This is a genomic window from Curtobacterium sp. 22159, from assembly GCF_052045775.1.
Classification (GTDB): Bacteria; Actinomycetota; Actinomycetes; order Actinomycetales; family Microbacteriaceae; genus Curtobacterium.
Genome location: NZ_JBQEPN010000002.1, coordinates 112,972 through 207,825, shown reverse-complemented (window position 1 = coordinate 207,825; position 94,854 = coordinate 112,972). Strand labels below are relative to the sequence as shown.

At 71.3% G+C, this 94,854-nt stretch carries 85 protein-coding genes and 1 tRNA gene; 11 read left to right on the top strand and 75 right to left on the bottom strand.

Annotated elements, in window-relative coordinates:
- Positions 1-250: 250 nt before the first annotated feature.
- From ACTJKO_RS03095 to uvrB, 11 genes are all read right to left on the bottom strand, one after another.
- Positions 251-616 carry an RNA polymerase-binding protein RbpA gene (locus ACTJKO_RS03095; RefSeq protein WP_440685552.1) on the bottom strand — a complete coding sequence of 122 codons (366 nt, stop codon included), beginning with the start codon at positions 614-616 and terminating at the stop codon, positions 251-253.
- Between the two features lie 3 nt (positions 617-619).
- The gene (gene secG / locus ACTJKO_RS03090; RefSeq protein ID WP_440685550.1) at positions 620-871 is read right to left on the bottom strand and encodes a preprotein translocase subunit SecG; all 252 of its coding nucleotides are present in this window, start codon (positions 869-871) and stop codon (positions 620-622) included.
- 119 nt (positions 872-990) lie between these two features.
- Entirely contained in the window at positions 991-1,770 is a 780-nt protein-coding gene (gene tpiA / locus ACTJKO_RS03085; protein WP_440685548.1) for a triose-phosphate isomerase, read from the bottom strand.
- Positions 1,767-2,984: a phosphoglycerate kinase gene (locus tag ACTJKO_RS03080; protein WP_440685546.1), complete on the bottom strand. Its 1,218-nt coding sequence runs from the start codon at positions 2,982-2,984 to the stop codon at positions 1,767-1,769. Before ACTJKO_RS03080 ends, tpiA begins: the two co-directional genes overlap by 4 nt.
- 4 nt (positions 2,985-2,988) lie before the next feature.
- Entirely contained in the window at positions 2,989-3,993 is a 1,005-nt protein-coding gene (gene gap, locus ACTJKO_RS03075) for a type I glyceraldehyde-3-phosphate dehydrogenase (RefSeq protein ID WP_440685544.1), read from the bottom strand.
- 152 nt (positions 3,994-4,145) lie between these two features.
- On the bottom strand, positions 4,146-5,126 hold the full coding sequence (gene whiA, locus ACTJKO_RS03070; RefSeq protein ID WP_440685542.1) for a DNA-binding protein WhiA: 981 nt from the start codon (positions 5,124-5,126) through the stop codon (positions 4,146-4,148).
- Between the two features lie 75 nt (positions 5,127-5,201).
- Positions 5,202-6,089: an RNase adapter RapZ gene (rapZ, locus tag ACTJKO_RS03065; protein WP_440685540.1), complete on the bottom strand. Its 888-nt coding sequence runs from the start codon at positions 6,087-6,089 to the stop codon at positions 5,202-5,204.
- Positions 6,090-6,192: 103 nt separating this feature from the next.
- Positions 6,193-8,220 carry an excinuclease ABC subunit UvrC gene (uvrC, locus tag ACTJKO_RS03060; protein WP_440685538.1) on the bottom strand — a complete coding sequence of 676 codons (2,028 nt, stop codon included), beginning with the start codon at positions 8,218-8,220 and terminating at the stop codon, positions 6,193-6,195.
- A complete protein-coding gene (gene uvrA / locus ACTJKO_RS03055; RefSeq protein WP_440685536.1) occupies positions 8,221-11,235 on the bottom strand; it encodes an excinuclease ABC subunit UvrA in 3,015 nt (1,004 codons plus the stop codon).
- A 48-nt stretch (positions 11,236-11,283) separates the two neighbouring features.
- Positions 11,284-12,231, bottom strand: coding sequence for an SDR family NAD(P)-dependent oxidoreductase (locus ACTJKO_RS03050; protein WP_440685534.1), 948 nt, complete (start codon positions 12,229-12,231; stop codon positions 11,284-11,286).
- Positions 12,221-14,293, bottom strand: a complete 2,073-nt coding sequence (gene uvrB / locus ACTJKO_RS03045; protein WP_440685918.1) for an excinuclease ABC subunit UvrB — start codon at positions 14,291-14,293, stop codon at positions 12,221-12,223. The genes ACTJKO_RS03050 and uvrB overlap by 11 nt, the downstream gene beginning before the upstream one ends.
- A 169-nt stretch (positions 14,294-14,462) precedes the next feature.
- Here uvrB and ACTJKO_RS03040 point away from each other — a divergent pair, with 169 nt between their 5' ends.
- Positions 14,463-15,791: an MFS transporter gene (locus tag ACTJKO_RS03040; protein WP_440685532.1), complete on the top strand. Its 1,329-nt coding sequence runs from the start codon at positions 14,463-14,465 to the stop codon at positions 15,789-15,791.
- Between the two features lie 68 nt (positions 15,792-15,859).
- Here the strand turns inward: ACTJKO_RS03040 and ACTJKO_RS03035 are convergent, their stop codons facing one another.
- The 6 genes from ACTJKO_RS03035 to ACTJKO_RS03010 all read right to left on the bottom strand — a co-directional run bounded on the left by ACTJKO_RS03035 (position 15,860) and on the right by ACTJKO_RS03010 (position 23,728).
- Entirely contained in the window at positions 15,860-17,143 is a 1,284-nt protein-coding gene (locus ACTJKO_RS03035; RefSeq protein WP_440685530.1) for an acyltransferase, read from the bottom strand.
- Positions 17,140-18,636 (bottom strand): class I adenylate-forming enzyme family protein, encoded by a 1,497-nt coding sequence (locus ACTJKO_RS03030; protein ID WP_440685528.1) that lies wholly within the window; start codon positions 18,634-18,636, stop codon positions 17,140-17,142. Before ACTJKO_RS03030 ends, ACTJKO_RS03035 begins: the two co-directional genes overlap by 4 nt.
- Before the next feature lie 22 nt (positions 18,637-18,658).
- The gene (locus ACTJKO_RS03025; RefSeq protein WP_440685526.1) at positions 18,659-19,690 is read right to left on the bottom strand and encodes a BPSS1187 family protein; all 1,032 of its coding nucleotides are present in this window, start codon (positions 19,688-19,690) and stop codon (positions 18,659-18,661) included.
- A complete protein-coding gene (coaE, locus tag ACTJKO_RS03020) occupies positions 19,687-20,289 on the bottom strand; it encodes a dephospho-CoA kinase (RefSeq protein ID WP_440685524.1) in 603 nt (200 codons plus the stop codon). The genes ACTJKO_RS03025 and coaE overlap by 4 nt, the downstream gene beginning before the upstream one ends.
- A gap of 92 nt (positions 20,290-20,381) precedes the next feature.
- Positions 20,382-21,845 (bottom strand): 30S ribosomal protein S1, encoded by a 1,464-nt coding sequence (gene rpsA, locus ACTJKO_RS03015; protein WP_440685521.1) that lies wholly within the window; start codon positions 21,843-21,845, stop codon positions 20,382-20,384.
- 203 nt (positions 21,846-22,048) lie between these two features.
- Entirely contained in the window at positions 22,049-23,728 is a 1,680-nt protein-coding gene (locus ACTJKO_RS03010) for a DUF885 domain-containing protein (RefSeq protein WP_440685519.1), read from the bottom strand.
- A gap of 33 nt (positions 23,729-23,761) precedes the next feature.
- Between ACTJKO_RS03010 and ACTJKO_RS03005 the strand changes: the two genes are divergently transcribed.
- Positions 23,762-24,550, top strand: coding sequence for a VOC family protein (locus ACTJKO_RS03005; protein ID WP_440685517.1), 789 nt, complete (start codon positions 23,762-23,764; stop codon positions 24,548-24,550).
- Positions 24,551-24,638: 88 nt separating this feature from the next.
- Here the strand turns inward: ACTJKO_RS03005 and polA are convergent, their stop codons facing one another.
- The gene (gene polA / locus ACTJKO_RS03000; protein WP_440685515.1) at positions 24,639-27,311 is read right to left on the bottom strand and encodes a DNA polymerase I; all 2,673 of its coding nucleotides are present in this window, start codon (positions 27,309-27,311) and stop codon (positions 24,639-24,641) included.
- Between the two features lie 116 nt (positions 27,312-27,427).
- On the opposite strand from polA, the gene ACTJKO_RS02995 reads away from it, so the two are divergent.
- Entirely contained in the window at positions 27,428-27,796 is a 369-nt protein-coding gene (locus ACTJKO_RS02995) for a PaaI family thioesterase (RefSeq protein ID WP_440685916.1), read from the top strand.
- Between the two features lie 4 nt (positions 27,797-27,800).
- Here ACTJKO_RS02995 and ACTJKO_RS02990 read toward each other — a convergent pair whose 3' ends face one another.
- From ACTJKO_RS02990 to ACTJKO_RS02980, 3 genes are all read right to left on the bottom strand, one after another.
- Positions 27,801-28,271 carry an N-acetyltransferase family protein gene (locus ACTJKO_RS02990; protein ID WP_440685513.1) on the bottom strand — a complete coding sequence of 157 codons (471 nt, stop codon included), beginning with the start codon at positions 28,269-28,271 and terminating at the stop codon, positions 27,801-27,803.
- A 118-nt stretch (positions 28,272-28,389) separates the two neighbouring features.
- Complete coding sequence (locus tag ACTJKO_RS02985) at positions 28,390-28,995, bottom strand: ANTAR domain-containing response regulator (protein ID WP_022905562.1); 606 nt, start codon at positions 28,993-28,995, stop codon at positions 28,390-28,392.
- Positions 28,996-29,086: 91 nt separating this feature from the next.
- Positions 29,087-29,167 (bottom strand) — tRNA-Leu (locus tag ACTJKO_RS02980).
- 108 nt (positions 29,168-29,275) lie between these two features.
- Here ACTJKO_RS02980 and ACTJKO_RS02975 point away from each other — a divergent pair.
- Entirely contained in the window at positions 29,276-29,815 is a 540-nt protein-coding gene (locus ACTJKO_RS02975) for an HdeD family acid-resistance protein (RefSeq protein WP_440685511.1), read from the top strand.
- Positions 29,816-29,824: 9 nt separating this feature from the next.
- On the opposite strand, the gene ACTJKO_RS02970 is transcribed toward ACTJKO_RS02975, so the two are convergent.
- The 17 genes from ACTJKO_RS02970 to ACTJKO_RS02890 form a co-directional block, all read right to left on the bottom strand.
- Positions 29,825-30,910 (bottom strand): VIT1/CCC1 transporter family protein, encoded by a 1,086-nt coding sequence (locus ACTJKO_RS02970; protein ID WP_440685914.1) that lies wholly within the window; start codon positions 30,908-30,910, stop codon positions 29,825-29,827.
- 199 nt (positions 30,911-31,109) lie between these two features.
- Positions 31,110-32,555 carry a pyruvate kinase gene (pyk, locus tag ACTJKO_RS02965; protein WP_440685509.1) on the bottom strand — a complete coding sequence of 482 codons (1,446 nt, stop codon included), beginning with the start codon at positions 32,553-32,555 and terminating at the stop codon, positions 31,110-31,112.
- A 122-nt stretch (positions 32,556-32,677) separates the two neighbouring features.
- Positions 32,678-34,135 (bottom strand): glutamate synthase subunit beta, encoded by a 1,458-nt coding sequence (locus tag ACTJKO_RS02960; RefSeq protein ID WP_440685507.1) that lies wholly within the window; start codon positions 34,133-34,135, stop codon positions 32,678-32,680.
- Complete coding sequence (gltB, locus tag ACTJKO_RS02955; RefSeq protein ID WP_440685912.1) at positions 34,128-38,645, bottom strand: glutamate synthase large subunit; 4,518 nt, start codon at positions 38,643-38,645, stop codon at positions 34,128-34,130. The genes ACTJKO_RS02960 and gltB overlap by 8 nt, the downstream gene beginning before the upstream one ends.
- Before the next feature lie 287 nt (positions 38,646-38,932).
- Positions 38,933-39,928, bottom strand: a complete 996-nt coding sequence (gene lgt, locus ACTJKO_RS02950; protein WP_440685505.1) for a prolipoprotein diacylglyceryl transferase — start codon at positions 39,926-39,928, stop codon at positions 38,933-38,935.
- 139 nt (positions 39,929-40,067) lie between these two features.
- Entirely contained in the window at positions 40,068-40,862 is a 795-nt protein-coding gene (gene trpA, locus ACTJKO_RS02945; RefSeq protein ID WP_440685503.1) for a tryptophan synthase subunit alpha, read from the bottom strand.
- Positions 40,859-42,073: a tryptophan synthase subunit beta gene (gene trpB / locus ACTJKO_RS02940; protein WP_440685501.1), complete on the bottom strand. Its 1,215-nt coding sequence runs from the start codon at positions 42,071-42,073 to the stop codon at positions 40,859-40,861. The genes trpA and trpB overlap by 4 nt, the downstream gene beginning before the upstream one ends.
- An 83-nt stretch (positions 42,074-42,156) precedes the next feature.
- Complete coding sequence (gene trpC / locus ACTJKO_RS02935) at positions 42,157-42,951, bottom strand: indole-3-glycerol phosphate synthase TrpC (RefSeq protein ID WP_440685499.1); 795 nt, start codon at positions 42,949-42,951, stop codon at positions 42,157-42,159.
- A 7-nt stretch (positions 42,952-42,958) separates the two neighbouring features.
- Positions 42,959-43,198, bottom strand: coding sequence for an HGxxPAAW family protein (locus ACTJKO_RS02930; RefSeq protein ID WP_440685497.1), 240 nt, complete (start codon positions 43,196-43,198; stop codon positions 42,959-42,961).
- Positions 43,195-43,929, bottom strand: coding sequence for a Trp biosynthesis-associated membrane protein (locus tag ACTJKO_RS02925; RefSeq protein ID WP_440685495.1), 735 nt, complete (start codon positions 43,927-43,929; stop codon positions 43,195-43,197). Before ACTJKO_RS02925 ends, ACTJKO_RS02930 begins: the two co-directional genes overlap by 4 nt.
- Positions 43,926-45,470 carry an anthranilate synthase component I gene (locus ACTJKO_RS02920; protein ID WP_440685493.1) on the bottom strand — a complete coding sequence of 515 codons (1,545 nt, stop codon included), beginning with the start codon at positions 45,468-45,470 and terminating at the stop codon, positions 43,926-43,928. Before ACTJKO_RS02920 ends, ACTJKO_RS02925 begins: the two co-directional genes overlap by 4 nt.
- Entirely contained in the window at positions 45,467-45,877 is a 411-nt protein-coding gene (hisI, locus tag ACTJKO_RS02915) for a phosphoribosyl-AMP cyclohydrolase (protein ID WP_440685491.1), read from the bottom strand. The genes ACTJKO_RS02920 and hisI overlap by 4 nt, the downstream gene beginning before the upstream one ends.
- A 25-nt stretch (positions 45,878-45,902) precedes the next feature.
- A complete protein-coding gene (gene hisF, locus ACTJKO_RS02910; protein WP_440685489.1) occupies positions 45,903-46,667 on the bottom strand; it encodes an imidazole glycerol phosphate synthase subunit HisF in 765 nt (254 codons plus the stop codon).
- Positions 46,664-47,503 (bottom strand): ATP phosphoribosyltransferase, encoded by an 840-nt coding sequence (hisG, locus tag ACTJKO_RS02905; protein WP_440685487.1) that lies wholly within the window; start codon positions 47,501-47,503, stop codon positions 46,664-46,666. Before hisG ends, hisF begins: the two co-directional genes overlap by 4 nt.
- A gap of 58 nt (positions 47,504-47,561) precedes the next feature.
- The gene (locus tag ACTJKO_RS02900) at positions 47,562-47,825 is read right to left on the bottom strand and encodes a phosphoribosyl-ATP diphosphatase (RefSeq protein ID WP_440685485.1); all 264 of its coding nucleotides are present in this window, start codon (positions 47,823-47,825) and stop codon (positions 47,562-47,564) included.
- Between the two features lie 92 nt (positions 47,826-47,917).
- Positions 47,918-48,580: a ribulose-phosphate 3-epimerase gene (gene rpe, locus ACTJKO_RS02895; protein WP_440685483.1), complete on the bottom strand. Its 663-nt coding sequence runs from the start codon at positions 48,578-48,580 to the stop codon at positions 47,918-47,920.
- A 39-nt stretch (positions 48,581-48,619) separates the two neighbouring features.
- The gene (locus ACTJKO_RS02890) at positions 48,620-49,213 is read right to left on the bottom strand and encodes a TetR/AcrR family transcriptional regulator (RefSeq protein ID WP_440685481.1); all 594 of its coding nucleotides are present in this window, start codon (positions 49,211-49,213) and stop codon (positions 48,620-48,622) included.
- Positions 49,214-49,276: 63 nt separating this feature from the next.
- Here ACTJKO_RS02890 and ACTJKO_RS02885 point away from each other — a divergent pair, with 63 nt between their 5' ends.
- A complete protein-coding gene (locus ACTJKO_RS02885) occupies positions 49,277-49,924 on the top strand; it encodes an NAD(P)-dependent oxidoreductase (protein WP_440685479.1) in 648 nt (215 codons plus the stop codon).
- A gap of 3 nt (positions 49,925-49,927) precedes the next feature.
- Here the strand turns inward: ACTJKO_RS02885 and ACTJKO_RS02880 are convergent, their stop codons facing one another.
- From ACTJKO_RS02880 to ACTJKO_RS02870, 3 genes are read right to left on the bottom strand one after another with little or no spacing between them, the layout of a single operon-like run.
- Positions 49,928-51,439, bottom strand: a complete 1,512-nt coding sequence (locus ACTJKO_RS02880; RefSeq protein WP_440685477.1) for an RsmB/NOP family class I SAM-dependent RNA methyltransferase — start codon at positions 51,437-51,439, stop codon at positions 49,928-49,930.
- Positions 51,436-52,368, bottom strand: coding sequence for a methionyl-tRNA formyltransferase (gene fmt / locus ACTJKO_RS02875; protein WP_440685475.1), 933 nt, complete (start codon positions 52,366-52,368; stop codon positions 51,436-51,438). The genes ACTJKO_RS02880 and fmt overlap by 4 nt, the downstream gene beginning before the upstream one ends.
- Before the next feature lie 38 nt (positions 52,369-52,406).
- Positions 52,407-53,096 carry a GntR family transcriptional regulator gene (locus ACTJKO_RS02870; RefSeq protein WP_440685473.1) on the bottom strand — a complete coding sequence of 230 codons (690 nt, stop codon included), beginning with the start codon at positions 53,094-53,096 and terminating at the stop codon, positions 52,407-52,409.
- Positions 53,097-53,265: 169 nt separating this feature from the next.
- On the opposite strand from ACTJKO_RS02870, the gene ACTJKO_RS02865 reads away from it, so the two are divergent.
- Positions 53,266-53,721 carry a DUF4383 domain-containing protein gene (locus ACTJKO_RS02865; RefSeq protein WP_440685471.1) on the top strand — a complete coding sequence of 152 codons (456 nt, stop codon included), beginning with the start codon at positions 53,266-53,268 and terminating at the stop codon, positions 53,719-53,721.
- Between the two features lie 6 nt (positions 53,722-53,727).
- Here the strand turns inward: ACTJKO_RS02865 and ACTJKO_RS02860 are convergent, their stop codons facing one another.
- From ACTJKO_RS02860 to ACTJKO_RS02785, 16 genes are all read right to left on the bottom strand, one after another.
- Positions 53,728-54,912, bottom strand: a complete 1,185-nt coding sequence (locus ACTJKO_RS02860; protein WP_440685469.1) for a glycine C-acetyltransferase — start codon at positions 54,910-54,912, stop codon at positions 53,728-53,730.
- A complete protein-coding gene (tdh, locus tag ACTJKO_RS02855) occupies positions 54,912-55,964 on the bottom strand; it encodes an L-threonine 3-dehydrogenase (RefSeq protein WP_440685910.1) in 1,053 nt (350 codons plus the stop codon). The genes ACTJKO_RS02860 and tdh overlap by 1 nt, the downstream gene beginning before the upstream one ends.
- 141 nt (positions 55,965-56,105) lie before the next feature.
- Entirely contained in the window at positions 56,106-58,127 is a 2,022-nt protein-coding gene (locus ACTJKO_RS02850) for a primosomal protein N' (protein ID WP_440685467.1), read from the bottom strand.
- 9 nt (positions 58,128-58,136) lie between these two features.
- The gene (gene metK / locus ACTJKO_RS02845; protein ID WP_440685465.1) at positions 58,137-59,351 is read right to left on the bottom strand and encodes a methionine adenosyltransferase; all 1,215 of its coding nucleotides are present in this window, start codon (positions 59,349-59,351) and stop codon (positions 58,137-58,139) included.
- Positions 59,352-59,356: 5 nt separating this feature from the next.
- Complete coding sequence (rpoZ, locus tag ACTJKO_RS02840; RefSeq protein ID WP_022906709.1) at positions 59,357-59,620, bottom strand: DNA-directed RNA polymerase subunit omega; 264 nt, start codon at positions 59,618-59,620, stop codon at positions 59,357-59,359.
- A gap of 61 nt (positions 59,621-59,681) precedes the next feature.
- Positions 59,682-60,596 carry a guanylate kinase gene (gene gmk / locus ACTJKO_RS02835; RefSeq protein WP_440685462.1) on the bottom strand — a complete coding sequence of 305 codons (915 nt, stop codon included), beginning with the start codon at positions 60,594-60,596 and terminating at the stop codon, positions 59,682-59,684.
- Positions 60,593-61,480 carry an orotidine-5'-phosphate decarboxylase gene (gene pyrF, locus ACTJKO_RS02830; RefSeq protein WP_440685460.1) on the bottom strand — a complete coding sequence of 296 codons (888 nt, stop codon included), beginning with the start codon at positions 61,478-61,480 and terminating at the stop codon, positions 60,593-60,595. Before pyrF ends, gmk begins: the two co-directional genes overlap by 4 nt.
- Before the next feature lie 11 nt (positions 61,481-61,491).
- The gene (carB, locus tag ACTJKO_RS02825; RefSeq protein ID WP_440685458.1) at positions 61,492-64,770 is read right to left on the bottom strand and encodes a carbamoyl-phosphate synthase large subunit; all 3,279 of its coding nucleotides are present in this window, start codon (positions 64,768-64,770) and stop codon (positions 61,492-61,494) included.
- Positions 64,770-65,969 (bottom strand): glutamine-hydrolyzing carbamoyl-phosphate synthase small subunit, encoded by a 1,200-nt coding sequence (gene carA / locus ACTJKO_RS02820; protein ID WP_440685456.1) that lies wholly within the window; start codon positions 65,967-65,969, stop codon positions 64,770-64,772. The genes carB and carA overlap by 1 nt, the downstream gene beginning before the upstream one ends.
- Positions 65,969-66,511: a PH-like domain-containing protein gene (locus tag ACTJKO_RS02815; RefSeq protein WP_440685454.1), complete on the bottom strand. Its 543-nt coding sequence runs from the start codon at positions 66,509-66,511 to the stop codon at positions 65,969-65,971. The genes carA and ACTJKO_RS02815 overlap by 1 nt, the downstream gene beginning before the upstream one ends.
- Positions 66,508-67,866 carry a dihydroorotase gene (locus ACTJKO_RS02810; RefSeq protein ID WP_440685452.1) on the bottom strand — a complete coding sequence of 453 codons (1,359 nt, stop codon included), beginning with the start codon at positions 67,864-67,866 and terminating at the stop codon, positions 66,508-66,510. Before ACTJKO_RS02810 ends, ACTJKO_RS02815 begins: the two co-directional genes overlap by 4 nt.
- The gene (locus ACTJKO_RS02805) at positions 67,863-68,828 is read right to left on the bottom strand and encodes an aspartate carbamoyltransferase catalytic subunit (protein WP_440685450.1); all 966 of its coding nucleotides are present in this window, start codon (positions 68,826-68,828) and stop codon (positions 67,863-67,865) included. Before ACTJKO_RS02805 ends, ACTJKO_RS02810 begins: the two co-directional genes overlap by 4 nt.
- Entirely contained in the window at positions 68,825-69,391 is a 567-nt protein-coding gene (pyrR, locus tag ACTJKO_RS02800) for a bifunctional pyr operon transcriptional regulator/uracil phosphoribosyltransferase PyrR (RefSeq protein WP_440685448.1), read from the bottom strand. The genes ACTJKO_RS02805 and pyrR overlap by 4 nt, the downstream gene beginning before the upstream one ends.
- 57 nt (positions 69,392-69,448) lie before the next feature.
- The gene (nusB, locus tag ACTJKO_RS02795; RefSeq protein ID WP_440685446.1) at positions 69,449-69,925 is read right to left on the bottom strand and encodes a transcription antitermination factor NusB; all 477 of its coding nucleotides are present in this window, start codon (positions 69,923-69,925) and stop codon (positions 69,449-69,451) included.
- An 11-nt stretch (positions 69,926-69,936) separates the two neighbouring features.
- Entirely contained in the window at positions 69,937-70,500 is a 564-nt protein-coding gene (gene efp / locus ACTJKO_RS02790; RefSeq protein WP_440685444.1) for an elongation factor P, read from the bottom strand.
- 135 nt (positions 70,501-70,635) lie between these two features.
- Entirely contained in the window at positions 70,636-72,327 is a 1,692-nt protein-coding gene (locus tag ACTJKO_RS02785) for an ABC1 kinase family protein (RefSeq protein WP_440685441.1), read from the bottom strand.
- Between the two features lie 122 nt (positions 72,328-72,449).
- On the opposite strand from ACTJKO_RS02785, the gene ACTJKO_RS02780 reads away from it, so the two are divergent.
- Complete coding sequence (locus ACTJKO_RS02780) at positions 72,450-72,740, top strand: hypothetical protein (RefSeq protein WP_440685439.1); 291 nt, start codon at positions 72,450-72,452, stop codon at positions 72,738-72,740.
- Positions 72,740-72,934, top strand: a complete 195-nt coding sequence (locus ACTJKO_RS02775; protein ID WP_440685437.1) for a hypothetical protein — start codon at positions 72,740-72,742, stop codon at positions 72,932-72,934. The genes ACTJKO_RS02780 and ACTJKO_RS02775 overlap by 1 nt, the downstream gene beginning before the upstream one ends.
- Here the strand turns inward: ACTJKO_RS02775 and aroB are convergent.
- From aroB to ACTJKO_RS02730, 9 genes are all read right to left on the bottom strand, one after another.
- On the bottom strand, positions 72,931-74,013 hold the full coding sequence (gene aroB / locus ACTJKO_RS02770; protein ID WP_440685908.1) for a 3-dehydroquinate synthase: 1,083 nt from the start codon (positions 74,011-74,013) through the stop codon (positions 72,931-72,933). The genes ACTJKO_RS02775 and aroB overlap by 4 nt on opposite strands.
- A gap of 20 nt (positions 74,014-74,033) precedes the next feature.
- Positions 74,034-74,591, bottom strand: coding sequence for a shikimate kinase (locus ACTJKO_RS02765; protein ID WP_440685435.1), 558 nt, complete (start codon positions 74,589-74,591; stop codon positions 74,034-74,036).
- Entirely contained in the window at positions 74,588-75,808 is a 1,221-nt protein-coding gene (aroC, locus tag ACTJKO_RS02760; RefSeq protein WP_440685433.1) for a chorismate synthase, read from the bottom strand. The genes ACTJKO_RS02765 and aroC overlap by 4 nt, the downstream gene beginning before the upstream one ends.
- A 45-nt stretch (positions 75,809-75,853) precedes the next feature.
- Positions 75,854-77,401 (bottom strand): endolytic transglycosylase MltG, encoded by a 1,548-nt coding sequence (gene mltG, locus ACTJKO_RS02755; protein ID WP_440685431.1) that lies wholly within the window; start codon positions 77,399-77,401, stop codon positions 75,854-75,856.
- A 69-nt stretch (positions 77,402-77,470) separates the two neighbouring features.
- Positions 77,471-77,914: a Holliday junction resolvase RuvX gene (gene ruvX / locus ACTJKO_RS02750; RefSeq protein ID WP_440685906.1), complete on the bottom strand. Its 444-nt coding sequence runs from the start codon at positions 77,912-77,914 to the stop codon at positions 77,471-77,473.
- 8 nt (positions 77,915-77,922) lie between these two features.
- Positions 77,923-80,580: an alanine--tRNA ligase gene (gene alaS / locus ACTJKO_RS02745; RefSeq protein WP_440685429.1), complete on the bottom strand. Its 2,658-nt coding sequence runs from the start codon at positions 80,578-80,580 to the stop codon at positions 77,923-77,925.
- A 47-nt stretch (positions 80,581-80,627) separates the two neighbouring features.
- Complete coding sequence (locus ACTJKO_RS02740) at positions 80,628-80,810, bottom strand: hypothetical protein (RefSeq protein ID WP_440685427.1); 183 nt, start codon at positions 80,808-80,810, stop codon at positions 80,628-80,630.
- 129 nt (positions 80,811-80,939) lie between these two features.
- Positions 80,940-81,569: a 30S ribosomal protein S4 gene (gene rpsD / locus ACTJKO_RS02735; RefSeq protein ID WP_058726527.1), complete on the bottom strand. Its 630-nt coding sequence runs from the start codon at positions 81,567-81,569 to the stop codon at positions 80,940-80,942.
- A 217-nt stretch (positions 81,570-81,786) separates the two neighbouring features.
- Positions 81,787-83,184 (bottom strand): replication-associated recombination protein A, encoded by a 1,398-nt coding sequence (locus ACTJKO_RS02730; RefSeq protein WP_440685424.1) that lies wholly within the window; start codon positions 83,182-83,184, stop codon positions 81,787-81,789.
- A gap of 107 nt (positions 83,185-83,291) precedes the next feature.
- Here ACTJKO_RS02730 and ACTJKO_RS02725 point away from each other — a divergent pair, with 107 nt between their 5' ends.
- The gene (locus ACTJKO_RS02725) at positions 83,292-84,107 is read left to right on the top strand and encodes a peptidylprolyl isomerase (protein WP_440685422.1); all 816 of its coding nucleotides are present in this window, start codon (positions 83,292-83,294) and stop codon (positions 84,105-84,107) included.
- Between the two features lie 112 nt (positions 84,108-84,219).
- Entirely contained in the window at positions 84,220-85,452 is a 1,233-nt protein-coding gene (locus ACTJKO_RS02720) for a DUF349 domain-containing protein (RefSeq protein ID WP_440685420.1), read from the top strand.
- 159 nt (positions 85,453-85,611) lie between these two features.
- Here ACTJKO_RS02720 and ACTJKO_RS02715 read toward each other — a convergent pair whose 3' ends face one another.
- The 5 genes from ACTJKO_RS02715 to ACTJKO_RS02695 are packed head-to-tail and all read right to left on the bottom strand — an operon-like array spanning position 85,612 to position 88,888.
- Positions 85,612-86,574, bottom strand: coding sequence for a bifunctional riboflavin kinase/FAD synthetase (locus tag ACTJKO_RS02715; protein ID WP_440685418.1), 963 nt, complete (start codon positions 86,572-86,574; stop codon positions 85,612-85,614).
- 8 nt (positions 86,575-86,582) lie between these two features.
- The gene (locus ACTJKO_RS02710) at positions 86,583-87,029 is read right to left on the bottom strand and encodes a hypothetical protein (RefSeq protein ID WP_440685416.1); all 447 of its coding nucleotides are present in this window, start codon (positions 87,027-87,029) and stop codon (positions 86,583-86,585) included.
- A gap of 59 nt (positions 87,030-87,088) precedes the next feature.
- On the bottom strand, positions 87,089-87,454 hold the full coding sequence (locus tag ACTJKO_RS02705; RefSeq protein WP_440685414.1) for a hypothetical protein: 366 nt from the start codon (positions 87,452-87,454) through the stop codon (positions 87,089-87,091).
- Positions 87,451-88,413 (bottom strand): tRNA pseudouridine(55) synthase TruB, encoded by a 963-nt coding sequence (gene truB, locus ACTJKO_RS02700; RefSeq protein ID WP_440685412.1) that lies wholly within the window; start codon positions 88,411-88,413, stop codon positions 87,451-87,453. The genes ACTJKO_RS02705 and truB overlap by 4 nt, the downstream gene beginning before the upstream one ends.
- 28 nt (positions 88,414-88,441) lie before the next feature.
- Complete coding sequence (locus tag ACTJKO_RS02695) at positions 88,442-88,888, bottom strand: hypothetical protein (RefSeq protein WP_440685410.1); 447 nt, start codon at positions 88,886-88,888, stop codon at positions 88,442-88,444.
- A 52-nt stretch (positions 88,889-88,940) separates the two neighbouring features.
- Here ACTJKO_RS02695 and ACTJKO_RS02690 point away from each other — a divergent pair, with 52 nt between their 5' ends.
- A complete protein-coding gene (locus tag ACTJKO_RS02690) occupies positions 88,941-89,843 on the top strand; it encodes an A/G-specific adenine glycosylase (protein WP_440685408.1) in 903 nt (300 codons plus the stop codon).
- Here the strand turns inward: ACTJKO_RS02690 and rbfA are convergent.
- The 4 genes from rbfA to nusA form a co-directional block, all read right to left on the bottom strand.
- Positions 89,840-90,292: a 30S ribosome-binding factor RbfA gene (gene rbfA / locus ACTJKO_RS02685; protein WP_440685406.1), complete on the bottom strand. Its 453-nt coding sequence runs from the start codon at positions 90,290-90,292 to the stop codon at positions 89,840-89,842. The two genes, ACTJKO_RS02690 and rbfA, sit on opposite strands and share 4 nt — an antisense overlap.
- Positions 90,293-90,402: 110 nt before the next feature.
- The gene (gene infB, locus ACTJKO_RS02680; RefSeq protein WP_440685404.1) at positions 90,403-93,255 is read right to left on the bottom strand and encodes a translation initiation factor IF-2; all 2,853 of its coding nucleotides are present in this window, start codon (positions 93,253-93,255) and stop codon (positions 90,403-90,405) included.
- A 74-nt stretch (positions 93,256-93,329) separates the two neighbouring features.
- Positions 93,330-93,656: a YlxR family protein gene (locus ACTJKO_RS02675; protein ID WP_440685402.1), complete on the bottom strand. Its 327-nt coding sequence runs from the start codon at positions 93,654-93,656 to the stop codon at positions 93,330-93,332.
- A gap of 99 nt (positions 93,657-93,755) precedes the next feature.
- On the bottom strand, positions 93,756-94,751 hold the full coding sequence (gene nusA, locus ACTJKO_RS02670; RefSeq protein ID WP_440685400.1) for a transcription termination factor NusA: 996 nt from the start codon (positions 94,749-94,751) through the stop codon (positions 93,756-93,758).
- Positions 94,752-94,854 lie beyond the last annotated feature (103 nt).

Sequence of the window (94,854 nt, the reverse complement as noted above, 5' to 3'; positions counted from 1 at the left end):
ACCGCGCCTCCCGTCCGTGTGCGGGGCGCGCGCGGCGGTCGCGGCCCCGCCGATCGCCGAGTGTGCAAAATACGTCACACTCGGCCCGCACTGGCGGCGCATCGTGCCCACTCGGCGAGCGGCATGCGGCGTGTTCTGCGCACTCGCGCAGCCGCGGTCCGCAGCAACCGCCGCGGCGGCCGCCGCCGCGACACTCCCGCGCCCGAAGGCCCCCGCACCRWYGGTGCGGGGGCCTTCGGGCGCGGGAGTGTCAGTCCTGCTTTGCAGTACCGCGACGCTCGCGGAGCTGCTGCAGCGCGTCTTCGAGGAGCTGCGCCGCCTCTTCTTCGGTGCGGCGCTCCTTCACGTACGCGAGGTGCGTCTTGTACGGCTCGGTCTTGGCGACGACGGGAGGGTGGTCCTTGTCGCGGCCAGCCGGGAGCCCGGTCGACGGCGAGTCCACCGTCTCGGGGATCTCCTCTTCCGGGAGGCCGGCGGCGAAGTACCGCACGACCTCGTTGCCGAGGGCGTCCCAGTAGGAGATCGCCACACGCTCGGCCTGGACCCCGCGGTCCTGCTCCCCCATCGGGCCCGCGCCGACGCGCGAACCCCGGATTGCACTGCCTCCGGTTGCCATGGATCAGCTCCCCGCCGTGAACTTGTTGATGAGACCGAGCACGATGATCGACGCGATCCAGACCAGACCGAGGATCACCGTGATGCGGTTGAGGTTGCGCTCGGCGACGCCGGACGCCCCGAGGTTGCTCGTCACGCCGCCGCCGAACATGTCGGAGAGGCCGCCACCGCGACCCTTGTGCAGCAGGATGAGGAGCGTGAGCAGGAGGCTCGTGATCGCGAGCAGGACCTGCAGCACGACGGAGAGAATCGCCACGACGTACCTTTCGTGTCAGTCAGCCTTGCAAGTGTAGCGGGCCGCGCCAGCGACCGGCGAACCCGGGCGGGCGTGGCACGGGCCGGTCGCCGTGTGACGACCGGCCCGTGTCTGGTGGATCAGAGTCCGACGTGCTGACGGAAGCGCGCGATGGCCGCGAACTCCTGCACGTCGAGCGAGGCGCCACCGACGAGCGCGCCGTCGATGTCGGGTTCGCGGAGGAACCCGGCGATGTTGCCCGACTTCACGGAGCCGCCGTAGAGCACGCGGGTCTCGGCAGCGGCTTCGTCACCCCAGGCAGCGGCGATCCCGCGGCGGAGCGCGGCACAGTCCTCCTGCGCCTGCTCGGCCGTGGCGGCCTGACCGGAACCGATCGCCCAGACGGGCTCGTACGCGACGACGATCTCGGAGGGCTTCACCGCGTCGAGGACGACCCGCAGCTGCTCGACCGGGACGACACCCGCGCCGCGCTGCTCGCGTTCCTCGCCGGTCTCGCCGACGCAGACCACCGGCACGAGACCGTGCTTGACGGCCGCAGCGGTCTTCGCGGCGACGATCTCGTCGGTCTCGCCGTGCAGCGTCCGCCGCTCGGAGTGGCCGACGATCACGTACTGCGCGTCGAGCGCCGCCAGGAACGCCCCGGACACGTCGCCCGTGTAAGCACCCGAGTCGTACTGCGAGAGGTCCTGCGCACCGAAGTGGATCGGGAGCTTGTCCGCGGAGATGAGCGTCTGCACGCTGCGGAGGTCGGTGAAGGGCGGGAACACCGCGACCTCGACGTCGTCGAAGTCGTGGCGCGCGTCCTTCAACGTCCACGCGAGCTTCTGCACGGTGGCGATGGCCTGGAGGTGGTCCAGGTTCATCTTCCAGTTCCCGGCGATGAACGGCGTGCGGGTCATCGCGACCACCTCAGCGCCTCGAGACCGGGGAGCGACTTGCCCTCGAGGAACTCGAGGCTCGCACCGCCACCGGTCGAGATGTGCCCGAACTGGTCGTCCGAGAACCCGAGGGACCGGACGGCCGCCGCCGAGTCACCGCCGCCGACGACACCGAGGCCGTCGACCTCGGTGAGCGCCTGCGCGACGGTCTTCGTGCCGGCGGCGAACGCCGGGAACTCGAACACGCCCATCGGACCGTTCCAGAACACCGTCTTCGAGCCGGACACCGCGTCGGCGAACCGCGCAGCCGTCTCCGGTCCGATGTCGAGACCGATGCCGTCGGTCCCAAAGGACGAGGACTCGATCGCGTCCGCGGCGACCGTCTCGTGCGACGCATCGGCCGAGAAGCCGGACGCCACCACGACGTCGGTCGGCAGGTCGATGGTCACGCCGAGCTCCTGCGCACGCGAGAGGTACTCGCGCACGGTGTCGAGCTGGTCCTGCTCGAGCAGCGACTTCGCGACCCCGTGGCCCTGGGCCGCGAGGAACGTGAAGAGCATGCCGCCGCCGATGCAGAGCGTGTCCACCTGCGGCAGGAGGTGGTCGATGACGCCGAGCTTGTCGCTGACCTTCGATCCGCCGAGCACCACCGTGTAGGGACGCTCCGGCGAGGACGTCAGCCGCTCGAGGACGCCGAGCTCGGTCTCGATGAGCGAGCCCGCGGCCGACGGCAGCGCCGACGCGAGCTCGTAGACCGAGGCCTGCTTGCGATGCACGACACCGAAGCCGTCGGAGACGAAGGCGTCGCCGAGCGCAGCGATCCGGTCGGCGAAGCCGCCGCGGACCGCGGCGTCCTTCGAGGTCTCCTCCGGGTTGAAGCGGAGGTTCTCGAGCAGCAGGACGTCGCCGTCGCCGAGGGCCTCGGCGGCCGCGGTCGCCTCGTCGCCGACGGTCTCACCGACGAACGTGACCTCTTTGCCGAGCAGCTCGGAGAGCCGCTGGGCGACCGGTGCGAGCGAGAACTCCGTCTTGGGCTCGCCGTCGGGGCGGCCCAGGTGGGAGATCACGATGACACGGGCACCGGCGTTGATGAGGGTGTTCAGGGTGGTAAGCGACGCCCGGACGCGGCCGTCGTCCGTGATCGTGCCATCCTTGAGCGGGACGTTCAGGTCACAGCGGACGACGACGCGCTTGCCGGCGAGGTCGCCGAGGTCCCCGAGGGTGCGGAGCGCCATCTGCTTAGAGCCGCTCGCCCACGTACTCGGTGAGGTCGACGAGGCGGTTCGAGTAGCCCCACTCGTTGTCGTACCACGAGGTGATCTTCACGAGGCCGCCGATGACCTTGGTCAGGCCGGAGTCGTAGATCGAGGAGTGCGGGTCCGTCGTGATGTCGGTCGACACCAGCGGGTCCTCGCTGTAGAGGAGGATGCCCTTGAGCGGACCCTCGGCTGCCTCCTTGTAGGCGGCGTTGATCTCGTCGACGGTGACCTCGGCCTTGGTCTCGAGGGTGAGGTCGGTGATCGAGCCGGTGGGGACCGGGACGCGCAGCGCGAAACCGTCGAGCTTGCCCGCGAGCTCCGGCAGGACGAGGCCGATGGCCTTCGCCGCACCGGTCGAGGTCGGGACGATGTTGAGCGCGGCGGCACGGGCGCGACGCGGGTCCTTGTGCGGGCCGTCCTGGAGGTTCTGGTCGGCCGTGTACGCGTGCACCGTCGTCATGAGGCCACGCTCGATGCCGAACTTGTCGTTGAACACCTTGGCGAGCGGCGCGAGGCTGTTCGTGGTGCAGGACGCGTTCGAGATGATGTGGTGGTTCGCCGGGTCGTACTGGTCCTCGTTCACGCCGAGCACGATGGTGACGTCGTCGCCGGTGGCCGGGGCGGAGATGATGACCTTCTTGGCACCCGCGTCGATGTGCTTCTGCGCGTCGGCGGCCTTGGTGAAGAAACCGGTGGACTCGATGACGATGTCGACACCCAGCTCGCCCCAGGGGAGGTTGGCGGGGTCGCGCTCCGCGAGGACCTTGATCGCCTTGCCGTCGACCACGATGTTGTCGCCGTCGAGCTCGACCGTCGCCGGGAGCTTGCCGGTGATGGAGTCGAACTTCAGCAGGTTCGCGAGGGACGCGTTGTCGGTGAGGTCGTTCACCGCCACGATCTCGAGGTCGCTGCCCTTGGCCAGTGCGGCCCGGAAGAAGTTACGGCCGATGCGGCCGAAGCCGTTGATACCGATCTTGACGGTCAATGGATCTCCTGGTGGGTGTGGAGCGCCCAGGGGGCGCTGCTTTTCGGAGTCGAAGGCCCTTCGGGCCCACGTGTGGTGGACGATACGCCCCGTAACGTCGCCGTAACGACCCTAGCAGTCGGAGGTTGCGCGGCCGCGCGAGATGACGCCGCTCAGGCGCCCTCGAGCTCCTCCGGCACGCTCGCCTCGGTCCCCGGGATCCCGAGGTCGGAGGCGCGCTTGTCCGCCATCGCGAGCAGGCGGCGGATGCGCCCCGCGATCGCGTCCTTCGTCATCGGCGGCTCGGCGTGCTGCCCGAGCTCGTCGAGCGACGCGTCGCGGTGCTGCAGTCGCAGCGCGCCGGCGTACTTGAGGTGGTCGGGGACCTCGTCGCCGAGGATCTCGAGCGCACGTTCGACCCGGGCGCACGCGGCGACGGCGGCCTGTGCGGAACGGCGGAGGTTGGCGTCGTCGAAGTTGACGAGGCGGTTCGCGGTCGCGCGGACCTCGCGACGCTGCCGCATCTCCTCCCACTCGGCCGTGGTGCGGGCGGCGCCCATCACGGTGAGCATCTGACCGATGGCCTCGCCGTCGCGGATGACCACGCGGTGCACGCCACGGACCTCTCGTCCCTTGGCGGCGATGCCGAGCCGGGACGCCGCACCGACGAGCGCCATCGCGGCCTCGTTCCCCGGGCAGGTCACTTCGAGCGCGGCCGCGCGGCCCGGGTCGGTCAGCGTGCCGGAGGCGAGGAACGCGCCGCGCCAGATGGCGGCGAGGTCCTCGCGGTTGCCGGTGGTGAGCCGGTTCGGGAGCCCGCGCACCGGACGGCGACGAGCGTCCATGAGCCCGGTCTGCCGCGCGAGGGTCTCCCCCGCCTCGAGCACGCGCACGAGGTACCGGGTGCCACGACGGGCGGACGCCGACGACCCCACCGACGCCTCGCTCCGCACGCCGTACAGCTCGGCGAGGTCCTTCCGCACGCGGTGCACGATGATCCGGGTGTCGAGTTCGACCTCGACGGCGATCCTGCCGGAGATGACGTGCAGGCCACCCGCGAACCGCAGGATGGTCGCGAGTTCGGCGGCGCGGACCGTGTTCCGGTTCACGACGACCCGGGCCAGTTCGTCCTTGACCTCGGCAGTCAACGGCACAGCATCATTCCTAACGTTTCTTCTGGTGGGGTCCGCGTGCCCGGCGCACGTCGTGTGGAGCGGCCGGAGGGACGGTCACTCCCGGCCGAGATCTCGGTTCTTCACACGCACGGCGACGTCGGGCACCCCGCGGAGGAGGTTCGCCAACTCGGCGACGATGGCGACCGAGCGGTGCTTGCCGCCGGTACAGCCGATGGCGATCGTAGCGTGTCTTTTGTTCTCGCGCTGGTACCCCTCGAACACCGGCTCGAGGACGGCGGCGTACCGCTCGACGAACGAGCGCGCTCCGGGCTGCGCGAGCACGTAGTCGGACACCGGCCGTTCCAGGCCCGTGTGGGACCGGAGTTCCGGCACCCAGTACGGGTTCGGCAGGAACCGCACGTCGGCGACCATGTCGGCATCGGCGGGCAGACCGTACTTGAACCCGAAGCTCATCAGCGTCACCTGGACGCCGACGAAGTGGTCGTCCGCGAACTGCTCCGTCACCCGGTTGGCCAGCTGGTGGATGTTCAGGTCCGAGGTGTCGATGACGACGTCGGACGCCTCGCGCAGTGCCGCGAGCCGCTCGCGTTCGCGGGCGATGCCGTCGAGGAGCGTGTCCTCGCCCTGCAGCGGGTGCGGACGTCGCACCTGCTCGAACCGGCGCACCAGCACCGCGTCGGTGGCCTCGAGGAAGAGCACGCGGACCCGGGCGGACGTGCTGTTGCGCACGCGCTCGACCGCCTGCTCCGGGTCGGTGAAGAAGCGGCCGCCGCGGACGTCCACCACCGTGGCGATCTTGGGGATCTTCTCGCCCGCCCGGTCGGCCAGCTCGGTGAGGGGCGCGAGCATCTGCGTCGGCAGGTTGTCGACCACGTACCAGCCGAGGTCTTCGAGCGCCTTCCCGACCGTCGAGCGGCCGGCACCGGACATGCCGGTGACGATGAGGATGTCGTGCTGTTGCGACGTGGCGCTGTCGGTCATCTGGGAGTGGGCTCCGTCGTGGCGGCCCGGGCGCGTCGCCCGGGGAGGTCTCGGCTGCGGGTCCAGGCTACCGTCCAGGGGGTCCCGGGAGGCACGGGTTCCGTCACGAGGGCAGGTGCGGACCGTCGTGGGTCACCTCGGGGAGACGAGCCGCGCCTCCTGGCCCGCTCGCCAGGTCGTCGGCGACCTCGTCCGTCTCCGGTGCGCTCACCGGGCTGGGCGCGCTCGACGCGCTCGTCGGCGTCTGCGCCAGCTTCGCGACGACCGCGGCCGCGGTGGCCGGACCGACGCCGTTCACCTCGCCGATCTCCTCCGCCGTGGCCTCGCGCAGTCGCGCGACCGAGCCGAAGTGCTTGAGCAGCGCGTTGACGCGGGTCGGACCGAGGCCGGGGATCTCCGACAGCCGCGACCGGACGTCGCGCTTGCGCCGGGTGCGCTGGTGGGTGATCGCGAACCGGTGGGCTTCGTCACGGATGCGCTGGATGAGGAACAGCGCCTCGGAGTTGCGCGGCAGGATCACCGGGAAGTCGTCGTCGGGCAGCCAGAGCTCCTCGAGTCGCTTCGCGATGCCGACGAGCGCGATGTCGTGCACACCGGCCTCGTCCATCGCACGCTTCGCTGCCTGCACCTGCGGCTGGCCACCGTCGACGATGAGCAGCTGCGGCCGGTAGGCGAACCGCTTGGTGGGCTTCGACCCCTCGACGACCTCGTCGCTGGTGACGTCCGGGACGTCGGGCACGGCGGCGTCCTCGTCGAGGCGGGCCAGGCGTCGCGTCAGCACCTGGTACATGCTGTCGGTGTCGTCCGTGGTCTCGGCGATCGTGTACCGCCGGTACTGGTCCTTGCGCGGCAGCCCGTCCTCGAACACGACCATCGACGCGACGACGTTGGTGCCCTGCAGGTGCGAGATGTCGTAGCACTCCATGCGGAGGGGCGCCTCGGTCATGCCGAGCGCGTCCTGGATGTCGGCCAGCGCCGCCGAACGCGTGGTGTAGTCGGCGGAACGCTTCGTCTTGTAGAGCATGAGCGCCTGTGCCGCGTTCTGCGCCGCCGTGCGGGCGAGCCCGGCCCGGTCGCCCCGCTGGGCGGTGCTGAGCTTCGTGCCCCGACCGCCGCGGCGTTCGCTGAGCCACTGCTGCAGCGCGTCGGCGTCCTCGGGGAGCTCGGGCACCACCACCTCGCGCGGGGGTTCCTCACCCGTTGCGTACTGTCCCTGCACGATCTGCTCGACGAGGTCCCCCGTCGAGATGTCGAGTTCCTTGTCCACGACCCACCCGCGCACACCGCGGATGCGGCCGCCCCGGACGGAGAACAGCTGCACCGCGGCGGCGAGTTCGTCCTCCGCGACGCCGAACAGGTCGAGGTCGACCGAGTCACGGAGCACCACGGCGGACTTCTCGAGGACCGCTTCGAGCGCCTCGACCTGGTCACGGTACTTCGCGGCCTGCTCGTACTGCATGGCGTCGGCCGACGCGGCCATCCGCTGCCGGAGCTGCGTGATCACGCGACGGTCGTAGCTGCTCATGAAGCGGACGAACTCCTCGACCATCGCCCGGTGCTCGGCGATCGTCACCTTCTGGGAGCAGGGTCCGCCGCACTTGCCGATCTGCCCGGGGAAGCACGGCTTCCCCGTCTGCATGGCCTTCTTGTAGGAGGAGTCCGAGCAGGTGCGGATCGGGAACACCTTGATCATGAGGTCGATGGTGTCGTGCACCGCCCAGATCTTCGGGTAGGGCCCGAAGTACTTCGCGCCCTTGATCTTCCGGTTCCGGGTCACCATCACCCGCGGGGATTCCTCCCCCAGGGTGATCGCCATGTACGGGTACGACTTGTCGTCACGGAACTTGACGTTGAACGGCGGATCGAACTCCTTGATCCAGGTGTACTCGAGCTGCAGCGCCTCGATCTCGGACCCGACCGTGGTCCACTCCACGCTCCGCGCGGTGAGGACCATCCGTCGGGTGCGCTCGTGGAGGGTCGGCAGCGGAGCGAAGTAGTTGCTGAGCCGCGCGCGGAGGTTCTTGGCCTTCCCGACGTACAGCACCCGACCGGCCTCGTCACGCCAGCGGTAGACGCCGGGGTCGGTCGGGATCTCCCCGGCCTTCGGGCGCCAGGGAACGGTGTCCGCCACCTACCGAGCACCCGCCTTCTGCTTCGACTTCGAGGCCTGCCGAGCGCCCACGGCCTGCTCCTTGCCGACCCGGGCGTCCTGCGCGTCGAAGATCTCGCGCAGGAAGACACCCGTGTGGCTCTCCGGGACGTCGGCAACGTGTTCGGGCGTCCCGGTCGCGAGCACCGTGCCGCCGCCCGAGCCGCCTTCCGGGCCCATGTCGATGAGCCAGTCGGCCGACTTGATGACGTCGAGGTTGTGCTCGATCGTGATGACGGTGTTGCCCTTGTCGACCAGACCCTGCAGCACGAGCAGGAGCTTGCGGACGTCCTCGAAGTGCAGGCCCGTCGTGGGTTCGTCGAGCACGTACACCGTGCGCCCGTTGGACCGGCGCTGCAACTCGGTCGCGAGCTTGACGCGCTGTGCTTCGCCGCCGGACAGGGTGGTCGCGCTCTGCCCGAGGCGGACGTAGCCGAGTCCGACGTCGACGAGCGTCTGCATGTACCGGTGGATCGCGGAGATGGGCTCGAAGAACACCGCAGCCTCGCTGATCGGCATGTCGAGGACCTCGGAGATGTCCTTGCCCTTGTAGTGCACCTGCAGGGTCTCGCGGTTGTACCGAGCGCCCCCGCAGACCTCGCAGGCGACGTAGACGTCGGGCAGGAAGTTCATCTCGATCTTGATCGTGCCGTCGCCGGAGCAGTTCTCACAGCGGCCACCCTTGACGTTGAAGCTGAAGCGACCGGGCTGGTAGCCGCGCGCCTTCGCCTCGGGCGTCTCGGCGAAGAGCTGTCGGATCCGGTCGAAGACGCCCGTGTACGTGGCCGGGTTCGACCGCGGCGTGCGGCCGATCGGAGCCTGGTCGACGTGAACGACCTTGTCGAGTTGGTCGAGGCCCTTCACCCGGGTGTGCTTGCCCGCGATGTGCCGCGCCCCGTTGAGCTGGTTCGCGAGCACCTTGTACAGGATGTCGTTCACCAGGGTCGACTTGCCCGACCCGCTCACCCCGGTGACCGCCGTGAAGACCCCGAGCGGGAAGTCCACGTCGATCGACTTGAGGTTGTTCGCCCGGGCGCCCTGCACGCTGATCGTGCGCTTCGGGTTGATCGGGCGGCGCTCCGCCGGCACCTCGATCGCCCGACGACCCGCGAGGTAGTCACCGGTGATCGAGTCGTGGTTCGCGATGATGCCCTCGTACGAGCCGGAGTGCACGACGTTGCCGCCGTTCACGCCGGCGCCCGGACCGATGTCGACCACCCAGTCGGCCGTGCGGATCGTGTCTTCGTCGTGCTCGACGACGATGAGGGTGTTGCCGAGGTCCTTCAGCTTGACGAGGGTGTCGATGAGCCGGCGGTTGTCGCGCTGGTGCAGCCCGATGCTCGGCTCGTCGAGGACGTACAGCACGCCGGTCAGGCCCGAACCGATCTGGGTCGCGAGGCGGATGCGCTGCGCTTCCCCGCCGGACAGCCCACCCGCGCCGCGCGCGAGGGTCAGGTAGTTGAGCCCGACCTCGAGCAGGAACTCGAGACGCGCCCGGATCTCGCGGAGGACCGCGGCGGCGATGTGCGCTTCACGGTCGGTCAGGGTGAGCTCGTCCATGAACGCGTACGCGTTGTCGAGGGACATCTCCGTGACGTCCGCGATGCTGCGACCGTCGACGGTGACCGCGAGCACCTCGGGCTTGAGGCGCGTGCCCTCGCACACCGGGCAGGGCACTTCACGCAGGTAGCCCTGGAAGCGCTGCCGCTGCGAGTCGGACTCCGCCTCGGCGAACTTCCGTTCGATGTAGGGCATGACGCCCTCGAACCCGCTGGTGTACCGCATCTCGCGGCCGAACCGGTTCCGCCAGGAGACCGACACCTGGAAGTCCTTGCCGGTGAGGATCGCCGCCTGGACGGACGGGTCGAGTCGGTTCCACGGGGTGTCCAGGTCGAACCCGAGGTCCTTGCCGAGGCCGGCGAGGAGCTTCTCGAAGTAGGAGTACAGACCGCTCGTGCCCGTCCAGGGCAGCAGGACGCCGTCGCGCAGGGACGCTTCGGGGTCCCCCAGGACGAGATCCGGGTCGACGGACATGCGGGTGCCGAGGCCCGAGCACTCGGGGCAGGCACCGAACGGCGCGTTGAACGAGAACGTGCGGGGCTCGATCTCGGTGAGTGCCAGCGGGTGGTTGTTCGGGCAGGAGAGGTTCTCGGAGTACGTCCGGACCGCGCCGGGCCCCTCGGCGTCGACGAGGTCGATCGCGACGGTGCCGTCGGTCAGGCGAAGAGCCGTCTCGAGCGAGTCGGTCAGACGCCCGAGGATGTCGTCGTTCGCGACGAGTCGGTCGACCACGACCGAGATGTCGTGCTTGACCTGCTTCTTGAGCTTCGGCGGGTCGCTGAGCTGGATGCGCTCCCCGTCGACGATCGCGCGGGCGTAGCCGGACGCCGCGAGCTCTTGGAAGAGGTCGACGAACTCGCCCTTCTTCTTCGAGATCACCGGCGCGAGCACCTGGAACCGGGTGCCGGACTCGAACTCCATGAGCTGGTCGGCGATCTGCTGCACGCTCTGCTTGCTGATGACCTCACCGCAGACGGGGCAGTGCGGGACGCCGATGCGCGCCCAGAGCAGGCGCATGTAGTCGTAGACCTCGGTGATGGTGCCGACGGTCGACCGCGGGTTCCGGTTCGTCGACTTCTGGTCGATCGACACCGCGGGCGAGAGCCCTTCGATGAAGTCGACGTCCGGGCGGTCGACCTGCCCGAGGAACTGACGGGCGTAGGCGGACAGCGACTCGACGTAGCGGCGCTGGCCCTCGGCGAAGATCGTGTCGAACGCGAGCGAGGACTTGCCGGAGCCGGACAGACCGGTGAACACGACGAGCGAGTCACGCGGGATCTCGAGGTCGACGTCGCGCAGGTTGTGCACGCGGGCACCGCGCACGCTGAGCGTGGAGGTGCTGTGCGGCGCCGTACCGCCCGGGAGGTGGAGGTCTGCGGGCTCGCCGAAGGCGTTCCGGCCCGACGTCGAGGTACCGCGGTCAGAGGTGATGGTCATCGCCGTCGATTCTACGAAGCGGCACCGACATTCCGCCGCGAACGGCGGTCAGACGAGTGCGTCGAGAGCGAACGCGACGCCCGCGGCGCGCTCGCTCGCGGCCCAGAGCCGAGCGGCGGCGATCCGGTCGTGCGCGCGCGGCTCGGCCGGCACCACCGCGGCCGGACCCCGCAGCTGCATGCGGCCGGACGGTCCCCAGTACTGCCCCGACCGGACGTCGGTGCCGACGGCGGCGTGCACCAGCGGATCCGCTCCGGCGTCCTTGCCCTGGGCGTACCAGCGCTGCGCCGGGCGCGTCCACGCCGGTTCCGGCCGGGAGGACGTGACGTCGGGACGCTCGGGCGAGAGCACGTCGATTGAGAACCCGGGGTGCGCGACCACGCTCGCCACCGTGGACCCGGCGTCCGCGAGGCGCTGCGCGAGCTCGAACCCGAAGAGCATCACGGCGAGCTTGCTGCGGCCGTACTGTCGGTAGCTCGCGTAGTGGCCGGCACCGAGCGGGTCGGTCGGGTCGAGCCGGACCCAGCGGTGGGCGATGGAGCCGAGGTGCACGACGCGACCGTTCCGGCGTTCGACCAGCGGGAGGGTCAGGGCCGTCCACGCGAAGTGACCGAGGTGGTTCGTCCCCATCTGGAGTTCGGTTCCCTGGGGTGTGTGCTGCACGGCGGCCGAACCGACGACGCCCGCGTTGTTGAGGAACGCGTCCACGCCGTCCGGGTGGCGTCCGGCGAGGGTGTCCGCGGCGGACCGGACGCTGTCGAGGTCGGCGAGGTCGAGGTGGAGGTGCTCCAGCTCGGCTCCGTCCACGTGCCGACGGATGCTCCGTTCAGCGGCGGCGGCACGACCGGCATCTCGCGTGGCGAGCACGACGCGGTGTCCGGCGGCCGCCAGCTGCTCCGCGGCGAAGTACCCGAGCCCCGCGCTCGCCCCGGTCACGACGACCGTGCGCCGTCCGGCGTCGTGCTCGGTTCCGGCGTCGGCCCGGTCAGCGGACATGACCGGCGGACTCCATCTGCCGGAGCGCCTTCTTCAGGTCCTGCACCTCGTCGCGGAGCCGCGCGGCGAGCTCGAACTTCAGCTCCGCCGCGGCCTGCAGCATCTGGTCGTTCAGGTCCGCGATGGTCGCCTCGAGCTGGGTCGCACCTTCGCCGGCGATGCCCTCGCGCCGCAGGTTCGGCGTCGGGGAACGACGGCCGTCGGCACCCGGGCGTCCCTCCAGCAGGGCCTTCGTGTCGTCGTTCTCGCGGGCGAGGACCTCGGTGATGTCGGCGATCTTCTTGCGGAGCGGCTGCGGGTCGATGCCGTGCTCGGTGTTGTACGCGACCTGCTTCTCGCGGCGGCGGTCCGTCTCGTCGATCGCGGTGCGCATGGAGTCCGTGATCTTGTCGGCGTACATGAGCACCTGGCCGGACACGTTGCGTGCGGCGCGACCGATGGTCTGGATGAGCGACGTCGACGAGCGGAGGAAGCCTTCCTTGTCGGCGTCGAGGATCGCCACGAGGGAGACCTCGGGCAGGTCGAGCCCTTCCCGGAGCAGGTTGATGCCGACGAGCACGTCGTAGACGCCTTGGCGCAGCTCGGTCAGGAGCTCGACGCGCTTCAGGGTGTCGACGTCGGAGTGCAGGTACCGCACCCGGACGCCCGCGTTGCCGAGGAAGTCGGTCAGCTCTTCCGCCATGCGCTTCGTCAGCGTCGTCACGAGCACGCGCTCGTCCTTCTCGACGCGCTGCTGGATCTCCTCGAGCAAGTCGTCGATCTGGCCGTCGCTCGGCTTCACGACGATCTCGGGGTCGACCAGGCCGGTCGGACGGATGATCTGTTCCACCACGCTGTCGGTCACACCGAGCTCGTACCGCCCCGGCGTCGCGGAGAGGTAGACCTTCTGCCCGGAGCGCTCGAGGAACTCTTCCCACGTGAGCGGGCGGTTGTCGAGGGCGCTCGGCAGACGGAACCCGTGCTCGACCAGCGTGCGCTTGCGGGAAGCGTCGCCCTCGTACATCGCGCCGATCTGCGGGACCGTCACGTGGGACTCGTCGATGACGATGAGGAGGTCGTCGGGGAAGAAGTCGAGGAGGCAGTGCGGGGGCTCACCGGCGGCCCGGCCGTCCATGTGTCGCGAGTAGTTCTCGATGCCGGAGCAGAACCCGATCTGCTCCATCATCTCGATGTCGAACGTGGTGCGCATCCGGAGCCGCTGCGCCTCGAGCAGCTTGCCCTGCCCCTCGAGCTCGGCGAGCCGTTCGGCCAGTTCTTCCTTGATGGTGCCGATCGCCCGGTGCATCACGTCCGTGTCCGCGACGTAGTGCGACGCCGGGAAGATCGAGACAGCGGGCATGTCCTCGATCACGTTGCCCGTCAGGGGGTGCAGGTACGAGAGCGCTTCGACCTCGTCGCCGAACATCTCGATGCGGATCGCGTGCTCTTCGTACATCGGGATGATCTCGAGCGTGTCGCCGCGGACCCGGAAGGTGCCGCGCGCGAAGTCGACGTCGTTGCGCTGGTACTGCATGGCCACGAACTTGCGGACGAGCTGGTCCCGCGAGATCGTCTGGCCGACGTGCAGTGCGACCGACGCGTTCATGTACTGCTCCGGGGTGCCGAGACCGTAGATGCAGGACACGGTGGAGACCACGACGACGTCCCGCCGGCTGAGCAGGGAGTTCGTCGTCGAGTGCCGGAGTCGTTCGACCTCGGCGTTGACCGAGGAGTCCTTCTCGATGAAGGTGTCCGTCTGCGGGACGTACGCCTCGGGCTGGTAGTAGTCGTAGTACGAGACGAAGTACTCGACGGCGTTGTTCGGCAGCAGCCCGCGGAACTCGTTCGCGAGCTGCGCGGCGAGCGTCTTGTTGTGCGCGAGCACGAGCGTCGGCCGCTGCACCTGCTCGATGAGCCACGCGGTCGTCGCGGACTTGCCCGTCCCCGTGGCGCCGAGCAGCACGACGTCCGTCTCACCGGCGTTGATCCGGCCCGCGAGCTCGGCGATCGCCGCGGGCTGGTCACCGCTCGGCGAGTACTCGCTGACGACCTCGAACGGGCGGACCGCGCGCGTGGGCTCGATTGACACTGCCATGCCATCAACGGTAGCCGGGACCCCTGACACCGGAGCCCCGTGCTCGCCCTCGGCGTATCGTCCACTGTAAGCAGGCTCCAAGGTGGCTGATCGGATCCGGGCATAGCCTCCGATCCGTTCAGCAACCGGCAGTCCCTCACTCCCCCGAAGAGGCCCCATGACGACGGCGACCCCAGCCGCACCGACGAAGGGCACTCCGCTCCGCGGTCGCATCCGCGGGCGGGTGCTCATCCTGCTCTGCGTCATGTACGCGATCTCGTACATCGACCGCACGAACATCTCGACCGCGCTCCCCCACATCACCGAGGACTTCGGCTTCAACGAGACGACCGCGGGCTTCATCGTCTCCGCGTTCGCCCTGCCGTACGCGCTCCTGCAGGTCTTCGGCGGCACCATCGCCGAGCGCTTCGGGCCGCGACGAGCACTGTTCGTCATCACCGTCGTGTGGGGCGTCGCCACCCTGTGGACCGGGCTCTCCGTCGGCTTCTGGACGCTGTTCGCCGCCCGCGCGCTCCTCGGGTTCAGCGAGGCGGCCGCGTTCCCGGCTGCCACGCAGGCGATGAGCCGCTGGATCCCCCGCGACCGGAACGGCTTCGCGCAGGGGGTCGTGCACTCGGCCGCCCGACTCGGCAACGCGTTGGCGCCGTTGCTCGTCGCCTGGGTCATCGGTGCGACCGGCAGCTGGCGATGGGCCTTCTTCGCCACCGCCGTGCTCTCCGTCGCGTGGGCGATCGTCTGGTTCGTCTGGTTCCGCGACCGCCCCGAGGACACGGCCGGCATCGAACGGGTCGAGCTCGACGAGCTCCCGCCCGTCGAGACCCGCGCGACCCGGCCACCGGTACCGTGGCGGACGCTCGCCCGACAGATCCTGCCGGTGACCTTCGTCGACTTCGGCTACGGGTGGGTGCTGTGGGTCTTCCTCACGTGGATCCCGACGTTCCTCAGCGACACGTACGGGCTGCGGATCAGCACGTTCGCGCTCTTCACCACCCTGGTCCTCCTCGCCGGCGTCGTCGGCGACACGGTCGGTGGGATGCTCAGCGACCGCATCATCCACCGCGGGGGCGACACCCGGAACGCCCGGCGGATCGTGCTCGTGATCGGCCTCGGCGGCTCGCTCGTCTGCCTGCTCCCGCTCGTGATCGGCCAGGGACTCGTCGTCGCCACGGTGTCGCTCGCCCTCTCGTTCTTCTTCCTCGAGCTCTGCAACGCGAACTTGTGGGCGATCCCGATGGACGTCGCTCCGCAGTGGTCGGGCACGGCCTCCGGCTTCATGAACACCGGTTTCGGGTTCGCGGGGGTCATCTCGCCGATCGTCTTCGGCGCGCTCATCGACGCGTCCGGCTGGCAGCTCCCGTTCGCCCTCTCGTGCGTGCTGCTCGCGGCCGCGGCGGTGGTCGCGTGGGTGATGAAGCCGAAGCGTCTCACCGTCACGGACGGCGTCCTCGAGATCGGGACCCCGCGCGCGGAGCAACGCTCGGCCTGACCGCTGGGACGTCGGACGGGAGGCGCGGTGCGGGGCCGACCCGCGCCTCCCGTCCGACGCCGCGTCCGTCAGCGCGGGGCGCGCCGCCCGACGTCGTCGGTCTCGCCCACCAGGGCGTCGTCCGGCTCCACCGGTTCGGGCGACCGCTGCGGCGGCGGCGTGGCGGCCGCGCGTCGGCGTGCACGCGCCTGGCGCTGCCCCCTCGAGGCGAGCGACGGCCGTCCGGTGAGCGGCACGCTGAGGGGCGTCCAGCGGAACAGCTCGGTCACCGCGACCGACAGCACGAGCACGAGCACGTACGTCACGAGCGTGAGCCAGGGCCCCGGGACGGACCGCTCGAGCCAGCTGTCGCCGTACAGCAGGACCCAGATCACGAACGGGTGGGCGAGGAAGATGCCGAACGAGCGGTCGGACCCGTAGTCGACCACCCTGGCGAGCGGACTCCCCGGTCGTCGACGGTCCGCCCACCGTGCGCCGACCGCGAGGAACCCGACGAACACGGCGCTGCTCCAGAGCACCTGGATCGGCTGCAGCGGCGTGCCGGCGGCGTTCAGCGACTGCCCGAGGGCGACCTGGAGCCACCACACGGCGAGGGTCACGACCCCGGCCCCGACGAAGCCGCACAGGACGGCACGGCGGTGCACGCGGATGAACCGGAGGAACGACTCCGCGTGGTCGGCGGCGATCGCACCGGACACGATGAAGAACACGTACGAGAAGAAGAACTGCTTCTGGTACCCCTGCAACCAGGCGTCGCTCGCGGGGAAGTACGCGTACCCGGCGAAGACGACGAGCTGCACCACCAACGCCACGACGAGCACCGCGACGTGGTGTCCGCGGGTCCTCCGGACCAGCCACACGGTGACGGGCAGCAGCAGGTACACCTGCATGGTGACGAGCAGGAAGTACAGGTGGTACCAGGCGACACCGGTCACGACGCCCTCGGCGTAGCTGCGGACCAGGTCGGGCACGTCACCGCGTGTCGTGGAACCCACCAGCCAGGACGCGCCGACGTACACGAACGACCACGCCAGGTAGGGCACGCCGACGAGCAGGAACCGCTTCGGCCAGAACTGCGACATCGGTCGGGGTCGGAGGGAGTAGCTGTAGACGAGCACGAACGCGGTGAGCGTGAAGAAGACCAACCGCGTGAAGTGCAGCAGCCCGAGCAGTGCGTTGAGCGGGACGTCGTCGGACGCCGCCGTGTGGCTCGTCGTGTGCACGCCGATGACACACGCGAAGGTGAGGATCCGGAGGACGTCGACCTCGTACAGGTGGCGGGGCTTCCCCTCGGCGGTCCTCGTGGGGGTCTGCACGCCCGGCCCGGTCACGGGCAGCGCTCCGGCGGTCACGGCTGCTCGGCCATCGTGCGCACCTTCGCCCGCTGGACCTTCCCGGTGGGAGCGCGCGGCAGGTCCGGGACCACGATGATCTCGACCGGACGCCGGAAGCGCGTGAGCACGGCCTCGGCGCGGGCGGTCAGGTCGGCGACGAGGGCGTCGGCGTCCACGGGCACGTCGGGCTGCGGGATGACGTATGCGATCGGGACCGCCCCGAGGACGTCGTGCGGGCGCCCCACGACGACGGCCTCGAGGACGCGGTCGTCACCGAGGAGGACGTCCTCGACCTCGGACGGGTACACCTTCTCGCCGCCGCGGTTGATGACGTCGTCCGACCGCCCGGCGAGCGAGACCCACCCGTCGGCCGACACCGAACCGAGGTCCCCGGTGCTGAGCCACCCGTCGGCGTCGAACCGCTCGGAGGCACGGCCGAACAGGTAGTGACGGACGATGCCCGCACCGCGGACCCACAGGGCCCCGACCTCGTCCGGCGGCAGCACGGTTCCGTCCTCGGCGCGGACCTCGACCTCGGCGCCGACGGGCACGCCGACCGTGCCCGGACGGGCCGGTGCACCGAGCGGCGTCGCCGTGATCTGCGACGCCCCCTCGGTCATGCCCCAGCTGACGACGAGCGGGACGTCCCCCAGCGCCTCCCGGACCGGGTCGGGCAGTGGTGCCGAGGCGCTGCGGACGAACCGCAGCCCCGGCGGGGGGTCGAGCGGACCGGTCTTCGCGAGCACCGCGAGGATCGCGGGGACGGCGTTGAGCCAGGTGATGCGGCGTTCGGCGAGCAGTTCCCAGAACCCCGTCCGACGGAACCGCCGGTCGAGCACGAGCGTGGCGCCGGACACGAGCGTGGCGAGCACCCCCACGACCTCGGCGTTCACGTGGAAGAGCGGGAGCGAGTTGAAGCCGCGGTCCTCCGGGGTCAGGGCGTTGTGCTGCGCGACCGCCCGGGCCACGAAGAGCAGCTGCGACTCGGGGAGCTCGACGCCCTTCGGCGTTCCGGTCGATCCCGACGTGAAGAGCACGACCGAGCCCTCGCCAGGGGCGTCCGGAGCCTCCGACGGGAGGTCGCCGTCGCGGACGCCGGTCGGGAGGAACGTGGCCGGGTCGATCCTGCCCGCGGGCGCCCCGGCGACGGTCGCGTCCTCGTCGCGGTCCGAGACGACCATCGAGGCACCCCCGATGAGTGCGGCGAGACGGTCGGGTTCCGATGCCGGCTGACCGGTGTCGACGGGCACGGCACGCCGCCCGGTGGCGACGGCGGCGAGGTGCACGACGGCGAACGAGAGCGGGTCGCCGACGTCGACGAGGACGGCCCCGGACGGCGGGACGCCGATCGCGTCGAGGGTGGAGGACCAGGCGTCGACGGCCTCGTCGAGCGCTCGGTAGGTGAGGACGCGGTCGCTCCGCGCGTCCTCGAGGAACCCGCGTCCGCCGTGCTGCGCCGCTCGGGCGCGGATCGACGATCGCAGGTCGGGTCGTTCGCCTGCTTGCTGCACGGACCCAGGGTATTGCGGCCGCCTATGTCCGCTCCGAGGGGAAGCGGTGCAACAACCACTGCCACAGCGGCAGCATCCGCGGCGTCCCGTCCGGACCGACCGGGGTCGAGTCGTCGATCGTCCGGGAGTGGGACTCTCCCGGCGAGCCGACCCGGATGTCGGTGAGGATCGCGTGCGGATCCGCGTCCGTGCCGGGCGGCGCCGTGTCCGTCCGGAAGGGCCCGTTCGCTCCGTCGAGGCCGAGCACCTTCCACGAGCCGCGGATCCGGGCGCCGAAGACGTCCCGCACGTCGTCGATGGCGTACATCCGGTCCACCGGCGTCCGACCCGGGTGGTCCATCCACGCGGCGTGCTCGGCACCGAGGGACTCGACCGGCGACGAGAACATCAGCGCCCCCTGCACGGCCCGGATGTGCGCGATGTACGCCGCTTCACCGCCGCCCTGCGAGTGCCCGGCGACCACGATGTCGTTCCACGCGATGTCGGCGTCGCCCTGGACGAACCGGCCCCACCCGCCGCCCGGGTCGTGGTCGTCGAGGTACGCGATGGCGTCGCGGAACCGCGAGACGATCGACCCCGACGGCTGCACGGAACTGAACTGCGACGGCCGGCTCCCGTCGAACCGGTTCCGCTGCACCTTGCCGTAGCACTGCGGGTCGGCCTGGCAGGTGCCGGAGAGGGTCTTGCCGAGGTTCCAGTAGTCGAGGCCGAGCACGTGGTACCCGTCCTGCAGCGCCGCACTGAGGAACAGCTGGTAGTCGGCGGGCTTGGCACGGGTCGCGGGCAGGAAGAGCAGGAGCGGGCCGTCGGCGTTCGTCCGGGCGGCGAAGTCGTCCCGGTTGGGCTCGAGCCGCTGTCCGTCGATCGTGCCGAGTCGGAACCGGTGGAACTCCCCGGCCGGCCCGTGCTGGTCGCCACGCGGGCGGTCCGCCGCCGCCACCCGACCGTGCTGCGCCACACGCTCGCCGCCGAGCACGTTCGCGCCGACGAGGGCCGCGACGCCGATCGCCACGAGCACGACCGCGGCGACGGCCAGGAGCAGCCGGTGCTTCATCGGGCGATGCGTTCCCACACCTCGTCGGCGGAACGGAGGGTGTCCGCGAGGGAGCCGGTGGCGTCGACCACGTGGTCGGCCAGCGCGAGCCGGTCGGCGTCGCTCGCCTGGGCCCCGACCCGGCGTTCTGCTTCGTCGCGCGACATCCCCCGGTGCTCGACCAGCCGGTCGATCCGCCGCGCCGCGGGTGCGTCGACGACGACCACCGCGTCGAACGACAGCGGACGACTCCCCCGGGCCTCGGCGAGGAGCGGCACGTCGTAGACCACCACCGCGTCCGGGTCGGCAGCGGCGGCGGCGTCGAACGCGGCCTGCGCCAGCCGCCAGACCTCGGGGTGGGTGATCGCCTCGAGGTCCTTCCGTGCGACCGGGTCGGAGAACACGATCGCCCCCAGCGCCGGACGGTCGAGCGACCCGTCGGCGGCGATCACCCCGGGACCGAACCGCTCGGCGACCCGCGCGAGCCCGGGACTCCCCGGCGCCACGGCGTCTCGCGCGAGGCGGTCCGCATCGACCACGACCGCCCCGTGCTCCGCCCAGCGCTTCGAGACCGTCGACTTGCCCGCGGCGATGCCGCCCGTGAGACCGATGATGCGCACCGCGCCAGCGTACCGAGCGGACCTCCCGGAACGGCCGGAAGCCCGGCACCCCATCAGGGGTGCCGGGCTTCCGGTACGGGCGAGCCGCTCGATCAGTTGGTGGAGCTGAGCTTCTCGCGGAGCGCCGCGAGCGAGGCGTCGTCGGCCAGGGTGCCCTGACCGTTCGACTCGCTCGAGAACGACGACGACGAGGAAGCGCTGGCCGGGAGGTCGAAGCCACCCTGCGCCTCGTCGGCGATGGTCTTCGCGACCTGCGCCTTGTGGGCTTCCCAACGCGCCTGGGCGGCGGCGTACTGACGCTCCCACTCCTCGCGCTGGGTGTCGAAGCCCTCGAGCCACTCGTTGGTCTCCGGGTCGAAGCCGTCCGGGTACTTGTAGTCGCCCTTCTCGTCGTACTCCGTCGGCATGCCGTAGAGCGCCGGGTCGAACTCGGTGCCCTCGGGGTCCACGCCCTCGTTGGCCTGCTTGAGGCTGAGCGAGATGCGACGACGGTCGAGGTCGATGTCGATGATCTTGACGAAGACCTCGTCGCCGACCGACACGACCTGCTCGGCGAGCTCGACGTGCTTGTTGGAGAGCTCCGAGATGTGCACCAGACCCTCGATGCCGTCCGCGACGCGGACGAACGCACCGAACGGGACGAGCTTCGTGACCTTGCCCGGCGCGATCTGACCGATCGCGTGGGTGCGGGCGAAGACCTGCCACGGGTCTTCCTGGGTGGCCTTGAGCGAGAGCGACACGCGCTCGCGGTCCAGGTCCACCTCGAGGATCTCGACGGTGACTTCCTGACCGACCTCGACGACCTCGCTGGCGTGCTCGATGTGCTTCCAGCTGAGCTCGGAGACGTGGACGAGACCGTCGACGCCGCCGAGGTCGACGAACGCACCGAAGTTGACGATCGACGACACGATGCCCTTGCGGACCTGGCCCTTGTGGAGGTTGTTGAGGAACGTGGTCCGCGACTCGGACTGCGTCTGCTCGAGCAGCGCGCGACGCGAGAGGACGACGTTGTTGCGGTTCTTGTCGAGCTCGAGGATCTTCGCCTCGAGCTCCTGGCCGAGGTACGGCGTGAGGTCGCGGACGCGACGGAGCTCGATGAGCGAGGCCGGGAGGAAGCCGCGGAGGCCGATGTCGACGATGAGGCCGCCCTTGACGACCTCGATGACCGTGCCGGTCACGACGCCGTCGGACTCCTTGATCTTCTCGACGTCGCCCCAGGCGCGCTCGTACTGCGCGCGCTTCTTCGACAGGATGAGGCGACCTTCCTTGTCCTCCTTCTGGAGGACCAGGGCCTCGACCTCGTCGCCGACCTCGACGACCTCGTTGGGGTCGACGTCGTGCTTGATCGAGAGTTCGCGGGAGGGGATGACACCCTCGGTCTTGTAACCGACGTCGAGGAGGACCTCGTCGCGGTCGATCTTCACGACGGTGCCGGAGATGAGGTCTCCGTCGTTGAAGAACTTCAGGGTCTTCTCGACCTCGGCCAGGAAGTCATCAGCCGAGCCGATGTCGTTGATGGCGACCTGCTTGGGAGCCTTGGTCGTGGTGGTTGTCATGTAGAGATTGCTCCGAACGGACATGAGTCGGGCCGTGACGGCGAGGGAGCGACCCTCTGGTCCGTACCGGATGCCGGTGCGAGCCGTCGTGGCGATGTGGTTTGGTCGGCGCGGATTGCGCCGCACAAGTCTAACCGGTGTGGGCGAGGCCCCACAACCGGGCGTGTCGGGGCGTGTCCGACCGGACCGCGCGTGTCCCGCGGTCAGTCGAGCAGCGCGCTCCGGAGGGTGTCGAGGCCGATGCTGCCGAGCGCGAGGGCCCGGTGGTGGAACGCCTTGAGGTCGAACGACGACCCCTCGCGCGCGGCCACCTCGTCGCGGATCGACTCCCAGACGCGCTGGCCGACCTTGTACGACGGCGCCTGCCCCGGCCAGCCGAAGTAGCGTGCGACCTCGAACTGGACGAACGCGTCGGACATGTTCACGTTCTCGCGCATGAAGTCCAGCGCGTACTCCCACGTCCACGCGCCCCCGTCGGGGTTCGTCTTCTGCAGGTGCACGCCGATGTCGAGCACCACGCGGGCGGCGCGCATCCGCTGGCCGTCGAGCATGCCGAGACGGTCCCCGTCGTCGTCGAGGAACCCGAGCTGCTCCATGAGCCGCTCGGCGTACAGTGCCCAGCCCTCGACGTGCCCGGACGAGCCGGAGAGCTGACGGCGCCAGGTGTTCAGCTCGCCGCGGTTGTACACGCCCTGGCTGATCTGCAGGTGGTGTCCGGGGACGCCCTCGTGGTAGACCGTCGTCTTCTCGCGCCAGGTGCCGAACTCGGTCACGCCCTGCGGCACGGACCACCACATCCGCCCGGCGCGCGAGAAGTCGTCGGACGGACCGGTGTAGTAGATCCCGCCCTCCTGCGTCGGGGCGATCCGGCACTCCAGGCGCTTGATCGGGTCCGCGATGTCGAAGTACCTGCCGTCGAGCTCCCGGATCGACTCGTCGCTCGTCTCCTGCATCCAGCGCTGCAGGGCGTCGGTGCCGTGCAGCACGCGCGACGGGTCGGCGTCGAGCACCTCGATGGCACGGGCGACGCTCGCACCCGACTCGATCCGGTCGGCGATGCGCTCCTGCTCGGCGCGCATCCGTGCGAGTTCCTCGATCCCCCACTCGTACGTCTCGTCGAGGTCCACGACGGCGCCGAGGAACCGACGGGAGTGCAACTCGTACGCCTCACGCCCGACGGCGTCCACCGGGGTGGCGAGGGGCATCAGCTCGTGTTCGAGGAACTGCCCGAACGACCGGTACGCGGCGGCCGCGACCTCGGCCCCGCGGAGCAGCTCGGCACGCAGCGACTCGGGCAGGGCCCGGCCGTCGTCGAGCGCGGCTCCGTCGGCGAGCTGTCGGAACAGCCCGTCCGCCGCACCGTTGCGCGCGGCCTGCTCGGCGACGAGCGCGACCTGCCGCTTGGCGGGCGTCACGTCCTCGCGCGTGCCCTCGAGCAGGGTCTCGCGGATCCCCTCGATCGCGTCCGGCAGGGCGTGCAGCCGGCTCGCGATGTCCTCCCAGTCCGAAGCGGTCGCCGTGGGCATGAGGTCCAGGACCTCCCGCACGGACTGGGCCGGGCTCGCGATCACGTTGAGGTCGCGCAGGTGGAGCTTCCGGTCGTACGACTCGCGCACGAGCTCGAGCTCGGCGGCGAGGTCGGTCTTCGTCACACGGTCGACGTCGTCGACCGGTTCGGCGGCGTCGAGCGCACGCTTCGTGGCCGCCGCGGCCTCGGCCAGCGCCGCCGCGCCCGCCGGGGAGGTGTCGCCGTACTCCCCCGTGCGGCCCGGCACACCGATGTAGGTGGCGACGGTGGGGTCGAGGTCGACGAGGGTGGAGACCCAGTCCTCGGCGACCCGGTCGACGGCGGAGGGCTGGCGGACGGGACGGTCATCGGTCATGCTCTCGACACTATCGATCGGAAGGCTGGACAGATGTCCGAACACAGCGGTGTCTTCGCACCCGGGTCCCCCTGCTGGTCCGACCTCGGCGTCGACGACGTCGGGGCCGCCCGCACGTTCTACGCCGACGTCTTCGGGTGGGAGCTGCAGGACGGCCCTCCGGAGGCCGGCGGGTACCTCATCGCGATGCTCGACGGACGTCCCGTCGCCGGGATCGGTCCGCGCATGGGCTCCGGAACGCCGAACGCGTGGACGACCTACCTCGCCACCGCGGACGCGGACGCCACCGCGGACGCCGTCAGGGACGCCGGCGGCACCGTGCTGGTGCCGCCGTTCGACGTGCTGGACGCGGGCCGGATGGCGATCGCCGCCGACACGACCGGGGTCGTGTTCGGGCTCTGGCAGGGCCGCGGCCACCTCGGGTACGGCCGGGTGGCCCAGCCCGGCGCCGCGTGCTGGAACGAGACGCACACGACCGACGCCGACGCGGCGAGGGCGTTCTACTCGGCGGTGTTCGGGTACCGCTTCGAGGTGTTCGGCGACCCCGCCGAGCCGTACGCGATCGCGAAGCTCGCGGACGCCGCGGTCGACGCCGATCCGGTGGCGGGGGTCTTCGCACCGCCCTCCGGCTTCCCCGACGGCGTGCGCGGGTACTGGGTGACGTGGTTCGGCACCCGGGACACCGACGCGACTGTGGCCGCGATCGTCGAACGGGGCGGCAGGACCCTGACGGGGCCGGCCGACAGTCCGTTCGGGCGCTCCGCGCTCGTCCTGGGCGCGCAGGGCGAGCTGTTCGGGGTCATCGCGGTCCCGTCCGACTGACACGGCGCCGCGCTCCGAACCGGCGCGCGCCCGGTGTCCGGCGGGGCACCGGACTGGAGGCGGCACCGCGTCCACCACGGACGGCGCGTCAGTGGGCGGCGGCCTCCCAGTTCGGCCCGACCCCGACGGACACGTCCAGCGGGACGCTGAGGTCGGCAGCCGCGCCCATCCGGGTCCGGAGGATCTCCTCGACGCGGTCCTGTTCACCGGGCGCGACCTCGAGGATGAGTTCGTCGTGGACCTGCAGGAGCAGGTGCGAGGCCAGGTCGCCGTCGCGGAGGTCCGCCGCGACGCCGAGCATCGCGATCTTCATGATGTCGGCCGCGGAACCCTGGATCGGCGCGTTGAGCGCTGCACGCTCGGCGTTCTCGCGCAGGACCCGGTTCGGGCTCTTCAGGTCGGGGAAGGGCCGCCGACGACCGAAGATCGTCTCGGTGTAGCCGTCTTCTCGCGCCTGCTCGACGACACCACGGAGGTAGTCGCGCACCGCGCCGAACCGGGCGAAGTACTCGTTCATGAGCGTCCGGGCCTCGGACTGCTCGATGCGCAGCTGCTTCGACAGGCCGAACGGGCTGAGGCCGTACGCCAGACCGTAGGACATCGCCTTGACCTTCGTGCGCATCTCGGGGGTCACGTCGGCCGGCTCGACCGAGAACACCCGGGCGCCCACGAAGCGGTGCAGGTCCTCGCCCTCGTTGAAGGCCTGGATGAGCCCGGGGTCACCCGAGAGGTGCGCCATGATCCGCATCTCGATCTGGGAGTAGTCCGCCGTGATGAGCGTCGTGTAGGGCTCGGCGACCGAGAACGCGGAGCGGACCCGGCGCCCGACGGCGGTCTTCACCGGGATGTTCTGCAGGTTCGGATCGGTGGAGGAGATCCGGCCCGTGCTGCTGCCGGTCTGCTCGTAGCGGGTGTGGATGCGGCCGTCGACGATCGCCGCGTCGAGCGTGTCCACGATCTGCCGGAGCTTCGTCGCGTCACGGTGCTGCAGCAGCAGACCGAGGAACGGGTGCGGGTGCTGCTCCTGCAGGTCGGCCAGGCTCGCGGCGTCGGTCGAGAAGCCCGTCTTCGTCTTGCGGGTCTTCGGCATCGCGAGTTCGGTGAAGAGCACTTCCTGCAGCTGCTTCGGCGACCCGAGGTTGACCTCGTGCCCGATCTCGGCGAAGGCCTGCTGCGCGAGCTCGGCCGCGCGTTCCCCCAGGTCGTGCGACAACTCGGTCAGCACGGGCCGGTCGATGGCCACGCCGGTGGTCTCCATGCCGGCGAGGACCGGGACCAGCGGCAGCTCGATGTCGTCGAGCACCCGCAGGGATGACTCGTCGATGCGGGAGCGCAGGGCGGTCGTGACCCGGAGCACGTACCACGCGTGCACGCCGACGTTGACCGGGTCCGTCTCGGGGACGAGCTGGTTCGGGTCCCCCGTGGGGAGTTCCTCGCTGAGTTCCTGGTAGACGAGGTCGGCGAGCGGCTGCCCCTGCTTGCCGGGCTGCGCCAGCCACCCCATGATGCGGGCGTCCCCGGCGAGGCCGTTCACCCGGAACCCGACCGTGGCCAGCGCCTTGATCGCGGTCTTGGCGTCGTGGAAGTGCTTCGGGGCGTCGGACGCGAACCACGCGGCGAGCTGCTCGTAGTCCTTCGCGCCGCTGCCGCCGGGCACCAGCACGGCGTCGTCGTGGGTGGCGATGCCGATCGCGCTGAGGCGACCGTCGATGACCTCGACCGCCACCCCGAACCCGTTCGCGGCGTCGCCGGCGCCCTTCCGCTCGAGCCAGTACCCGAGTTCCTCGTCGATGATCGTCGTCACCGGCGGCGGCGTCGGGGCACCGTCGTCGACGGAGCCCTCGACCGGCGCGGCGTCGGACGGCTCGCCGGAGCCGGCGACCTTGAACACGCGGTCGAGGAGGGTGCGGAACTGCAGCTTCGCGAAGAGGTCGCGCACGGCCTGTTCGTCGAGCGGACGGAGCGCGACGTCCGCCGGGCCGACCGGCAGCTCGACGTCGTCCACCAGGCGGTTGAGCTTGCGGTTCCGGATGGCCCGGTCCTTCTGCTCGCGCAGGTTGTTCCCGACGACGCCCTTGATCTCGTCGGCGTGTTCGAGGACGCCGTCGAGCGACCCGTACGCCGTGATCCACTTCACCGCGGTCTTCTCACCGACCTTGTCGATGCCGATGAGGTTGTCGCTCGTCTCGCCGACGAGCGCGGCGATGTCCGGGTACTGGTGCGGCTCGATCCCGTAGCGCTCGTAGACCTTGTCGCGGTCGTAGCGGGTGAGTTCGGACACCCCGCGGACCGACGGGTACAGCAGCGTGACGTCGTCGTTGACGAGCTGGATGGAGTCGCGGTCGCCCGAGACGACGTACACCTGGTAGCCCTGCTCGGCACCCTGGCGGGCGAGCGTGGCGAGGATGTCGTCGGCCTCGTAGTCCTCCTTCGTGACGGTCGTGATGCCCATCGCCTCGAGCGCCTGCTGGAGGAGCGGGATCTGGCCCTTGAACTCGGCCGGGGTCTCGGAGCGGGTGCCCTTGTAGTCCTCGTACTCGCGGGTGCGGAACGAGAACCGGGAGATGTCGAACGCGACCGCCAGGTGCGTCGGCTTCTCGCGCTGGAGGAGCATGAGCAGCATCGAGATGAAGCCGTGGATGGCGTTCGTGTGCTGGCCTTCGCGGTTGACGAAGCTGTCCACCGGGAGCGCGTAGAAGGCCCGGAAGGCGAGCGAGTGGCCGTCGATGACCATGAGGGTAGGCTTTGCGGAGTCCGACACCCGGACAGCCTACCGACGGCCTCCGACAGGCCGGAACCGCCCCGGAAGGACCCCGCGTGACCGACAGCACGACCTCCACCGGCACCGGTCTCGACCCCCGCCTCGCCGAGCGCGGGATGGGCGAGCTCGCCGAGAAGATGGGCATGGTGATCACGGAGCTCACGGCCGAGCGCGCCGTGGGCACCATCCCCGTCGAGGGCAACCGCCAGCCCGTCGGTCTGCTGCACGGCGGCGCGTACGTCGTCCTCGCCGAGAGCCTCGGTTCGATGGCCGCGAACGTCCACGCCGGCCCCGGCCGCTACGCCGTCGGCATCGAACTGAACGCCTCGCACTCGCGGAGTGCCACGAGCGGACTCGTCACCGGCACCTGCACGGCGATCCACCTCGGCGGCACGCTCACCACCCACGAGATCGTCCTCACCGACGACCAGGGGCGGCGGTGCTCCACCGTACGGATCACGAACATGATCCGCGACGCCCGCTGACGGGTCAGTCCTCCGGCGGTCGCTGCAGCAGGAGCCGCGCGTCCCCGAAGCCGAGTCGACGGTAGAGCGTCTCGCCGTCGACGCTCGAGTGCACGGAGGTCCGCTCGACACCGAGGTCGTCCGCCACGTCGAGCAGTGCCGTCACGAGCCGTTTCGCCACGCCCTGGCCGCGCAGGTCCGGGTGCACGTAGACGGTCTGCACGTCGGCCGTCACCCGTCCGGTCGGGCGGGCGGGCGTCGGCGGCCGGGCGACGAGGCCGAGCCAGGCCATCCCGAGCACCCGGCCGTCCCGCTCGGCGACGACGCACCGGTGCGTGTCGGCGTGGGCGACGGCGAAGGCCGTCATCGCGGCGCGGTACTCGTCCGGGGTCGTGGCGGGCGTGGCCCCGTCCTCCGTCACGCTCCACCGCCAGCGCAGGTCGGCCACCGCGGGCATGTCGTCGGGCCGGGAGGCACGGATCACCACGTCGTCCATGGCTCCACCCTGCCAGGTGGTCGGCGGCGGCGGGGCCGACCCGCGCCTCCCGTCCGTCACGGACACGAAGAGCGCCGCCGGACCGGGGTCCGACGGCGCTCCGGTGAGCGACGGCGCGTTACTTCTTGGCGCTGAGCTGCTCGATGATCGCCTTGGCGACGTCGTGCATGGTGAGGCGGCGGTCCATCGACGCCTTCTGGATCCAGCGGAACGCCTCGGGCTCGGTGAGGCCCATCTTCTCGTTGAGCAGGCCCTTGGCGCGGTCGACGAGCTTGCGGGTCTCGAAGCGCTCGACGAGGTCGGCGACCTCGGCCTCGAGCGTGATGATCTGCTGGTGACGCGAGAGGGCGATCTCGATCGCGGGCAGCAGGTCGTTCGGGGTGAAGGGCTTGACGACGTAGGCGAGTGCGCCGGCCTCGGTGGCGCGCTCGACGAGGTCCTTCTGGCTGAAGGCCGTCAGGAGGACGACGGGCGCGATGTGGTTCTTGGAGAGCTTCTCCGCCGCGGAGATGCCGTCGAGCTGGGGCATCTTGACGTCCATCACGACGAGGTCGGGGCGGAGGTCGGTCGCGAGCTGCACGGCGGTCTCACCGTCACCGGCCTCACCGACGACGTCGAACCCGTTGTCGCGGAGGATCTCCACGATGTCGAGGCGGATGAGCGACTCGTCCTCGGCGACGACGACGCGACGGGGTGCTGTTGCGGTTGCTTCTGTGTCACTCACAGCGAGCAGCCTACTAGACCCGGGAAGTCGGAGTTGTCCGAGTGGCGGGACTGTCGGGTCGGAACTGTCCCGCACGCCGTGAGCCGCCTTGTACGAGTGGCGGGACTCGAACCCGCACGCCGTGAGGCAGAGCATTTTGAGTGCCCCGTGTCTACCATTCCACCACACTCGCGAGGAGGCCTACAGTACCAGCCCGACCCGCGCCTCCCGGCCCCGCCGAACCGTCCGCGCCGTCGCGAGGTACCGTCGAGACGAGCAAGCCTGACAGGGAGGAGTGCTCGTGGACTCTCGTGCCGTCCGCACGTTCCGCGTGTTCGTCATCGTCACCGCCGTCGTCGCGATCGCGCTCGGGGTCGTCGCCATCGTTTGGCCGCGCCCGTCGCTCGTCGTGGTGGCGTTGCTGTTCGGCGTCTACCTGGTGGTCGCGGGGGCGCTCCGGGTGTTCGCCGCCGTCCGTGGGCACGGGACGCCCCCGGTGTGGCGCTGGACCTCCGGGATCGTCGGCGCGCTCGTCGGGATCGCCGGACTCGTCACGCTGCTCGACCCCGCGGTGCCGCTGGTGGTCTACGCGCTGCTCGCCGGGATCGGGTTCATCGTCGAGGGCGTCGCGGCGCTCGTCGGCGGGTTCGTCGGGCACCCGGGGTCGTCGCGCGTGCCGACGATCGTGAGCGGGGTGCTCTCCGTCCTGGGCGGCGTGGTCGTGCTGGTGGCGCCGGGCCTGGCGCTGACGGTGTTCATGGTCTTCTCGGGCATCGCGCTCATCGTCGTCGGGGCGGCGGCACTGCTCCTGTTGCCGCCGCGCGCCGCACTCCGCCGCTAGGTCGCCGGGTCAGGCGCTGCCGGTGCCGAACAGGAGTCCGAGGCCGTAGGTGACGGCGGCGGCGCCGAAGCCGATCGCCAGCTGCCGCAGTGCCCGCCGGAGCGGGGACGCCCCGCTGAGCACGCCCACGACGGCTCCGGTGCCGAGCAGTGCGATGCCGACCAGCACCGCCGCGACGCCGATCGCGGCCCAGCCGGCGAGCCCGAACAGGTACGGCAGCACCGGGATGACGGCGCCGGAGGCGAAGAAGCAGAAGCTCGAGATCGCGGCGCTCATGCCGTTGCCGATCGCCTCGTGGTCGTCCACCGTCCCGGACCCGGTCGCCGTGGCACCGCCGAGCACCTCGTCAGCGTGTCGCTGCGCCTCCGCCTCGGTCATCCCGCGGGCCCGGTAGACGAGGGCGAGCTCGTTGGCGTCGACGTCGAGGTCCGCGACGGCCCGGCCGGCCTCGGGGTGCGGCGCCGACGCGGTCAGGAGTTCGCGCTGGGACCGGACCGACACGTACTCCCCCGCACCCATCGACAGCGCGCCCGCCAGGAGGCCCGCGATGCCGCTGAGCAGCACGAAGTGCCGATCCGCGCCGGACGCGCTCACGCCGATGATGAGCGCCAGGTTCGACACGAGTCCGTCGTTCGCGCCGAACACCGCTGCGCGGAAGGTCCCGGAGAGTCGCATCCGACCCCGGTTCGCGAGCCCGCGGACGACCTCGCCGTGGATCCGCTCGTCCGCCGCCATGCGTGCGGTCGCGTCGGCGTCGTCGGCGTACGGCGAGCGGTCCTCGGCGCGCTGCATGAGCGCGAGGACGAACACCGATCCGAAGCGCTTCGCGAGCGCGGCCAGCACCCGGGTCCGCAGACTCCCCCGCAGCGGCCGCCCGGCGTCGGCGCCGAGCAGGTCGAGCCAGTGCTGCTCGTGCCGTCCCTCCGCCTCGGCCAGGGCCGACAGGATCTCGCGCTCCTCGCCGTCGCGTCGTGCCGCGAGGTTGCGGTAGACCGCCGCTTCGGCACGCTCGTCGGCGAGGTAGCGGCGCCAGCGGCGCACGTCGGCGGCGGTCGGGACCGTGCGGGGATCGTCCTGGAGGCTCACACCGGCAATCCTGCCCGCTCCGGTACACCGCTGGTCACCCGGGTCCCGTCGCGACCCGGTCGTTCGCGGCGCTCAGCGAGATACCCGCAGGGGACGCCGCGGCGGAGCCGGGCGTGCCGGGGAACGCGACGGGGCGCGGACCGGCGGCCGACGGTGCTGGTGCACCGCGCCTCCCGGTCCGCGCCCCGTCGGACGTCGGCCGCTGTCGTCAGTCGCGCACGTAGGCCGGCGCGGCCTCGGCGTGCGCGTCCCCGACGCGGTGCACGCGCAGGTCGTTCGTCGACCCCTCGATCCCGGGGGGCGAGCCCGCCGTCACGATGACGCGGTCGCCGGGCGCAGCCAGCCCGTTCTCGATGAGGACGTCGTCCACCTGCGAGAAGAGCTCGTCGGTGTGGGTCTTGCGCTCCACGAGGAAGGACCGGACGCCCCACGTGAGCGCCATGCGGCGGCGGGTCGCCTCGTTCGGGGTGAAGGCGATGATCGGCAGACCGTGGCGCAGTCGGGACATGCGCCGGGCGGAGTCGCCGGACTCGGTGAACACGCAGAGGTACGAGGCCTCGGTGAACTCCGCGATCTCGACCGCCGCGAGCGTGATGGCACCGCCGAGGGTGCGCGGCTTCGTGCCGAGCGGCGCGATGCGCTCGAGACCGTGGTCCTCGGTGGACTCGACGATGCGGGCCATCGTGCGGACGGTCTGCACCGGGTACTCGCCGACGCTCGTCTCGCCCGAGAGCATGACCGCGTCGGCACCATCGAGGACGGCGTTCGCGACGTCGGAGGTCTCCGCGCGGGTCGGGATCGGCGACGAGATCATCGACTCGAGCATCTGCGTCGCGACGATGACCGGCTTCGCCATGCGGCGGGAGAGCTCGACGGCACGCTTCTGGACGATCGGGACCGCCTCGAGCGGGAGCTCCACGCCGAGGTCGCCGCGGGCCACCATGATGCTGTCGAAGGCGTCGATGATCTCCTCGAGCGCGTCGACGGCCTGGGGCTTCTCGATCTTCGCGATCACGGGGAGGCGCTTGCCCTCCTCGTCCATGATCTCGTGCGCACGCTCGACGTCGGCGGCGTTGCGCACGAACGACAGCGCGATGAGGTCCGCGCCCTGGCGGATCGCCCAGCGGAGGTCCGCCTCGTCCTTCTCGCTCAGCGCGGGGACGTTGACGGCCACACCGGGCAGGTTGATGCCCTTGTTGTTCGAGACGGTCCCGGCGACGACGACCTCGGTGCGGACCCGCACGCCGTCGGTGTCGAGCACGCGGAGGCGCACGCGGCCGTCGTCGATGAGCAGCGGGTCGCCGGGCTTGACGTCCTGCGGGAGGCCCTTGAACGTCGTGCCGCAGATCTCCTTCGAGCCGGGGACGTCCTCCGTCGTGATGGTGAAGACGTCGCCCACGTCGAGGTGGTGGGGGCCGTCGGCGAAGCGCGCGAGACGGATCTTCGGACCCTGCAGGTCGACGAGGATCGCGACGGGCTTGCCGAGGTCGTCGGCGGCGCGGCGGACGTTGTCGTAGTTGGCCTCGTGGACGCTGTAGTCACCGTGGCTGAGGTTGAGGCGGGCGACGTCGACGCCCGCTTCGATGATCTCCTTGACGGTCTCGTAGTCCGAGGTGGCCGGTCCGAGCGTCGAAACGATCTTTGCGCGTCTCAATGGATTCCTTCGTGGTGGTGGATGGTGCTTGGGTTTCCGCGCTGTGGGGCCGCGCGGAACGAAGCGAGGCCACCAGCACCTTACCGAGTGCTGGTGGCCTCCGGCTCACGAGTGGGTGAGCATCAGATGGCGATCGCGCGGTCGGTCGCCTTGACCGGAGCCGGCAGGATCGTCGAGCCCTCGAGGTACTCGTCGACCTTGGCCGCAGCGGCGCGGCCCTCGGCGATCGCCCACACGATGAGCGACTGACCGCGGCCCGCGTCACCGGCGACGAAGACGCCCGGCTCGTTCGTCGTGTAGTCGGCCTGGCGCGCCACCGCGCCGGACACCGTCACCGGCAGCCCGAGCTGCGGCTCGAGCGTGTCCGTCTCCGGTCCGGTGAAGCCCATCGCGATGAGGACGAGGTCCGCGGGGATCTCGCGCTCGGTGCCGGCCTTCGGGACGCGACGGCCGTCGAGGTACTCGGTCTCCGCGACGCGGAGGGCGCGGACCTCGCCGGCCTCGTTGCCGAGGAACTCGACGGTCGAGGCCAGGTAGTGGCGCTCACCGCCTTCCTCGTGCGCGCTGGTGACCTCGAACACGGTCGGGAACATCGGCCACGGCTGCTCCGTGGGACGCTCCAGCGGCGGCTGCTTGCCGATCGCCAGGTTCGTCACGCTGAGCGCGCCCTGCCGGTGGGCGGTCCCGATGCAGTCCGCACCGGTGTCGCCGCCGCCGATCACGACGACGTGCTTGCCCTCCGCCGTGACCTGGTTGTCGACCGTCGTGCCGGCGTTCGCCTTGTTCTGCTGGACGAGGTAGTCCATCGCGAAGTGCACGCCCTCGAGGTCGCGCCCCGGGATCGGCAGGTCGCGCGGGACGGTGGCGCCGGTCGCGACCACGACCGCGTCGTAGCGGGACTTGAGGTCGTCCCAGGTGATGTCGCGGCCGATCTCGACGCCCGCGCGGAAGCGAGTGCCCTCGGCCTGCATCTGCGCCAGACGCGCGTCGATCTGACGCTTCTCCATCTTGAAGTCCGGGATGCCGTAGCGGAGGAGGCCACCGATGCGGTCGTCCCGCTCGTACACGGCGACGGTGTGTCCGGCGCGCGTCAACTGCTGCGCGGCGGCGAGCCCGGCGGGGCCGGAGCCGACCACGGCGACGGTCTTGCCCGTGAGGCGCTCCGGCGGGTGCGGCGTGACCCACCCCTTCTGGTACGCCTCGTCGATGATCGAGACCTCGACCTGCTTGATCGTCACCGGCGGCTGGTTGATGCCGAGCACGCACGACGCCTCGCACGGAGCGGGGCACAGGCGGCCCGTGAACTCCGGGAAGTTGTTCGTCGCGTGGAGGCGCTCGATCGCCTGTCGGCCCTCACCGCGCCAGGTCAGGTCGTTCCACTCCGGGATGAGGTTGCCGAGCGGGCACCCCTGGTGGCAGAACGGCACGCCACAGTCCATGCAGCGACCGGCCTGGCGCTTGAGCGCGCCGGACTCCTGCTGCTCGTAGACCTCTTTCCAGTCCATGAGCCGCACGGGTACGGGTCGACGGGCCGGGAGCTCACGCTCCTGGACCTTGAGGAAGCCCTTCGGGTCAGCCACCGGTCACCTCCAAGATGCGGTTCCAGACGATGTCGCCGTCGGGGTCGAGCCCCTCGTCGACCGCCTGCTGTCGGGTCTCGAGCACCGCCGCGTAGTCACGCGGCAGCACCTTCACGAAGTCACGCAGGTCGCCGGACTCCAGCAGCTCCGACGCGAGCGTCGAACCGGTCTCCGCCGCGTGACGGGCGAGCAGGTCGTTCACGATCGCGACGTCGGCGCTGTCGAGCGCCTCGAGCCGGAGCTCGCCGGACGCGAGCGAGTCGGCGTTCACGTTCTCCTCACGGAGGCCGCGCACGTAGGCCGTGCCGCCGGACATGCCGGCACCGAGGTTCCGCCCGGTCTCGCCGAGGATGAGCGCGAGCCCACCGGTCATGTACTCGAGCGCGTGGTCGCCCACGCCCTCGACCACCGCGGTGGCACCGGAGTTCCGGACCAGGAACCGCTCCCCCACGATGCCGCGGATGAACATGCTGCCCTGGGTGGCGCCGTAGCCGATCACGTTGCCGGCGATCACGTTCCGGGACGGGTCGAACCCGGAGCCGGCGTCCGGCCGCACGACGATCTCGCCGCCGGAGAGGCCCTTGCCGACGTAGTCGTTGCTGTCGCCGACGAGCCGGAGCGTGATGCCCGCGGGCAGGAACGCACCGAGGGACTGACCGGCGGAACCCCGGAGGGTCACGTCGATCGAGCCGGACGGCAGCCCGTTCTCACCGTGGCGCAGCGTCACCTCGTGCCCGAGCATCGTGCCGACCGCGCGCTCGGTGTTCCGGATGGGGAGGTCGAGGGTGATCGAACCGCCGTGCTCGAGGACGTCCGAGGTCTGCTGGATGAGCTGCACGTCGAAGTGCTGCTCCAGCTCGTGGTCCTGGTCACGGAGGTGCCGGCGCGGCTCGTCGGCCTCGAACCGCGGTCCCTTGAGCACCGGCTCGAGGTCGAGCCCCGACGCCTTCCAGTGCTCGACGGCGCGGTCCACGTCGAGGGTGTCCGCCTGCCCGATCGCTTCCTCGAGGGTGCGGAAGCCGAGCTCGGCGAGGAGCTCGCGGACCTCCTGCGCGATGAACTCGAAGAAGTTCACGACGAACTCGGGCTTGCCGCTGAAGCGCTTGCGGAGCTCCGGGTTCTGGGTCGCGACGCCCACGGGGCAGGTGTCGAGGTGGCAGACACGCATGAGGATGCAGCCCTCGACCACGAGCGGCGCAGTGGCGAAGCCGTACTCCTCCGCGCCGAGCAGCGCGGCGACGACGACGTCGCGGCCGGTCTTCATCTGCCCGTCCACCTGCACCACGACGCGGTCGCGCATGCCGTTGAGCATGAGCGTCTGCTGCGTCTCGGCCAGCCCGATCTCCCACGGGGTCCCAGCGTGCTTGAGCGAGTTGAGCGGCGACGCACCGGTCCCGCCGTCGTGACCGGACACGAGCACCACGTCGGCGAGGGCCTTCGTCACGCCGGCGGCCACCGCACCGATGCCCGACTGGCTCACGAGCTTCACGTGGACACGGGCGGACGGGTTCGCCCGCTTCACGTCGAAGATGAGCTGCTTGAGGTCCTCGATCGAGTAGATGTCGTGGTGCGGCGGCGGGGAGATGAGCCCGACGCCCGCGGTGGCGTGCCGCGTCCGGGCGACCCAGGGGTACACCTTCGTCGGGGGCAGCTGCCCGCCCTCGCCGGGCTTCGCGCCCTGCGCCATCTTCAGCTGGATGTCCGTCGCGTGCGTCAGGTACATGCTCGTGACGCCGAAGCGTCCGGACGCGACCTGCTTGATGGCGCTCCGGCGCTCGGGGTCGAGCAGACGGTCGACGTCCTCGCCACCCTCACCCGTGTTCGACCTGCCGCCGAGCCGGTTCATCGCGATCGCGAGCGTCTCGTGCGCTTCCTTCGAGATCGACCCGTAGGACATGGCGCCCGTGTTGAACCGCTTGACGATCGACTCGATCGGCTCGACCTCGTCCAGCGGCACGGGCTTGCGGACGCCGTTCTTGAACCGGAAGAGCCCGCGGAGGGTCATCAGCTGCTCGGACTGGTCGTCGACGGCACGCGAGTACTCGCGGAAGATGTCGTACCGACGTGACCGCGTCGCGTGCTGCAGGCGGAACACCGTGTCCGGGTTGAACAGGTGCGGCGGACCCTCGCGGCGCCACTGGTACTCGCCGCCGGTCTGCAGCCGCTCGTGCGAGAGCACCGCGCCGTCCTGCGGGTACGCCTGGGCGTGCCGTTCGGCGTTCTCCTTCGCGATGACCTCGATGCCGACGCCACCGAGGATCGAGGACGTCCCCGTGAAGTACCGGTCGACGAACTCCTGGCTGAGTCCGACCGCTTCGAACGCCTGGGCGCCCGCGTAGCTCGACACCGTCGAGATGCCCATCTTCGACATGATCTTCAGGACGCCCTTGCCGAGCGCCTTGATCACGTTCTTGACGGCCTGCTCGGGGGTGATCCCGGTGATCATGCCCTGGCGCACGAGGACCTCGCAGGTCTCCATCGCGAGGTAGGGGTTGATCGCCGAGGCGCCGTAGCCGATGAGCGTCGCGACGTGGTGGACCTCGCGGACGTCCCCGGCCTCGACGATCAGACCGACCTTCATGCGCTGTTCGGTGCGGATCAGGTGGTGGTGCACGGCCGCCAGGAGCAGGAGGCTCGGTACCGGTGCCTGCTCGGCGTTGCCGTCGCGGTCGGACAGCACGATGAACTGCTTGCCGGACTCGATCGCCGCGTCGACCTCGTCGCAGACGGCGGCGATGCGCTTCTGCATGGCCTTCTTGCCGGCGTCGACGCGGTACAGGCCCTTGATCGTCACCGTGAGGTGGCGACCGGACTCCGTCTCGAAGTGCTGGATCTTCGCGAGCTCGTCGTTGTCGATCACCGGGAAGTCGAGCGTGATCTGCTTCGCGTGCTCGGGACCGGCGGTGAGGAGGTTGCGCTCGGGACCGAGCCCCATCCCCATGGAGGTGATGACCTGCTCGCGGATCGAGTCGAGGGGCGGGTTCGTCACCTGCGCGAACTGCTGGGTGAAGTAGTCGAACAGCAGGCGCGGGCGCTGGGAGAGCACCGCGATCGGGGTGTCCGAGCCCATCGCACCGAGGGGCTCGGCGCCCGTCTGCGCCATCGGGCGCAGCAGGATGCGCACCTCTTCCTCGGTGTACCCGAAGGCACGCTGGCGCCGGGTCACGGACGCCGGGGTGTGCACCACGTGCTCGCGGTCGGGCAGGTCGCTGAGGTTGATCCGGCCCTCGTCGAGCCACTCGCCCCACGGGCCGGACGACGCCAGCTCGCGCTTGACCTCGTCGTCCTCGATGATCCGGCCGGCCTCGGTGTCGACCAGGAACATCCGACCGGGACGCAGTCGGCCCTTGCGGACGACCTTTTCGGCGGGGACGTCGATGACGCCCGTCTCGGAACCCATAACGATCAGGCCGTCGTCGGTCACGAGGAAACGCCCCGGACGCAGGCCGTTCCGGTCGAGCGTCGCGCCGACCAGCGACCCGTCGGTGAACGTGATCGCGGCGGGGCCGTCCCACGGCTCCATGAGCATCGAGTGGTACTCGTAGAACGCCCGGAGGTCGGGGTCCATCGCGGTCTGGTTCTCCCACGCCTCGGGCACCATCATCGACACTGCGTGCGGCAGCGAACGGCCGGTGAGCGTCAGGAGCTCGAGGACCTCGTCGAACGAGGCGGAGTCGCTCGCGCCCGGGCTGACGATCGGCAGGAGCGGCGCCATGTCACCGAGGAGCTCGCTCTGCAGCTGCGACTGTCGGGCGCGCATCCAGTTGCGGTTGCCCCGGACGGTGTTGATCTCGCCGTTGTGCGCGAGCGTGCGGAAGGGCTGCGCGAGCGGCCACGACGGGAAGGTGTTCGTCGAGTAGCGGGAGTGCACGATCGCGAGCTTCGACGCGAACCGCTCGTCGCTGAGGTCCGGGTAGAACGGCTCGAGCTGGAGCGTCGTGACCATGCCCTTGTAGACCATGGTCCGGCTCGACAGCGACATGAAGTACACGTCGTTGTCGTGCTCGGCGCGCTTGCGGAGCCGGAACGCCTGGCGGTCGAGGGCGATCCCGCTCCACGACTCCCCGTGCACGTCGTGCCGGATCGATGCGACGAACAGCTGCTCGAAGGCCGGCATCGCTGCGCGGGCGAGCGTGCCGAGCACCTCCGGACGGACCGGGACCTCGCGCCACCCGATGACACGCAGGCCTTCCTCGTGCGCGAGACGCTCGACGGCGCCCTTCACCGCGTGACGGTCGTCCTCGTCGACGGGCAGGTAGGCCGTACCGACGGCGTACTCCCCCGCGGCCGGCAGCTCGAAGGGCACCTCGGCGCGGAAGAAGTCGTCCGGGACCTGGCACAGGATGCCGGCGCCGTCACCGGTGCCGGCGTCCGAACCGACGGCGCCACGGTGCTCGAGGTTGCGCAGGGCACCGAGCGCAGCGTCGACGATGTCGTGGCCGGCGGTGCCGCGGAGCGTCGCGACCATCGCCAGGCCGCAGGCGTCCTTCTCGTTCGCCGGGTCGTACATGCCGGCGGCGTCCGGGATCGCGGAGAACCGTCGGTGCGGCGGCAGGAGTGCCGCCGGGGACTGGGGTGGCTGGAGCGCCATGGGGAACCGTCCTCACGAGGAAGTGGAACAGGGACAGCGGTGGCCCGGTGGTGCGTTCCGCCCGAGCGGGCGGGACTGGTGCCCGTGCGCGCCGTCAGTGAGGTGCCCTGACGGCGGGCGAGGTGTCCGACCCGCTTGTGGCGGGTGCAGAGGTGCTGCTGGCTCTCGTGACCGATTCGGGATCGGTCACGCAGGAGGGGTGCTTCCTAGGCGCGGCCAGTCGCGGTGGTGACCGGATCGGCGTCCGTGATCGTCGCCGGAGCGTCGTCATCGGTCTCCGACCAGGTGTCGTCCGAGTCTACATCGGACTTCGAGCGGGGCTCGCGACCGGGCAGGTACGGGCTCGGCTCCTTGCCGGTGTGCCGCCGGGACTGCACGAGGAAGATGATGACGCCGAGCAGGATCGCGGCGAAGGCGGCCCAGACGTTCGTGCGGATGCCGAAGAAGGTCTCGCTGGTGTCGACGCGGATGGACTCGAGGAAGGAGCGGCCGAGGCCGTACCAGATCAGGTACAGCGCCAGGACGCGTCCCCACTGGAGCTGGAACCTGCGGTCGAGCAGCAGGATCACGACGACGCCCAGGACGTTCCAGATGATCTCGTAGAGGAACGTCGGGTGGAACAGCGTGCCCTCCGGCAGCCCCTTGGGGAAGGCGGGGTTGGAGGACTCGATCTGCAGGCCCCACGGCAGGCTCGTCGGCATGCCGAAGAGCTCGTGGTTGAAGTAGTTGCCGAGGCGCCCGAAGGCCTGGGCGAGCAGGACGCCCGGCGCGACGGCGTCGACGAACGCCGTGAAGCGGAGACCGACCTGACGGCAGCCGATGTACGCGCCGATCGAGCCGAGGATGAGCGCACCGAAGATGGCGAGCCCGCCTTCCCAGATGTAGAGGAAGGAGAGCGGGTCCCGCCCGGGGCCGAAGTAGTCGCTGACGTGCGTGAACACGTGGAACAGGCGTCCGCCGATGATGCCCGCCGGGACCGCCCAGATCGCGATGTCGATGATGATCCAGCGCTCGACACCGCGCGCGTTCAGGCGGCGGTTGGCGATCACCACGGCGGCGACGATCCCCAGGAGGATGCAGATCGCGTACGCGTGGATCCGGAAGTCGAGCGGCAGCGACCAGCCGAACACGTCGCGCAGCCAGGCGGTGAGGTCGAAGTACTGCCAGGCGGTGCTCGGGCTCGGGATGCTCAGGAGGGGCATGGAGGTGCTGTCGCCTTTCGGTGCTGGCTGGGCGCGGTGCCGACGTGTCGTCGACCCCGCTCACTGTAGCGCGGGACGTGGGTCGGTCAGGAACCGGCCGAGCGGTCCTGGGGAAACCGTGACCGACCGGCGGGAGACCTCAGCGGCGCCGCGCGCCGGTGGTGAGGTCGGCCGCCCGGTCGGCGACCCCCTGGACGCCGAGGTCGGCGAGGGCACGGACGAACGCGGACCCGATGATCGCGCCGTCCGCGTACTCGAGCACCTCGGCGACCTGGTCGGACGTCGAGATCCCGAGACCCACGCAGGTCCGGGCGACGCCGGCGTCCCGCAGCCGCGAGACCACCGTGCGCGCTGCGGCGTCGACGCCGGCACGCGCTCCGGTGACCCCCATGGTCGAGACGGCGTAGACGAACCCGCGGCTCGCCTCGACGGCCTGCTGCATGCGGGTGTCCGTCGAGGACGGCGCGGCGAGGAACACCCGGTCGAGCCCGGTGCGCTCGGACGCGGCGATCCACGCCGCGCCCTCGTCCGGGATGAGGTCCGGCGTGATGAGCCCTGCGGCCCCGGCGGCCACCAGGTCGTCGGCGAACCGGTCGACGCCGTAGCGGAGCACGGGGTTCCAGTACGTCATCACGAGCACGGGCACGTCGGCCCGCTCGGTGATCTGGTGGACGGCGTCGAACACCTGGGCGACACGGAAGCCGTTCGCCAGGCTCTCCTCCGCCGCACGCTGGATGACCGGGCCGTCCATGACCGGGTCGGAGTAGGGCAGGCCGAGCTCGATGACGTCCACGCCGTTCTCGGCGAGGGCCACCGCTGCGTCGACGCTCGTCTGCACGTCCGGGTAGCCGGCGGGCAGGTAGCCGACGACGGCTCCCGCGCGCTCGGCGTTGGCGGTGTCGATGGTCGTCGCGACCGTCCGGTTCGTGGTCACAGCTGCACCGCGTTCTCGTCGAGGATGCCGAAGTAGCGACTGGCGGACGCGACGTCCTTGTCACCACGGCCGGACAGGGAGACGAGCACGACCCCGTCGGGGCCGAGCTCCTTGCCGAGCTTGATCGCACCGGCGAGGGCGTGGGAGGACTCGATCGCGGGCAGGATCCCCTCCGTCCGGCTCAACAGGCGGAACGCCTCCATCGCCTCGGCGTCGGTGATGGGCTCGTACTTCGCTCGGCCGATCGACGCGAGGTACGCGTGCTCCGGCCCTACGCTCGGGTAGTCGAGTCCGGCGGAGATGCTGTGGCTCTCGATCGTCTGGCCGTCCTCGTCCTGCATGAGGTACGACTTCGTGCCCTGCAGCACGCCTTCGCGACCCAGGGTGATGCTCGCCGCGTGTCGACCGGTCTCGACCCCGTCGCCGCCGGCCTCGAACCCGTGCAGCGCGACGGATTCGTCGTCGAGGAACGCCTCGAAGATCCCCATCGCGTTCGATCCGCCGCCCACGCACGCGGCGACGGCGTCCGGCAGCCGCCCGACGCGGTCGAGGACCTGCTGCCGGGCTTCCTCGCCGATGACCTTGTGGAACTCCCGCACCATCTCGGGGAACGGGTGCGGACCGGCCACCGTGCCGAGGAGGTAGTGGGTCGAGTCCACGTTGGCGACCCAGTCGCGCAGTGCGTCGTTGATGGCGTCCTTGAGGGTGCGCGAACCGGTCTCGACCGGGATCACCTCGGCACCGAGCAGCCGCATCCGCGCGACGTTGAGGGCTTGCCGTTCGGTGTCGACCGCACCCATGTAGACGACGCAGTCCATCCCGAACAGCGCCGCGGCCGTGGCCGTGGCGACGCCGTGCTGGCCGGCACCGGTCTCGGCGATGAGGCGCGTCTTGCCGAGCCGCTTCGCGACGAGGGCCTGCCCGAGCACGTTGTTGATCTTGTGCGACCCGGTGTGGTTGAGGTCCTCGCGCTTGAGGATGATCCGGGCACCGCCGGCGTGCTTGGCGAACCGGGGCACCTCGGTGATGATCGACGGCCGCCCGGTGTAGTCGCGCTGCAACGTGTCGAGTTCTTCGCGGAAGGACGGGTCCGCCCAGGCCTCCCGGAACGCGGTCTCGAGTTCGTCGAGCGCCAGCACGAGCGACTCGGGGACGAAGCGCCCGCCGAAGTCGCCGAAGTACGGGCCGTGCAGGTCACGGAGTGAGGTCACGGTGGGTCTCCCGGGACGGGCCCGGCGGACCGGGCTGGGACGGGCCCGGCGGACCGGGCTGGGGACGGGCGGTGGCGTCGCCGTCAGCCGCGGTCGGCGGCTGCGATGAACGACGCGAGCGTGGCGGCGGGGTCGTCGCCCGTGACGAGCGCTTCGCCCACCAGGACGACGTCCGCACCGGCGGCGCGGTAGTGCGCCACGTCGGCGGGACCGGCGACGGCGGACTCGGCGACGCGCACGACCCCGTCGGGGATGCGGTCCGCCAGGGACCCGAACAGGTCGCGGTCGAGCGAGAAGTCGGTGAGGTCGCGTGCGTTCACGCCGAGGATGCGCGCGCCGGCGTCGAGCCCGCGCGAGACCTCGTCGGCGGAGTGCGCCTCGACCAGGACCCGCATGCCGAGCTCTTCCGCGAGGGCGTGCAGCTCGACCAGCTGCTGCTGCTCGAGGGCCGCGACGATGAGGAGCACGACATCGGCTCCCGACGCGCGCGCCTCGACCACCTGGTACGGGTCGGCGATGAAGTCCTTGCGCAGGACCGGCACCCCGACGCGTGCCTTGACGGCTTCGAGGTCGGCGAGGCTGCCGAGGAACTTGCGCCCCTCGGTCAGCACGCTGATCGTGGCGGCTCCCCCGCGCTCGTACTCCGCAGCCAACGCTGCCGGGTCGGCGATCGGGGCCATCGAACCGCGGGACGGACTGGCGCGCTTCACCTCGGCGATGATCTTCACGCGGTCGGCGGGCGCCAGGAACTCGAGTGCGTCGAGCGGGGACGCCACACGGTCGAGGTCGCGTTCGACGTCCGCGTAGGGCCGGTCGACGCGGCGCGCCGCTGCGTCCTCGAGCGCACCCGCGACGAGGGTCTCGAGAACGTTCGGCATGCGGGACCTACTCGCCGTGGTGCTTGGGGACGAACTTCGGACCGTCGACGCCGTAGCCGGCCTTCTTCATGACGGCACCGACGATGAGTCCGATGAGCACGACCGCTGCGGAGGCCCAGACGCCCCACGGCTTGTCGAACCAGAAGAACAGCGTGCCGGCCGCGAATCCGATCAGCATGATCACGACGGCGGTCCAGGCTGCCGGCGAGTGGCCCTCGCCGAGTTCTGCGGGCTCAGTGTTGCTCACGGTGCTCCTCGTTCTGCTCCGGCGCCGTCGTTCGACCGACGCCCGTTCGATCCTACCGTGTCGTCCACGGCTGTTCCGGCGCCCGCGCCGTCGGTCGGGTCGGCGCCGACGGCCGGTTCCGCGCCGGCGGTCGGGTCCACCCCTGCGCTGAGGTCGTCCCAGTCCACGACGGCGTCGCGCTCGACCGGCGCGGCGGCACGGGCGTCGGCCGCGGCACCCGCGGTGGCGGCCCCGTACTTGCGGCTCGGACCGGGCCACGAGCGCTGCACGACCAGGACGACCACGCCGAGCAGCACGGCGAGCACGCCACCGGCGATGCCGACGGCCGGCCACGCCGTGACGTCGACGTGCGACACGACCCGGCGCACCGCCGTCAGGTCGCTCACGCCGGCGACCTTGCCGACGGCGCCCTTCGCTGCGGCGACGGGGTCGCGCAGCGCGGCGATGCCGGTCCACGCGACGCCGAGGCCGAGCAGGATCTCGACCGCGGCGAGCACGACACGCACGACGCGTCCGGCGATCGTCATCGCCAGGAACAGCGCGAGGCTCGCGATCGCCAGGGCGGTGTACTGAGGCACCGCTGCGGCACCGTCGGCGTCCACCTTCGCCGCGACGGCAGCGCCCGCGTGGAGGTGGACCGTGAACCAGGTCTGCGTCCACGAGAGCATGATGACGCCGGCGACGGCGAGCCCGGCGACGACGACGAGCGGACGGGAGCGTCGGGCGTTCACGAGCGCACCTCGCGCATCCGGTTCGCGGTCGCCACGGCACGCAGGGGCGCGGCCGCCTTGTTCACGGCCTCGACATGCTCGGTCTGCGGGTCGGAGTCCGCCACGAGTCCGGCACCGGCCTGTACCCGGGCGACCCCGTCCTTGATGAGGGCGGTCCGGATCGCGATCGCGAGGTCGGCGTCCCCGGCGAAGTCGAAGTAGCCGACGACCCCGGCGTACGCACCGCGCTTCGCGGGTTCGAGCTCGTCGATGATCTCGAGCGCGCGCGGCTTCGGAGCGCCGGAGAGCGTGCCGGCCGGGAAGGTCGCCCGGAACACGTCGATCGCCGACGCGTCGGAACGGACCGAGCCCTCGACGCTCGACACGAGGTGCATGATGTGGCTGAAGCGCTCGACCGTCATGAACTCCGTCACGGCGACGGTGCCCGGCTCGCACACCTTCTGCAGGTCGTTGCGCGCGAGGTCGACGAGCATGAGGTGCTCCGCGCGTTCCTTCGGGTCCTCGAGGAGGTCCTCGCCGAAGCGCACGTCCTCCTCCGGGGTGGCCCCCCGCGGGCGCGACCCGGCGATCGGGTGCGTGATCGCCCGGCCGGCCTGGACCTTCACGAGGGCCTCGGGCGAGGCGCCGACGATCCAGAAGCGCTCGTCCGCGGTGTCCGCCAGGGACAGGAAGTACATGTACGGGCTCGGGTTGAGCGTGCGCAGCACCCGGTAGACGTCGAGCGGGTCGGCCGTCACCTCGTGGTCGAAGCGCTGCGAGATCACGACCTGGAAGACGTCGCCGTCGCGGATGAAGTCCTTCGACCGCTCGACCGCGGCCCGGTACTGCTCCGGCGTCGAACGGTGCGTCGGGGTCGGCTCGGCGATCTCGAACGCCTCGGCCACCGTCGCGATGCTCGGGGCGACGAGGTCGCCCTGCATCCGGTCGAGCCGGGCCTGCGCGTCGGACCAGAGCGCGTCGGCGTCGTCGGTGCCGTCGTTGAGCACGCTCGCGACGAGCAGGACGAGGCCGGTGCGGTGGTCGAGGGCCGCGAGCTCGGACACGAAGGCGAGCGCCTGGCCCGGGATGTCGAAGTCGGCAGGCGGCACGTTCGGCAGGTGCTCGAGCTGGCGGACGGCTTCCCACCCGATGAACCCGACGGTGCCGCCGACGAGGGGCGGCGTCCCCGGGACGCGGGGCGTGGCCCAGCGCTCGTGCAGCCGCGCGAGCACCTCGAGCGGCTCGCCGTCGAGCGAGCCGACGGCGCGCAAGGCCGGGATGCCGGTGTCGATCCACGCCGCCCGGTCGCCGTCCTGGGTGAGCACGCCGAAGCTGCGGACGCCGACGAACGACCAGCGCGACCAGAGGCCGCCCTGGCCCGCCGACTCGAGCAGGAACGAGCCGGGTCGGCCGTCCGCGAGCTTCCGGTAGACGCCGACCGGGGTCTCGCTGTCCGCGTAGAGCGCCCGCACCACGGGCACGACACGGTGGTCGGTGAGGAGCGCGTCGAACTCGGGACGGGAGGTCGTGTGCGGCTGGTCGGAGCGGCTCGCGGCGCTCATCGGGTCACCCCGGCCGACGACGGAGCGGACGCCGACGCGGGAGCGGACGCCGTCACCGGCGCGAGCGGGTCGACGTCGAAGCAACGGTGCGCACCCGTGTGGCACGCGGCGCCGACCTGCTCCACGGTCACGAGGAGCGTGTCGGCGTCGCAGTCGAACGCCGCAGCCCGCACGTACTGCGCGTGCCCGGAGGTGTCGCCCTTGCGCCAGTACTCCTGCCGTGAGCGGGACCAGAAGGTCACGCGCCCCTCGGTGAGGGTGCGGCGGAGGGCTTCCCGGTCCATGTAGCCGAGCATGAGGACGTCCTTCGACGATTCCTCCTGCACGATGGCGGGGAGCAGCCCGTCCGCACCGAACCGCGCGCGGTCGAGGACCGCGTCCGTGCTGGTGCTGGTGCTGTCGGTCATGAGGCTCCTAGCCTACGGCGGCGAATCAGCGGACGGCGTGCCCGGCCGCGCCGAGCGCGGCCTTGACGTCGCCGACGGTCATCTCGCCGCGGTGGAAGACGCTCGCGGCGAGGACCGCGTCCGCGCCCGCGTCGACGGCCGGGGCGAAGTGCTCGAGCCGACCCGCGCCTCCTGAGGCGATGACCGGCACCGAGGAGACCGCGCGGACGGCGGCGACGAGCTCGAGGTCGAACCCGTTCTTCGTGCCGTCGGCGTCGATCGAGTTCACCAGCAGCTCCCCCGCGCCGCGCTCGACGGCCTCGCGCGCCCAGCGGACCGCGTCGAGGTCGGACTCGGTGCGGCCGCCGTGCGTCGTCACCACGAACCCGGACGGCATCCGGTCGGACCGCTTGACGTCGAGCGACAGCACGACGGCCTGCGCGCCGAACCGGTCCGCGATCTCGCCGACGAGCTCGGGCCGGGCGATCGCCGCGCTGTTCACGCCGATCTTGTCCGCGCCGCACTGCTGCAGTCGGGACACGTCGTCGACGCTCCGCACGCCGCCGCCGACCGTGAGCGGGATGAACACCTGCTCGGCGGTCCGGGTCACGGTGTCGTACATCGTCGCGCGGTTCTCGACCGTCGCCCCGACGTCGAGGAAGGTGAGCTCGTCGGCGCCCTGTTCGTAGTACCGCGCGGCGAGCTCGACGGGGTCGCCGGCGTCCTGCAGGTCCAGGAAGTTGACACCCTTGACGACACGGCCGCCCGAGACGTCGAGGCACGGGATGACCCGGACGGAGACCCCGGTCACAGTCGTGCGGCGTGGATCGGGCTGACGAGGATGGCGCGCGCGCCGAGGTCGTAGAGCGCGTCCATGATGAGGTTCGCGTCCTCGCGCGGGATCATCACCCGCACCGCCGACCAGTCGCGACCGTGCAGCGGCGAGACGGTCGGCGACTCGATGCCCGAGGCGACGGCCGTGGCCTGCTCGAGCAGTCCGGTCGGGATGTCGTAGTCGAGCATCACGTACCCGCGGGCGACGAGCACGCCCTGCAGCCGGCGGCGGAGGACGTCGATGCCGGGGATCGTCTCGTCGGTCGAGACGAGGACGGCCGTCGACTCGAGGATGACCGGGCCGAAGATCTCGAGTCCTGCGGCACGGAGCGTGCTCCCGGTCGACACGACGTCGGCGACGGCGTCCGCCACCCCGAGCCGCACGGCGCTCTCGACGGCGCCGTCGAGCTTCACGAGGGTGGCCGTGACGCCGTGCTGCGCGAGGAAGTCGCCGACGAGCCCGGGGTAGCTCGTCGCCACCCGCACGCCGTCGAGGTCCTGCAGCGCGGCGAACCGGCCGGGGGCACCGGCGAACCGGAACGTCGAGTCGGCGAAGCCGAGGGCGTCGACCTCGTGCGCGGCCGAACCGGAGTCGAGCAGCAGGTCACGCCCGGTGATGCCGACGTCGAGGGCGCCGGAACCGACGTAGGTCGCGATGTCGCGCGGGCGGAGGAAGAAGAACTCCACCCCGTTGCGTTCGTCGAGGAGGTGGAGCGCCTTGGGGTCGCGGCGACCGGCGTACCCGGCCTCCCGCAGCATCTCGGAGGCGGTCTCGGAGAGCGAGCCCTTGTTGGGCACGGCGATGCGGAGCATCAGGGTCTGCTTTCTGTGGGGGGTCGGTGACGGTCCGTGGGAGCGCGCGGAGCGCGTCCTACAGATGTCGCCAGACGTCCGCCGGGGACAGCCCCTTCGCGACCATGAGCACCTGCAGGTGGTAGATCAGCTGCGAGATCTCCTCTGAGGTGCGCTCGTCACCCTCGTACTCGGCCGCCATCCAGACCTCGGCGGCTTCCTCCACGATCTTCTTCCCGATCTGGTGCACGCCGGCGTCCAGTTCGGCGACGGTGCCGGAGCCCTCGGGGCGCGTGCGCGCCTTCTCGGTGAGCTCCTGGAACAGGTCGTCGAACGTCTTCACGCGGACCAGGCTACCGTCCTCGGCGATCGGAGCCGACGTACCGTCCGGACGGGAGGCGCGGCTCGGCTCCGCGACGCGTGAAGGCTCCCCGTTCACGCGCGAGCCGCTGCGGCGGCGGCTTCGCGGAGGTCCGCGATCCGCGCCGCCGGCTCCCCGCCGTAGACGGCCGAGCCAGCGACGAGCGTGTCCGCCCCGCTCCGCACCGCCTCCGGCACGGTGTCCACCGCGATGCCGCCGTCGACCTCGAGCCAGACGTCGAGCCCGGAGGCGTCGACGGCCGCGCGGGCGTCGGCGAGCTTGGGCATGACCGACGGCATGAACGCCTGGCCCCCGAACCCGGGCTCGACGGTCATGAGCAGGATCATGTCGTAGGCGTCGAGGTGGTGCAGCACCTGCGTGACGGGCGTGCCGGGCTTCACCGCGACGGCGGCGCGGGCACCGTTCGACCGGATGGCCGCGGCGGTCGCCACCGGGTCCTCGGCGGCCTCGAAGTGGAAGGTCACGCTCGACGCGCCCGTCTCGGCGTACTTCGGCGCCTCGGTGTCGGCGTCCGTGATCATGAGGTGGACGTCGAGCGGGACCGGCGACACCTGCTGGAGGCGCTGCACGATCGGCAGCCCGAGGGTGAGGTTCGGCACGAAGTGGTTGTCCATCACGTCGACGTGCACCAGGTCGGCGGTCTCGATGCGGTGCAGCTCGCGCTCGAGGTTCGCGAAGTCGGCGGACAGGATGCTCGGCGAGATGCGGATCGTCACGCGTCCAACCCTACCGGCGGCGTGCTCGGCGGACCGTCGTCAGGACGCCGTGACGGCACGCGCGCGCAGCTCGGACCCGAGCATCGTCTCGGTGGCCGCGTCGACCAGCCGGTACCCCTCGGCGCGGTCGATCCGTCCGGACGCGACCAGGGCGGCGATGCCCTGCATGGTGGCGGCGAACAGCAGCTTGAAGAGGGTGCGGGAATCGGGTTCGCCGGTGCTCGGACCCATCGCCCCGTCGAGCACCGTGAACAGGGTGACCGAGGCATCGGTCAGGTCCGGGTGCTGACCGCTGGTCTTCGTCTGGAACATGAGGTCCATGAGCGCCGCGTCGTCGATCGCGAAGTCGACGTACGCCCGGGCGACCCGCCGGAACCGGTCGTGCAGGTCGGCCTGCCCCGTGAGCGCCCGGCGCACGGCGGCGGTGAGGCGTTCGAAGCCGCGCACGGCCAACGCGTCCAGCAGCGCCTGACGATCGACGAAGTGACTGCGGGGGGCGCCGTGGCTGACACCTGCGCGGCGTGCGAGGTCCCGGAGGGAGAGCCCGTCGACCCCGGACTCCCGCACGACGGCGACGGCCTCGTCGAGCAGGACGGACCGCAGGTTCCCGTGGTGGAAGGGCCGATCGGTCATGGAGTCATCCTAAACCCGAACTAGGCATTGACTACTTTCTAGACAATGCCTAGATTGACCGACATGAGCGAACAGCAGCGTCTCCTCGTCCTCGGTGCCACCGGACAGACCGGTCAGCACTTCACCCGACTCGCCCTCGACGCCGGCCACGCGGTCCGTGCCCTCGCCCGCACGCCGGAGAAGCTGCGGGCGCGCCACGACGACCTCGAGGTCGTGCGGGGCTCGATCACCGACGATCCCGACCTCGACGCGCTGCTCGACGGCGTCGACGGGGTCGTCGCGATGCTCGGCGACGTCGCCGCGCAGCAGGAGCGCGCCGTGAACACGGAGTTCGTCCGCGCGCTCGTGCCGGCGATGCGGCGGAGCGGGACGCAGCGGTTCCTCTACCAGGCAGGCGGGCTGAGTGCCGGGCCGGGGAAGCGGCTCGCACCGCCGCTCTGGGTCGTCCGTCGCACGATCGCCCGGAGCTACGACGGGCAGCACCGCGACAACGAGGCCGTGATGCGGTACCTCGACCAGGAAGCGCGGGACATCTCGTGGGTGGTGCACCGCGCCGGTATCGGCTCGGACGGACCGTCGCGGGGCGAGTTGCGACGGTCGGAGCACTGGATCAGCATCGGGACCTTCGTCGACTGCGCGGCGTACAACCTGCGCGCCCTGTTCGACGAGACCGCCGTCCACACGTGCGACGGCAGCGCCTACCGCCGCTGACGATCAGCCGACGCGTCGGAACAGCGCGATGAACATCGCGTCCGTGCCGATCCGGTGCGGCCAGAGCTGGACCGTGTCGCCGTCCGCCACCCGCGGGTCACGGGCCGCGATCGCACGGACGACCGACGCCGTGTCGACCTGCGCGAGGACGTCGCCGTGCCGGGCCATGAGCGCGTCGACCTGCCCGCGCGTCTCGGCGAGGTGCGGCGAACACGTCACGTAGGCCAGGGTGCCGCCGGGCGCGAGCACCCGCACCGCCGCGTCGAGGAGTTCGGACTGGAGCGCCGCGAGCTCCGGCACGTCCTCCGGCTGCTTCCGCCACCGGGCCTCCGGTCGGCGACGCAGTGCCCCGAGCCCCGTGCAGGGCGCATCGAGCAGGACGCGGTCGAAGGCCACCCCGGTGCCGTCGCGGCCGAACCGCCGCCCGTCGCCCTCGACCACCGTGACGCCGTCGCCGAACCCGGCGAGGGCCTTCCGCACGAGCCCCGCACGTGCCGGCACGAGCTCGTTCGCCACGAGCACCGCTCCGCCCTGAGCGGCTTCTGCCGCGAGCAGCGCCGCCTTGCCACCGGGTCCGGCGCAGAGGTCGAGCCACCGCTCCCCCGGCCGGACGGCCGAGGACCGGCTCAGCGCGAGGGCCGCCAGCTGCGACCCCTCGTCCTGCACCCGCAGTCGCCCGGCGGCGACACCCGGGACCCGGGCGGGGTCGCCGGCGATGCCGCGGATGCCGACCGGGGAGACGGGCCGGTCCGTCTCCGCACCGCTCGGCGTGTCGCCACGAGCGGGTCGGCCCTCGTCGTCGGCCGCCTCCGGAGCCCCCGCTCCGGCGTCGGGCACGCCGGGGTCGGAGACGTTCGCGCGTGCGGCCTCGACGTCCTCGTCTGAGGCGAGGCCCGGTAACGCCGCGAGCTGCACGCGGGGTGCGACGTTGTCGGCGGCGAGCAGCGCCGCGAGTTCGTCCCTCGACCGCTCCGCCGCGAGGGCGTCCCGCAGCGCACCCACGACCCACGTCGGGTGCGACCAGCGGGTCGCGAGCAGCGCGTCCCCGCCGCGTCCCTCGGTGATGCGGGCGTCCCACTCCTCGTCGGTGCGGGCGCCCACCTTGCGGAGGACCGCGTTGACGAACCCGGTCGCCCGGTGCGCACCGATCTCCCGCGCGAGTTCGACGGTCGCGGACACCGCCGCGTGGGTCGGCGTGCGCATCGCGAGCAACTGGTGCGCCCCGAGCCGCATGACGTCGAGCACGTCCGACTCGATCTGCTCGATCCGACGACCGGACGCCAGGGCGATGATCGCGTCGTAGCGGCCGAGCATCCGGATCGAGCCGTAGGTCAGCTCGGTGGCGAACGCGGCGTCACGCGCGGAGAGTCCTGCCCGCCGGATGCGGGTCGGCAGGAGCAGGTTCGCGTAGGCGTCGTCGACCTGCACGGCGCGCAGGACGTCGAAGGCGACGCGGCGCGCACTCGTCCGACGCGGCCCGCGGTCGCGGCGCTGACCTGTGTCGGCGGCGTTCACGCGAGCACCTTCCCGTCGAGCGGGCCGAGGCCGCGGGCCCAGGAGGCCGCGTCCATCGCCTTCTTGCCGGCGGGTTGCACCTCGGTGAGCACCAGCGGCGCGTCGCCGGTCCCGACGAGCAGCCGGCCGCCCTGCACGGTGAGCGCACCGGGGGCGAGCGGCGGGGCGGGGTCCGCCGTCCCTCCAGGCCGCTCGCTGCGGAGCAGCTTGACGCGCGTCTCGCCGAGGTGCGCGTAGGCGCCCGGCTCGGGGGTCACCCCGCGGAGCCGGGCGTGCACGGCCGCCGCGGGCGCCGTGAAGTCGATGCGTCCGTCGTCGATCGTGAGCTTGGGGGCGAGGGTGGGCTCGCCGGACTGCTCCACCGCGACCGCGGTGCCGGCGGCGATCCCGTCGACCACGCGCGCGACGACCTCGGCGCCGGTCTCCGCCATCGCGGCCAGCACCTCGCCGGAGGTCGCCTCCGGGTCGATGTCGAACGGCTCCGAGGCGAAGACCGGTCCGGCGTCGAGCGCCTCGACGAGTCGGAACACGGTGGCGGCGGTCCGGGTGTCACCGGCCATCACCGCCCGCTGGACCGGCGCCGCTCCGCGGTAGGCCGGGAGCTCGGAGAAGTGCAGGTTGACCCAGCCGTGGCGCGGCACGTCGAGGGCGGGACGTCGCAGCAGCGCGCCGTAGGCGACGATCACGCCGAGGTCGACGTCGAGTGCGGCGAGGCGTGCAGTGACCTCGTCGTCCACGCGGGCGGCCTCGATGACGGGGAGGCCGAGCTCCGCGGCGGCCCGCGCGACCGGCGTGGGCGTGAGGACGCGCTTGCGGCCCTGCGGGGTCGCCGGACGGGTGAGCACCGCGACGATCTCGTGGTCGGACGCGGCCAGGCGGCGGAGGGTGGGGACGGCCGCAGCGGGGCTGCCGGCGACGACGAGACGCATGGGTTCGATCCTCCCACGCGTCGGGTGGTGCGGCGACGTCAGGCCCGCGCCGGGCCGTCCGGCGGGCCGGACGCACGCTGTTCCTCGACGTGCGCGAGGACGGCGCGCCCGAGCGCGCGGACGCCGTCGGCGGCCGCGTCGCCGTCACGACCGCGCAACGCGGCTCGGAACGAGTCCACGAAGTCCCCGACGCCCCAGAACACGAACCGGGGCTGGGCGAGGGCGAGGAACTGGCACTGCGTGAGCACGGTGACCGCGGCGTGCTCGAAGAACGGGTTCGGCGTCGCCGTGAGCAGCGGTCCGACGAGGTCGTCGAGCGCGGTCCCCAGACCCACCGGGTCCTTGCCGGCGACGTGGTCGCGGACCTGCTCGAGCGCCTCGGCCAGGATCGCGACGTCGGCGTCGTCCATCGTCGGCACCGACCACCGCACGGCGAGCTCGGCGAATCCGAACAGCACCTGCAGGGCGTGGTCGTAGTCGTCCGGGGCGGGCGTCGCCACCCGGAACCCGCCGTCGGCGCTCGTCTCGACGAGGCGATCGCGGACGAGTGCCAGCAACGCGCGTTCCACCTCGACGAGCCCGGCGTCCGTGCCGGCCGCGAAGTCCCGGGGGTCGAGCGGATCCCCCGGCCGTCGGCTCCCGCTCAGGATCGCGGCGACGACCCGGTGCTCCGCGTCGTCCTGGCTTTCGGTCGTCGTCTCCGCCGGGGCGGGCTCACCACGTGTCATGTCCACTCCGTGTCTGCAAGGAGGATCGCTCGTTTCTACCGCGCCCGGTGGCGTGGGGGCAAGGGGCAGGTCCACGCGACCGGGGTCCCCCAGCGGGCAGGACGCCCCGCCCGAGAACGGACGCGGGTGCTGCTCGGTACGTTCTGGGCACGGAACCGAGGAGGTCCACATGTCCGACATCACCACCGCCACCGACCGCTACGCGGGATCGAGCATCCAGAAGATCGCGCTCGTCGTGGGCATCGTCTTCCTGCTCGTCGGGATCGCCGGGTTCGTCCCCGGGCTGACCACCGGCGACCTGGGCGGAGCCGGCCACGGCTCGATGGCGATGCTGCTCGGCCTGTTCCAGGTGTCGGTCCTGCACAACATCGTCCACCTGCTGTTCGGCGTGGTCGGGCTCGTCGCGGCGCGCTACGCCACCGGTTCCCGGATGTACCTCGTGATCGGCGGGGTGGTCTACTTCGTGCTCTGGGTGTACGGGCTCTTCACCGCGGGGCACGACTTCGCCGCCAACTTCGTCCCGCTGAACTGGCCCGACAACTGGCTGCACCTCGTGCTCGCGATCGGGATGGTCACGCTGGGCGTGGTGTTCCCGCGCGAGCGCCGCCGGCCCGTCGGCGCGTGACCGGGTTCACACCGGGGTCGCCGCCGCCCGCGCCGCGGTGAACGCCGCGACGCACCGGCGGACCTGTTCCTCGGTGTGCGCCGCGGACAGCTGCACCCGGATCCGCGCCTTCCCCTTCGGCACCACGGGGTAGCTGAACGCGGTCACGTAGATCCCGCGCGCCTGCATCTCGTCCGCGATCCGGGCGGTGAGCGCGGCGTCGTGGAACATCACCGGGACGATCGGGTGCTCCCCCGGCAGCAACTCGAACCCGGCGTCGGTCATGAGCGTCCGGAACAGCTCCGCGTTCCGGCGCAGCGTGGAACGGGCGTCGTCGGAGCGCTCGATGAGGTCCAGCGCCGCGACCGTCCCCGCCGCGATCACCGGCGCGAGCGAGTTCGAGAACAGGTACGGGCGCGAACGCTGCCGCAGCAGGTCGACGATCTCCCGACGGGACGCGACGTAGCCGCCGGACGCGCCGCCGAGCGCCTTGCCGAACGTCCCCGTGTACACGTCGACCCGGTCCGCGACGCCGCACAGTTCCGGTGTCCCCCGGCCGTGCTCCCCGACGAACCCGACCGCGTGCGAGTCGTCCACGATGACGAGCGCGTCGTAGCGCTCGGCGAGGTCGCAGATCTCGCGGAGCGGAGCGATCGAGCCGTCCATCGAGAACACCCCGTCGGTGACCACGGCACGGAAGCGAGCCGACGAGGCGGCCGCGAGCTGCGCCTCCAGGTCGGCCATGTCACGGTTCCGGTACCGGAACCGCTGCGCCTTCGACAGCCGCACGCCGTCGATGATCGACGCGTGGTTGAGCTCGTCGGAGATGATCGCGTCCTCCGCGCCGAGCAGCACCTCGAACAGGCCGCCGTTCGCGTCGAAGCAGGAGGAGTAGAGGATCGTCGCCTCGGTGCCGAGGAACGCCGACACCCGGCGCTCGAGGTCGAGGTGGAGGTCCTGCGTGCCGCAGATGAACCGGACGCTCGCCATGCCGTAGCCCCAGCGGTCGAGGGCGTCCTTCGCCGCGTCGACGAGGTCGGCGGAGTCGGCGAGCCCGAGGTAGTTGTTCGCGCAGAAGTTGAGCAGGTCCGCCCCGTCCGCCTCGATCGCCGCGCGCTGCGGGCCGGAGATCCCGCGTTCCCGCTTCGTCAGGCCCGCGGCCTCGATGCCGGCGAGCTCCGCCGCCAGGTGGTCCTTGATCGCGCCGTACATCAGATCTCCGTCCAGTCGATGACGACCTTGCCGCCGTCCGCGCTCGCCGCCGCGGCGAACGCTTCTTCCCAGTCCCGAGCCGCGTACCGCGCCGAGACGATCGAACCGATGCGCTCGCGCAGGACCTGGCTCGTCTGCAGCATCGAGCTCATGGTCTGCCAGGTCTCGAACATCTCCCGCCCGTAGATCCCCTTGACGGTGAGCATGTGCGTCACGACCTTGCCCCAGTCGACGGCGATGTCCCCCGTCGGGAGCCCGAGCATCGCGATCCGGCCGCCGTGGTTCATCGTGTCGACCATCGACGGCAGCGCAGCCGGTGCGCCGGACATCTCGAACCCGACGTCGAAGCCCTCGCGCATGCCGAGGCGCTCCTGGGCCGCACGGAGCGCCGCGGTGCCGTCACCGCGGACGTCGATGCCGAGGTCGGCACCCATCGTCTCCGCCATCGCGAGGCGGTTCGCGCTCACGTCGGTGCCGACCACGAACCGGGCTCCGGCGTGACGCGCCACCGCGATCGCCATGAGGCCGATCGGGCCGCACCCCGTGACGAGCACGTCCTCGCCGACGACCGGGAAGGCCAGCGCCGTGTGCACCGCGTTGCCGAGCGCGTCGAACAGCGCTCCCACGTCCGGGTCGACGTCGGTGTGGTGCACCCACACGTTCTGCCCGGGGAGGGTCAGGTACTCCGCGAACGCCCCGTCGCGTTGCACGCCCAGGCCCTTCGTCCGGATGCACATCTGGCGACGCCCCGCGCGGCAGTTCCGGCAGGTGCCGCACACGATGTGCCCTTCGCCGGAGACCCGGTCCCCCACCGTCACGTCGCGCACCGCGGACCCGACCTCGACCACCTCGCCGAAGAACTCGTGTCCGGGGACCAGCGGTGCCGTCACCGCCGAGGCCGCCCAGTCGTCCCACCGGCGGATGTGCAGGTCGGTCCCGCAGATCCCGGTGCGGAGCACCCGGATGAGGACCTCGTCCTCGCCGGGGACCGGCACCGGCCGCTCGGTCATGGTCAGTCCCGGAGCAGCGTCCGGCTTGTACAGCGCCTTCATCGGCGTCATCCGCGTCACCTCGTCGTGCGTGATGGAGTCGTCGGCGGTTCGTGACCGCCGTCGTCCAGCCTCCCACACGTGGGCACGACGCGGCCTGGAGGCGCGGCGCGGGTCCGGCACGACAGTGCGGTCCTGCGCCGGTCAGACCTCGCGGAACGGTTCGGCGTCGTCGAGTCGCACCCGGAGCGCCGGCGCCGCCCGCCGCCGGTTGCCGCCCGGCAGCACCCGCCGGGTCGACGAGCGCCGGATCACCTCGGCCTTGAGCGTCGCCGCGACTTCGGCGCCGTTCGCGTACGGGAAGCGGACGATCGCGCGGACCGTCCCGGGGAGCGCGTCGTCCTCGACCGGGACGGGTCCGAGCACCGGTCCGGCCGTCAGCCCCTCGAGCGCGTCGACGGCCCCCGTGACGGCCTCGTCGGTGCCGGTCAGGGTCGCGACGCGGACGGCCGGCGGGAAGTTCAGCTCGCGGCGGTCGGCGAGCTCGTCGTGGGCCGGCCCGTCGAGACGCCAGAGCGCCATCGCGGTCGCGGTCTTCCCGCCGATGCCGACCAGGTACGCCTCGACGCCGGGCGCTCCCTTGGCGGCGGCGTTCGTCCAGAAGCGGAGCACGTCCTCCTGCACCCGCAACCCCTCGCGCGCCAGCATCCGCTCGCCGTCGAGCAGCAGCACGCACGCGTACCCGCCCGCCACGTTCGGCTCGGCGCCGCGGGTCGCGACCACGACGGAGGGTCGAGCGGGCACCTCGTCGAGCGGACGGGACCCGTCGGCGACGACGATGCGGGTGCCCGGGAACGCCCGCCCGAGTTCGTCGGCCGTCCGCTGGGCGCCCTGTCCCACCGGCTTCACCGTGCCGTTGCCGCAGGTCGGGCAGCGGAACCCCACCGCGAGGGCGCCGCAGAACCGGCACTGCGGCGTCGCGCCGCGGTGCGGTGTGCCGAGCGGACCACCACAGATCCGGCAGTGGGCGCGCTCACCGCACTCGGCGCACACCAGGCCGGTACCGAAGCCGGGGCTGGCCACCTGCACGAGGACGGGGCCGTGCTGGCTGGCCTCACGGGCGGCGCGCCAGGCGGTGCTCGGGATCCGGGCCTGCGCGGCGTACCCCTCGGCGCCGGTCTGCTGGACGGTCGGGATCACCTTCGGCGTCCGTACCCGGTACGGCGTGACCTCCTGGAGCCAGTGCAGTTCGACGAGCCGCTGCACGTCGGTGCTCCTGGCGTGCGAGAGGAACAGGAGCGCGGCACCGGACTGGGCGGCGCGCACCAGGGCGACGTCGCGGGTGTGCACGTACGGCGCTCGCTGCTCGATGAAGGACGGGTCCCCGTCGTCCCACATCGCGATGAGCCCGAGGTCCGACGCGGGCGCGTACATCGCCGTGCGGTTCCCGATCGCGACGACCGCGTGGGTCCGTGCCCGGAGCAGGGCCTTCGCGCGCTGCCCGTTCGTCTGCTTCGCGTCGAACCGGACGACGCGTTCGGCGGGGAGCACGGCGAGGAGGGCGCGTTCGAGGTCCGTCACGTCACGGAAGTCGGGCACGGCGATCACGGCCGACCGCTCGGCCGCGAGGGAGTGCGCGGCGGCCTGGGCGAGGGTCGCGGCCCAGCCCGGGACCCAGACGTCCTCGGAGGGCGTCGCGGCGCCGTCCGCCGTGTCCGCGGGGTCGGCTGCGGGGGTGAGCGCGACGGGGTGGGGGACGGCGGCGACCGCAGCGCGCCCGCGGTCGGCGATGAGCGCCTCCAGGACGCCGTCCGCGTAGCCGCTGACCTCCGGCGGCGTCACCGGGCCGGGAGCCCACGCGGTGTCGCGGGCGAGCCAGGCCTTCTCCGCACGTACCTGGCGCGTCGGCACGGCGAGCCGGAGCACGTCCGACGCGACGCCGGCCGCACGGTCGGCGACCGCGCGCGCGAGGCGCCAGACCTCGGGCGCGAGGACCGGGACGGGCGAGACGACCTGCTCGATCGGGCTGAGCTCGCCGGGCCAGTCCCCCTCGGAGACGACCTCGACGACGTACGCGTCGGACATGCGCGCCCCGGTCCGGAGCGGCACCTTCACGCGGACCCCGGGCACGCAGTCGTCCTCGAGCTCGGCCGGCACCCGGTAGTCGAACAGACGGTCCAACTGCGGGAGCGGCGAATCGAGGACGACGCGCGCGACGGTGGTCACGCGGACACCTCAGACGGCGGCGGGGACGAGTCCTGCGGCGGCGCGGAGTTCGTCGACGCGGTCGAGCTGCTCCCAGGTGAACCCGGGCAGCTCGCGTCCGAAGTGGCCGTACGTCGCCGTCTGCGCGTACCGCGGCTTCAGCAGGTCGAGGTCACGGATGATCGCGGCCGGACGCAGGTCGAACACCTCGGTGATCGCCGCTTCGATGGTGGCGTCGTCGACGTGCCCCGTGCCGAAGGACTCGACGTACAACCCGACCGGCTTCGCACGGCCGATGGCGTAGGCGACCTGCACCTCGAGGCGGTCGGCGAGGCCCGCGGCGACGGCGTTCTTCGCGACCCAGCGGAGCGCGTACGCTGCCGACCGGTCCACCTTCGACGGGTCCTTGCCGCTGAACGCCCCACCGCCGTGCCGGGAGGCGCCACCGTACGTGTCGACGATGACCTTGCGCCCGGTGAGCCCGGCGTCGCCCTGCGGCCCGCCGATCTCGAACCGGCCGGTCGGGTTCACGATGACGTCGACGTGCGACGAGTCGAGGTCGACGAGGTCGAGCACGGGACGGATCACGTGCTCGGTGATCGCCGCCGTCAGCTCGTCGAGCGAGACGCTCGGCGAGTGCTGGGTGGAGAGCACGACCGTCTCGACGGTCTTCGGCACGACGCCGTCGTAGCCGACGGTCACCTGGGTCTTGCCGTCCGGGCGGAGGAAGGTGAGCTCCCCCGACTTGCGCACCTCGGCCAGGCGCTCCGCGAGGCGGTGCGCGAGCCAGATCGCGACGGGCATGTACTCGGGCGTCTCGTTCGTCGCGAAGCCGAACATGATGCCCTGGTCACCGGCGCCCTGCCGGTCGAGGGGGTCCGCGCCGGCACCCGAGCGCGCGTCGAGCGACTCGTCGACACCCTGCGCGATGTCGGGCGACTGTGCGCCGATCGACACCTCGACGCCGCAGGTGTGGCCGTCGAAGGACACCTCCGACGAGTTGTAGCCGATGCCCGTGATGACATCACGGACCAGCTTCGGGATCTCGACGTAGCCGGAGGTCGTGACCTCGCCCGCGACGTGCACGAGTCCGGTGGTGACCATCGTCTCGACGGCGACGCGCGCGTTCGGGTCCACCGTGAGGAGGGCGTCGAGGATCGTGTCCGAGATCTGGTCGCAGATCTTGTCCGGGTGCCCCTCGGTGACCGACTCGGACGTGAAGAGGCGCAGGTTGGTGCTCGTCACCGCGATCAGTCGGTCGGCTGCTGCTGCTTGGTGACGGTGAGCTTGTCCTCGTTGATCTCGTGCAGCGCAACGGACAGCGGCTTGTCGTCGATCGTCGAGTCGACGAGCGGGCCGACGTTGTCGAAGAGCGAGCCCTCGTGCAGGTCGGCGTAGTAGTCGTTGATCTGCCGCGCGCGCTTCGACGCGAAGATGACGAGCGCGTACTTCGACTCGACCTTGGCGAGCAGGTCGTCGATGGGCGGGTCGATGATGCCCTGGGGGTTGGCCATGGGATTCTCCTCGGTCTTCGGGCGTCGGACCGCGCGAGTGCGCGGGACGCGGGCGCACCCGTCAGGGCGCAGAGAACAAGTCTACGACCTCGCGTGCCGCGGTGCTGACATCGGAGTTCACGATGCGGACGTCGAACTCGTCCTGGGCGGCGAGTTCGACCTTCGCCGTGTCGAGCCGGCGCGCCTGTTCCTCGGCGGACTCGGTGCCGCGGCCGATGAGCCGGCGCACGAGTTCGTCCCACGACGGCGGCAGCAGGAACACCAGGACCGCCTCGGGCATGGCGTCGCGGACCTGCCGGGCTCCCTGCAGGTCGATCTCGAGCATCACCTTGTCGCCGGCGTCGAGCGCGCGGTCGATCGGGGGACGCGGGGTCCCGTAGCGGTACGAGTTGTGCACGGTCGCCCACTCGAGCAGTTCCCGGTCGCGGATCATCCGGTCGAACTCGTCGTCGTCCACGAAGTAGTAGTGCACCCCGTCGATCTCACCCGGGCGTGGCTTGCGGGTCGTCGCCGAGACGCTGAGGTTGACGTCCGGGTACTGCTCGCGGATGTAGGCGCTGACGGTGCCCTTGCCGACCGCGGTGGGCCCCGCCAGGACCACGAGCTTCGAGCTCCCGCGCTTCCGGCCCCGGGCCGCGAGCCAGTCGGCCAACTCCGAGCGCTGCCGGGTGCCGAGCCCGCCGAGGCGCTTCGACGGCGCGATGCGCAGGTCGCCCATGATCGCCTCGGCACGTGCCGGACCGATGCCCGGCAGGCTCGTCAGCAGGTCCCGCACGCGCAACGACTTCTCGGCCGGGGCGTCCGCGTCCGACCAGGCAGCGCGGGCCACCTCGAGCGCGGACCGCTCCCCCGAGGCGACCGCGGCCTTCACCGCGGCGCGAGCGCGCCGCGCGGCGACGGCCGCCTGCGCGGCGGCGACACGGTCCACCTCGGGCGGGTTGCGGTGGGCGGGGAGTTCGTCGCGGTCGTCGGTCACGCGGCCGCTCCCAGTGCCGCGCGGATGCGGTCCGCACGGTCGGCGACGAGTGACGCGACGCCGTCCGGACCGTCCGTCAGCAGGCCGCGCGACTCGCTGACGAGGACCTGCTCCGCACGTGCGCCGTACAGCGCCCGGAGGTCCTCGATGCGCGCCCCCTGGGCGCCGAAGCCCGGGGCGAGGACCGGGGAGTTCCCGATGGTGTCCGCGTCGATGCCGAAGTCGGCCAGGTCGAGGGTCGCGCCGAGCACGAGCCCGACGTCGCCGAGCGGCTGCTCGCCGCCGGTCCGGTTGTCGTCTGCCACGTCCAAGACGATACCGGCAGCGACGGACCGGCCGGCCCGCGGCCCCTCGGCCAGGACCGCCGTCTGCAGGACGCGCGCCTCGGGGTTGCTCGTGGCGGCGAGCACGAACACACCGGCACCGTTGCGGCGAGCCACCGCGAGTGTCCCTGCCAGCGACCCGTAGCCGAGGTAGGGCGAGACCGTCATCGCGTCGGCGGCGAACGGTCCGTCACGGTCGAGCCAGGCGAGCGCGTAGTCGTCTCCCGTCGTCCCGATGTCGCCCCGCTTGACGTCGGCGACGACCAGGAGGCCCGCATCACGTGCCCGGCGGACGGTCGCGTCGAGCGCTCGGTAGCCCGCCACCCCGGCGGCCTCGAAGAAGGCGATCTGCGGCTTCACCACCGCTGCTCGGCCCGCGGCCGCGTCGACCAGGGTCCGACCGAAGGCGGTCAGACCCTGCTCGTCGCGGCCGAGCCCCCACGCCGCCAGGGTGGCGGCGTGGGGGTCGATGCCGACACAGAGCGCCGAACGCTCCGCGACGGCGGACGCGAGCCGGACGCCGAAGGGGGTCGTGCCTCCCGAACGGTCGTCAGCTGCCACGGCTCCGGCCGTCACCAGGTCGCGCGCTCGAGGGCGTAGTCCTGCAGGCTGCGGACGCTCAGCGGCGAGCCCATGGTCTCGATCGCCGCGACGGCGGCACCGAGCTCCGCGATCGTCGTGAAGATCGGCTTGTCGGCCGACACGGTCGCCGCGCGGATCTCGTAGCCGTCCGCACGTCCGGCGGCACCCGACGGCGTGTTCACCACGATGTCGACCTCGCCGCGTCCGAGCAGGTCGACCACGCTCTCGCCGCCCTCGCTGTACTTGCCGACGAGCGTGACCTCGATGCCGTTGCGGCGGAGCACCTCGGCGGTGCCCTCGGTCGCGGTGATCGTGAAGCCGAGCTGCTGCAGGCGGTGCACCGGCAGGACCACCTGGCGCTTGTCGGTGTCGGCGACGCTCACGAACACGGTCCCGCTCGTCGGGAGCCCGCCGTACGCGGCCTCCTGCGACTTGAGGAACGCCCGCGGGAAGTCGCGGTCGATGCCCATGACCTCGCCCGTGGAACGCATCTCGGGGCTCAGCACCGAGTCGACGACCTGGCCGTCGTACGTCCGGAAGCGGCGGAAGGGCAGCACGGCCTCCTTCACGGCGACCGGGGCCTGCGCCGGCACCGAGGAACCGTCGCGCTCCGGCAGGAGCCCCTCGGCGACGAGCTGGTCGATCGTCGCCCCCGTCATGATGCGCGACGCCGCCTTCGCCAGCGGGATGCCGAGCGCCTTCGAGACGAACGGGACGGTGCGGCTGGCGCGCGGGTTCGCCTCCAGCACGTAGAGCACGCCGGCGCCGATCGCGAACTGCACGTTCAGCAGGCCCTGCACGCCGATGCCGCGGGCGATCTTGCCCGTCGCCTCGACGACCGCTGCGATCTCGGCACGACCGAGACCGACCGGGGGCAGCGTGCACGCGGAGTCGCCGGAGTGGATGCCGGCCTCCTCGAGGTGCTCCATGATCCCGCCGACGTAGAGCCGCTCACCGTCGAAGAGCGCGTCGACGTCGATCTCCACCGCGTCGTCGAGGAAGCGGTCCACGAGCAGCGGGAGCTCCGGACCGATGATCGCCTGGTCGGCCATCCGGTCGAAGTAGTCCGCCATCGCCACCGAGTCGTAGACGATCTCCATGCCGCGACCGCCGAGCACGAACGAGGGACGGACGAGCACCGGGTAGCCGATCTCCTCGGCCACGGCGGTCGCGCTCGCGAGGTCGTGCGCGGTGCCGTTGCGCGGCGCGAGGAGGCCCGCCTGCTCGAGGATCGCGGAGAACTGCCCGCGCTCCTCGGCCGAGTCGATCGCGGACGGGCTCGTCCCGAGGATCGGGATGCCCGCGGCCTCGAGCGGCTTCGCGAGGCCGAGCGCCGTCTGACCGCCGAGCTGCACGACCACTCCGACGAGCTCGCCGGACGCCGCCTCGGCCTCGATGACCTCGAGGACGTCCTCGGTGGTCAGCGGTTCGAAGTACAGGCGGTCGGAGGTGTCGTAGTCGGTCGAGACCGTCTCCGGGTTGCAGTTGATCATGATCGTCTCGAACCCGGCGTCGCTCAGCGCGAAGGACGCGTGCACGCAGGAGTAGTCGAACTCCACGCCCTGGCCGATGCGGTTCGGCCCGGAACCGAGGATGACGACCTTCTTGCGGTCGCTCGGTGCCACCTCGGTCTCCGAGTCGTACGACGAGTAGTGGTACGGCGTCAGTGCGGGGAACTCACCGGCGCAGGTGTCGACGGTCTTGAACACCGGACGGATGCCCTGGGCGTGCCGGGCGTCACGGACCTCCTGCTCGGTCGTGCCGCGCAGCGAGGCGATCTGCACGTCGCTGAAGCCGTGCTCCTTCGCCCACCGGAGGGTGTCCGCGTCGAGCGTCTCGGCCGAGCGGACCTCGTCGGCGACCTCGTTGATGAGCACGATCTGGTCGATGAACCACGGGTCGATCTTCGTGGCCTCGAAGACCTCGTCCGCGGTGGCGCCAGCGACGAGCGCCTGCTGCACGGTGACGATCCGACCGTCCGTGGGGACCGCCGCCTTCTCGAGCAGCGCGGCCTTGTCGAGTTCGGCGGCCGGGGTGTCCCAGTGGAAGGACGAACCACGCTTCTCGAGCGAGCGGAGCGACTTCTGCAGCGCCGTCGCGTAGTTGCGGCCGATCGCCATCGCCTCGCCGACGCTCTTCATCGTCGTGGTGAGGGTGGCGTCCGCGGCGGGGAACTTCTCGAACGCGAACCGCGGGGTCTTCACGACCACGTAGTCGAGCGTCGGCTCGAAGCTCGCCGGGGTCACGCGGGTGATGTCGTTCTCGATCTCGTCGAGGCGGTAGCCGATCGCGAGCTTCGCGGCGATCTTGGCGATCGGGAACCCCGTCGCTTTCGAGGCGAGCGCCGAGGACCGGGACACGCGCGGGTTCATCTCGATCACGATGACGCGGCCGTTCGACGGGTCCACGGCGAACTGGATGTTGCAGCCACCGGTGTCGACACCGACCCGACGGATGATGTCGATGCCGATGTTCCGCATGTTCTGGTACTCGCGGTCGGTCAGCGTGAGCGCGGGCGCGACGGTGATCGAGTCACCCGTGTGCACACCGACCGGGTCGACGTTCTCGATCGAGCAGATGACGACCGTGTTGTCGAAGTTGTCGCGCATCAGCTCGAGCTCGTACTCCTTCCAGCCGAGGATCGACTCCTCGAGCAGGACCTCCGTGGTGGGGCTGGACTGCAGCCCGTCGCCGACGAAGCGGACGAGTTCCTCCTCGTTGTAGGCGAACCCGGAGCCGAGCCCGCCCATCGTGAACGACGGGCGCACGACGAGCGGGTAGCCGAGGTCCGCGGCGTACTCCTTCGCCTCCTCCAGGGTGTGCGCGATGTGGCTGCGCGCCACGTCCGCGCCCGACTCGAGGACGAGTTCCTTGAACAGCTGACGGTCCTCACCGCGCTGGATCGCGTCGACCTTGGCGCCGATGAGCTCCACGCCGTACTTGTCGAGGATGCCCTCGGCGTCGAGCTTGATCGCCGCGTTCAGTGCCGTCTGCCCGCCGAGTGTGGGCAGGACCGCGTCCGGCTGCTCGATCTTGATGATCTCCTCGAGCGACGAGCTGGTGATCGGCTCGATGTACGTCGCGTCGGCGAAGTCGGGGTCGGTCATGATCGTCGCCGGGTTCGGGTTGACGAGGATCACGCGGACGCCCTCGGACCGGAGGACGCGGCACGCCTGGGTGCCGGAGTAGTCGAACTCCGCGGCCTGACCGATGACGATCGGGCCCGAGCCGATGACGAGGACGGAGTTGATGTCTTGGCGCTTCGGCATCAGTTGGCTTCCTTGGTGATGTCTGCTGCGGGGGTGGTGGCGTCGGCGGTGGCCGCGTCGAGCGGCTCCCCGTCACGTCGCGCGCGCACCAGGTCCGCGAACCGGTCGAAGAGGTACATGGAGTCGTGCGGACCGGCCGCCGCCTCCGGGTGGTACTGCACGCTGAACGCGGGGACGTCGAGCGCGCGAAGGCCCTCGACGACCTGGTCGTTCAGGGAGTAGTGCGAGACCTCGACGCGACCGAACCCGGCCGGCGACTCGAGGACCTCGCCGAGCGGCGCGTCGACCGCGAAGCCGTGGTTCTGGCTCGTGATCTCGACCTTGCCCGTCGTGGTGTCGAGCACCGGCTGGTTGATCCCGCGGTGGCCGAACGGCAGCTTGTACGTGCCGAAGCCGAGGGCGCGGCCGAGCAGCTGGTTGCCGAAGCAGATGCCGAAGAACGGCCGGCCGGTCTTCAGCGACTCCTGCAGCAGCGACACCTGCGCGTCGCTCGCGGCGGGGTCGCCCGGGCCGTTCGAGTAGAACAGGGCGTCGGGCGCCAGTGCCTCGAGGTCGGCGGCGGAGATGTCCTGCGGCACGACGTGCACCTCGAACCCGCGCTGCGCGAGGTACCGGGTGGTCGACGCCTTCACTCCGAGGTCGAGCACCGCGAGCCGACCGATCTGCTCCCCGACCGCGGGGACCACGTAGGTCTCGGGGGTGGACACCACGGCGGAGAAGCTCGCGCCCTCCATCGCGGCCTGCTCCCGCACGAGTCGCTCCTGCTCGGCCGGGTCCAGGGCCGCGTCGTCGCCGCTGAACACCCCGCCCTTCATCGCCCCGGCGTCGCGGATGCGTCGGGTCAGCGCGCGGGTGTCGATGCCGGCGATTCCGACGATGCCGTCCCGCACGAGGTGCTCGTCGAGCGACGCGTTCGCACGGTGGTTCGACACGATGCGGCTGGGATCGCGCACGACGTACCCGGCGACCCAGATGCGTCGGGACTCGGGGTCCTCGTCGTTCACCCCGGTGTTGCCGATGTGCGGCGCGGTCTGCACCACGATCTGCCCGGCGTAGGAGGGGTCGGTGAGCGTCTCCTGGTACCCGGTCATGCCGGTCGCGAAGACCACCTCGCCGAGCGTGCGCCCGCGGGTGCCGTAGGCCCAGCCGTCGTACCGGGTGCCGTCCTCGAGGACCAGCACGGCCCGTTCGCGTGTCATCAGTTCGTCCCTTCGCCCGCGGTGTGCGGGTGGTTGTGCTTCGTCGACAGTCCCTGCAGGGCGACGAGTGCTGCTGCATCGCCCTCCGGGAACCGGAAGTAGGTGTCGAGGTCCGTCGCACCTGCGGCGCCGGTCGCCGTCCATCGCAGACGGACCAGTCCCCCGGGCTCGACCACCCGGTCGATGGCCCACGTGGCGCGGTCGGCGCCGCGCACGGCGTCCGCGGCGATCCAGCGGTCCGGAGCGCCGGCCTGGTGGAGCACGAGGCCGGTGTCGTGGACCGTCACCCCGCCGCGGCTCCGGAACCCGAGTCCGCCGGCGGTGATCCGCTCGAGCGGTTGGTCGGCGCGGGTCGTCGCGACGGTGAACCCGTCCCACGACCCGGCCGCGGGTGCGAGGTCGGCCGGGACCCCGACGGGAGGCACGGCCTCCGCCTGCTTCCGGGTCCGGGTCCGCCAGGTGCGCGCCATGGCGACGAACAGCAGGACGACGAGGGCGAGGATGACCGCGCCCTCGAGCCAGCGGAGTGCGTCACCGCTCATGCGCCCGCGCCGATCCGGGTGGCCCGGGCGTGCGCCGCGACACGGTCGGCGTCGACGAGCTGCCCGTCGACGACCGTCGGGGCGCCGTGGTGGAAGGTCGCCACCACGCGTCCGGGGAGCCGCATGCCGAGGTACGGCGAGTTCTGCGACTGTCCGGCGAGGTCGTCGACGGAGAACTCGCGCACCGCGGCCGGGTCGTACAGCGTGAGTTCGGCGGGCGCGCCCTCGGTGATGCGCTGCCCGTGTCCCTCGACCTGTCCGATGCGCGCCGGCGCCTCGGAGAGCACCCGCGCGACGTCCGCCCAGTCGAGCTGTCCGCTCTCGACCACGGCGGCGTGCACGACGCTGAGCGCCGACTCGAGGCCGACCATCCCGTTCGCGGCGGCGGGCCACTCGCAGCACTTCGCCTCGGCGGTGTGCGGCGCGTGGTCGGTCGCGACGATGTCGATCGTGCCGTCCGCCAGGGCCCCGCGGAGCGCGTCGACGTCCTCGCGCGACCGGAGCGGCGGGTTGACCTTGTACCGCGCGTCGTACCCGGGGGCGCCGTCGTGTCCGGCGATGAGGTCCTCGGTGAGGACGAGGTGGTGGGGCGTGACCTCCGCCGTGACGTCGATGCCGCGCGACTTCGCCCAGCGGATCACCTCGACGCTGCCGGCCGTCGACACGTGGCAGACGTGCAGACGGGCTCCGACGTGGTCGGCGAGCAGGACGTCGCGGGCGATGATCGCCTCTTCCGCCACCGCGGGCCAGCCGGCGAGGCCGAGCTCGGACGACAGCCGTCCCTCGTTCATCTGGGCGCCGATGGTGAGCCGGGGTTCCTGGGCGTGCTGGGCAAGCACGCCGCCGAAGCCCTTGATGTACTCGAGCGCACGCCGCATGAGGAGCGGGTCGGACACGCACGAGCCGTCGTCCGAGAAGACGCGGACCTTCGCGCGCGAGGTCGCCATCGCGCCGATCTCGGACAGGTGCGTGCCCTGCAGCCCCTGGGAGACCGCTCCGATCGGCCGGACCGTGACGTAGCCGGCGTCGTCGCCGAGCGCCTGCACCTGCTCGACCACGCCGGCGGTGTCGGCGACCGGGCTCGAGTTCGCCATCGCGTTCACCGCCGTGAAGCCGCCCGCGGCCGCCGCGCGCGACCCGGTGAGGACCGTCTCCGACTCCTCGAAGCCGGGCTCGCGCAGGTGCGTGTGGAGGTCCACGAGGCCGGGCAGGGCGATCAGGCCGTCGGCGTCCACGACGGTCGCGCCGGCCGCGTCGAGACCGGACCCGACCGCGGTGATGCGCCGTCCCTCCAGGCGGATGTCGGCACGCGAGCCGTCGACCAGCTGCGCGCCGCGGATGAGGTGGGCGGTCATGCGACGGACTCCTTCGGGGTCGTGCGGTCACCCGTCAGGGCGAGGTAGAGGACGGCCATCCGGACGCTCACGCCGTTCGCGACCTGCTCGACGACCGTCGAGCGGGGGTCGTCCGCCGCGACCCCGGCGATCTCGAGCCCGCGGTTCATCGGGCCGGGGTGCATGATCAACGTCCGCTCCGGGAGCCGGGCGGTGCGCGTCGCGGTGAGGCCGAAGTGCCGCGTGTACTCGCGCGGGTTCGGGAAGAACGCGTCGTTCATGCGTTCCTGCTGGATGCGCAGCAGCATGACGACGTCCGGGTCCTCGGCGAGGGCCGCGTCGAGGTCGTGGTGGACCGCCGCGCCGAAGGGTCGGTCCACGGCCGGCAGCAGCGTCGGCGGCGCCGCGAAGGTGACCTCGGCACCCAGCGTCGCCAGCAGCCACGCGTTCGACCTGGCCACCCGGCTGTGCAGCACGTCGCCGACGATGAGCACGCGGACCCCGTCGAGCCCCGCGCCGCGGCTGGCGTCCCCGTGCAGCCGTCGACGCATCGTGAACGCGTCGAGCAGCGCCTGCGTCGGGTGTTCGTGCGTGCCGTCGCCGGCGTTCACCACGGGCACGTCGATCCAGTCGGCGTCGGCGAGGACCCGGGGTGCCCCGGACGCGCCGTGCCGCATCACGATGCCGTCGATGCCCATCGCGCCGAGGGTCTGCACGGTGTCCTTGAGGGACTCGCCCTTCGAGACGCTCGACCCCTTCGCGGCGAAGTTGATGACGTCCGCGGAGAGGCGCTTCGCCGCGGCCTCGAACGAGATGCGGGTGCGCGTCGAGTCCTCGAAGAAGAGGTTCACGACCGTCTTGCCGCGGAGCGCGGGGAGCTTCCGGACCTCGCGGGTGTTGACCTCGGCCATCTCCTCGGCGACGTCGAGGATCTGGATCGCCTCGTCGCGGGAGAGGTCGGCCGTGGAGAGGAGGTGCTTCACGCCGCACCCCCGTCGTCGGGCTGCTCGATGACGACCTCGTCGGTGCCGTCGGTCTCGGTGAGCCGCAGCGTCACCCGTTCGTCCGACGCCGTCGGGAGGTTCTTGCCCACGTGGTCGGCGCGGATCGGGAGCTGGCGGTGCCCGCGGTCGACGAGCACGGCGAGCCGGACGGCGCGCGGGCGCCCGATCCCCTGCAGCGCGTCGAGCGCGGCCCGCACCGTGCGCCCCGAGTAGAGCACGTCGTCGACGAGCACGACGACCTTGCCGTCGATGCCGCTCGTCGGGATGGTCGTCCGGTGCGGAGCCCGGCCGATGCCGTGACCGAGGTCGTCCCGGTGCATCGTGACGTCGAGCGTCCCGAGGCGCTGGTCGTGGTCGGCTGCCCAGTCGGGTTCGATGTCGGCCAGGACGGCGGCGAGCCGTTCGGCCAGGACGGCACCCCGCGTCGGGATGCCCAGCAGCACGAGGTCCGAAGCACCGTGGTTGGCTTCGAGGATCTCGTGCGCGATGCGTGTCAGAGCACGCGTGATGTCGGTGTTCTGCAGGACCGTTCTGGTGCCCACGCCGACCTCCTTCCCCGCCTCACCGGACGGACTTAAAGGACGCTGACGTGGTCAACCCTACCGGGACTCCTGGTCCCCTGCGACCGACCGACCGGACGGTGCATCGCCGTTCTTCGCCGCGGCGTTCCGGCCACCGGCGACCGCGCCGAGGACACCGTTGACGAAGCCGGCGGACTCCTCCGTGGAGAGGGACTGCGCGAGTTCCACCGCCTCGGCGATCGCGACGGCGTCCGGCACCTCGGGGTTGAACCGGAGCTCCCAGACGCCCATCCGCAGGATGCAGCGGTCGAGCACCGGCATCCGGGCGATCGACCAACCCTGCGCGTGGTCGACGATGATCTCGTCGAGCACCGCGCGGTCGTCGTCGACGCCCGTGACGATCTGGCGCGCGTAGTCCCAGCTGGAGGCGCGCTCCGGCTGGTCGAGGTGACGCACGGTCTCCGTGGCGAGGACGTCCGCGATCGGCAGATCGCGGACCTCCGCCACGTACAGCATGTCGAGGGCGCGCTTGCGGGCCTTCGAACGAGCACTCATCCGGTCAGCGCCTAGGAGTTGACGCGGCCGAGGAAGCTGCCGTCACGCGTGTCGATCTTCACCAGGGTGTCGGTCTCGAGGTACAGCGGCACCTGGATCTGGTAGCCGGTCGCCTTGATCGTCGCGGGCTTGGTGCCACCGGACGAGCGGTCGCCCTGCAGGCCCGGCTCGGTCTCGATCTCGGTCACGATCGACGTCGGGAGCTCGACGTACAGCGGCGTGCCCTCGTTCATCGCGATGGTGACCATCGCCGACTCGAGCAGGAAGTTCTTCGCGTCGCCGACGACCGTGGCCGGCACCGGGATCTGGTCGTAGGTGTCGGTGTCCATGAACACGTACGAGTCGCCGTCCTCGTAGAGGAACTGGTAGTCGCGGCGGTCGACGGTCGCGGTGTCGATCTTGGCGCCCGCGTTGAAGGTGCGGTCGACGACCTTGCCCGACACGACGTTCTTGAGCTTGGTGCGGACGAACGCGCCGCCCTTGCCCGGCTTGACGTGCTGGAACTCGACGACCGACCAGAGCTGCCCGTCGATGATGAGAACGGCGCCGTTCTTGATGTCAGTGGTACTGGCCATGTGTCTTCGATGTCCCGTTCGGTCGTGTCGTGAAGGTCTGCGGACCGCGCTGGGTCCCGGACGAGTGTAGCGGACTGGCCGCTCGCGCTCGGGTGGGTGCCGGGCGGACGGTCGCGCCCGCGTGGGGGCGTGCGGTCACTCCCGCTTGCGGGCGCGGGCGGCGTCGATCGCCGCCCACCCGAGGAGCACCACCGCCGTCCCGCCGAGGACCGCGCCCGCGACGCCCGTCGAGATCACCGCGGTCGGTCGGGCCGGGAGCGCCAGGTACACGATCGACAGGATCCCCGCTCCCGCACCGAGCAACACGAGGAGCACGCGCCGGATGACACCGTTCAGGGTCTGCCGGTCCCGGCGGTCCGAGAACAGGCGGATGTTCACCGACAGCTTGCCGGACTCGATCGCCTCGCCGATCCGGTCCACCCGGCGCGGGAGCCGCCTGGCCGCCGTCACGGCGCCGAACAGCTCCCGGACGGCGACGTCGCGGAGCTTGCCCGGCCGCAGCTGGTCGCGGATCTGCTCCCGTGCGAGCCCACGCGATTCCTCGAGCAGGTCGAAGGACGGCGCGAGCGTGCGGAGCGTCCCCTCGAAGATCGCCAGCGCACGGGCCGCCGCCACGAAGTCCGGCGGCGGCTTGAGCCGGTACCGGCCGAACACCTCGACGGCGTCGTCCACGGTCTCGACGCCGATGCGGGCGCCGGGTCCGAGTTCGTCGGCGACGAACCGTGCGATCGCGCGCCGGAAGTCCGGCTCGTCCTGGGCGTCCCGCACCGGGGCCATCCGGAGCACCGCGTCCGCGATCCGGGAGGTGTCGTCCTGGATGTACGCCGCGACGAGTTCCTGCACGGTCTCGCGCAGGCTCGGGTCGAGCCGGCCGACCGACCCGAAGTCGATGAGCGCGGGTCGCCCGTCGGGCAGGACGAGGACGTTCCCGGGGTGGAGGTCGGCGTGGTACAGACCGTCGAAGACCACCTGTCGCAGGAACGCCCGCAGGATCGCCCGCATCGGTTCGTCGAGGTCGCGTGTCGACCGCGCTGCACGGATCGCGCTGAGGGTGTCGCCCTCCAGGAACTCCATGACGAGCACGCGGCGGCCGGACAGGTCGGGGTACGGCACCGGGTAGCGCACCTCGTCCGGCCGTGCGCTCCGCTGCTGCGCCGCACGCAGTGCCGTCAGGTTGCGGAGCTCGGAGACGAAGTCCACCTGGCGGACCAGGTCGTCCGCGTACTGCGCGGCGACCTCCTGGACGCCGACCTGGCGCGCCTCCACGGACCACCGCGCCATGAACCGGACGACCCGGAGGGCGATGTCCACGTCCCGGCGGACCGCAGCGTCGATGCCGGGGCGCTGCACCTTCACGGCGACGCTCGTGCCGTCGGCCAGGCGGGCCCGGTGCACCTGGGCGATCGAGGCCGCCGCGACCGGCACGGGGTCGAACGCCGCGAACACCTCCTGCACCGGCGCGCCGAGCTCCCGCTCGAGCAGCGCGGCGACCTCGTCCGCGGGGGCCGGGGTCACGCTGCGCTGCAGGTGGGCGAGTCCCTCGGTCCACTCCTCGGGGAGCAGGTCGTCACGTGTCGAGAGCAGCTGGCCCATCTTCACGAACCCGCCGCCTGCCTCCTCGAGCGCGCGTCGCAGGTGCTCGGCCTGGTCACGACGGAGGTCGGAGGTCGCCGGGTCGTGCGAGAAGTCGAGCCGCCGGAACGGCACGAGTCGGTGCCGACGGGCGATGGAGAGCAGCTCGGTGAAGCGACGACCGCGGGATCGCAGGCTGCCGGCGTCGGCGTCCTCGGGGTTCGACAGGTCGCTCAGGCGGGGCGGGTTGGGCACGCCCCCAGTGTGCTCCCCCGTCCTGCGCGGTCCGTCCCCCCACACTCGGGAGGCGCGGCTCGTCGTCCACAGATCGCGTCGCGTCCGGCTCCGGGCTGGGTCGCCTGCAGCAGGCTGCCGACATGGACACAGCACTCCTCGCGGCGCTCATCGCGGCGGGCGCGGCGATCGTCGCAGCCGCCGTGAGTTGGTTCGGGGCCTTCCAGAACCGCAGGACGGCAGACCGCGACCAAGCGTGGAAGCGACTCACCTGGGCGGTGCGGGCGAATCGGACCCCAGCGGAACACGACATTTCGAGAACTGTGCTGGAGCGGATGATGACCGTACGGTGGGCGTCGAAGGCCGACCAGAACCTCGCACTCCGAGCGCTCCGCCGGCACACGCCACCGATGACCGATCAGGAGGACCCGTGATGCGCATGTTCGCACCGCTGCCCGACCGGCCCGAGTTCCGCGTCGACGGAACTCCCGACGACGACGCTGCGCTCATCGCGTGGGTCGAGGGCGCCACGGTCGAGGAATGGCACGAGTCCGAGCGGACCGGGGTCGTGACGCTCTCGATGCGCGTGAAGTGGTGGTGGCGGCGGACCCGGCGGGTGCTCCGCTAGACGCCGACCTCCTGGTAGGCGGTGAAGAGCAGGTGGTCCTCGGGCCCCTCGAGCGTCACCGGCTTGCCGACTCCGTCGAGGATGATGAAGCGCAGCATCCCCGCGCGCGCCTTCTTGTCCCGACGCATGGTGGCGAGCAGCCCCTCCCACCGGCCGATGCCGTACGTGGTCGGGAGCTCGAGCGACTCGAGGATGCTGCGGTGGCGGTCCACCGTGGCGTCGTCGAGGTGCCCGGTCAGGCGCGCCAGCTCGGCGGCGAACACCATGCCGACCGAGACGGCCGCGCCGTGCCGCCACTGGTAGCGCTCGGCGTGTTCGATCGCGTGTCCCAGCGTGTGCCCGTAGTTGAGGATCTCGCGCCGGCCCTGCTCGGTGAAGTCGTCCGACACGACCTGGGCCTTCAGCTCGATGGCGAGTTCGACGACCCGCCGGAACTCGGGCGTCGACGGGTCGGTGACGCGGTCGACGTCGGCCTCGACGATGTCGAGGATCTCCGGCACGGCGATGAACCCGGCCTTCACGATCTCCGCGAACCCGGTGAGGATCTCGTTGCGCGGCAGGGTCCGGACGAGGTCGATGTCCGCGACCACGGCGCGGGGCGGGTAGAAGGCACCGACGAGGTTCTTGCCCTCGTTCGTGTTGATGCCGGTCTTCCCGCCGACGCTCGCGTCGACCATGCCGAGCACGCTCGTGGGGATCGCCACGTACGGGACGCCGCGCAGCCAGGTCGCAGCGACGAAGCCGGCGAGGTCGGTCACTGCGCCCCCGCCGAGGCCGATCACCGCGTCGGTCCGGGTGAAGTCCGACTGGCCCATGATCTGCCAGCAGAACGCCGCGACCTCGATGCGCTTGGCGCCTTCTGCATCGGGGACCTCGGCGATGAGCGTCTCGAGCCCGGCCGCGATCAGCAGCTCGCGGAGCTCGTTCGCCCGGGCACCGAGCGTCGGCGCGTGCACGATGAGGACCTTGGCGACACGGGGCCCCAGCAGTGCCGGGACGGACCCGAGCAGGCCGTTCCCCACGGCGACGACGTAGCCGTCGTCACCGCCGACGCGGATCTCGGTGGTGCCCTCCGGCAGGATCGACTCAGTCGTCTCGGTCACGGTGCTCCTTCGTCGTCGGGAGTCGTCCCGACCTGTTCCTCGGCCGGTGCGGCTCCGGCTCGCAGCCACGCGACGACGTCGTCCACGACGTGGGACATGGGCCGGCGCGAGGTGTCGAAGACGGCGTGCGCGAGTGCAGCGTAGGTCGCGGCACGCTCGTCCATGATGGTCTGCCAGGCGTCGATGCCGCCCGTCGCCAGCAGCGGTCGGTCGCTCCCGGCGATGCGCTCGGCGACCGCCTCGGGCGAGACGGTCAGCAGGACGACGTCCGCGCCCGCCATCGCGTCCCGCGTGGCCGCGTGCGTGACCGCGCCGCCGCCGACGGCGATCACGCCGCCCGTGGCGACGGCGTCCCGTACGGCTGCCGCTTCGAGCTCGCGGAACGCCGGCTCGCCGCGATCCGCGAAGATGCCGGGGATGGGGCCGTGCTCGCGGGCGATGACCCGGTCGGTGTCGGTGAACGGGACGCCGAGCGACTTCGCCACGCGCTTGCCGACGCTCGACTTGCCCGCTCCCATCGGCCCGATGATCACGACCGGTCGGTGCGTGCTCACCAGGCGGTGGAGTGCTCGGCGGCCTCGGTGCGGCGGGTGCGCAGCGTCTCCGGGATCGAGGCGAGGTACGCGTCGAGGTTCCGCTTGGTCTCGACGACGTTGTCGCCGCCGAACTTCTCGAGCACGGCGTCGGCGAGGACGAGCGCGACCATGGCCTCGGCGACGACACCGGCGGCCGGGACCGCACAGACGTCCGAACGCTGGTGGTGCGCCGACGCATCGTCGCCGGTGGTGACGTCGATCGTGTGCAGCGCGTGCGGGACGGTCGCGATCGGCTTCATGCCCGCGCGGACCCGCAGGACGGTGCCGGTCGACATGCCGCCCTCGGTCCCGCCGGCGCGGTCGGTCGTCCGGTAGATCTCGCCGTCCTCGCGGTAGAGCTCGTCGTGGGCGGCGGAACCGCGTCGGGCGGCAGTCGCGAACCCGTCACCGATCTCGACGCCCTTGATGGCCTGGATGCCCATGATCGCCGCGGCGAGCCGGGCGTCGAGGCGGCGGTCCCACTGGACGTGCGAGCCGAGGCCCGGCGGGACGCCGTAGAACAGCACCTCCACCACACCGCCGAGGGTGTCGCCGTCCTTCTTGGCGGCCTCGACCTCGGTGACCATGCGCGCCGAGGTCTCGGCGTCGAAGCAGCGCAGCTGGTCCTCGTCGAGACGGTCCACGTCGTCGGGCAGCGGCAGCGCCGTGCCGTCCGGGACGCGGACGGTGCCGACCTGCAGGGTGTGGGCGACGGAGCGGATGCCCAGCTCTGCGAGGAAGGACTTCGCGACCGCGCCGAGCGCCACGCGTGCCGCGGTCTCGCGGGCGGAGGCGCGCTCGAGGATGGGGCGGGCCTCGTCGAAGCCGTACTTCTGCATGCCGACCAGGTCGGCGTGCCCCGGGCGCGGCCTGGTGAGGGGCGCGCTCCGACCGCGGGAGATCTCGGTCTGCTCGACGGGCTCCGGGTTCATCACCTCGACCCACTTCGGCCACTCGGTGTTGCCGATCCGGATCGCGATGGGGCTGCCGAGCGAGTACCCGTGGCGGACACCGCCGGAGACGTGCAGCTCGTCCTGCTCGAACTTCATGCGGGACCCGCGGCCGTACCCGAGCTTGCGACGAGCGAGGTCGGTACGGATGGACTCGAACGACACCGGGACACCCGCGGGAAGCCCCTCGAGCATCGCGATCAGTTCGGGTCCGTGGGACTCACCAGCAGTCAACCAACGAAGCATGGTGTCCATCCTCCCACAGGGCGACCCCCTGCGACGCGCGCCCGGCTACTGGTAGTCGGGGTGCGCCCGCAGCCACGCCTGGAACTGCTTGACGGCCACGAGGTGCTGATCGTACGTGTCCGAGAACACCGTCTCCCCGGTCTGCAGGTTCACCGTCACGAAGTACAGCCAGTTGCCCGCGGCCGGGTGCGTGACCGCCTTGATCGCGATGTCGCCGGGGTTCGAGATCGGCGCCGGCGGCAGGCCGGAGTGCACGTAGGTGTTGTACTTGTTCGACGCGTCGGCGCGTTCGGCGTCCGTGGTCGTCACGGTGTGGGTGTTCCCCGTGCCGTACGCCACCGTCGCGTCGGACTGCAGCTTCATGCCCTTGTCGATGCGGTTCTGGAACACGCGGGCGACCTTCGGGTAGTCGGCCGCGAGCCCTGCTTCCTTCTGCACGAGCGACGCGAAGACGATGACGTGCTCCTGGTCGGCCTCGGCCACCCCCGCCGCGGCGAGGTGCTCCTTCATGGTGTCGACCATCGACTTGAAGTACTGGGTCGCCGTCCACCCCGGGTTGATCGGGTACGTGGCCGGGAACAGCCAGCCCTCGAGCGTGGTGACGCCGGCGGGCAGCCCGTACGCGGAGAGGTCCTGCGCCGCCGCCGAGACCTGCTCCTTCGACAGACCGGCCTTCGAGACCATGCCGGCCTCGATGTCCTTGAGAGCGGTGCCCTCGGGGATGACGATCGACGCCTGCACGCGGTTCTTCGCGTCCTGCAGGGCTGCGAGGGCCGACTTCGAGCTCATGTGCTTCTTGAGCGCGTACGACCCCGGCTGGAACTGCACGTCCGGCGACGCGAGCAGCAGCTTGTAGAAGACCTTCGAGTCCTTCACGACACCGCTGCGCTGCAGCGTCTGCGCGACGTTCTCGCCGATGTCGCCCTGCTTGATGGTGATCGTCACCTTGCTGGTGCCGCTGCCGGAGTAGTCGTCCGGCTCCTTCGACCCGCTGATGGCGGAGACGAGCTGCTGCACCTTCGGAGCGGCGAAGGTGTAGGCGGAGACCCCGACGGCCAGGACCACCGCGACGATCACGATGCCCGCGATGAGCGGGCCACGGCGACGCTTCGGTCGCGGCTCGCGCGGCGGCCGGGAGGCGCCCCCACGTCCGCGTCGGCCGCCGCCACCGCCGTCTCCCGCGCCTCCGGAGCCGTGGTCGCCACCGTCCGGACCGGTCACCGCGGGACGAGCGACGCCGCGAGCGGCTGCTCGGGCGCCGTCGTCGACGTGCAGCTCTCCGGTGAGGAGGGCGTGGACCTCGGGGTGGAGCTCCTCCGGCGAGGACACGACCGGTGCGTCCGCCGCGCTCGTCGCAGCCGCCGCGCTCGTCGCAGCCGCCGCGTCCGCGCGGGCACGGGCGTCCTCCGCCGCACGCGCCTCCTCCGCCGCACGTGCCTCACGGCGGGACAACGGGCGTCCCTCAGGCGCCTCCGCTGCTGCCGCCGCACCGCCGCGGTCATCGGGGGTCGCCGCGCGGTCGGAAGTCGCCTTCCGCCGCTCGGCGTCGTTGCCGGGCGCGATGATCGCGTTCCAGTCCAGGTCGTCTGCCAACGGGTCCTCGGTCTCTCGGTCGGGAACTCCTCCTGGGCACCGTCATCGGGTGACGGTCAGGGCAGCCGGTCAGGGGAGCGTGGCCCCCGGTGGGGCGCTGGACGCACGCTCGTGGTCGAGCGCGTGTTGCAGAATGATAACAGCGGCCGCTTGGTCGATCACGGCCCGGGACTTCTTCGTGTTCCGACCGGCTTGGTGCAGCCCACGCTGCGCCGTCACGGTCGACAGCCGTTCGTCCACGAGCCGGACCGGACGGTGCTCGGCGAGCCGCCCCGCGAACTCCCGCGCGTCGGCCGTCGACGGGGTGTCCCCGCCGGACATCGACAGGGGCAGCCCGACCACGATCTCGAGGACGTCGTACTCGTCGGCGAGCTCCACGATCCGCCGGACGTCGGAAGCGTCGTCCCGCGGCACGGTCTCGACCGGCGTCGCGAGCAGCCCGTCCCGGTCGCAGACCGCCACCCCGATCCGGGCGCGTCCGACGTCGACGCCGAGCCGACGCCCGGACCGGATCGCCACGCTCAGGCCGCGAGTCGGGCGGTCACGGCACGGAGCGCTGCGGGGAGCGCGGACGCGTCGGTACCGCCGCCCTGCGCGAGGTCCGGCTTGCCGCCACCGCCACCGCCGAGCACCCCGGCGGCTTCCTTCGCGAGCGGACCGGCCTGGACGCCGGCGGCCCGTGCCGCGTCGTTCGTCGCGACGATGACGACGGGCTTGTCGTTGACCACGGCACCGAGCACGACGACGGCTGCACCGTCCCCGAGCTGGCCGCGCACACCGGTCGCGAGGGCGCGCAGGTCGTCACCGGACTGGAGCCCCTGGATTGTCTCCGCCACCACCGTGGTCGCGCCGACCGTCGTGGCCTGCCGTGCGATCGCCGGGACCCGCTGCTGCAGGTTCGCCGACTCGAACTCGGCGATCCGCTTCTGGGCGGTCCGCAGGTCCTCCATCAGGGACTGCACCCGGGTCGGGAGGTCCTCGCGCGGCGCCTTCAGCGCGCTCGACAGCTGGGACACGATCGTCCGTTCGACGGCGAGGTCGCGGAAGCCCTCGAGCCCGACGAGCGCCTCGACGCGTCGGTTGGTCGACCCGACGCTGGACTCCCCCACGAGGTTGACCAGGCCGACCTGCGCACTGGAGGCCACGTGCGTGCCGCCGCAGAGCTCACGGGACCAGGGCCCGCCGATGTCGACCATGCGGACCTCGGCGCCGTACTTCTCGCCGAAGAGCGCCTGCGCGCCGAGCGCCTTCGCCTCGTCGAGCGGGAGCACACGGGTCGAGACCTCGAGGTCGGAGCGGATCGCGTTGTTGACGACCTCCTCGATCTCGGAGCGGGTCTCGGTGGACACCGGCTGCGACCAGGAGAAGTCGAGCCGCATGTACCCGGACTTGTTGTACGAACCGGCCTGCAGGGCCTCCGGCCCGAGGATGTCGCGCAGCGCGGCGTTCACGAGGTGCGTGGCCGAGTGCGCCTGGGTCGCACCGCGGCGGTACTCCGCGTCCACCACCGTCGTCGCCGGGGCACCGACACCGACCTCGCCGGACCGGACCTGCACGGTGTGGCTCCAGAGACCGGCGACGGGACGCTGGACGTCGAGCACCTCGAGGTCGAAGCCGTTGCCGACGATCGAGCCCTGGTCGGCGTCCTGTCCGCCGGACTCCGCGTAGAGGGAGGTCTCACCGAGGATCACCTCGGCGATCTCACCCGTCACCGCGCGGTCGACGCTCACGCCGTCCACGATGATGCCGAGCACGGTCGTCTCGGCCTCGAGCGCGTCGTACCCGAGGAACACGGTCTCGCCCTGCGCACGGAACGCGCTGTAGACGCTGAGGTCGGCGAGGGCGGTCTTCTTGCTCTTGGCGTCGGCCTTGGCCCGGGCGCGCTGCTCGGACATGAGGGTCTCGAACGCCGACCGGTCGACCTGGACGCCGGCCTCCTCCGCCATCTCCATGGTGAGGTCGATCGGGAAGCCGAAGGTGTCGTGCAGCAGGAACGCCGTGTCACCGCCGATCGCGGACGCGCCGTCCTGCTTCGCGCGTTCGACCGCGACGTCGAGGATGGTCGTGCCCTGGGCCAGCGTGCGGAGGAAGGTCTCCTCTTCCGCGTAGACGATGCGGGCGATGCGATCGTAGTCGGACGCCACCTCGGGGTAGGCGTCGCGCATGGCGTCGCGGGACGCCGGGAACAGCTGCGGGAACGTGGCGCCCTCGACGCCGAGCAGACGCATCGCACGCACCGTGCGCCGCAGGAGCCGACGGAGGATGTACCCGCGCCCCTCGTTCGACGGCGAGACGCCGTCGGCGACGAGCATGAGCGCCGACCGGACGTGGTCCGCGATCACACGCATGCGGACGTCGTCCTCGTGCACCGCGCCGTAGCTCCGACCGGAGATCTCGGCGGCCTTGTCCAGCACCGGACGCACCTGGTCGATCTCGTACATGTTGTCGACGCCCTGCTTGATGAAGGCGACGCGCTCGAGCCCCATGCCGGTGTCGATGTTCTTGTTCGGCAGCTCGCCGGTGATCTCGAAGTCGTACTTCGAGCGGACGTCGGCGATCTGGTACTGCATGAACACGAGGTTCCAGATCTCGACGTAGCGGTCGTCGTCGGTCGCCGGGCCGCCGTCGACGCCGTACTCGGGCCCGCGGTCGAAGAAGATCTCCGAGCAGGGACCGGCCGGACCGGGCTGCCCGGTCGACCAGTAGTTGGTGTCCTTGCCGAGCCGCTGGATGCGGTCGTCGGGCAGCGTCGAGTGCTGCTTCCAGAAGGCGATCGCCTCGTCGTCGTCTTCGTAGACGGTGACCCAGAGGTCGTCCGCCGAGAACCCGAGGCCGCCGTCGGACTCAGGCGTCGTCAGGAAGTCCCAGGCGTACTGGATCGCCTGCTCCTTGAAGTAGTCGCCGAACGAGAAGTTGCCGTTCATCTGGAAGAACGTGCCGTGCCGCGGGGTCTTGCCGACCTCTTCGATGTCGTTCGTGCGGATGCACTTCTGGACGCTCGTCGCGCGCGGGAACGGTGCTGGGATGAGGCCGGTGAGGTACGGGATGAACGGCACCATGCCCGCGACCGTGAACAGCAGCGACGGGTCGTCCGACACGAGCGAGGCGGACGGGACGACGGTGTGGCCGCGGTCACCGAAGAACTGGAGCCAACGGCGGCGGATCTCTGCGGTCTGCATGGTGCTTCCTGATTCAGGTTCGGCGGGAGGGTGCGACGGGGTCGAGGTCAGGCGTCGGTGCGGAGCTCGGCTTCGCGGGAGCGGTAGCCGTCGGCGACGGCACCCGTGAAGGCCTTCGTGCGAGCGTCGACGTCAGCGAAGAACCGCGCGCCACCGGGGGTGTTCGCGACCTTGTGCGCGACGGCGAACCCGATGACGACGCCGACGGCGACGAAGAACAGCTGCTTCACGGTGCCTCTCCCTTCCGTGCACGCGAGCGCCGCGTGCCAGACGATCCTACCGGCGGCACCGACCGGGAACGCCGAACGGCGGGCCGCCCTGTGGAGAGGACGACCCGCCGTTCGGGTGTGATCGGTGGATCAGCGAGCTGCGTAGTACTCGACGACGAGCTGCACTTCACAGGTCACGGGGACCTCGGCGCGCTTCGGACGACGGACCAGGCGGGCCTGGAGCTTGTCGATCTCGACCTCGAGGTAGCCCGGCACCTTCGGCAGGACTTCCTGGTGCCCACCGGCGGCGGCGACCTGGAACGGCTCGAGCGACTCGGAGCGCTGCTTCACGTGGATGAGCTGCCCCTCCTTCACGCGGAAGGACGGACGGTCGACGAGCTTGCCGTCGACGAGGATGTGACGGTGCACGATCAGCTGGCGCGCCTGCGCGGTCGTGCGGGCGAAGCCGGCACGGAGCACGAGGGCGTCGAGGCGCTGCTCGAGGAGCTCGACCAGGTTCTCACCGGTCAGGCCCTTCGTCTTGCGGGCCTCTTCGAAGACGATGCGGAGCTGCTTCTCGCGGATGCCGTACTGGGCGCGCAGACGCTGCTTCTCACGGAGACGGACGGCGTAGTCGCTGTCCGCGCGACGGCGGGTGCGGCCGTGCTCACCGGGGCCGTAGGGGCGCTTCTCGAGGTACCGGGCCGCCTTCGGCGTCAGCGGGATGCCGAGCGCGCGCGAGAGGCGGGTCTTGCTGCGGGTGCGTGACTTGGTAGACACAGGGTCCTTTTCTCTGTCTGAACTGAATACTCGACGGGCTCCGGACGCGCGCACTCGACGCGCGGACGGTCCCGGCGAAGGGATCCAGAGGGATGAGCCTGTGGGATCGGACGGCTACAGTCCGAACCTCTGTCCCCGTGCCACTGCTGTGACACTCTGTCCTCGACGCAGCCGCACGCGAGGACCAGGACGTAGGCCCGGCAATCGTAGCAGGGATTCACTCCCCGCGGGTGATCTTCCGGAGGCGTTCGAGTCGGGGACCGACCTCGCGCTCGTAGCCGTTGGTGGTGGGCGTGTAGTACTCGGTCCCCTCGAGCGCGTCCGGCAGGTACTGCTGCTGGGCGACACCGTGCTCGGCGTCGTGCGAGTACACGTACCCCTTGCCGTGGCCGAGTCGCTTCGCGCCCGGGTAGTGCGCGTCCCTGAGGTGCACCGGGACGACCCCGAGTCGCCCGGACTTCACGTCGGCGATCGCCGCGTTCACCCCGTTGTAGGCGGCGTTCGACTTCGGAGCGGTCGCCAGGTACACCACGGCCTCGGCGAGCGGGATGCGCCCTTCCGGCATGCCGATGAGCTGGACCGCCTGCGCGGCCGCGACCGCGATCGGCAGGGCTTGCGGGTCCGCCATGCCGATGTCCTCCGACGCGGAGATGATGATCCGGCGGGCGATGAACCGGGGGTCCTCGCCCGCCTCGATCATGCGGGCGAGGTAGTGGAGTGCGGCGTCGACGTCGCTCCCCCGGACGGACTTGATGAAGGCGCTGATGACGTCGTAGTGCTCGTCGCCCTGCCGGTCGTACCGCAGCAGCGCACGGTCGACCGCGGCCGCGACGGTGTCCGCGTCGACGATCGGCACGGCCGGCACCCCGTCGAGGGCCGCGTCGTCGTCGGTGTCGTCCTGTGCGGCGATGGCCGAGGACGCCGCCGCCTCCAGCGCGGTCAACGCGCGGCGTGCGTCACCGGAGGAAAGTCGGACGATCGCGCTCCGTGCTTCGTCGCCGAGGACGACCGAGCCGCCGAGTCCCCGCGGGTCCTCGACGGCGCGGTCGACGAGCATGCCGAGGTCCTCGTCGGTGAGGGGCTTCAGCGTGAGCAGGAGCGAGCGCGACAGCAGCGGCGAGATGACCGAGAACGAGGGGTTCTCGGTCGTGGCGGCGATCAGGATGACCCAACCGTTCTCGACACCGGGCAGGAGGGCGTCCTGCTGCGCCTTGCTGAAGCGGTGGATCTCGTCGAGGAACAGCACGGTGGTGGACCCGTAGAGGTCACGGTGCGTGAGCGCCTTCTCCATCACCTCGCGCACGTCCTTCACGCCGGCGGTGACGGCGGACAGCTCCACGAACTCCCTGCCGGACTGGCGGGCGATGGCCTGGGCCAGGGTGGTCTTCCCGGTGCCCGGCGGACCCCAGAGGATCACCGAGACGCCGCCCGGGTTCTCGCGCGTGCCCGTGGCGAGCTGGACGAGGGGACTGCCCCGGCCGAGCAGGTGCTGCTGCCCCGCGACCTCGTCGAGGCTGGTGGGCCGCATCCGCACCGCGAGCGGGACGGATCCCTGCGCGAGCCCGGCGTGACCACCCGTGGTGGGCGCACGCATGCCCGAACGGTCCGCTGCCATGTCGTCAATGGTAGGCCGACCCACCGACGGTCCCGTGCCTCCAGGCCGTCCGGACGGACCCTTCTAGTACGCTCGTCGCACACTCGACGAGAGGTACGACCAGCACCGTGGCAAAGAACCAGGCGCGTGACAACCGCGAGGCGCGTGAGCGCCTCCGTCTCTACCAGGCACGACAGGGTCTCAACGAGCGGCAACGTCGTCGTCGCCGACGCGACAACGTCGTCGGTGTCGGGGTGCTCGTCGTCGTCGCGGCGCTCGCCACCGGATCCCAGCTCGCGTTCGCGGGCTCGCACGGGTCACCGAAGACGGACGCCAGTGCGAGCGCCACCGCGACCGCGACGCCGACCCCGTCGGCCAGCGCGACCGCCGGGAACACCGGCGACGTCCCGAGCAAGTCGATCGCGAAGAACAGCACCTGGACCGGGTCCCTCACACTGAACAAGGACGTCGAGCTCGGGATCGAGCTCGACGGGAAGAAGGCCCCGCAGGCGACGAGCGTCGAGATCTCGCTCATCCGCAAGCAGTTCTACAACGGGACCACCTGCCACCGGCTCGCGGACAGCAAGGGCTTCCGGTTCCTGCAGTGCGGCTCCGCGAACGGGGACGGCACGGGCGACGCCGGGTTCGAGTACGGCCCGCTCGAGAACGTCCCGAGCGACGGCCAGTACGAGAAGGGGACGATCGCGATCGCCCGCGGATCCTCGCCGTACTCGCAGAGCACGCAGTTCTTCATCGTCTACGGCGACACCACGCTCGACGGCTCGACCGGCGGGTACACCGTCGTCGGGAAGGTGACCAGCGGCCTCGACGCGCTCGAGTCGAAGATCACCTCCAAGGGCATCTCGTCCCCCGGTGACGACGGCACGGGCGAGCCCAAGGTGGCGACCAAGATCACCGGCGCGACGATCGCTGAGCAGAAGTAGTCCACAGGCACGCCGTCGGGCGGGTCGCAGTGCCCGTCCGTGCAATAGGCTGACGACCTGACCGTGCCGACGGTGACGTCGGTGATGCACGACCACGATCGAGGCGAGACCTGTGGGATCTGACGAAGCAACGACCTGGGGGCGGGTCGACGAGAACGGGACGGTGTACGTCCGGTACGAGGACGGCGAGAAGGCCGTGGGCGAGTACCCGGACGCCACCCCCGACGAAGCCCTCGCCTACTTCGCACGGAAGTACGCGGACCTCGAAGGCCAGGTGAAGATCGCCGAGCAGCGCGTGCAGCGCGGTGCCTCGGCGAACGACGTGGCCCGGACGGTCGAGCACCTGCGGACGCTCGTCGCCGAGGCTCGGGTCGTCGGTGACCTCAAGGCCCTCGAGAACCGGGTCGGTGCCCTGTCCGAGCAGGTCGGCTCGCTCACGAAGGAGCAGGCGGAGCAGGCGCAGCAGGCCCTCACGGACGCCCTCGCGCACCGCACCGCCCTCGTCGAGGAAGCCGAGGCGCTGGCGGCGGTCGACCCGGCGCGGGCGCAGTGGAAGCAGATCACCGCGCAGCTCGACGACGTGTTCGCCCGCTGGCAGCAGCACCAGCACGACGGCCCCCGGATCCCCAAGAACGAGGCGAACGAACTGTGGAAGCGGTTCCGCGCCGCTCGGTCCACGGTCGACCAGCACCGTCGTGCCTTCTACTCGGAGCTCGACGCCCAGCACCGCGACGCACGCAACCGCAAGCAGGAGCTCGTGCAGCAGGCCGAGGCGCTCGCGCCGCGCGGCTCCGACGCCATCCCGGCCTACCGCGAGCTGCTCGACGAGTGGAAGCAGGCCGGACGCGCCGGCAAGCGCCACGACGACGCGCTCTGGGCGCGGTTCAAGGCCGCCGGTGACGTGCTGTTCGAGCAGCGTCACGCCGAAGCCGCCGCCGAGAACGAGGAGTACTCGGCGAACCTCGAGGCCAAGCAGGCGCTCCTGACCGAGGCGGAACCGCTCCTGCAGGAGACCGACCGGGTCGCGGCCCGCCGGACCCTCACGGGCATCCAGCGGCGGTGGGACGAGATCGGCAAGGTGCCGCGCGGTGACGTCCGTCGGATCGAGGACCGTCTGCGTGCGGTGGAGGACCACGTCCGCAGTCTCGAGGACGAGCACTGGAAGGCGTCCGACCCGGAGCGCAAGGCCCGGCAGACGGGGCTCGCCAGCCAGCTCGAGGACGCCATCGGCAAGCTCGAGGCAGAGCTCGCCGCGGCGCAGGCGACGGGCGACGCCCGCAAGATCAAGGACGCCCAAGAGGCGCTCGACGCCCGGAAGATCTGGCTCGACGCGCTCGGCGGCTGATCCCCCGCTCATGACGACGCCCCCGTGACCGTCCGGTCACGGGGGCGTCGTGGTCACGGGGGCGACGAGGTCACGGCGGCGACGAGCTCACGGGGCGCTGGCTGCGCGGGCGATGGCCCGGGCACCTCACGGAGACGACCAGGTCGCGCTGCGCCGTCATCAGACCACGGCGGGCAGCCCGAGCAGCGTCCGGATGTCCTGGTCGTCCTGACGCATCTGCGCGGCGAGCTCGTCCATCGACCCGAACTTCACCATGCCGCGCACGTACGCCACGAACAGGACCGAGATCGTCTCGTCGTAGAGGTCGATGTCGACGTCGAGCAGGTGCGCTTCGATCTGCTTCGCCGGCACGCCCTCGAACGTCGGGTTGTTGCCGACGGACACCGCCGCCGGGTACACCGTGCCCTCGTGCAGGACCCGTGCCGCGTACACTCCGTCGGCCGGTACGAACCCCTCGCACGCCGGGTCGAGGTTCGCGGTCGGGTACCCCATCGCCCGGCCACGCTCGTTGCCGTGCACGACGACGCCGCGCACGGCGTGTTCCCTCCCGAGGAGCCGTGCGGCCTCGGCGACGCGACCCTCGCCGAGCAGTTCGCGGATCCACGTCGAGGACACCCGTCGCTCGCCGGCCGGACGCACGTCGTCGACGAGGTCGACGTCGTCGATGAGCTCGACCGTGAAGCCGTGCCGCTCCCCCAGCTCGCGCAGGAGGCTGACGTCACCGGCGCCCTTCGCCCCGAACCGGAAGTCGCTGCCGACGAACACGAGGCGGGCGTGCAGGGTGTCCACGAGGATCTCGGAGACGAATGCCTCCGGTGCCTTCGACTGGAGGTCGTGGTCGAACCGGAGCAGCAGCGTGGCGTCGACGCCGGCGTCGTCGAGGAGCTCACGGCGCTGCGCGATGCTCGTCAGCGCCGGCGGGACCTTGTCGGGGTCGATCACGCTGAGCGGGTGCCGGTCGAACGTCACGACGGTGGAGACGAGACCGTGCTCGCGCGCGGCCCGTTCGAGGTGGGCGATGACGGCGCGGTGCCCGACGTGCACGCCGTCGAACTTCCCGATGGTGACCGCGCTCGGCCCGAAGCCCTGCGCGACGTCGGCGATGTCGTCGTAGTACTGCACGTCGGCCCCTACTCGCCGGCCGTCACGGCGGACGGAGTCGTCTCGGTGGTCGCGCCCGCGGTTCGGTGGTGCTTGCGGAGCCACCACAGACCGGCGGCGGGCAGCACCAGCGGCGCGAAGGCGTAGCCCAGCCCGTAGTACGACCAGATGGTGTCGTCCGGGAACAGTTGCCGGTCGATGAGCGACAGCGTGCCGATGACGAGCACCCCGGTCATCTCGAACACGATCGTCACGCAGGCCACCCGGTACCAGAACCGACCGGGAGCGATGAGGGCGATCATCGCGACGATGTACACGACGGCGGCGACGGCGCTCAACGTGTAGGCGAACGGCGCGAAGGAGAACTTCTCGATGATCTGCACGACGCTGCGACCGGTCGCCGCCAGCGCGAGGACGCCGTAGACGGCGATGAGGACGCGGCCGATGCCGGTCGCGAGGGAGGATCTGGTCGCCATTGCACCGATTCTACCGACGGCCGGCGGTGCCGATGACGCAGCACGTCGGCAGTGCCTGGTCAGTTCAGCGCGAACCAGATCTGGTACATCCGGTAGAGCATCACCGCGACCGTGAACGCGCCGGCGCCGAGGACGACGGTGCTCCACTTCGTGCGGTCGATGAGCGCCCAGACGATCGTCGCGGGCGGCACGAGGAGCACGGAGACCGCGTAGACGCCGAACTCCAGCGCGTTCCCGCGCGGCGGACTCCCGACGGCCGGGAGCACGAGGGCGATGATGCCCTGCGCGATGAGCAGCAGCTCGACCAGGACGAGCGAGCCGACCGTGTAGTCGTTCGGCTTCCACCCGACGAACCCGACGACCACGGCGAACAGGCCCGCGACGACGGCGATCACGAGTTGCACCCACATGAACCACTCGATCACGCGTTCGCTCCCCGGTTCGTGGCGGCCACGGCGCCGGGCGTCGGGAAGTTCGTGATGACACGGAGCAGGCCGCGTCGGACCGAGACGAGCCCGACGAGGCGGTCCCCCTCGGTGGCGACGGCCGCGACCGGGCCGTCGGTGTCCGGGTGGTCCGCCGCGACGCGTTTGCCGTCGGCGAGGTCCTTCGCCGCTGCCGCGTCGAGGGGCACCGCGGGGAACAGCCGTCGTGCGACGTCCGCCGGGCGGGCGAGCGCGGCTCGGACGTCGACGGACTCGTCCTCGAGGTCGACGGCGTCATCCACGGAGAACGGCCCGACCTCGGTGCGACGGAGCGCGGTCAGGTGCGCCCCCGTGCCGAGCGCTGCACCGACGTCACGGGCGAGCGCCCGGACGTACGTGCCGGACGAGCAGTCCACCACGACGTCGAGGTCGACCACGGCCACGTCCTCGCCGTCGACCGAGACCACACGGTCGTTCCGCCCGGTCACGTCGAAGCGTGAGATCGTCACGGTGCGGGACTTCAGGACGACGTCCTCACCGCGGCGGGCGAGGTCGTAGGCCCGGCGACCGTCCACCTTGATCGCGCTGACCGTCGACGGGACCTGGGAGATCTCGCCGCGCTGGGCAGCGACCGCCGCCTCGACCGCGGCGTCCGACACGTCGGCCGACGCGGTGCCGACCGCTCCGGTCGGAGTCCCGTCCGCGTCGTCGGAGTCGGTGGACACACCGAGGCGGATCGTCGCGGTGTAGGACTTGCCGAGGCCCACCAGATGGGTCAGGAGGCGCGTCGAGGGGCCGATCCCGAGCAGGAGCAGCCCCGTCGCCATCGGGTCGAGCGTGCCGGCGTGACCGACCTTCTTCAGGCCGAGTCGACGGCGGGCGATCGAGACGACCCGGTGGCTGGAGATCCCCTGCGGCTTGTCGACGAGGAGGATGCCGTCGGGCGCGGTTTCGAGCACCAGAGGAGGCTACCAGCGCTCACGATGCTCAGCAGGCGTCGTTCCACTCGCGGCGGGGGTGGTCCGGGTCGGTGACGTCGAGCACGGCGGACGCGGCGATCTTGACGTCGGCCCGACGCTCGAGTCGTCCGGACTCCTGCTCCACCCACATCGACCAGCGCCACAGTCCGCGCGCGCCGGGCGCCAGGGTCCCGTGGCCGTGCACGACCAGCACCCCGGCACCCGCGCCCGTGGTGCGGAACGGGGTCACCAGGTCGGCGCGGAGCGCGTCCACGTCACTGGTGGACGCCGCAGCGGCCATCGCGGGGACGCCGTGCTGCTCGAAGCCGGCGACGAGCGCGGCTGCGACGCGCTCGAGGTCGGTGCCGTCCTGTCCGTCGATGCCGACGACGGTACGGTTCGTGCCGACCTGTGCGATCACCTCGGCCGCGATCGCCGCCATCGTGTCGGTCTCCTGGGGTGCCCAACGTGCCATGCACCCACCGTAGGCTGTCGTGGTGAACGTGCGTCGGGCCTCCAGTCAGGATGTGGACGACGAGCCGACGCGAGCACCCGGGGAGGGCATCGCCCCACCGCTCATCGCGTGGTTCCGTGCCGAGGCGCGGGACCTGCCGTGGCGCCGCCCCGGGTTCCCCGCCTGGGGCACGCTGGTCAGCGAGATCATGCTGCAGCAGACCCAGGTCGCCCGTGTCGTGCCCCGACTGGAGGCGTGGCTCACCCGTTGGCCGACGCCTGCGGACCTCGCGGCCTCGCCCCCGGCGGACGCGGTGCGCGCATGGGACCGGCTCGGCTACCCGAGACGCGCCCTCGCGCTGCACGCGGCGGCGACCGCGATCGCCGAGCACCACGACAACGTGGTGCCGCGCGACGTCGACGCGCTGCTCGCACTGCCCGGCATCGGCGACTACACCGCTCGCGCCGTCGCCGTCTTCGCGTACGGCGACCGGCACCCGGTCGTCGACGTGAACGTCCGACGCGTCCTCGCCCGTGCGCTCCTCGGCCAGGCGGAACCCGGGCCGGCGAACGCCAGGAACGACCTGCCGCTCATGGAGTCCGTGCTCCCCGACGACCGCGACGCCGCAGCGGCCACGAACGCCGCCGTCATGGAGCTCGGCGCACTCGTCTGCGTCGCCCGCTCCCCCGCGTGCGACGCGTGTCCCATCGCCGACCGGTGCGCGTGGCGTGCGGCCGGCTACCCCGCCCACGACGGGCCCCGCGCGCCGAAGCAGTCGAAGTTCGCCGGGAGCGACCGTCAGGTGCGCGGGCTCATCATGGCGGAGCTGCGCGCGAGCGACGTCCCGGTCAGCCGGTCGGAGATCGAACCGGTCTGGCCGGACGCGGCACAGCGGGACCGGGCGCTCGCGTCGCTCCTGCGTGACGGACTGGCCGTCGGGGACGACGCGAGCGGCTACCGACTCCCCGAGGGTTAGGCGCGCGCGTCGTCCTCGTCGTCCTCGTCGTCGTCCTCGTGCTTGTACGGGTCGGCGTCGCCCGCGTACGCGGCACCCACGGACGCCGATCGGACCTGCTCGTCCCGCATCTTCGCCTGGGCGAGGAGGTCCTCGAGGTGCGCGGAGGTGTCCGGCAGCGCGTCCGCGATGAACTCGAGCGACGGCGTCAGGCGCGCCGTGATGTTCTTGCCGACCTCGCTGCGGAGCATGCCGGTCGCCGCCTTGAGGGCCGCCGCGGAGTCGGCGCGCTCCTCGTCGGTGCCGTACACGGTGTAGAAGACCGACGCGTGCTGGAGGTCGCCGGTCACCCGGACGTCGGTGATCGTGACGAACCCGAGCCGCGGGTCCCGCAGGCCCTTGTCGAGCCGACGTGCGACGACTTCCTTGATGCGGTCCGCCATCTTGCGTGCGCGCTGCGGATCGGCCATGGGTGCCTCCTGGGGCAGTGGCGGGACGGACCCCGCCGGGCTTGTGCTTGGAAAGGGGTCGGGCCCCGGCCTCCCACTCGGGGAGGCCGGGGCCCAGGGTAGTCACGCGATCAGTCGCGCGGCTTCTCGACGAGCTCGGTGGTCTCGATCTCGTCGCCGATCTGGATGTCGTTGTACTTGCCCAGACCGATACCGGCTTCGAAGTCCGTGCGGACCTCGGTCACGTCGTCCTTGAAGCGACGCAGCGACTCGATGGCGAGACCATCGGCGATCACCACACCTTCGCGGATGACGCGCGCCTTCGCATTGCGCGTGATCGTGCCGGAGCGGACCACGACACCGGCGATGTTGCCGAACTTCGAGGAGCGGAAGACCTCACGGATCTCGGCGACACCCGACTGCACCTCTTCGAACTCGGGCTTGAGCATGCCCTTGAGGGACTGCTCGATGTCCTCGAGTGCGTTGTAGATGACCGAGTAGAAGCGCACGTCGATGCCTTCGCGCGCCGCACGCTCGCGGGCCTTGACGTCCGGGCGGACGTTGAAGCCGAGCACGATCGCGTTGTCGATCGTGGCGAGGTCGATGTCCGACTCGGTGATCGCACCCACACCGCGGTGCAGGATGCGGAGCTGGACGCTGTCGTCGACCTCGATGTCCAGGAGCGACTGCTCGAGTGCCTCGACGGCACCGGAGACGTCACCCTTGATGATGAGGTTGAGCGACTCGACCTTGCCCTCTTCGAGTGCGCGGGTGAAGTCCTCGAGCGAGATGCGCTTGCGGGCCTTGGCCAGCTGGGCGTTGCGCTCGGCGGCCTCACGCTTCTCGGCGATCTGGCGGGCCGTGCGGTCCTCCTCGGTGACCAGGAACGTGTCACCGGCGCGGGGCACCGAGGACAGACCCTGCACCTGGACCGGACGGCTCGGCGTGGCGGCCTCGACCGCGTTGCCGTTCTCGTCGGTCATCGCACGGACGCGACCGTAGGCCGTGCCCGCGACGATGGCGTCGCCGACGTGCAGCGTGCCGGACTGGATGAGGACGGTCGCCACCGAACCGCGGCCCTTGTCGAGCCGTGCTTCGATCGCCACACCGCGGGCGTCCTTGTCGGGGTTGGCACGCAGGTCGAGACCGGCGTCGGCGGTCAGCAGCACCGCGTCCAGGAGGTCCTGGATACCGATGTTCTGACGCGCGGAGACGTCGACGAACATGACGTCGCCGCCGTACTCCTCGGCCACCAGGTTGTACTCGGTGAGCTGCTGGCGGACCTTCGCTGGGTTCGCGCCTTCCTTGTCGATCTTGTTCACCGCGACCACGATCGGCACACCGGCCGACTGCGCGTGGTTCAGCGCCTCGATCGTCTGGGGCATGATGCCGTCGTCCGCCGCGACCACGAGGATCGCGATGTCCGTCACCTGGGCACCACGAGCACGCATGGCCGTGAAGGCCTCGTGACCCGGGGTGTCGATGAAGGTGATCGGGCGCTCGATGCCCTCGTGCTCGGTGGTGATCTGGTAGGCACCGATGTGCTGGGTGATGCCACCGGCCTCGCCCTCGACGACCTTCGAGTTGCGGATCGCGTCGAGGAGGCGGGTCTTGCCGTGGTCGACGTGGCCCATGACGGTGACGACCGGCGGCCGCTGCTGCAGCACACTGTCGTCCTCGTCCTCGAGCTCTGCGTCGAGGTCGATGTCGAAGCCCTCGAGGAGTTCCTTGTCCTCGTCCTCCGGCGAGACGACCTGGATCTTGTAGCCCAGCTCCTCGCCGAGGATCTCGAACGTGGCCTCGTCCAGCGACTCGGTCGCGGTCGCCATCTCACCGAGGTGGAACAGCACCGTCACGAGGTTGCCGGGGCTCGCGTCGATCTTGTCCGCGAAGTCCGAGATGCTCGCGCCGCGACGCAGACGGACGACCGTGTTGCCGTCGCCACGAGGGACCTGCACACCGCCGAGCGACGGCGCCTGCCGCATCTCGTACTCGGCGCGCTTCGTCCGCTTCGACTTGCGGGCACGGCTCTTGCCGCCACCGCGGCCGAACGCACCGGCGGTACCACCACCGGGGCCACGACCACGGCCGCCGCCACCGGCGGGACGCGGGCCGCTGAAGGCCGGACGCGGGAATCCGCCACCGGCACCACCGGCGCCACCCGGACGACCACCTGCGCCGCCACGGCCGCCACCCTGGCCCGGGCGCTGCCCGAAGCCGTTCGGACGGTTGCCCTGACCGGGGCCACCCGGACGGGGAGCGCCGGGGCGCGGGACACCCGGACGCGGCGGGGCCGGACGCGGGATGCCGTTGCCGCCACCGGCACCGCCGGCGGGACGCTGGCCCATGCCCTGGTTGGACGAGTACGGGTTGTTGCCCGGACGCGGCGGCCGCGAGCCCATGCCCTGGCTCGACGCGTACGGGTTGTTGCCGGGACGGGCACCGGGCTTGGGCCCACCGGGCTTCGGGCCGGCTGCGGCGCCGGGCTTCGGCGCGCCGCCGGGCTTGACGGCGTCACCCTTCGGGGCCGCCTGACCGGCGTCGCCCTTCTCGGCTGCCGCCTTCTCCGCTGCTGCGGCCTTCTGCGCCGCCTCGGCCTCGGCCTGGCGCTGGGCGACCGACTTCGGCGCGCCCGGGGTGGGCACGGACGAGTCAGCAGGGGTCTGGGTCTGGGCCTGCGCCGGCGCCGGGGTGGGCGCGGGGCGGGCGGGACCGGGCTTGGCGCCACCGGGCTTCGGTGCTGCGCTGCCCGCACGGCCGGGCTTCGGCGCTGCCGTCCCGGCCGAGGAGGCCGGGGACGCCGCGGGCTTCGACGCGGAAGCGCCGTCGGCCTGCAGTGCAGCGCGGAGCTTGCGCGCGACGGGGGGTTCGACGCTGGAGCTCGGGCCCTTGACGAACTCGCCGAGTTCCTTGAGCTTCTCCATTGCGGTCTTGCTGTCGACACCGAGTTCGGATGCGATCTCGTGTACGCGTGGTTTTGCCACTGTTCTCCTTCACGGGTCCCACCCCGCGAAGGGGCAGGACTCACTGGATGACGGGTCTCATTTCGAGCCGCTCATCAGTTGTCCATAAGCCGTTCAGCCTGTTCTGTCGTGTCCTGGTGACGCGCCTGCTCGGAGCGCTCGGCATCGTGCTGGAGTGCTTCGAGGTAGTCACGCACCGCGGACGTGTCCGGTTCATGATCGAGCCGGAGTGCCCGGCGGTAGGCCCGGCGCTTGACGGCCTGATCATGTGCTTCGACGGTCGGGGTGAGCCACGCTCCCCGCCCCGGCATGACTGCCTTCGGGTCCGCCACGACACGGCCGTCGCGCAGGGCGACGACACGGAGGAGGGAGGACCGGGGAGCACGACGGCGACTGCCGATGCATGTTCTGACGGGTTCCACCTTACTCCTCCCCTCCGACGACCGCGATCCGGCACGCCCGGGCAGGACGTGCCGACAGCGGAACGCCGCCGACGACGCCCTTCCGCACGAGCGACGTCGTCAGTCGTCGCCGTCCAGGATCGAGTCGGGCTGGATGTCGATGCGGGCGCCGGTGAGCTTCGCGGCGAGGCGGGCGTTCTGCCCTTCCTTGCCGATCGCGAGCGACAGCTGGTAGTCCGGCACCAGGGCGCGCACGGCCTTCGTCGACGCGTCCAGCACGAACGCGCTCGTCACCTTCGCCGGCGACAGGGCGCTGGCCACGAAGGACGCCAGGTCGGACGAGTAGTCGACGATGTCGATCTTCTCGGCACCGAGCTCGGTCGTCACCGCGCGCACGCGAGCACCGAGCTCACCGATGCAGGCACCCTTCGCGTTCACGCCGGGCTCGTTCGCCTTCACGGCGATCTTCGTGCGGTGCCCGGCCTCACGGGCGAGGGAGGTGATCTCCACGACGCCGGACGCGATCTCCGGCACCTCGAGCGCGAAGAGCTTCCGGACGAGGCCCGGGTGCGTGCGCGACACCGTGATCTGCGGGCCCTTGGCACCCCGACCGACGCTCGTCACGTACACGCGGATGCGGGAGCCGTGCTTGTACTCCTCGCCCGGGACCTGCTCCTCCGGGGGGAGGATCGCCTCGACCGTGCCGAGGTCGACGTGCACCATCTTCGGGTTCGGGCCCTGCTGGACGACACCGGCGACGATGTCGCCCTCCTTGCCGCGGAACTCGCCGAGGATCTTGTCGTCGCCGATGTCCCGCAGGCGCTGGTTGATGACCTGCTTCGCTGCGAACGCGGCGATGCGGCCGAAGTCGCTCGGCTGGTCGACGGCCTCGCCCACGACGGCGCCCTCGTCGTCACGCTCCGGCACGTAGACGGAGACCTCGCCCGACTTCCGGTCGAGCTCGACGCGCGTCTGGGCGTCGACGGGCTCCTCGTTCTCGGCGCGGTGCTTCTGGTACGCCGTCAGGATGGCCTGTTCGATGATCTGGACGAGTTCGTCGAACGGGATCTCCCGCTCACGCTCCATGAGTCGCAGGACTGCGAGATCGATCTTCACCGAGGGCCTCCGTATTCAGATGAGTCGCTCCCGCGGCTGGAACCACGCGGAAGTCGGCGACCAGCGTACCCCAGAACGGACTGGAGGCGCGGTGCCAGCTGGC

Bases quoted from the DNA above. Each gene is read 5' to 3' on its own strand.
- ACTJKO_RS03080 (WP_440685546.1), bottom strand. From the start codon at position 2,984: ATGGCGCTCCGCACCCTCGGGGACCTCGGCGACCTCGCCGGCAAGCGC.
- ACTJKO_RS03025 (WP_440685526.1), bottom strand. From the start codon at position 19,690: ATGAAGCACCGGCTGCTCCTGGCCGTCGCCGCGGTCGTGCTCGTGGCG.
- ACTJKO_RS02870 (WP_440685473.1), bottom strand. From the start codon at position 53,096: ATGACACGTGGTGAGCCCGCCCCGGCGGAGACGACGACCGAAAGCCAG.
- ACTJKO_RS02865 (WP_440685471.1), top strand. From the start codon at position 53,266: ATGTCCGACATCACCACCGCCACCGACCGCTACGCGGGATCGAGCATC.
- alaS (WP_440685429.1), bottom strand. From the start codon at position 80,580: ATGCAGACCGCAGAGATCCGCCGCCGTTGGCTCCAGTTCTTCGGTGAC.
- ACTJKO_RS03050 (WP_440685534.1), bottom strand. From the start codon at position 12,231: ATGTCCGCTGACCGGGCCGACGCCGGAACCGAGCACGACGCCGGACGG.
- ACTJKO_RS02780 (WP_440685439.1), top strand. From the start codon at position 72,450: ATGGACACAGCACTCCTCGCGGCGCTCATCGCGGCGGGCGCGGCGATC.
- ACTJKO_RS03095 (WP_440685552.1), bottom strand. From the start codon at position 616: ATGGCAACCGGAGGCAGTGCAATCCGGGGTTCGCGCGTCGGCGCGGGC.
- ACTJKO_RS02815 (WP_440685454.1), bottom strand. From the start codon at position 66,511: ATGAGCGGTGACGCACTCCGCTGGCTCGAGGGCGCGGTCATCCTCGCC.
- ACTJKO_RS02810 (WP_440685452.1), bottom strand. From the start codon at position 67,866: ATGACCGCCCACCTCATCCGCGGCGCGCAGCTGGTCGACGGCTCGCGT.
- rapZ (WP_440685540.1), bottom strand. From the start codon at position 6,089: ATGACCGACAGCGCCACGTCGCAACAGCACGACATCCTCATCGTCACC.
- ACTJKO_RS03010 (WP_440685519.1), bottom strand. From the start codon at position 23,728: ATGACCGATGACCGTCCCGTCCGCCAGCCCTCCGCCGTCGACCGGGTC.
- tdh (WP_440685910.1), bottom strand. From the start codon at position 55,964: ATGAAGGCGCTGTACAAGCCGGACGCTGCTCCGGGACTGACCATGACC.
- rpoZ (WP_022906709.1), bottom strand. From the start codon at position 59,620: ATGGCCAACCCCCAGGGCATCATCGACCCGCCCATCGACGACCTGCTC.
- ACTJKO_RS02995 (WP_440685916.1), top strand. From the start codon at position 27,428: ATGGGCGAGCTCGCCGAGAAGATGGGCATGGTGATCACGGAGCTCACG.
- uvrA (WP_440685536.1), bottom strand. From the start codon at position 11,235: ATGACCATCACCTCTGACCGCGGTACCTCGACGTCGGGCCGGAACGCC.
- ACTJKO_RS02775 (WP_440685437.1), top strand. From the start codon at position 72,740: ATGCGCATGTTCGCACCGCTGCCCGACCGGCCCGAGTTCCGCGTCGAC.
- gltB (WP_440685912.1), bottom strand. From the start codon at position 38,645: ATGTACGACCCGGCGAACGAGAAGGACGCCTGCGGCCTGGCGATGGTC.
- efp (WP_440685444.1), bottom strand. From the start codon at position 70,500: ATGGCCAGTACCACTGACATCAAGAACGGCGCCGTTCTCATCATCGAC.
- ACTJKO_RS03040 (WP_440685532.1), top strand. From the start codon at position 14,463: ATGACGACGGCGACCCCAGCCGCACCGACGAAGGGCACTCCGCTCCGC.
- trpC (WP_440685499.1), bottom strand. From the start codon at position 42,951: ATGCCGAACGTTCTCGAGACCCTCGTCGCGGGTGCGCTCGAGGACGCA.
- carA (WP_440685456.1), bottom strand. From the start codon at position 65,969: ATGACACGCGAACGGGCCGTGCTGGTCCTCGAGGACGGCACCCGGTAC.
- ACTJKO_RS02890 (WP_440685481.1), bottom strand. From the start codon at position 49,213: ATGACCGATCGGCCCTTCCACCACGGGAACCTGCGGTCCGTCCTGCTC.
- nusB (WP_440685446.1), bottom strand. From the start codon at position 69,925: ATGAGTGCTCGTTCGAAGGCCCGCAAGCGCGCCCTCGACATGCTGTAC.
- hisG (WP_440685487.1), bottom strand. From the start codon at position 47,503: ATGCTCCGCATCGCCGTGCCCAACAAGGGCTCGCTCTCCGAGACCGCC.
- aroC (WP_440685433.1), bottom strand. From the start codon at position 75,808: ATGCTTCGTTGGTTGACTGCTGGTGAGTCCCACGGACCCGAACTGATC.
- hisI (WP_440685491.1), bottom strand. From the start codon at position 45,877: ATGACCGACAGCACCAGCACCAGCACGGACGCGGTCCTCGACCGCGCG.
- rbfA (WP_440685406.1), bottom strand. From the start codon at position 90,292: ATGGCCGATCCGCAGCGCGCACGCAAGATGGCGGACCGCATCAAGGAA.
- ACTJKO_RS02695 (WP_440685410.1), bottom strand. From the start codon at position 88,888: ATGGCACGTTGGGCACCCCAGGAGACCGACACGATGGCGGCGATCGCG.
- tpiA (WP_440685548.1), bottom strand. From the start codon at position 1,770: ATGACCCGCACGCCGTTCATCGCCGGGAACTGGAAGATGAACCTGGAC.
- ACTJKO_RS03005 (WP_440685517.1), top strand. From the start codon at position 23,762: ATGTCCGAACACAGCGGTGTCTTCGCACCCGGGTCCCCCTGCTGGTCC.
- rpsA (WP_440685521.1), bottom strand. From the start codon at position 21,845: ATGACAACCACCACGACCAAGGCTCCCAAGCAGGTCGCCATCAACGAC.
- ACTJKO_RS02990 (WP_440685513.1), bottom strand. From the start codon at position 28,271: ATGGACGACGTGGTGATCCGTGCCTCCCGGCCCGACGACATGCCCGCG.
- ACTJKO_RS02710 (WP_440685416.1), bottom strand. From the start codon at position 87,029: ATGGCGACCAGATCCTCCCTCGCGACCGGCATCGGCCGCGTCCTCATC.
- fmt (WP_440685475.1), bottom strand. From the start codon at position 52,368: ATGCGTCTCGTCGTCGCCGGCAGCCCCGCTGCGGCCGTCCCCACCCTC.
- ACTJKO_RS02885 (WP_440685479.1), top strand. From the start codon at position 49,277: ATGAGCGAACAGCAGCGTCTCCTCGTCCTCGGTGCCACCGGACAGACC.
- carB (WP_440685458.1), bottom strand. From the start codon at position 64,770: ATGCCGAAGCGCCAAGACATCAACTCCGTCCTCGTCATCGGCTCGGGC.
- lgt (WP_440685505.1), bottom strand. From the start codon at position 39,928: ATGCCCCTCCTGAGCATCCCGAGCCCGAGCACCGCCTGGCAGTACTTC.
- ACTJKO_RS02860 (WP_440685469.1), bottom strand. From the start codon at position 54,912: ATGTACGGCGCGATCAAGGACCACCTGGCGGCGGAGCTCGCCGGCATC.
- ACTJKO_RS02920 (WP_440685493.1), bottom strand. From the start codon at position 45,470: ATGAGCGCCGCGAGCCGCTCCGACCAGCCGCACACGACCTCCCGTCCC.
- ACTJKO_RS02730 (WP_440685424.1), bottom strand. From the start codon at position 83,184: ATGGCAGCGGACCGTTCGGGCATGCGTGCGCCCACCACGGGTGGTCAC.